Annotated in this window: 107 protein-coding genes, 1 tRNA gene and 4 pseudogenes (1 of these 112 cut by a window edge); 71 read left to right on the top strand and 41 right to left on the bottom strand. The window is 66.8% G+C overall.

Annotation, left to right across the window (positions count from 1 at the left end):
• From P7D22_RS05195 to rpoC, 5 genes are all read left to right on the top strand, one after another.
• On the top strand, nucleotides 1–172 hold the end of the coding sequence (locus P7D22_RS05195; RefSeq protein WP_319933147.1) for an ABC transporter permease. It extends 812 nt beyond the left edge of the window; only the last 172 of its 984 coding nucleotides appear in the window; the start codon falls outside the window, past its left edge; the stop codon is at nucleotides 170–172.
• Nucleotides 173–623: 451 nt separating this feature from the next.
• On the top strand, nucleotides 624–1,145 hold the full coding sequence (gene rplJ / locus P7D22_RS05190) for a 50S ribosomal protein L10 (protein WP_319933146.1): 522 nt from the start codon (nucleotides 624–626) through the stop codon (nucleotides 1,143–1,145).
• Nucleotides 1,146–1,221: 76 nt separating this feature from the next.
• Nucleotides 1,222–1,596: a 50S ribosomal protein L7/L12 gene (gene rplL / locus P7D22_RS05185; RefSeq protein ID WP_319933145.1), complete on the top strand. Its 375-nt coding sequence runs from the start codon at nucleotides 1,222–1,224 to the stop codon at nucleotides 1,594–1,596.
• Between the two features lie 317 nt (nucleotides 1,597–1,913).
• Nucleotides 1,914–6,035: a DNA-directed RNA polymerase subunit beta gene (gene rpoB, locus P7D22_RS05180; protein WP_319933144.1), complete on the top strand. Its 4,122-nt coding sequence runs from the start codon at nucleotides 1,914–1,916 to the stop codon at nucleotides 6,033–6,035.
• A gap of 232 nt (nucleotides 6,036–6,267) precedes the next feature.
• Complete coding sequence (rpoC, locus tag P7D22_RS05175) at nucleotides 6,268–10,443, top strand: DNA-directed RNA polymerase subunit beta' (RefSeq protein ID WP_319933143.1); 4,176 nt, start codon at nucleotides 6,268–6,270, stop codon at nucleotides 10,441–10,443.
• A gap of 88 nt (nucleotides 10,444–10,531) precedes the next feature.
• On the opposite strand, the gene P7D22_RS05170 is transcribed toward rpoC, so the two are convergent.
• From P7D22_RS05170 to P7D22_RS05155, 4 genes are all read right to left on the bottom strand, one after another.
• On the bottom strand, nucleotides 10,532–12,316 hold the full coding sequence (locus P7D22_RS05170; protein ID WP_319933142.1) for a thiamine pyrophosphate-requiring protein: 1,785 nt from the start codon (nucleotides 12,314–12,316) through the stop codon (nucleotides 10,532–10,534).
• Between the two features lie 210 nt (nucleotides 12,317–12,526).
• Complete coding sequence (locus P7D22_RS05165) at nucleotides 12,527–15,352, bottom strand: PAS domain S-box protein (protein WP_319933141.1); 2,826 nt, start codon at nucleotides 15,350–15,352, stop codon at nucleotides 12,527–12,529.
• Nucleotides 15,353–15,742: 390 nt separating this feature from the next.
• Nucleotides 15,743–17,299 (bottom strand): DHA2 family efflux MFS transporter permease subunit, encoded by a 1,557-nt coding sequence (locus P7D22_RS05160; protein WP_319933140.1) that lies wholly within the window; start codon nucleotides 17,297–17,299, stop codon nucleotides 15,743–15,745.
• A gap of 104 nt (nucleotides 17,300–17,403) precedes the next feature.
• Nucleotides 17,404–18,684, bottom strand: coding sequence for an HlyD family secretion protein (locus P7D22_RS05155; protein WP_319933139.1), 1,281 nt, complete (start codon nucleotides 18,682–18,684; stop codon nucleotides 17,404–17,406).
• Between the two features lie 83 nt (nucleotides 18,685–18,767).
• Between P7D22_RS05155 and P7D22_RS05150 the strand changes: the two genes are divergently transcribed.
• Both P7D22_RS05150 and P7D22_RS05145 read left to right on the top strand, forming a co-directional pair.
• Nucleotides 18,768–19,487, top strand: coding sequence for a TetR/AcrR family transcriptional regulator (locus P7D22_RS05150; RefSeq protein ID WP_319933138.1), 720 nt, complete (start codon nucleotides 18,768–18,770; stop codon nucleotides 19,485–19,487).
• A 371-nt stretch (nucleotides 19,488–19,858) separates the two neighbouring features.
• Nucleotides 19,859–20,776 carry a GGDEF domain-containing protein gene (locus P7D22_RS05145; protein WP_319933137.1) on the top strand — a complete coding sequence of 306 codons (918 nt, stop codon included), beginning with the start codon at nucleotides 19,859–19,861 and terminating at the stop codon, nucleotides 20,774–20,776.
• A 72-nt stretch (nucleotides 20,777–20,848) separates the two neighbouring features.
• Here the strand turns inward: P7D22_RS05145 and P7D22_RS05140 are convergent, their stop codons facing one another.
• On the bottom strand, nucleotides 20,849–21,751 hold the full coding sequence (locus tag P7D22_RS05140; RefSeq protein WP_319933169.1) for a sugar-binding transcriptional regulator: 903 nt from the start codon (nucleotides 21,749–21,751) through the stop codon (nucleotides 20,849–20,851).
• A 209-nt stretch (nucleotides 21,752–21,960) separates the two neighbouring features.
• Here P7D22_RS05140 and P7D22_RS05135 point away from each other — a divergent pair, with 209 nt between their 5' ends.
• The 7 genes from P7D22_RS05135 (at nucleotide 21,961) to P7D22_RS05105 (ending at nucleotide 28,160) form a co-directional block, all read left to right on the top strand.
• A complete protein-coding gene (locus P7D22_RS05135; protein ID WP_319933136.1) occupies nucleotides 21,961–22,878 on the top strand; it encodes a tagatose-bisphosphate aldolase in 918 nt (305 codons plus the stop codon).
• Nucleotides 22,879–22,888: 10 nt separating this feature from the next.
• On the top strand, nucleotides 22,889–23,788 hold the full coding sequence (locus P7D22_RS05130) for an ROK family protein (RefSeq protein WP_319933135.1): 900 nt from the start codon (nucleotides 22,889–22,891) through the stop codon (nucleotides 23,786–23,788).
• Complete coding sequence (locus P7D22_RS05125; RefSeq protein ID WP_319933134.1) at nucleotides 23,785–24,321, top strand: AAA family ATPase; 537 nt, start codon at nucleotides 23,785–23,787, stop codon at nucleotides 24,319–24,321. The genes P7D22_RS05130 and P7D22_RS05125 overlap by 4 nt, the downstream gene beginning before the upstream one ends.
• 273 nt (nucleotides 24,322–24,594) lie before the next feature.
• Nucleotides 24,595–25,527: an ABC transporter substrate-binding protein gene (locus P7D22_RS05120; protein ID WP_319933168.1), complete on the top strand. Its 933-nt coding sequence runs from the start codon at nucleotides 24,595–24,597 to the stop codon at nucleotides 25,525–25,527.
• Nucleotides 25,528–25,642: 115 nt separating this feature from the next.
• Complete coding sequence (locus P7D22_RS05115) at nucleotides 25,643–26,632, top strand: ABC transporter permease subunit (protein WP_319933133.1); 990 nt, start codon at nucleotides 25,643–25,645, stop codon at nucleotides 26,630–26,632.
• A complete protein-coding gene (locus tag P7D22_RS05110; RefSeq protein WP_319933132.1) occupies nucleotides 26,632–27,393 on the top strand; it encodes an ATP-binding cassette domain-containing protein in 762 nt (253 codons plus the stop codon). The genes P7D22_RS05115 and P7D22_RS05110 overlap by 1 nt, the downstream gene beginning before the upstream one ends.
• A gap of 38 nt (nucleotides 27,394–27,431) precedes the next feature.
• The gene (locus P7D22_RS05105; RefSeq protein ID WP_319933131.1) at nucleotides 27,432–28,160 is read left to right on the top strand and encodes an SDR family oxidoreductase; all 729 of its coding nucleotides are present in this window, start codon (nucleotides 27,432–27,434) and stop codon (nucleotides 28,158–28,160) included.
• A gap of 66 nt (nucleotides 28,161–28,226) precedes the next feature.
• Here P7D22_RS05105 and P7D22_RS05100 read toward each other — a convergent pair whose 3' ends face one another.
• A complete protein-coding gene (locus P7D22_RS05100; protein WP_319933130.1) occupies nucleotides 28,227–29,054 on the bottom strand; it encodes an aldo/keto reductase in 828 nt (275 codons plus the stop codon).
• Nucleotides 29,055–29,475: 421 nt separating this feature from the next.
• On the opposite strand from P7D22_RS05100, the gene P7D22_RS05095 reads away from it, so the two are divergent.
• On the top strand, nucleotides 29,476–29,829 hold the full coding sequence (locus P7D22_RS05095) for a cupin domain-containing protein (RefSeq protein ID WP_319933129.1): 354 nt from the start codon (nucleotides 29,476–29,478) through the stop codon (nucleotides 29,827–29,829).
• A 48-nt stretch (nucleotides 29,830–29,877) separates the two neighbouring features.
• Here P7D22_RS05095 and P7D22_RS05090 read toward each other — a convergent pair whose 3' ends face one another.
• Nucleotides 29,878–30,771, bottom strand: a complete 894-nt coding sequence (locus P7D22_RS05090) for a GNAT family N-acetyltransferase (RefSeq protein WP_319933128.1) — start codon at nucleotides 30,769–30,771, stop codon at nucleotides 29,878–29,880.
• Nucleotides 30,772–30,978: 207 nt separating this feature from the next.
• Here P7D22_RS05090 and argE point away from each other — a divergent pair, with 207 nt between their 5' ends.
• The 5 genes from argE to P7D22_RS05065 all read left to right on the top strand — a co-directional run bounded on the left by argE (nucleotide 30,979) and on the right by P7D22_RS05065 (nucleotide 37,670).
• Nucleotides 30,979–32,103, top strand: a complete 1,125-nt coding sequence (gene argE / locus P7D22_RS05085; RefSeq protein WP_319933127.1) for an acetylornithine deacetylase — start codon at nucleotides 30,979–30,981, stop codon at nucleotides 32,101–32,103.
• Between the two features lie 219 nt (nucleotides 32,104–32,322).
• A complete protein-coding gene (locus tag P7D22_RS05080) occupies nucleotides 32,323–33,936 on the top strand; it encodes an ABC transporter substrate-binding protein (RefSeq protein WP_319933126.1) in 1,614 nt (537 codons plus the stop codon).
• A gap of 295 nt (nucleotides 33,937–34,231) precedes the next feature.
• Nucleotides 34,232–35,170, top strand: coding sequence for an ABC transporter permease (locus P7D22_RS05075; RefSeq protein WP_319933167.1), 939 nt, complete (start codon nucleotides 34,232–34,234; stop codon nucleotides 35,168–35,170).
• Entirely contained in the window at nucleotides 35,167–36,015 is an 849-nt protein-coding gene (locus P7D22_RS05070) for an ABC transporter permease (protein ID WP_319933125.1), read from the top strand. The genes P7D22_RS05075 and P7D22_RS05070 overlap by 4 nt, the downstream gene beginning before the upstream one ends.
• On the top strand, nucleotides 36,015–37,670 hold the full coding sequence (locus P7D22_RS05065; RefSeq protein ID WP_319933124.1) for an ABC transporter ATP-binding protein: 1,656 nt from the start codon (nucleotides 36,015–36,017) through the stop codon (nucleotides 37,668–37,670). Before P7D22_RS05070 ends, P7D22_RS05065 begins: the two co-directional genes overlap by 1 nt.
• 21 nt (nucleotides 37,671–37,691) lie before the next feature.
• Here the strand turns inward: P7D22_RS05065 and P7D22_RS05060 are convergent, their stop codons facing one another.
• Entirely contained in the window at nucleotides 37,692–38,168 is a 477-nt protein-coding gene (locus P7D22_RS05060; protein ID WP_319933123.1) for an Lrp/AsnC family transcriptional regulator, read from the bottom strand.
• 495 nt (nucleotides 38,169–38,663) lie between these two features.
• Between P7D22_RS05060 and P7D22_RS05055 the strand changes: the two genes are divergently transcribed.
• On the top strand, nucleotides 38,664–39,989 hold the full coding sequence (locus tag P7D22_RS05055) for an NAD(P)/FAD-dependent oxidoreductase (protein ID WP_319933122.1): 1,326 nt from the start codon (nucleotides 38,664–38,666) through the stop codon (nucleotides 39,987–39,989).
• A 49-nt stretch (nucleotides 39,990–40,038) separates the two neighbouring features.
• Here P7D22_RS05055 and P7D22_RS05050 read toward each other — a convergent pair whose 3' ends face one another.
• Nucleotides 40,039–41,316, bottom strand: coding sequence for an NAD(P)/FAD-dependent oxidoreductase (locus tag P7D22_RS05050; RefSeq protein WP_319933121.1), 1,278 nt, complete (start codon nucleotides 41,314–41,316; stop codon nucleotides 40,039–40,041).
• Between the two features lie 14 nt (nucleotides 41,317–41,330).
• Nucleotides 41,331–41,996, bottom strand: coding sequence for a haloacid dehalogenase type II (locus tag P7D22_RS05045; RefSeq protein ID WP_319933120.1), 666 nt, complete (start codon nucleotides 41,994–41,996; stop codon nucleotides 41,331–41,333).
• 230 nt (nucleotides 41,997–42,226) lie between these two features.
• Here P7D22_RS05045 and P7D22_RS05040 point away from each other — a divergent pair, with 230 nt between their 5' ends.
• Together P7D22_RS05040 and P7D22_RS05035 are read left to right on the top strand one after the other, a co-directional pair.
• Nucleotides 42,227–42,580 (top strand): cupin domain-containing protein, encoded by a 354-nt coding sequence (locus tag P7D22_RS05040; protein ID WP_319933119.1) that lies wholly within the window; start codon nucleotides 42,227–42,229, stop codon nucleotides 42,578–42,580.
• Nucleotides 42,581–42,588: 8 nt separating this feature from the next.
• The gene (locus P7D22_RS05035; RefSeq protein WP_319933118.1) at nucleotides 42,589–43,446 is read left to right on the top strand and encodes a GNAT family N-acetyltransferase; all 858 of its coding nucleotides are present in this window, start codon (nucleotides 42,589–42,591) and stop codon (nucleotides 43,444–43,446) included.
• Between the two features lie 7 nt (nucleotides 43,447–43,453).
• On the opposite strand, the gene P7D22_RS05030 is transcribed toward P7D22_RS05035, so the two are convergent.
• Together P7D22_RS05030 and P7D22_RS05025 are read right to left on the bottom strand one after the other, a co-directional pair.
• Nucleotides 43,454–44,539 carry a tartrate dehydrogenase gene (locus tag P7D22_RS05030; RefSeq protein WP_319933166.1) on the bottom strand — a complete coding sequence of 362 codons (1,086 nt, stop codon included), beginning with the start codon at nucleotides 44,537–44,539 and terminating at the stop codon, nucleotides 43,454–43,456.
• Nucleotides 44,540–44,553: 14 nt separating this feature from the next.
• The gene (locus P7D22_RS05025) at nucleotides 44,554–46,014 is read right to left on the bottom strand and encodes an NAD-dependent succinate-semialdehyde dehydrogenase (protein WP_319933117.1); all 1,461 of its coding nucleotides are present in this window, start codon (nucleotides 46,012–46,014) and stop codon (nucleotides 44,554–44,556) included.
• Nucleotides 46,015–46,211: 197 nt separating this feature from the next.
• Between P7D22_RS05025 and P7D22_RS05020 the strand changes: the two genes are divergently transcribed.
• A complete protein-coding gene (locus tag P7D22_RS05020; RefSeq protein WP_319933116.1) occupies nucleotides 46,212–47,588 on the top strand; it encodes an aminotransferase class III-fold pyridoxal phosphate-dependent enzyme in 1,377 nt (458 codons plus the stop codon).
• A 20-nt stretch (nucleotides 47,589–47,608) separates the two neighbouring features.
• Here the strand turns inward: P7D22_RS05020 and P7D22_RS05015 are convergent, their stop codons facing one another.
• From P7D22_RS05015 to P7D22_RS04965, 11 genes are all read right to left on the bottom strand, one after another.
• The gene (locus tag P7D22_RS05015; RefSeq protein ID WP_442916028.1) at nucleotides 47,609–48,037 is read right to left on the bottom strand and encodes a RidA family protein; all 429 of its coding nucleotides are present in this window, start codon (nucleotides 48,035–48,037) and stop codon (nucleotides 47,609–47,611) included.
• 1 nt (nucleotide 48,038) lies between these two features.
• Complete coding sequence (locus P7D22_RS05010) at nucleotides 48,039–49,208, bottom strand: DSD1 family PLP-dependent enzyme (protein ID WP_319933115.1); 1,170 nt, start codon at nucleotides 49,206–49,208, stop codon at nucleotides 48,039–48,041.
• 44 nt (nucleotides 49,209–49,252) lie between these two features.
• Complete coding sequence (locus P7D22_RS05005) at nucleotides 49,253–50,701, bottom strand: aldehyde dehydrogenase family protein (protein WP_319933114.1); 1,449 nt, start codon at nucleotides 50,699–50,701, stop codon at nucleotides 49,253–49,255.
• A 32-nt stretch (nucleotides 50,702–50,733) separates the two neighbouring features.
• Nucleotides 50,734–51,573 (bottom strand): GNAT family N-acetyltransferase, encoded by an 840-nt coding sequence (locus P7D22_RS05000; protein ID WP_319933113.1) that lies wholly within the window; start codon nucleotides 51,571–51,573, stop codon nucleotides 50,734–50,736.
• A 413-nt stretch (nucleotides 51,574–51,986) separates the two neighbouring features.
• Entirely contained in the window at nucleotides 51,987–52,886 is a 900-nt protein-coding gene (locus P7D22_RS04995) for a PhnA-like protein (RefSeq protein WP_319933112.1), read from the bottom strand.
• 10 nt (nucleotides 52,887–52,896) lie between these two features.
• Nucleotides 52,897–53,241 (bottom strand): CsbD family protein, encoded by a 345-nt coding sequence (locus tag P7D22_RS04990; RefSeq protein ID WP_319933111.1) that lies wholly within the window; start codon nucleotides 53,239–53,241, stop codon nucleotides 52,897–52,899.
• Between the two features lie 69 nt (nucleotides 53,242–53,310).
• Complete coding sequence (locus P7D22_RS04985) at nucleotides 53,311–53,493, bottom strand: CsbD family protein (RefSeq protein WP_319933110.1); 183 nt, start codon at nucleotides 53,491–53,493, stop codon at nucleotides 53,311–53,313.
• 108 nt (nucleotides 53,494–53,601) lie between these two features.
• On the bottom strand, nucleotides 53,602–55,071 hold the full coding sequence (locus P7D22_RS04980; RefSeq protein ID WP_319933109.1) for a helix-turn-helix transcriptional regulator: 1,470 nt from the start codon (nucleotides 55,069–55,071) through the stop codon (nucleotides 53,602–53,604).
• 289 nt (nucleotides 55,072–55,360) lie between these two features.
• The gene (locus P7D22_RS04975; RefSeq protein WP_319933108.1) at nucleotides 55,361–55,729 is read right to left on the bottom strand and encodes a response regulator; all 369 of its coding nucleotides are present in this window, start codon (nucleotides 55,727–55,729) and stop codon (nucleotides 55,361–55,363) included.
• 1 nt (nucleotide 55,730) lies between these two features.
• Complete coding sequence (locus P7D22_RS04970) at nucleotides 55,731–55,937, bottom strand: hypothetical protein (RefSeq protein ID WP_319933107.1); 207 nt, start codon at nucleotides 55,935–55,937, stop codon at nucleotides 55,731–55,733.
• A gap of 185 nt (nucleotides 55,938–56,122) precedes the next feature.
• Entirely contained in the window at nucleotides 56,123–56,845 is a 723-nt protein-coding gene (locus P7D22_RS04965; protein WP_319933106.1) for a GntR family transcriptional regulator, read from the bottom strand.
• 74 nt (nucleotides 56,846–56,919) lie between these two features.
• Between P7D22_RS04965 and uxaC the strand changes: the two genes are divergently transcribed.
• The 5 genes from uxaC to P7D22_RS04940 all read left to right on the top strand — a co-directional run bounded on the left by uxaC (nucleotide 56,920) and on the right by P7D22_RS04940 (nucleotide 62,407).
• The gene (gene uxaC / locus P7D22_RS04960; protein ID WP_319933105.1) at nucleotides 56,920–58,320 is read left to right on the top strand and encodes a glucuronate isomerase; all 1,401 of its coding nucleotides are present in this window, start codon (nucleotides 56,920–56,922) and stop codon (nucleotides 58,318–58,320) included.
• Nucleotides 58,321–58,384: 64 nt separating this feature from the next.
• Nucleotides 58,385–59,554: an ABC transporter substrate-binding protein gene (locus P7D22_RS04955; RefSeq protein WP_319933104.1), complete on the top strand. Its 1,170-nt coding sequence runs from the start codon at nucleotides 58,385–58,387 to the stop codon at nucleotides 59,552–59,554.
• Nucleotides 59,555–59,559: 5 nt separating this feature from the next.
• Entirely contained in the window at nucleotides 59,560–60,657 is a 1,098-nt protein-coding gene (locus tag P7D22_RS04950) for an ABC transporter ATP-binding protein (protein ID WP_319933103.1), read from the top strand.
• Nucleotides 60,658–60,749: 92 nt separating this feature from the next.
• Complete coding sequence (locus P7D22_RS04945) at nucleotides 60,750–61,568, top strand: ABC transporter permease (protein WP_319933164.1); 819 nt, start codon at nucleotides 60,750–60,752, stop codon at nucleotides 61,566–61,568.
• Nucleotides 61,565–62,407 (top strand): ABC transporter permease, encoded by an 843-nt coding sequence (locus tag P7D22_RS04940; RefSeq protein ID WP_319933102.1) that lies wholly within the window; start codon nucleotides 61,565–61,567, stop codon nucleotides 62,405–62,407. The genes P7D22_RS04945 and P7D22_RS04940 overlap by 4 nt, the downstream gene beginning before the upstream one ends.
• Before the next feature lie 479 nt (nucleotides 62,408–62,886).
• On the opposite strand, the gene P7D22_RS04935 is transcribed toward P7D22_RS04940, so the two are convergent.
• The 5 genes from P7D22_RS04935 to P7D22_RS04915 are packed head-to-tail and all read right to left on the bottom strand — an operon-like array spanning nucleotide 62,887 to nucleotide 68,333.
• Complete coding sequence (locus P7D22_RS04935; RefSeq protein WP_319933101.1) at nucleotides 62,887–63,909, bottom strand: ABC transporter ATP-binding protein; 1,023 nt, start codon at nucleotides 63,907–63,909, stop codon at nucleotides 62,887–62,889.
• Nucleotides 63,906–64,916 carry an ABC transporter ATP-binding protein gene (locus P7D22_RS04930; RefSeq protein ID WP_319933100.1) on the bottom strand — a complete coding sequence of 337 codons (1,011 nt, stop codon included), beginning with the start codon at nucleotides 64,914–64,916 and terminating at the stop codon, nucleotides 63,906–63,908. Before P7D22_RS04930 ends, P7D22_RS04935 begins: the two co-directional genes overlap by 4 nt.
• Entirely contained in the window at nucleotides 64,913–65,725 is an 813-nt protein-coding gene (locus P7D22_RS04925; protein WP_319933099.1) for an ABC transporter permease, read from the bottom strand. Before P7D22_RS04925 ends, P7D22_RS04930 begins: the two co-directional genes overlap by 4 nt.
• A 53-nt stretch (nucleotides 65,726–65,778) precedes the next feature.
• Complete coding sequence (locus P7D22_RS04920; RefSeq protein ID WP_319933098.1) at nucleotides 65,779–66,717, bottom strand: ABC transporter permease; 939 nt, start codon at nucleotides 66,715–66,717, stop codon at nucleotides 65,779–65,781.
• A 23-nt stretch (nucleotides 66,718–66,740) separates the two neighbouring features.
• Nucleotides 66,741–68,333 (bottom strand): ABC transporter substrate-binding protein, encoded by a 1,593-nt coding sequence (locus P7D22_RS04915; protein WP_319933097.1) that lies wholly within the window; start codon nucleotides 68,331–68,333, stop codon nucleotides 66,741–66,743.
• Nucleotides 68,334–68,519: 186 nt separating this feature from the next.
• Between P7D22_RS04915 and P7D22_RS04910 the strand changes: the two genes are divergently transcribed.
• The 6 genes from P7D22_RS04910 to P7D22_RS04885 are packed head-to-tail and all read left to right on the top strand — an operon-like array spanning nucleotide 68,520 to nucleotide 74,712.
• Nucleotides 68,520–69,497: a GntR family transcriptional regulator gene (locus tag P7D22_RS04910; protein ID WP_319933096.1), complete on the top strand. Its 978-nt coding sequence runs from the start codon at nucleotides 68,520–68,522 to the stop codon at nucleotides 69,495–69,497.
• Entirely contained in the window at nucleotides 69,494–70,195 is a 702-nt protein-coding gene (locus P7D22_RS04905) for a creatininase family protein (RefSeq protein ID WP_319933095.1), read from the top strand. Before P7D22_RS04910 ends, P7D22_RS04905 begins: the two co-directional genes overlap by 4 nt.
• Nucleotides 70,186–71,226 (top strand): ketopantoate reductase family protein, encoded by a 1,041-nt coding sequence (locus P7D22_RS04900; RefSeq protein ID WP_319933094.1) that lies wholly within the window; start codon nucleotides 70,186–70,188, stop codon nucleotides 71,224–71,226. The genes P7D22_RS04905 and P7D22_RS04900 overlap by 10 nt, the downstream gene beginning before the upstream one ends.
• Nucleotides 71,223–71,981 carry an SDR family NAD(P)-dependent oxidoreductase gene (locus P7D22_RS04895; protein WP_319933093.1) on the top strand — a complete coding sequence of 253 codons (759 nt, stop codon included), beginning with the start codon at nucleotides 71,223–71,225 and terminating at the stop codon, nucleotides 71,979–71,981. Before P7D22_RS04900 ends, P7D22_RS04895 begins: the two co-directional genes overlap by 4 nt.
• Nucleotides 71,978–73,375: a dipeptidase gene (locus tag P7D22_RS04890; protein ID WP_319933092.1), complete on the top strand. Its 1,398-nt coding sequence runs from the start codon at nucleotides 71,978–71,980 to the stop codon at nucleotides 73,373–73,375. Before P7D22_RS04895 ends, P7D22_RS04890 begins: the two co-directional genes overlap by 4 nt.
• Nucleotides 73,372–74,712 (top strand): amidase, encoded by a 1,341-nt coding sequence (locus P7D22_RS04885; RefSeq protein WP_319933091.1) that lies wholly within the window; start codon nucleotides 73,372–73,374, stop codon nucleotides 74,710–74,712. The genes P7D22_RS04890 and P7D22_RS04885 overlap by 4 nt, the downstream gene beginning before the upstream one ends.
• A 718-nt stretch (nucleotides 74,713–75,430) precedes the next feature.
• Here the strand turns inward: P7D22_RS04885 and P7D22_RS04880 are convergent.
• Nucleotides 75,431–76,819: an aminotransferase-like domain-containing protein gene (locus P7D22_RS04880; protein ID WP_319933090.1), complete on the bottom strand. Its 1,389-nt coding sequence runs from the start codon at nucleotides 76,817–76,819 to the stop codon at nucleotides 75,431–75,433.
• 259 nt (nucleotides 76,820–77,078) lie between these two features.
• Between P7D22_RS04880 and P7D22_RS04875 the strand changes: the two genes are divergently transcribed.
• The 10 genes from P7D22_RS04875 to P7D22_RS04830 all read left to right on the top strand — a co-directional run bounded on the left by P7D22_RS04875 (nucleotide 77,079) and on the right by P7D22_RS04830 (nucleotide 85,374).
• Entirely contained in the window at nucleotides 77,079–77,561 is a 483-nt protein-coding gene (locus P7D22_RS04875; protein ID WP_319933163.1) for an MSMEG_0572/Sll0783 family nitrogen starvation response protein, read from the top strand.
• A 91-nt stretch (nucleotides 77,562–77,652) separates the two neighbouring features.
• On the top strand, nucleotides 77,653–78,690 hold the full coding sequence (locus P7D22_RS04870; RefSeq protein ID WP_319933089.1) for a Nit6803 family nitrilase: 1,038 nt from the start codon (nucleotides 77,653–77,655) through the stop codon (nucleotides 78,688–78,690).
• Entirely contained in the window at nucleotides 78,614–79,735 is a 1,122-nt protein-coding gene (locus tag P7D22_RS04865; protein ID WP_442916027.1) for an MSMEG_0568 family radical SAM protein, read from the top strand. The genes P7D22_RS04870 and P7D22_RS04865 overlap by 77 nt, the downstream gene beginning before the upstream one ends.
• Nucleotides 79,732–80,274 (top strand): MSMEG_0567/Sll0786 family nitrogen starvation N-acetyltransferase, encoded by a 543-nt coding sequence (locus P7D22_RS04860; RefSeq protein ID WP_319933088.1) that lies wholly within the window; start codon nucleotides 79,732–79,734, stop codon nucleotides 80,272–80,274. The genes P7D22_RS04865 and P7D22_RS04860 overlap by 4 nt, the downstream gene beginning before the upstream one ends.
• Nucleotides 80,274–81,260 carry a sll0787 family AIR synthase-like protein gene (locus tag P7D22_RS04855; protein ID WP_319933087.1) on the top strand — a complete coding sequence of 329 codons (987 nt, stop codon included), beginning with the start codon at nucleotides 80,274–80,276 and terminating at the stop codon, nucleotides 81,258–81,260. The genes P7D22_RS04860 and P7D22_RS04855 overlap by 1 nt, the downstream gene beginning before the upstream one ends.
• Nucleotides 81,257–82,411 carry an MSMEG_0565 family glycosyltransferase gene (locus tag P7D22_RS04850; protein ID WP_319933086.1) on the top strand — a complete coding sequence of 385 codons (1,155 nt, stop codon included), beginning with the start codon at nucleotides 81,257–81,259 and terminating at the stop codon, nucleotides 82,409–82,411. Before P7D22_RS04855 ends, P7D22_RS04850 begins: the two co-directional genes overlap by 4 nt.
• The gene (locus P7D22_RS04845) at nucleotides 82,404–82,691 is read left to right on the top strand and encodes an MSMEG_0570 family nitrogen starvation response protein (protein ID WP_319933085.1); all 288 of its coding nucleotides are present in this window, start codon (nucleotides 82,404–82,406) and stop codon (nucleotides 82,689–82,691) included. Before P7D22_RS04850 ends, P7D22_RS04845 begins: the two co-directional genes overlap by 8 nt.
• Before the next feature lie 34 nt (nucleotides 82,692–82,725).
• Nucleotides 82,726–83,988 carry an MSMEG_0569 family flavin-dependent oxidoreductase gene (locus tag P7D22_RS04840; protein WP_319933084.1) on the top strand — a complete coding sequence of 421 codons (1,263 nt, stop codon included), beginning with the start codon at nucleotides 82,726–82,728 and terminating at the stop codon, nucleotides 83,986–83,988.
• 397 nt (nucleotides 83,989–84,385) lie between these two features.
• On the top strand, nucleotides 84,386–84,796 hold the full coding sequence (locus P7D22_RS04835; protein WP_319933083.1) for a hypothetical protein: 411 nt from the start codon (nucleotides 84,386–84,388) through the stop codon (nucleotides 84,794–84,796).
• Nucleotides 84,787–85,374, top strand: a complete 588-nt coding sequence (locus P7D22_RS04830; RefSeq protein ID WP_319933082.1) for a hypothetical protein — start codon at nucleotides 84,787–84,789, stop codon at nucleotides 85,372–85,374. The genes P7D22_RS04835 and P7D22_RS04830 overlap by 10 nt, the downstream gene beginning before the upstream one ends.
• A gap of 106 nt (nucleotides 85,375–85,480) precedes the next feature.
• On the opposite strand, the pseudogene P7D22_RS04825 reads toward P7D22_RS04830, so the two are convergent.
• The 3 genes and pseudogenes from P7D22_RS04825 to istA form a co-directional block, all read right to left on the bottom strand.
• A pseudogene (locus P7D22_RS04825) lies at nucleotides 85,481–85,939 on the bottom strand (IS5 family transposase); the annotation flags it as partial.
• A gap of 99 nt (nucleotides 85,940–86,038) precedes the next feature.
• A protein-coding gene (locus P7D22_RS04820; RefSeq protein ID WP_319933161.1) for an IS3 family transposase occupies nucleotides 86,039–87,219 on the bottom strand; the annotation gives its coding sequence in 2 pieces (ribosomal slippage) (nucleotides 86,039–86,961 and nucleotides 86,961–87,219; 1,182 coding nt in all).
• Between the two features lie 60 nt (nucleotides 87,220–87,279).
• Nucleotides 87,280–88,058, bottom strand: a pseudogene (gene istA / locus P7D22_RS04815) (IS21 family transposase); the annotation flags it as partial.
• Between the two features lie 155 nt (nucleotides 88,059–88,213).
• Between istA and P7D22_RS04810 the strand changes: the two are divergent.
• From P7D22_RS04810 to P7D22_RS04760, 11 genes and pseudogenes are all read left to right on the top strand, one after another.
• Nucleotides 88,214–89,143 (top strand): annotated as a pseudogene (locus P7D22_RS04810) (ISL3 family transposase); the annotation flags it as partial.
• Nucleotides 89,144–89,154: 11 nt separating this feature from the next.
• Nucleotides 89,155–89,337: a protein NO VEIN domain-containing protein gene (locus P7D22_RS04805; RefSeq protein ID WP_319933081.1), complete on the top strand. Its 183-nt coding sequence runs from the start codon at nucleotides 89,155–89,157 to the stop codon at nucleotides 89,335–89,337.
• 302 nt (nucleotides 89,338–89,639) lie between these two features.
• The gene (locus P7D22_RS04800; RefSeq protein ID WP_319933080.1) at nucleotides 89,640–90,956 is read left to right on the top strand and encodes a tyrosine-type recombinase/integrase; all 1,317 of its coding nucleotides are present in this window, start codon (nucleotides 89,640–89,642) and stop codon (nucleotides 90,954–90,956) included.
• 10 nt (nucleotides 90,957–90,966) lie between these two features.
• Nucleotides 90,967–91,614: a hypothetical protein gene (locus P7D22_RS04795; protein ID WP_319933079.1), complete on the top strand. Its 648-nt coding sequence runs from the start codon at nucleotides 90,967–90,969 to the stop codon at nucleotides 91,612–91,614.
• Between the two features lie 120 nt (nucleotides 91,615–91,734).
• Entirely contained in the window at nucleotides 91,735–91,974 is a 240-nt protein-coding gene (locus P7D22_RS04790; protein ID WP_319933078.1) for a helix-turn-helix transcriptional regulator, read from the top strand.
• A 203-nt stretch (nucleotides 91,975–92,177) separates the two neighbouring features.
• Nucleotides 92,178–92,669 (top strand): hypothetical protein, encoded by a 492-nt coding sequence (locus P7D22_RS04785; protein ID WP_319933077.1) that lies wholly within the window; start codon nucleotides 92,178–92,180, stop codon nucleotides 92,667–92,669.
• Nucleotides 92,666–93,001, top strand: coding sequence for a hypothetical protein (locus P7D22_RS04780; protein ID WP_319933076.1), 336 nt, complete (start codon nucleotides 92,666–92,668; stop codon nucleotides 92,999–93,001). Before P7D22_RS04785 ends, P7D22_RS04780 begins: the two co-directional genes overlap by 4 nt.
• A complete protein-coding gene (locus tag P7D22_RS04775; RefSeq protein WP_319933075.1) occupies nucleotides 92,998–93,570 on the top strand; it encodes a hypothetical protein in 573 nt (190 codons plus the stop codon). Before P7D22_RS04780 ends, P7D22_RS04775 begins: the two co-directional genes overlap by 4 nt.
• Nucleotides 93,567–94,724, top strand: coding sequence for an AAA family ATPase (locus P7D22_RS04770; protein ID WP_319933074.1), 1,158 nt, complete (start codon nucleotides 93,567–93,569; stop codon nucleotides 94,722–94,724). The genes P7D22_RS04775 and P7D22_RS04770 overlap by 4 nt, the downstream gene beginning before the upstream one ends.
• Nucleotides 94,725–95,095: 371 nt before the next feature.
• Nucleotides 95,096–95,314 (top strand): helix-turn-helix domain-containing protein, encoded by a 219-nt coding sequence (locus P7D22_RS04765; RefSeq protein ID WP_319933073.1) that lies wholly within the window; start codon nucleotides 95,096–95,098, stop codon nucleotides 95,312–95,314.
• Entirely contained in the window at nucleotides 95,301–95,474 is a 174-nt protein-coding gene (locus P7D22_RS04760; protein ID WP_319933072.1) for a hypothetical protein, read from the top strand. Before P7D22_RS04765 ends, P7D22_RS04760 begins: the two co-directional genes overlap by 14 nt.
• A gap of 123 nt (nucleotides 95,475–95,597) precedes the next feature.
• Here P7D22_RS04760 and P7D22_RS04755 read toward each other — a convergent pair whose 3' ends face one another.
• Entirely contained in the window at nucleotides 95,598–95,822 is a 225-nt protein-coding gene (locus tag P7D22_RS04755) for a YodC family protein (protein WP_319933071.1), read from the bottom strand.
• A gap of 326 nt (nucleotides 95,823–96,148) precedes the next feature.
• Between P7D22_RS04755 and P7D22_RS04750 the strand changes: the two genes are divergently transcribed.
• The 10 genes from P7D22_RS04750 to P7D22_RS04705 all read left to right on the top strand — a co-directional run bounded on the left by P7D22_RS04750 (nucleotide 96,149) and on the right by P7D22_RS04705 (nucleotide 103,793).
• Complete coding sequence (locus P7D22_RS04750; RefSeq protein ID WP_319933070.1) at nucleotides 96,149–96,433, top strand: hypothetical protein; 285 nt, start codon at nucleotides 96,149–96,151, stop codon at nucleotides 96,431–96,433.
• 297 nt (nucleotides 96,434–96,730) lie between these two features.
• Nucleotides 96,731–97,813 carry a hypothetical protein gene (locus P7D22_RS04745; protein ID WP_319933069.1) on the top strand — a complete coding sequence of 361 codons (1,083 nt, stop codon included), beginning with the start codon at nucleotides 96,731–96,733 and terminating at the stop codon, nucleotides 97,811–97,813.
• A gap of 79 nt (nucleotides 97,814–97,892) precedes the next feature.
• Complete coding sequence (locus P7D22_RS04740; protein ID WP_319933068.1) at nucleotides 97,893–98,243, top strand: hypothetical protein; 351 nt, start codon at nucleotides 97,893–97,895, stop codon at nucleotides 98,241–98,243.
• Nucleotides 98,243–98,518, top strand: a complete 276-nt coding sequence (locus P7D22_RS04735) for a hypothetical protein (RefSeq protein WP_319933067.1) — start codon at nucleotides 98,243–98,245, stop codon at nucleotides 98,516–98,518. The genes P7D22_RS04740 and P7D22_RS04735 overlap by 1 nt, the downstream gene beginning before the upstream one ends.
• Before the next feature lie 3 nt (nucleotides 98,519–98,521).
• Nucleotides 98,522–98,725, top strand: coding sequence for a hypothetical protein (locus P7D22_RS04730; RefSeq protein ID WP_319933066.1), 204 nt, complete (start codon nucleotides 98,522–98,524; stop codon nucleotides 98,723–98,725).
• A 3-nt stretch (nucleotides 98,726–98,728) separates the two neighbouring features.
• The gene (locus tag P7D22_RS04725; RefSeq protein WP_319933065.1) at nucleotides 98,729–99,061 is read left to right on the top strand and encodes a hypothetical protein; all 333 of its coding nucleotides are present in this window, start codon (nucleotides 98,729–98,731) and stop codon (nucleotides 99,059–99,061) included.
• A 178-nt stretch (nucleotides 99,062–99,239) separates the two neighbouring features.
• A complete protein-coding gene (locus P7D22_RS04720; protein WP_319933064.1) occupies nucleotides 99,240–99,515 on the top strand; it encodes a hypothetical protein in 276 nt (91 codons plus the stop codon).
• Nucleotides 99,516–99,517: 2 nt separating this feature from the next.
• Nucleotides 99,518–99,895, top strand: coding sequence for a hypothetical protein (locus P7D22_RS04715; RefSeq protein WP_319933063.1), 378 nt, complete (start codon nucleotides 99,518–99,520; stop codon nucleotides 99,893–99,895).
• A 107-nt stretch (nucleotides 99,896–100,002) separates the two neighbouring features.
• Nucleotides 100,003–102,777, top strand: coding sequence for a phage tail tape measure protein (locus P7D22_RS04710; protein ID WP_319933062.1), 2,775 nt, complete (start codon nucleotides 100,003–100,005; stop codon nucleotides 102,775–102,777).
• 119 nt (nucleotides 102,778–102,896) lie between these two features.
• Complete coding sequence (locus tag P7D22_RS04705; protein WP_319933061.1) at nucleotides 102,897–103,793, top strand: DUF5758 domain-containing protein; 897 nt, start codon at nucleotides 102,897–102,899, stop codon at nucleotides 103,791–103,793.
• Between the two features lie 527 nt (nucleotides 103,794–104,320).
• Here the strand turns inward: P7D22_RS04705 and P7D22_RS04700 are convergent.
• The 4 genes from P7D22_RS04700 to P7D22_RS04685 all read right to left on the bottom strand — a co-directional run bounded on the left by P7D22_RS04700 (nucleotide 104,321) and on the right by P7D22_RS04685 (nucleotide 106,267).
• Nucleotides 104,321–104,965 (bottom strand): hypothetical protein, encoded by a 645-nt coding sequence (locus P7D22_RS04700; protein WP_319933060.1) that lies wholly within the window; start codon nucleotides 104,963–104,965, stop codon nucleotides 104,321–104,323.
• An 84-nt stretch (nucleotides 104,966–105,049) separates the two neighbouring features.
• Nucleotides 105,050–105,457: a type II toxin-antitoxin system death-on-curing family toxin gene (locus tag P7D22_RS04695; RefSeq protein WP_319933059.1), complete on the bottom strand. Its 408-nt coding sequence runs from the start codon at nucleotides 105,455–105,457 to the stop codon at nucleotides 105,050–105,052.
• Nucleotides 105,447–105,629, bottom strand: a complete 183-nt coding sequence (locus P7D22_RS04690) for a hypothetical protein (protein WP_319933058.1) — start codon at nucleotides 105,627–105,629, stop codon at nucleotides 105,447–105,449. Before P7D22_RS04690 ends, P7D22_RS04695 begins: the two co-directional genes overlap by 11 nt.
• A gap of 227 nt (nucleotides 105,630–105,856) precedes the next feature.
• Complete coding sequence (locus tag P7D22_RS04685) at nucleotides 105,857–106,267, bottom strand: response regulator (RefSeq protein WP_319933057.1); 411 nt, start codon at nucleotides 106,265–106,267, stop codon at nucleotides 105,857–105,859.
• A 403-nt stretch (nucleotides 106,268–106,670) separates the two neighbouring features.
• On the opposite strand from P7D22_RS04685, the gene P7D22_RS04680 reads away from it, so the two are divergent.
• The 3 genes from P7D22_RS04680 to P7D22_RS04670 all read left to right on the top strand — a co-directional run bounded on the left by P7D22_RS04680 (nucleotide 106,671) and on the right by P7D22_RS04670 (nucleotide 108,373).
• Nucleotides 106,671–107,297, top strand: a complete 627-nt coding sequence (locus P7D22_RS04680) for a hypothetical protein (RefSeq protein ID WP_319933056.1) — start codon at nucleotides 106,671–106,673, stop codon at nucleotides 107,295–107,297.
• A gap of 255 nt (nucleotides 107,298–107,552) precedes the next feature.
• A complete protein-coding gene (locus tag P7D22_RS04675; protein WP_319933055.1) occupies nucleotides 107,553–107,936 on the top strand; it encodes a hypothetical protein in 384 nt (127 codons plus the stop codon).
• A gap of 167 nt (nucleotides 107,937–108,103) precedes the next feature.
• Nucleotides 108,104–108,373 (top strand): hypothetical protein, encoded by a 270-nt coding sequence (locus P7D22_RS04670; RefSeq protein WP_319933054.1) that lies wholly within the window; start codon nucleotides 108,104–108,106, stop codon nucleotides 108,371–108,373.
• Nucleotides 108,374–108,494: 121 nt separating this feature from the next.
• On the opposite strand, the gene P7D22_RS04665 is transcribed toward P7D22_RS04670, so the two are convergent.
• Nucleotides 108,495–108,571: transfer RNA gene (locus tag P7D22_RS04665), tRNA-Arg, on the bottom strand.
• 291 nt (nucleotides 108,572–108,862) lie between these two features.
• Between P7D22_RS04665 and P7D22_RS04660 the strand changes: the two genes are divergently transcribed.
• Complete coding sequence (locus P7D22_RS04660; protein ID WP_319933053.1) at nucleotides 108,863–109,378, top strand: GNAT family N-acetyltransferase; 516 nt, start codon at nucleotides 108,863–108,865, stop codon at nucleotides 109,376–109,378.
• 3 nt (nucleotides 109,379–109,381) lie between these two features.
• Here P7D22_RS04660 and P7D22_RS04655 read toward each other — a convergent pair whose 3' ends face one another.
• From P7D22_RS04655 to P7D22_RS04645, 3 genes are all read right to left on the bottom strand, one after another.
• Complete coding sequence (locus P7D22_RS04655; protein ID WP_319933052.1) at nucleotides 109,382–109,714, bottom strand: hypothetical protein; 333 nt, start codon at nucleotides 109,712–109,714, stop codon at nucleotides 109,382–109,384.
• 127 nt (nucleotides 109,715–109,841) lie between these two features.
• Nucleotides 109,842–110,411 carry a cytochrome b gene (locus P7D22_RS04650; protein WP_319933051.1) on the bottom strand — a complete coding sequence of 190 codons (570 nt, stop codon included), beginning with the start codon at nucleotides 110,409–110,411 and terminating at the stop codon, nucleotides 109,842–109,844.
• Nucleotides 110,408–111,466 carry a catalase family peroxidase gene (locus P7D22_RS04645; protein ID WP_319933050.1) on the bottom strand — a complete coding sequence of 353 codons (1,059 nt, stop codon included), beginning with the start codon at nucleotides 111,464–111,466 and terminating at the stop codon, nucleotides 110,408–110,410. The genes P7D22_RS04650 and P7D22_RS04645 overlap by 4 nt, the downstream gene beginning before the upstream one ends.
• A 206-nt stretch (nucleotides 111,467–111,672) precedes the next feature.
• Between P7D22_RS04645 and P7D22_RS04640 the strand changes: the two are divergent.
• Nucleotides 111,673–111,892, top strand: a pseudogene (locus P7D22_RS04640) (hypothetical protein); the annotation flags it as partial.

Below are 111,892 nucleotides of genomic sequence, written 5' to 3'. Positions count from 1 at the left end.
GGGCGGGCGCGGCTCCTATCTCGGCACAACCGCGGGCGTGATCCTGATCACGCTGCTGCAGTCGATCCTGTCGGTCATGCAGATGTCCGATGCCAGTCGCCAGATCATCTATGGGGTCGTCATCCTGAGCATGCTGCTGCTTTACGGCCGTTCGCCGCGCTCGGGGCGCTGACCCGGGGACGTCACGCCGCGGCTTGACAAACCTAGAAACTGCGAAACGACCCCTTGGCAGCACGCGCGTGACCGGCTACAAGCCAATCCTCTAACCATCGAATTCCCACATCGGGGTTTCGCTTCGATGTGATGGAAAGGCCGGCATCTCCACGAGGGCAACCCGTGGTGGGTGTTGGATTTGTCCTGTCCAAGACTGCTGGTGGGGTTCGGCTTCGTGTCGCGCCCCTTAATCCGACCGGGCCAGCATAGACGGGGAAGAGCCGGATGTTTCGCGGTCGTGGGCGTGCCCGCAACCGTGGTTTGGTTTGGACCCTCTGTCCAGTACGGCCTCCGGGCCCGCTGGAGGGCAGGCACAAGAAGGTGCCGGGAGAACGCCGCAGCTGCGGTGAGGTTCCCGGGACCATGTGCAGCGGCGGGGCCCCGGGTTCCGCCCTTACGGAGAGTGTGCTGTGGACAGAGCGGAAAAGAAGGAGTTCGTCGCGACGCTGAACGATGTCTTCACAAAGACATCGGTGGTCGTGGTGGCTCGCTATTCCGGCCTGACCGTCGCCCAGATGCAGAATCTGCGCAAGCAGATGCGTGCCGCTGGCGCGACCGTCAAGGTCGCCAAGAACCGCCTCGCCAAGATCGCTCTCGAAGGCACGGATGTCGCCTCGATCGGGTCGCTGATGAGCGGCCCGACCCTGATCGCCTATTCGGACGATCCGGTAGCGGCACCGAAAGTGGCCGTGGCCTTTGCCAAGGAATCCGACAAGTTCGTGATCCTCGGCGGCGCCATGGGCAAGACGGCCCTGGACCTCAAGGGCGTGCAGTCGCTTGCGACCTTGCCGTCCCTCGACGAACTGCGTGGCAGGATTGTGGGCCTCATCCAGGCTCCCGCCACCAAGCTCGCTCAGCTCAGCACCGCTCCGGCGGCCAAGCTGGCGCGCGTGTTCCAGGCCTATGCCGATCGAGACGCGGACGCGGCTTAAATCGGCGCTGCCTTTGCGCAGCGCCCAAGCGGCATCTTGCATTCAACCAACCCAAACCTGATATCGGATATTCCCAATGGCAAATCTTGAAAAGATCGTCGACGACCTGTCGTCGCTGACCGTCCTCGAGGCGGCCGACCTCGCGAAGCTCCTCGAAGAAAAGTGGGGCGTCTCGGCCGCTGCGGCCGTTTCGGTTGCGGCCGGTCCGGCTGCCGCCGCTGCGGCGCCGGTCGAAGAGCAGACCGAGTTCACCGTGATGCTCACGGCTGCTGGCGACAAGAAGATCGAAGTGATTAAGGAAGTGCGCGCCATCACGGGCCTGGGCCTCAAGGAAGCCAAGGACCTCGTGGAAGGCGCTCCGAAGGCCGTCAAGGAAGGCGTGTCGAAGGATGACGCCGCCAAGCTCAAGGCCCAGCTCGAGAAGGCCGGCGCCAAGGTCGAACTCAAGTAAGGACGCTGATGCGAATGCGTCTTACGGCGCCGTTTCGCATCTTCGCGTGAATCGAGGTCTCGGGGGCATCCTCCCCGGGACCTTTCCTGCGTTTGTGCCCTGCACGGATGCGGCGTGACGACACCTTCAAGCCGAACCGGTTCCAACCGGCTCCGCCTGGAGGTGGGTGTCACCTTCCAAGAAACGATCGCGGCTTCGCGCCGCGACCAATGCCGGGTGTTCAGGTCTCCACCGGTGTTGGCAAGCTGTTCCGAAACGGGCGTCGGGTACGGCAGGCGGCTTTCGAGCCGCGAGAGGCGGATGGTGCGAGGAACAACATGGCGCAAGCGTTCACTGGCCGTAAACGGGTTCGTAAGTTCTTCGGCCATATCCGCGAGGTCGCGGAAATGCCGAACCTCATCGAGGTGCAGAAGGCTTCCTACGACCAGTTCCTGCTTGTTGACGAACCCGAAGGCGGCCGGCCCGACGAAGGGCTGGAATCGGTGTTCCGGTCGGTCTTCCCGATCTCCGACTTCGCCGGTACGGCGCTCCTCGAATTCGTGAAGTTCGAGTTCGAACAGCCGAAGTTCGACGTCGATGAGTGCCGCCAGCGCGGCATGACTTTCGCGGCGCCTTTGAAGGTGACGCTCCGCCTCATCGTGTTCGATGTGGACCCGGACACCGGCTCGAAGTCCATCAAGGACATCAAGGAGCAGGACGTCTACATGGGCGACATGCCGTTCATGACGATGAACGGCACCTTCATCGTCAACGGCACCGAGCGCGTCATCGTTTCGCAGATGCATCGCAGCCCCGGCGTGTTCTTCGATCACGACAAGGGCAAGAGCCATTCGTCGGGCAAGCTGTTGTTCGCCGCCCGCATCATCCCCTATCGCGGCTCCTGGCTCGACATCGAGTTCGACGCCAAGGACATCGTCTATGCCCGCATCGACCGGCGCCGAAAAATCCCGGCGACGTCGCTGCTGTATGCCCTCGGCATGGACGGCCAGGAAATCCTGTCGACCTTCTACAAGACCATTCCCTACACCCGCATCGGCACCGAATGGCGCGTGCCGTTCGACGCCGACCGCCTGAAGGGCGTCAAGGTCACCAACGACCTGATCGACGCCGACACCGGCGAGGTTGTGGCCGAGGCCGGCAAGAAGCTGACGGCGCGTTCGGTGCGCATGCTGGCCGAAAAGGGCGTCAAAGCCCTCAAGGCGCAGGACGACGATCTGTTCGGCCAATATATCGCCGAGGACCTGTACGACCCCAACACCGGTGAGATCTTCGCCGAGGCCGGCGACGAGATCACGATCAAGACCTTGCCGATCCTGCTCGGCTACGGTTTCGAAGAGCTGCCGCTGCTCGACATCGATCACATCAACATCGGCCCCTACATCCGCAACACGCTGAGCGTGGACAAGAACTCATCGCGCGAAGAGGCCTTGTTCGACATCTACCGCGTGATGCGCCCCGGCGAGCCGCCGACCATCGACTCGGCGCAGAACATGTTCGATTCGCTGTTCTTCGACCCGGAGCGCTACGACCTTTCGGCGGTCGGTCGCGTGAAGATGAACATGCGCATGGACCTCGATGCGCCCGACACGATGCGGACGCTGCGCAAGGAGGACATCCTTGCCGTGACCCGTGCGCTCGTCGACCTGCGCGACGGCCGTGGTGAGATCGACGACATCGATCATCTCGGCAATCGGCGCGTGCGCTCGGTCGGCGAGCTGATGGAGAACCAGTACCGCCTCGGTCTGCTGCGCATGGAGCGCGCCATCAAGGAACGCATGTCGTCGGTCGACATCGACACCGTGATGCCGCAGGACCTGATCAACGCCAAGCCTGCGGCGGCCGCCGTGCGCGAGTTCTTCGGCTCGTCGCAGTTGTCGCAGTTCATGGATCAAACCAATCCGCTCAGCGAGATCACCCACAAGCGCCGTCTTTCGGCGCTTGGCCCGGGCGGTTTGACCCGCGAGCGCGCCGGCTTCGAGGTGCGCGACGTGCATCCGACCCATTACGGCCGCATCTGCCCGATCGAGACGCCGGAAGGCCCGAACATCGGCCTCATCAACTCGCTCGCCACCTTTGCGCGGGTGAACAAGTACGGCTTCATCGAGGCGCCTTATCGCCGCGTGCGCGACAACGTCGTGTCGAACGAGGTCGTCTACCTGTCGGCCATGGAGGAATCCAAGCACTACGTGGCGCAGGCCAACGCCGTAATGGACGAGAACCAGACCCTCACCGAGGATCTGACGCTTTGCCGTCACGCCGGCGACGTGATGCTCGTGCCGCGCGAGCGCGTCGACTATATGGACGTGTCGCCGAAGCAGCTCGTGTCGGTCGCGGCCGCGCTGATCCCGTTCCTCGAGAACGACGACGCGAACCGCGCCCTGATGGGCTCGAACATGCAGCGCCAGGCGGTGCCGCTGGTGAAGGCCGACGCTCCCTTCGTGGGCACCGGCATGGAATCCGTGGTGGCGCGTGATTCGGGCGCCGCCATCGCGGCGCGCCGGGCCGGCATCGTCGACCAGATCGATGCCACCCGTATCGTCATCCGCGCGACCGACGAGATCGACCCGGCCAAGCCCGGCGTCGACATCTACCGGCTGATGAAGTTCCAGCGCTCGAACCAGTCGACCTGCATCAACCAGAAGCCGCTCGTCCGCGTCGGCGAGAAGGTCAACAAGGGCGAGATCATCGCGGACGGTCCCTCGACTGACCTTGGCGATCTGGCGCTCGGCCGCAACGTGCTGGTCGCCTTCATGCCGTGGAATGGCTACAACTTCGAAGATTCGATCCTGCTGAACGAGAAGATCGTCAAGGAGGACGTGTTCACCTCGATCCACATCGAGGAATTCGAAGTCATGGCCCGCGACACGAAGCTCGGGCCTGAGGAAATCACGCGCGACATTCCGAACGTGTCGGAAGAAGCGCTGAAGAACCTCGACGAGGCCGGCATCGTTTATATCGGTGCCGAGGTGATGGCCGGCGACATCCTGTGCGGCAAGATCACCCCCAAGGGCGAAAGCCCTATGACGCCGGAAGAAAAGCTGCTGCGCGCCATCTTCGGCGAGAAGGCCTCCGACGTCCGCGACACCTCGCTCCGCGTGCCCCCGGGCGTGCAGGGCACGATCGTGGAAGTGCGGGTGTTCAACCGCCACGGCGTCGACAAGGACGAGCGTGCCCAGGCGATCGAGCGCGAAGAGATCGAGCGGCTCGCCAAGGATCGTGACGACGAGCTCGCGATCCTGGACCGCAACGTTTACGCGCGCCTGGCCCAGGTGCTGTCCGGCAAGACCGGCATCGCCGGCCCGAAGGGCTTCAAGAAGGAAACCGTGCTGAGCCGCGAGATCGTGGGCGAGTTCCCGCGCTCCCAGTGGTGGCAGTTCGCGGTCGAGGACGACGCCGTGATGGGCGAGACCGAGGCAATGCGGAAGCAATACGACGAGTCGAAGAAGGGGCTCGAGAGCCGCTTCCTCGACAAGGTCGAGAAGCTGCAGCGTGGCGACGAGATGCCGCCCGGCGTGATGAAGATGGTCAAGGTCTTCGTCGCGACGAAGCGCAAGATCCAGCCCGGCGACAAGATGGCGGGCCGCCACGGCAACAAGGGCGTGGTGTCCAAGATCGTGCCGCAGGAGGACATGCCGTTCCTCGCCGACGGGACGCCGGTCGACATCGTGCTGAACCCGCTCGGCGTGCCGAGCCGCATGAACGTCGGCCAGATCCTGGAAACGCATCTCGGCTGGGCCTGCGCGGGCCTCGGCAAGCAGGTCAGCGACGCCGTCAACGCCTATATGCGGGCGGGTGCCAGTGAAACGAAGCCGCTGCGCGACACGCTGCACACGATCTATGGCGACAACCCGGAAGTGACCGAGCTCGACGATTCGAGCGTGTTGGAGCTGGCCCACAACCTGAAGCGCGGCGTGCCGATCGCGACCCCGGTGTTCAACGGGGCGCATGAGCCCGACATCGTCGAGATGCTGGAGCAGGCCGGTCTCGACGCTTCGGGGCAGGTGACGCTGCACGACGGCCGGACCGGCGAAGCCTTCGACCGCAAGGTCACGGTCGGCTACATCTACATGCTGAAGCTGCATCACCTTGTCGACGACAAGATCCATGCACGCTCGATCGGCCCCTACTCGCTCGTGACCCAGCAGCCGCTGGGCGGCAAGGCACAGTTCGGCGGTCAGCGCTTCGGCGAGATGGAGGTGTGGGCGCTCGAGGCCTATGGCGCGGCCTATACGCTTCAGGAGATGCTGACCGTGAAGTCGGACGACGTCGCGGGCCGGACCAAGGTCTACGAGTCGATCGTGCGCGGCGACGACACCTTCGAGTCGGGCATCCCGGAATCGTTCAACGTGCTGGTCAAGGAAATGCGCTCGCTCGGCCTCAACGTCGAGCTGACGCAGTCGGTCAAGATCGAGGGACCGACGGCCGAAGCCGCCGAATAATCCCGTTCCGCCGTCGTTGCGAGCGCAGCGAAGCATTCCAGGGCCGAGGCGCACCCCTGGATGGCTTCGTCGCTCCGCTCCTCGCAGGAACGGCCTTTGCATTCATCCGGCCGGTGTGTCGCACCGGTCGGGCCATGAGCCTGCCGCTTTCGTGAAGCAGGCCATGCGTAGGCGTACACGTCCGTAAGCGGGTGATGCCCCAGTCAGGCCTCACCCGGCTCAGGAGCACAGCATGAACCAAGAGGTCATGAATCTCTTTAATCCGGTCGTTCAGGCTCCGGCCTTCGACCAGATTCAGATCGCCATCGCGAGCCCGGAGAAGATCCTTTCCTGGAGCTTCGGGGAGATCAAGAAGCCGGAAACCATCAACTACCGGACCTTCAAGCCGGAGCGCGACGGGCTATTCTGCGCCCGCATCTTCGGGCCCATCAAGGACTACGAGTGCTTGTGCGGCAAGTACAAGCGCATGAAGTACAAGGGCGTCATCTGCGAGAAGTGCGGCGTCGAGGTGACGCTCAGCCGTGTCCGGCGCGAGCGCATGGGCCACATCTCGCTGGCCGCTCCGGTGGCGCACATCTGGTTCCTGAAGAGCCTGCCGTCACGCATCGGCCTGCTGCTCGACATGACGCTCAAGGATCTAGAGCGGATCCTCTATTTCGAATCCTACATCACCATCGAGCCGGGCCTGACGCCGCTCAAGGATCGTCAGCTGCTGTCCGAGGACGAGTACCTGCGGGCCCAGGACGAATACGGCCAGGATTCGTTCACCGCCATGATCGGCGCGGAAGCCATCCGCGAAATCCTGCGCAACATGGACCTGCAGCGGATCGCCGACGACCTGAAGGTCGAGATCTCCGAGGCCACCACCGAACTGAAGCCGAAGAAGCTCGCCAAGCGCCTGAAGATCATCGAGGCCTTCATGCATTCGGGCAACAAGCCCGAGTGGATGATCCTGACCGAGGTACCGGTCATCCCGCCGGACCTGCGCCCGCTGGTGCCGCTCGATGGCGGCCGCTTCGCCACCTCCGACTTGAACGACCTTTACCGTCGCGTCATCAACCGCAATAACCGCCTGCGCCGACTGATCGAGCTGCGCGCGCCCGACATCATCATCCGCAACGAGAAGCGCATGCTTCAGGAAGCGGTCGATGCGCTGTTCGACAACGGCCGTCGCGGCCGCGTCATCACAGGCGCCAACAAGCGTCCGCTGAAGTCGCTCAGCGACATGCTGAAGGGCAAGCAGGGCCGCTTCCGGCAGAACCTGCTCGGCAAGCGCGTCGATTATTCGGGCCGCTCGGTCATTGTGGTGGGTCCGGAGCTCAAGCTGCACCAGTGCGGCCTGCCGAAGAAGATGGCGCTCGAGCTGTTCAAGCCGTTCATCTATTCGCGCCTTGACGCCAAGGGCCTCTCCACCACGGTGAAGCAGGCCAAGAAGCTCGTGGAGAAGGAAAAGCCGGAGGTTTGGGACATCCTCGACGAGGTGATCCGCGAACACCCGATCATGCTGAACCGCGCCCCGACCTTGCACCGCCTCGGCATCCAGGCCTTCGAGCCGACGCTGATCGAGGGCAAGGCGATCCAGCTGCATCCGCTCGTTTGCGCAGCCTTCAACGCCGACTTCGACGGCGATCAGATGGCCGTGCACGTGCCGCTGTCGCTCGAGGCGCAGCTCGAAGCCCGCGTGCTGATGATGTCGACCAACAACATCCTGCACCCGGCCAACGGCTTGCCGATCATCGTGCCGTCGCAGGATATCGTTCTCGGGCTGTATTACGTTACGCTGATGCGCGACGGCGACGTCGGCCAGGGCATGATGTTCTCGAGCCAGGGCGAGATCGAGCATGCGCTCGCGACCAAGTCCGTGACCCTGCACACCAGGATCAAGGGCCGCGCCTGGACCTATGATGCCGAAGGCAACCGCGTGTCGAAGATCTTCGAGACGACACCTGGCCGCATGATCCTCGGGCAGCTGCTGCCCAACCACAACAAGATCCCCTTCGACGTCTCGAACAAGCTGATGACGAAGAAGGAAATCTCCAACATGATCGACACCGTCTACCGCAACTGCGGGCAGAAGGAGACGGTGATCTTCTGCGACCGGATCATGGCGCTCGGCTTCCGCGAAGCCTTCCGGGCCGGCATCTCATTCGGCAAGGACGACATGGTGGTGCCGGAAACCAAGCCGGCCATCATCGAGACCACCCGCTCGCTCGCCAAGGAATACGAGCAGCAATATAACGATGGCCTGATTACCCAGGGCGAGAAGTACAACAAGGTGGTCGACGCCTGGGCCAAGTGCTCCGACAAGCTGGCGGAAGAGATGATGCTGCGCATCTCGACCACCAAGAAGGACGAGCACGGCAAGGATCTGCCGGTGAACTCCATCTACATGATGGCGCATTCCGGCGCGCGTGGGTCGCCCGCCCAGATGAAGCAGCTCGCCGCCATGCGCGGCCTGATGGCGAAGCCGTCAGGCGAGATCATCGAGACGCCGATCATCTCGAACTTCAAGGAAGGCCTGACGGTTCTCGAATACTTCAACTCGACCCACGGCGCCCGCAAGGGTCTCGCCGATACCGCGTTGAAGACCGCGAACTCCGGCTATCTGACCCGTCGTCTCGTCGACGTCGCGCAGGACGCCATCATCACGATCCCGGATTGCGGGTCGGAGAACGGCATCCGCATGCGCGCCATCATCGACGCCGGTCAGGTGGTGGCTTCGCTGGCGATCCGCATCCTCGGCCGCACCACGGCCGAAGACCTGAAGAACCAGGACGGGAGCATCATCGTCAACAAGGACGAGATGATCCAGGAATGGCATATCGAGCGCATCAATGCGGCGGCCATCCAGGAGGTGAAGATCCGTTCGGTCCTCACCTGCGAGGCTAAGAACGGCGTTTGCGGCAAGTGCTACGGGCGTGACCTCGCGCGCGGCACCCCGGTCAACATCGGCGAAGCAGTGGGTGTCATCGCGGCGCAGTCGATCGGCGAGCCGGGCACGCAGCTTACCATGCGCACCTTCCACATCGGCGGTGCGGCGCAGATCGCGGACCAGAGCTTCGTCGAGTCGAACTTCGACGGCACGGTGAAGATTCGCAACCGCGCGGCGGCCCGCAACGGCGAGGGCGACCTGATGGTCATGGCCCGCAACGTCGCGATCGTCATCGTCGGTTCGGACGGAACCGAGCGCGCGGTGCACCGCGTGCAATACGGCACCCGCCTCAAGGTCGACGACGGCGATCAGGTGAAGCGCGGCCAGCGCATGGCCGAGTGGGACCCCTATACCCGCCCGATCATGACCGAAACGGACGGCTACATCGGCTACGAGGACCTGATCGAAGGCGCCTCGATGTCCGAGTCCATCGACGAGGCGACGGGTATCGCCAAGCGCGTCGTCATGGATTGGCGATTGAACCAGCGCTCGGTGAGCTTGAAGCCGGCGCTCGTCATCAAGGGCTCGGATGGCAAGATCATCAAGCTGCCGCGCGGCGGCGATGCGCGCTATCTGCTGCCGGTCGAGTCGATCCTGCCCTTCGATCCGGGTGCCAAGGTGAATGCGGGCGACGTCATCGCCCGTATCTCGATGGAAGGTGCCAAGACCCGCGACATCACGGGTGGTCTGCCCCGTGTGGCCGAGCTCTTCGAAGCCCGGCGCCCGAAGGACCATGCCATCATCGCGGAAATCTCCGGCACGGTGCAGTTCGGCAAGGACTACAAGAACAAGCAGCGCCTCTCCATCGTGCCGAGCGATGGCGACGGTGATGCGGTCGAGTATCTGATCCCGAAGGGAAAGCACATCCATCTCCAGGACGGCGACGTCGTGGACAAGGGCGACTACATCGTGGACGGCAACCCGGCGCCGCACGACATCCTGGCGGTCAAGGGCGTGGAAGAGCTCGCGGCCTATCTCGTCAACGAGATCCAGGAAGTCTATCGACTGCAGGGCGTGGCCATCAACGACAAGCACATCGAGGTGATCGTGCGGCAGATGCTGCAGAAGGTCGATATCGTCGATCCCGGCGACACGACCTTCCTGGCAAACGAGCAGGTCGACCAGACCGAACTCGAATATGCCAACAACCAGGTGCTGGCCATCGGGGGCAAGATCGCCACCGGGACGCCGGTTCTGCTCGGCATCACCAAGGCCAGCTTGCAGACGCGCTCGTTCATCTCGGCGGCGTCGTTCCAGGAGACCACCCGCGTCCTCACCGAGGCGGCCGTCAACGGCAAGATCGATACGCTCGAAGGCCTGAAGGAGAACGTCATCGTGGGTCGGCTCATCCCGGCCGGCACCGGGGCCGCCATGGCGCGCCTCCGTCGCATCGCCACCTCGCGTGACGAGCTGATCCTGCAGCAGCGCACCGAAGCCTCGAAGGCCCCGCTTCCGGCATTGCCGGCGGCCGAGTAGGGTTCGCGATCACGACACGAAAAAGGGGCGCCTCGGCGCCCCTTTTTTTTAACGCCGACGGCGGCCTGCCCGGGACGTCCGGCGCGGCTTACTTGGCGCCCGGAAGAACGGCGCTCAACACCTGCCGGGCCGTGTTCAACAGGATCGACCCTTCGCGCGGATCGCCCTTGGCCAGGCTCGACAGGAAGCCGCGCGCTTGTTGGAACTGGATGTGGGGCGGCAGCGGCGCTACCTCGGGGTCGGTCTTCACCTCAAGCACCACCGGCCTGTCGCTGGCCAGCGCCTCGTCCCAGGCGGCGCCCATCCGGGCGGGATCGTCCACATAAAGGCTCTTGAAGCCCAGCAACGCGCCGAACCGGTGGTAGGGGAAATCCGGGATCTGCTGGGACGCGTCGAACTTGGGATTGCCCTCCATGATCCGCTGTTCCCAGGTGACCTGGTTCAGATCCTCGTTGTTGAACACACAGACGATCCACGTCGGGTTCGCCCATTGCTTCCAGTATTTCTGCACCGTGATCAGCTCGGCCATGTTGTTCATCTGCATGGCCCCGTCGCCGACCAGCGCGATCACCGGCCGGTCCGGGTGGGCGAACTTGGCCGCGATCGCGTAAGGGACCGCCGCCCCCATGGAGGCGAGGCCACCCGACAGCGAGGCCATCATGCCGCGCCGCATCTTCAGGTCACGGCCGTACCAATTGGCGCAGGAGCCCGAATCCGAGGTGATGATGGCCCGGTCGGGAATGCGGGGTGACAGCTCCCAGGCGACGCGCTGCGGGTTGACCGGATCGGCCTTTGCCATGGCCCGGTCCTCGAGCACGGCCCACGAGTCCTTGACCCAGCCCTCGATCGACTCCCGCCAACCGCGATCGGTTTTCTGCTGCAGCAGCGGCAGCAACGCCTTCAGGGTTTCGGCGCTGTCCCCGACGAGGTTGACCTCCATCGGGTAGCGGATCGACAGCATATCGGGCTTGAGGTCGATCTGCACGCCGCGGGCCGCCCCCTCCTTGGGCAGGAACTCCGCATACGGAAAACCAGAGCCGATCATCAACAGCGTGTCGCACGCTTCCATCATCTTGGAGGAGGCTTGCGTGCCCAGGAGGCCGATGGTGCCCGTCACCCAGGGCAGGTCGTCGGGCAGGGCGGCCTTGCCGAGCAGCGCCTTGGCGACGCCGGCGCCAAGCACCTCCGCCACCGCGATCACCGCGTCGGTCGCCTGGAGCGCGCCTGCCCCGACCAGGATCGCGACCTTCTTGCCTTCGTTCAGCACGGTTGCGGCGGCGGCGAGGTCTGCCTCGTAGGGTACCACCTTCGGCTTGGCGAAGCCGACGCCGCTGAACACGGCGCCATGCTGGCGCGGCGGCTCCTCGTAGGGGAGGTCCTGCAGATCGTTCGGGAACACCAGCGCCGTGACCGACCGGCCACCGATGGCCGAGCGGATGCCGCGGTCGATGATGTGGCGCACCTGCGCCGGCACCATGGCGGTCTGCACGTAATCGGCCACATCCTTGAACATGGCCTGCAGGTCGACCTCCTGCTGGTAATGGGCGCCGAGCGCCGTGCGGGCCTGCTGGCCCACGATGGCCAGCACCGGCTGGTGGTCCGCCTTGGCGTCATAGAGGCCGGTCAACAGATGCGAGGCGCCAGGGCCCGAAGTGGCGAGGCAGACGCCAAGCTCTCCCGAGAATTTGGCATAGGCCGACGCCATGAAGGCGGCCATCTCCTCGTGACGGGCCTGGATAAATTCGATCTTTCCCGGGGCGCGCTGCAAGCCGCCCAGCACGCCGTTGATGCCGTCGCCGGGGTAGCCGAAGATCTTGCGCACCCCCCAGGCATGCAGGCGCTCGACCACGAAATCACCGACGGTTTGCGACATGGATGTTCACCGCGTTGGAACCAGACAGGCGGATGGGAAGCCCGCGACCGAAGCCACGTCGGCAACAGGAAAAGGCCGCCGTGCGGGCCGCCGGGACAAGACCGACCTGAAGCGTCAACGGCGTTTGACACCCGTCGTTCCGCGGCGCCGGCCGCCTTCGCCCGTTTCAAACGGCGACGGTCGGCCCCATGGTTCAGCGGGGCGCCGTCGCTAGACGGTGCGGGCTTCGACCAGCCGGCGCCACCGCACGGCCTTTTGCAGGGCGCGCGACAATTCATCGAGGGAATAGGGTTTTTGCAGGAGCGCGAACCCATGGGTTCCATCCTGGGCCAGGATCTGGCTGTAGCCACTCGTCAGCACCACCGGCAGGCCGGGATGACGGCGGCAGATCTCCTGCGCGAGGTCGATCCCGTTCATGCCCGGCATCACCACGTCGGAAAACACGACGTCGAAACGGCCGGCATCCTGATCGAGCAGCGTCAGCGCCACGGCGGCGTCGACCGCCAAGGTCGGGCGGAACCCGAGTTCGCCAAGCGTCTGCACCGCGAAGGCGCCGACGCCGGCATTGTCCTCCACCACCAGCACGCCGGTGCCATGCCCGTCCACCAGGGCCCGGTCGGCTTCGGGCTCCGCCGCCGCGACCGCGTCGAGGGTTCGCGGCAGGTAAAGGGTGAAGGTCGCACCTTGGCCCGGTTGGCTGGCGACGTCGACCTCGCCGCCCGACTGCTTGACGAAGCCGAACACTTGGCTGAGGCCGAGCCCCGTGCCCTTGCCGACCCCCTTGGTGGTAAAGAAGGGCTCGAAGATCTTGTCGAGATCCTGCTTGTGGATGCCCGACCCCGTATCCGACACCGCCACCCTCACAAAGGCGCCGACCCGCGCCGGGTGAGCGCGGAGTGGCGGAACACGGTCGACGAGGGCCACCGTGATCGACAGGTCGCCCTCGCCCTGCATGGCATCGCGGGCATTCACGGCGAGGTTCACCAGCGCGGTGTCGAACTGGCTCGGGTCGGCATTGACTAGGCAGACCTCGTCCGGGACCGAGATGCCGATGCGGATGCGCGATCCCGTCAAGGTCACGACCATGTCGCCGAGCGCGCGGATGCTGGCGGCGGCATCGAAGACGATGGGCTTCAAGGTCTGCCGCCGCGAGAAGGCCAGCAGCTGCGACGTCAGCTTGGCGGCCCGCGTCGTGGTGTCGGCGATGGCCTCGATATAACGGTGGCGGCGCTCCTCGCTGAGGCTCGGGCGCCTCAACAGGTCGACGGAAGACCGGATCACCGTCAGCAGGTTGTTGAAGTCGTGGGCCACGCCGCCCGTCAACTGCCCCACGGCCTCCATCTTCTGCGACTGGCGCAGCTGGTCCTCGGCGTGGCGCAGCGCTTCCGCCCGCAGGGCCTCCTCGGTCATGTCGCGGCCGACCGCGTTGATGGCGCCGCCGCCCGGAACCGCCATCCAGCTGATCGTGCGGTAGCTGCCGTCCTTGTGGCGGTAGCGGTTCTCGAATTGCGCCAGCGATTGGCCATCCGCAAGGCCCTGGGCGCCGGCGAGGGTATGCTGAAGGTCGTCGGGGTGGATGAGGTCGAACAGGCTACGGCCCAGCAGGTCGCGCTCGCTCCAGCCCAGCATGGCATCCCAGGCCGGGTTGACGGCCGTGATAACGCCGTCGAAGCCGCAAACCAGCATGATGTCGGTCGACAACTGCCATATGCGGTTTCGGTCGGCGGTCCGCAGCGCCACTTCGGCCTCGAGCGACGCCGCGAGCTGCCGCAAGGCATCCTCGGCCCGCCGCCGCTGGATGGCCGCATGGGTCCGGTCGACCACCTCGCGCACGAAGCCGATGTCCTGTTCGGTCCAGCGGCGGGGCGTCGACTGGGCCACGAAGCAGATGGCCGCGAGGCCGCCGTTCTCCATCGTGGGCACGTTGACGAGGGTGCGGGCCGAGATCGCCTCGAGGGCCTCGCTCCGGTCGGCCGTGCGCGCATCCGAAAGCGCATCGGCCAGAACCACGGTGTGGCCCTTCCTGAGATCCTCGACATAGCTGCCGTAGTCCCGGAAGCGGTGCGGGCCGGCCAGCGACGCCAGGCCCGGCGCCGTCCAGTCGCGCTCGACGGTGACGATCTCGCCCGCGAGGTCGACCGAGGCATAGCCGGCCCGCTCCACCCCCAGCGTCCGCCCCAGGATCTCGGCGGCCGCAAAGGCCATGTCGGGCCTGCTGGCGCCGTCCCGCAGCCGATCCCCAAGGTCGAGCAAAGCCGAGAGCTTGGTGGCGGCCTGCTTTTCCGCCGTGATGTCCCGCGAGATCGCCAGGAGCGTCTCCGGCGCGCCATGGCGGTCGAGGATGGGGGTGACGCGCACGTCCCACCATTTGGACGTGCCCTTGAAGGTGCTGGTCACCCCTTGGAAGTGACTGGTCCGCCCCGCCTTGGCGGCCACCACGGCGGCTTCGGCCTTGGTGTGGAGGTCGCCTTGCCAGAAGTCCGGCCAGGGGCAGCTTCGGATCGCCTCGAAGTCCTCGACCTCCATCACCCGCCGACCGCCCTCGCTCATGAAGACGAGCTTGGCCTCGAGATCGAGCACCTTGATGCAATCGTCCGATGCCGCGAGGACGTTGTTGATGAAATCCTGCTGGGTTTGCCGCCGCTCCGCGTCCTGCCGACGCGCCGTCTCGTCCCGCACAATCTTCAGGAACCCGCTGTGGCGGCCGTCCGGGTCCCGCAACGGCATCATCTCGCCATTGGCCCAGAAGCGCGACCCGTCCCGCCGCAGGTGCCAGCGCTCGTCGCTGCCGCGACCGGTCTCGAGGGTGCGGGACATTTCACGCGCAACACAACCGTCGGCGCGATCTTCCGGGACGAAGAAGCGATCGGCCGGGCCGCCGATCATTTCGGCGGCCGACCAGCCGAACATCATTTCGGCGCCCGTATTCCAGTCCGTGATCAGGCCGGCGCGGTCGGTCGCCAGGATGGCGAAGTCGACCGCGCTCTCGAAGATCGCCTCGTAGCGTTGGAGGCGGGACTCGGCGGTGGCGTGCATGTCAGCGACCCGACGGGCTCGTGATGAGCGAGGCGGCCGGACATGGCCAATGCTCAGCCGCCCCACGCCCGATCGCGCCAGTGAGGCTCACCCGGGCGCCGTCGCGGCCCCTCGCGTGCCGGCCTGCCGACACCGTGCCGCCGACAAGGCGAAGGCGTGGCTCCGTTTGAACCCCGTGCGAAGTGTGCTTGGCAGGCATGGGCCGAATTACCATGCCGTCACAAGGGTGTCACCCGACGCGGCTTTGCGCTTTCCCCTCGTCCGACCACCGCCATGAGCGCGCCGTGGCCCAATGCGAAACCGCGAGGGTTTCGGCCTTGTCCGGCCCTGCGAGCCGCCACGTTTCGGGTCGACCGGACTGCGCGATGGCCGGTCGGACCGGCTCGCGTTTCAGTGGGCCTCGACGGGGGCGGCGGCTTGCGCCGGCTTCTTCAACAGCGCGACAAAGGCCAGGCTGATGATGAGGCCGACGCCGATGATCCAGAAGGCATCGGCATAGGCCATCACATAGGCTTCGCGGCGAACCTGCGCGGCCAGCGTTCCCAGCGCCGCACCCCGGGCCGCCGTCAGGTCGAGCACATGGGCGTGCATCCCGGCCACCAGGGCCGACAAGCGCGACTGGGTCAGCGTGGCGTTCTGGGTCATGGCTTCGGCCAGCACCGAAAAGTGGAAATGCTCGCGCCGGTCGATCATGGTCGACAGCATGGCGATGCCGATCGAGCCGCCGAGGTTGCGCATCATCGACGACAAGGCCGAGGCATCGGCAGTGTCGCGGGGCGGGAGGCCCGCGGTCGACATCTGCGAAAGCGGGATGGTGAACAAGGGCTGCCCGGCGGCGCGCAGCAGCTGCGGCAGGATCAGCTGGTCCATGCCGACGTCATGGGTCAGGTTCACGTTGATGAAGCAGCTCACCACGAACAACACGGTTCCGGCGACGACCAGCAGGCGCGGGTCGAACCGCCGCATGAGCAGCGGCATGATGGGAAACATGACGAGCTGCGGCAACCCGCTCCACATCACCACATAGCCGATCTGCTCGGCATTATAGCCCTGGATCTGGGCGCAATAGACCGGGATGACGTAGATCGACCCGAACGACACGGCACCGATGACGGTCATCAGCACGCAGCTGCCGCCCACCGAGCGGTTGCCGAGCACGCGCAGGTTGATGAACGGCCGGGCGGCCATGAGTTGCCGCACCACGAAACCGACGATGCCGACGACCGCGAGAAGCATCGCCTCGATGATGAGCGGCGACTCGAACCATTCCTTCCGCTGCCCTTCCTCCAGCACGAAAGTGAGGGCCGGCAGCCCGACGGCCATCAGCCCGATGCCGAGCCAGTCGCCCTTCACCAGTTCCTCGGTGTGAGCCCGCTGCCGGTCGAGGCTGAACAGCTGAAGGCCGAAGGCGAGCGGCCCCGGAACGAGGTTCAGGTAGAAGATGTAGTGCCAGGAAAAGTTGTCGGTCAGCCATCCCCCGATGGTCGGTCCGATGGCGGGCGCAAAGGTCGCCGTGAGCCCGAACAACACGATGCCGACGGGCTGCTGGGCGCGCGGCAGCTTGGTGCGCACGATGGTGATCGCGGTGGGGATCAGCACGCCGCCGGTGAACCCCTGGCCGGCGCGGAACACGATCATCTGGTGCAGGCTGGTGGCGGACGCGCAGGCGACCGAGAAGCCGATGAACAAGGCCGTGTTGACCGACAGGTAACGCCGCAGGCCGAACACCGCGCCTAGCCAGCCCGTCAGGGGAATCACGATGATCTCCGCCATCAGATAGGCAGTCGACACCCAGCTGCCCTCGTCGCTCGAGGCCCCGAGCGCGCCCTCGATGTTGTTCAGCGAAGCATTGGTGATCTGGATGTCGAGGATGGCCGTGAAGGCGCCGAGGATGGCGGCCGCAACCGCGAGCCAATCGCGCAGGGAAGCTTTCTCGGGTGCGGGCATGGGTCGGCCAAAGCCTCAACGGGCGGCAAGGCACGGCTTCGGCCGGGACGCGGGCGAAGTCGCGGGCGGGGAAGAGCGGGCCGGCTCGCGGCCGGCCCGGCGTGTCAGGGCGCGTCGGCCATGCCGAGGCGGGTGCCGCGACCGGGCGCGGGCGTGCCGTCGCGGGTTTCCACGGTGGCTTCCACCGACAGGCCCGGGCGCAGGCGCGCCACCAGCGGGTCGTCGTTCAGCGCGATGCGGACGGGGACCCGCTGCACCACCTTGGTGAAATTGCCGGTCGCGTTCTCGGGCGGCAGCAGCGCGAATTGCGCGCCGGTGCCGGGCGAAAAGCTGTCGACCCGTCCGTGGAAGACATGGTCGCCGAAGGCGTCCACGGTGAAGTCGACGGGCTGACCCGCCGTCATCGCGGCGAGCTGCGTTTCCTTGAAGTTGGCCACGAGGTAGATGTCGCGTCCCATCGGAACGACCGTCATCAGCCCCGTGCCGGCCTGCACCAGCTGGCCGGCCCGCAACGAGCGGTCGCCGACGACCCCGTCGATGGGAGAGCGGATCGTGGTGTAGCTGAGGTTGAGGTCGGCCTGGGCCAGCTTGGCGCGCGCGCCGGCGATGGCCGCGTTGGCGCTCTTGGCGAGCGCCTCAAAGGTGGTGACCTGCTTTTCGGCCGCATCGAGCGTGGCGCGGGCCTTGGCGAGGGTCGCGGTCCGTTGCGCGAGGTCGGATTGGGTTTGCTGGGCCCGCTGCGAGGTGCCGGCTCCCGAGACGAGAAGATCGCCGTAACGTTTCGCTTCCTGGCTCGCGAAGGTCAGGGCGGCTTCCGCATTGTTGACGTCGGCCCGCGACGACCCGATCTGCGCGACCTGCTGGATCACGGCGGCCTTGTAGCCTTCGAGCTGCGCCTGAGCCTTGTCGAGATCCGCCTGCGCCTCGTCGATGGCGATCCTGAAATCGCGGTCGTCGATGCTGGCCAGGATGTCGCCGGCCTTCACGGCCTGGTTGTCGCCCACCGACACGGTCGCCACGAAGCCCGCCACCTTGGGCGCGACCGTGACCTTGTCGGCCTGGAGAAAGGCATTGTCGGTGGTTTGCTGGAAGCGGCCGACGCTCCACCATTGCCAGCCGTAATGCCCGCCCCCGGCCAGGCCCGCCAGCAGGATCGCACCGAGGATCAGCTTGCCCTTGCGCTTCGCCGGCGGCTTGCCGGCCGGCTGCGGCGACGCGGCTTGTTGCGACGACGTGGCGCCGTTCGGCCCCGCGGGGAGCGGCGTCGGGTCGGGTTCGGGCGAGGTGCGACGCGCACTCGTTTCGCTCAAAAGGGCGGCGTCGTTCCCCGTCGAGGGAGTGTCGATGGCTTCGGCGGGGCGAGGGTCGGCAGCGAGGCTGTCCATGGCGGGCTCTTCACTGAACAGAACGGTTGTGTTCTGATAATCCGCGTCGTAGGGGATTGCAAGCTTGCTGTGGGACGCGAACCATGACCGAAGTGTTGGATGCGCCACGTGCCGATGCCGGGTCCGCCGCACGGGACGCGGGTGGGCCGAAGTCCATGACGACCGAAAAGCCGAAGCGCCACACGGGCGGGCGCCCTTCGCAGGAGGAAGCGCGACGGCGTGACGAACGCCTGGTCGAGATCGCGGCCCGCACCTTCATGGACAAGGGGTTCGACGCCACCACGATCGATGCGGTGGCCGAAGCCGCCAGCGTCGGCAAGGCGACCCTTTACGCCCGCTACCGCGACAAGCCCGCGCTGTTCGCTGCCGTGTTCCAGCGCAAGATCGACCTGTGGCTGGCGCCCCTGAGCCTTGCGGCCACCTCGCCCGCCTCCGGCGACGTCGACGACGTCCTGCTGTCCATCGCCCGCGCCATGATGGCGAGCGCGATGGCGCCGGAAGCGCTGGCGATCAGCCGCATCCTGATCGCCCAGGCGCCACGCTTTCCCGACTTGGCCCGCCTGGCCCACCAGGAAGGATGGCAGCGCAGCATCTCGGCCCTGTCGGTGGTCTTGTCGCAATTCGTCGCCGACGGCCAACTCGCCATCGCAGATTGCGACCTCGCGGCCGACCTGTTCCTGAGCCTCGTCATCGGCCGCCAGACCCGGCTCGCAATGCTGGGCATCGAGACCGCCCCGGCCCAGATCGACCTCCGCATCCGGGCCGCCGTCCGGTTGTTCCTCGACGGTGCCAAGGCGCGCTGAACGCGGGCGGCGAGAGCGCCACGGGCGGCAAAGCGCGACACCGGGGCAGATGGTTGTGGTCGAGGGCAGGGGCGCGCTGCTCAGGGCCAGCACAGCAATCGTCATGCAACGGCGTCGCGATCCCCCTTTCCCGGGTGCTCCGCTCTGCATCCGCAACCCGGCCTGCCGCACGGATGGATGGCGGCGGTCCCTTTCGGCTTCGCCCTGGTCTCGATCAGCGCTCGATCCGATCGACCGCGTCCTGTCGATGCGACCCGGGTAGTCTTGTGTTCATGGATTTTCGCTAGCGTCGCCCCGACTTCGGGCGGGACGGTGAAGTGGCCATTGCTTCGAAACACGGCCGGCGATTGTTAGGCGACGCCGATCGCCTCATGCTGAATCAGGTGACCATCGATAAGCTCGCCGATCCCATCATATGGCTCGACGAGGACGCGCGGTATGTCTTCGTCAATCCCGCCGCGACGCACTTGCTTGGCTATACGGCGGAGGAACTGTGCCGCCTGCGTGTTTGGGACATCGATCCGGCCTTCGACGAGGCGCGCTGGCGCCGCCATTGGGTCGAGATCCTGGAACGGAAGACGTTCAAGATCGAGACGGTGAACCGCTCCAAGTCGGGGAGGGACATCCCGATCGAGGTCACGGTCAACCTCGTCGAATACGAGGACCATCGCTTCAATTGTTCGATCGTGCGCGACATCAGCGAGCGCCGTCGGATCGAGGCCGATCTGCGGGATCTGCACGATAGGATCTACCAGCTCAGCGTCACGGACGCCTTGACCGGACTGGCCAACCGACGCCATTTCGACCTCGCGTTGGCGGACGAGATCGCGCGGCACGTCGCGTCGCGGGAATCCTTGTCTCTCATTCTCATCGATGTCGATGCCTTCAAGCCCTTCAACGACACCTACGGGCATGTTGCCGGCGACGACGTGCTGGGTCGGGTCGCCGACAGCCTCCGGTCGGTCGCGCTCGACGCGCAAGGCACCATCGCCCGCTATGGCGGCGAGGAGTTCGTCTGCATCCTGCCGGGTACGGGCGGCCCGGCAGCTTTTGCGGTCGCGGAACGGTACCGTCACGCCATCGAAGCTCTCGGAATCGTTCACAACAGTTCACCGATCGCCAACCATGTGACGGCGAGCGTCGGCGTCATGACGACCTTATGCGAGGGCGCAACCCAGGCGTCCGACCTGCTTCGGCGCGTCGATGTCGCGCTCTACAGCGCCAAGCGCCAGGGGCGTAACACCACCGCGGTCGCGACGGACACGACGGCCATGCGCGAACCCCTTTAGGTCGAGGACAGGTCTCGACCCGGGGTCGCATCCGGCTTGGGCTTCGAAGCGACGACCGCGTCCGGCGCGATCCTATTCCGGCAGATCGAGGATGGTGCGCGCGGTGACGAGGTCGGTCACCAAGGCGTTGATCATGCCGGCCCGCGCGGCGCCGCGGATCGCCTTCGCCTTGTGGGGTGAGGCCGCGACGCCGACCACGAGCGGGATGCGGCGCAGCTGGCCGGGCGACACGGCGACGAGCCGCTTCGCGCCTTCCCAGGGGATCAGGGTGCCGGCGTCGTCGAAATAATGCCGGATCACGTCGCCGGCCGCCTGCACGAGCTCCTGCTCGTCGCGCGTGACCTGCAGCCGCCCGTGGTCGACCACGCCGTGATGCGGCACACCGATCCCCACCAGGGCGGCGTCGATCCGGTCCCACAGGGCGAGGTTCTCGGAGGTCGCGACATCGCGCAGCAACGCCTCGCGGGCATCGCGCGACGGCAGGTAGGGCACGTGGATGAAATGCGGCGTGCCGCCCATTTGATCGGCTGCGAGTCGGACGAATTCCCCGATCTGGAAATGGGGCCCCGGCTGCTGCATGCCGCCCGTCGCCGGCACCGTGAGGACGCCCGGCATGCGCGGCAGGCCGGCCGTGATCACCTCGCGCACCGCCCGGCCCCACCCGATGGCCATCACCGACCCCGACGCGAGGCCCGCCTCCTTGAGCAGCGCCCCGGCAGGCGCCGCCAGCGCGGCCGTGCCGCCGGCCTCGCCCGTATCGACCACGATGGCGCGCCGCAGGCCCAGGCGCTCCGCCAGATCCGCGTTGACGTTCTCCGCCGTTTCGAGGTCGCGGACCTCGATCCGCACGATGCCCTCCGTGCGGGCGCGACGCAGCAGGCGCGACACCATCGCGGTCGATAGCTTCAATCGCTGCGCGATCTCCACCTGGGGCAGGTCGGCTTCGTAGTGGAGCTTCGCCACGGTGTGCAGCAGGGCACGCGTCGAGGCATCCGGCGTGGAAACAGGCAGCTTGCAATTCCTTTCAGAAACATATTACATATCGTTATGCCGCGACGGCGCCCGGATGGGAAGCCGATCGCATCGGCAGCGTGACACGTGAGTGTAGGCTAATCCCGCAGCGAGAACACCGGCGACTTGACCGGATGCCGATGCCGCGCGGACCTCGAGCGAGGCTTGTCCAGATGACCACCATGACCACTGCGGAACTTCGGGGTTACCAGCAGATCTGCGGACCCGACGGCGCCATGATGGTGATCGCCGCCGACCAGCGCGGCGGCATGCGCAAGATCATGGCCGCCCAGCCGAGCGAGGAAGCCGCCATCACCGAAACCATGCTCGGGGAAACCAAGGCGGACCTCACGCGCCATCTTGCCAGCCAGGCCTCCTGCATCCTGCTCGACCCGATCTGCGCCGTACCGGGCATCGTGGACGGGGGCGTCCTGGCCCGCGACACGGCCCTGCTGGTCGGCCTCGACGCGTCCGGCTTCGACACGACGCCCGAAGGCTACCGCCTCTCCAAGCTGGTGCCGGGCGTCGATGCGCGCCGGGTTCGCGAACTCGGCGGCACGGGCGGCAAGATCATGGTCTACCTTCGGGCCGACCACGCCAAAGCCAACCAGGACAACATCGACATCCTCCGCCGTTGCATCGCGGATTTCGCCAAGGAGGACATGCTGCTCGTCGTCGAGTTCCTGACCTACGAGCTGCCGGGCGAAAGCCGGGACGACTACCAGGCCCGCTTCCCCACACTCATCGAGGACGGCACCCGCATCTGCCTCGAGCTCGGGTCCAAGGTGCTGAAGCTGCCTTATCCGGGCAGTGCTGCGGCCTGCGCCAAGGTGACGGAGCTTTGCGGGTCGGTGCCCTGGGCCGTGTTGTCGGCGGGCGTCGATCACGAAACCTTCCTCGGCCAGGTCGATACCGCCATGGCGAACGGCGCTTCGGGCGTCATCGCGGGGCGGGCGCTCTGGAAGGATTGCATCTCCCTCGACCGCGCCGTCACCCAGGACCGCCTGACCCGCATCGCGGTGCCGCGCCTGCGGCAGATCCAGGGTATCGTCGCAAAGCACCGGGCCGCTGCGCGCCCGCATGCCGCCTGAGACCCGAACAATGACGCGCTGCTCTATCGGCGTGGATATCGGGGGCACCAACCTGCGGGCCGCGCGGGTCGGTATCGACGGCCGCGTGTCCTACCACAGGTCCGAAGCCATCACCCGCGACCCCGAAGCCGTGATCGCCCGCATCACGGCGCTGTGTCGGGACCTGGACGATACGGCCGTGGATGCGATCGGCATCGGCGTTCCCGGGCGCATCGATGCCAATCGCCAGCTGGTGCTGTCCGGCGGTTATGTGGATCTCGGCGGCCATGATCTCGTGCGCCGGCTGGAAGACAGCTTTGGTAAGCCCGTGGCGGTCGGCAACGATTGCGGCATGGCGCTCGTCGCCGAGATGGCCCTCGGGGCCGGCGTGGGCTACGGCAACGTCGTGATGTTCACCATCGGAACCGGCATCGGCGGTGCGGTGGCGCTCGACGGATGCGTCATCCATGGGGCCGGGACCGCCGGCCAGCTGGGTCACATCACGGTGGAGCCCGGCGGCCAGCCCTGCAACTGCGGTCGGCGCGGCTGCGTGGAAACCACCAGTTCGGGCACGGCCCTCGGCCGTCACCTCGCCGAAGCCGGACTGCCGCCCGGAACGCGCGTCGAAACCCTGCTGGACGCGGCCCGACAAGGCGACGGCGCGGCCCTCACGATCCTTCAACGCTGGGCCGGGCCGCTCCGTTCGGCCATCGACAGCATGGTGGCGGCCGTCGCGCCCGACCTCGTGCTGCTCGGGGGCGGCCTCGGTCAGGCCGCCGCGGCCGCCCTCGCCCATGCGCCGGCCATGTCGCCCTGGTACCAATGCCGGGTGGCTGCGGCCCAGCTCGGCGACGATGCCGGCGTCATCGGCTCGGCCCTCGCGGCGGTCGCGCATGCCCGGGCCCTCGTTCCGGCCAGGGTGGAGCCATGAAGACGGCCATCCTGGTCAACGGCGTCCCGGCCAGCGGCAAGAGTTCGGTCGCCTGTGCGGTTTCGCGCGGCCGCGGCGTGCCGTTGATGACCCTCGATACGGTCAAACAGCCCTTGTTCGGCCATTTCGGCGTCGGCGACCGCGAACACAACCGACGGCTCGGCCGGGCCAGCTACGAGATCATCTTCGCCGCCATCGCCGATTGGCCGGACCCGATGACGGTGGTGATCGATGCCTGGTTCGGCTTCCAGCCGCCGGAGGTCCTCGAGCGCCACCTGGCCGAGGCGAACATCGGCCGCGTGGTCGAGCTCTGGTGCCACGCGCCCGGCGCCGTGCTGGCCGCCCGCTACGGGGCCCGGGTCGAAACCCGCTCGGCGGGCCATCCCGGCCTCGAATACGTGCCCGAGCTCGTGGCGCTCGCGGCGCGGGCGGAACCGACCGGCCGGGGCCCATGCCTCGCCATCGACACCACGCAGGAACTCAGCATCGGGTCCGTCCTGGCCTGGATCGACGACGCGGTGGGAGGCTGCTGAGGACGGCGCGGGTTCGGCCGCAGGAGGCCGGGCCGGCTGGCAAACACGACCCGCTCGACGGGTCGCTCATCGGATCGGGACGCAGGCCCCGATACGGCGCCGGGTTTGGTTGAACTCGGCCATAGACGAGCCTGGAAGCCGTACCTTAGGCTCGCAACGACACAGACCTGGTCAACAGGCAACGTCAGTCGCGCAGGTCGCGCGAAAGAAACACTCAGGGAGGGTGCATTGAAGAATTCGCTTAAGGTCGTCTTGGCTGCGTCCGTCGGGATCATGGCGCTCGCCACCGGCGCGCAGGCCCAGGCCAAAAAATACACGATCGCGCTGGTGCCTGGTCTGACCACTGACGCCTTCTACATCACCATGCGTAAAGGTGCCGAAGCTGCGGCCAAGGCCATCGGCGCAGACCTCGTCTTCCAGGGCGCGCCGGAGTTCAACCCGGTGCAGCAGGCGCCCGTTCTCGACGCCGTGATCGCCCGGCACCCCGACGCCATCCTGATCGCGCCGACCGACAAGACGCAGCTGGTGCAGCCTTTGAAGAAGGCGGCCGATGCCGGCATCCCGGTGGTCACGGTCGACACATTCATCGGCACGGGCGATTACCAGACAGGCGCGGGCGATGCCGATTTCCCGCTGTCTTATGTCGCCTCCGACAATCTGGAAGGCGGTCGCATCGCGGCGCGGGCGCTTGCCACGGCCATCGGCGACAAGGGCAAGGTTTACGTCTCCAACGTCAAGCCGGGCGTTTCCACCACCGACCAGCGCGAAGAAGGCTTCAAGGAGGAGATGAAGAAGCATTCCGGCATCCAGGTGCTCGGGACGCAGTTCAACGACGACGACGCCAACAAGGCCGCGTCCCAGCTGCAATCGGTTTACGCCCGCAATTCCGATCTCGCAGGGGTATTCGGCGCCAACCTGTTTTCGGCCATCGGCGCCGCCAACGGTGTGCAGCAGGCGGGCCAAAGCGGCAAGGTCAAGGTGGTGGCCTTCGACGCGCCCACCACGATCGTCGGCAACATCAAGTCCGGTCTCATCGAGGCCGCCATCGCCCAGCACCCGGCCGAGATCGGCTATTACGGCGTGCTCACGGCCTACGCGCACCTGACGGGACAATCGGTTCCCACCAAGATCGGCACCGGCTTCACCGTGCTGAACAAGGCGAACATCGACAAGCCCGAAGACGCCAGGTTCGTTTACCAGAACTGATCCGCGCCCGACCGCACCGCCCCACCACGGGGCGGTGCCTTTCCCGTCGTCAGCTCACGGAGCGCGCATGCTCGCCCAAACGTCTTCCAAACTCCTCGTGCCACGGAGGCCGGGCATGCCGGCCAGCCGCTGGGTGTTGTGGCTCGCCGCCATGCGGGCGTGGCTGTTCCTGGCCTTGCTGCTGATCGGCTTCGAGAGTTGGGCCCGCGTCAGCTACGGGTCGACCTTCGTGTTCTCGATCTACAATGCGCAGTCGATCGCGGTCTTCGCAGTGGCGCCGTTGCTGCTCGCGCTCGGCGAAACCTTTGTCATCATCGCCGGGGGCATCGATCTTTCGGTTGGCTTCATCATGGGCCTGTCGGCCGTCGTGGCGGCCCATGCGGCCAATTACGCCGGCGGTTCGGACGGCGGCTTCGGGGCGATGCTGCTTGGCGTCGCGGCGGGCCTCGCCGTGTCGCTGGTGCCCGGCACCGTCAACGGCTGGCTCATCTCCAAGCTGAAGGTGCCGCCCTTCATCGGCACGCTCGGCATGTATGGCGTGGCGCGCGGCGTCGCCTTTCTGCTGGCCAGCGGCACCACCGTGCCGGTCAACAACGCCTGGTTCGCGGCACTCGGCAACGGCCGCCTGCTGGGCGTGCCGGTGGTGGTGCTCATCACGGTGCTGTTCCTGCTGGCAATGAGCTATCTCCTCAGCCAGACCCGCTTCGGCCAGCACACCTATGCGGTGGGGGCCAGCGAGCAGGCCGCGCTGCGGGCAGGCATCGGTGTCGGGCGCCACACGCGAAAACTCTACCTGCTGTCGGCGCTCTGCGCGGGCCTCGGCGGCGTGCTCTACACCGCGCGCTTCACCGCCGGGGCTGCGCAGGCGGGCGAACCCTTACTGCTTGATTCGATCGCCGCGGTGGTGATCGGCGGCGCGAGCTTGTTCGGCGGCTCGGGCACGATCCTCGGCACAGTGGCCGGCTCGCTGGTGATCGCGGTGATCCAATACGGCCTCGTGTTCATGGACGTGGAGCCCTTCTGGCAATTCGTCGCCGTGGGCATCGTCATCATCATCTCGGTGCTGGTCGACCAGACGCAACGCAAGCTCGGGGGAGACCGCTGATGAGCGCCGTGCAATCCACCTCGTCCCAGCCCGTCCTCGACGTGGTGGGCGTCACCAAGCGCTTCGGCGGCGTCGAGGCCCTCAAGGGCGTCTCGCTGTCGCTTTATCCGGGCGAGGTCGTGGCGCTCGCGGGCGACAACGGAGCCGGCAAGTCGACCCTGACCAAGATGATCTCGGGAGTTTATCCGGCGGATGACGGCGAGATCAGGCTCGACGGCGCGCCGGTCCGCTTTTCGACGCCGGAAGCCGCGCGACAGGCCGGCATCGAGACGATCTACCAGGACCTCGCGCTGGCCGACAATCTGTCGATCGGCGCCAACATCTTCCTCGGCCGCGAGCCGATGCGGCGGGCCTTCGGCGTGCTGCCGGTGCTCGACCGGCCCAAGATGGCCGCGGCCGCGAAGGAAACCATGGCGCGGCTCGACTTCCACGTCGACCGCCTGGACGCCCCCGTGGGCCGCTTTTCGGGCGGCCAGCGGCAGGCGGTCGCGATCGGCCGGGCCATGTACTGGAACGCCCGCGTGATCCTGATGGACGAGCCGACCGCCGCCCTCGGCGTGCCCGAGCAGCGCAAGGTTTTGACGCTGATCCGCAACCTGAAAGCCCAGGGGCGCGGCGTCATCTTCATCAGCCACAACCTCCAGGACATCTTCGCGGTCGCCGACCGCATCGTCATCCTGCGGCGCGGCAGCCTCGCGGGCGAGCGCCTGATCGGCGACACGACGCATGACGAGGTCGTCAAGCTGATGATCGGCGGCTGACACCGATCACCGCCACGATCGGAACCGGAGCATTCTGAATGTTTGGATTAGATGGGAAAACCGTGCTGGTCACAGGGGCCAGCGGCGGCATCGGCGGCGCCACGGTCCGGCAGCTCGTCGCGGCCGGGGCCGAGGTGGTGGCGAGCGGCCGCTCCGAAGACGCCCTGGCCAAGCTGGCGGCTGAAACCGGATGCCGGACGCGGCCCTTCGACCTGCAGTCCGAGGACGCCATCCGCGACGCGCTCGACGGGCTCGACCTTTATGGCGTCGTGAATTGCGGCGGCTGGGGCGGCGAGATCGCGACCCCGATGGAGACCGACATTGCGGTCTTCGACAAGGTCGTCGGCATCAACGCCCGCGGGGCGCTGTTGGTGACCAAATATGCCTCCAAGTCGATGATCCGACTGGGCGTGGGTGGGGCGATCGTCAACGTCTCGAGCCAGGCGTCGCTCGTGGCGCTCAACGGCCACATCTCCTATGGCGCCTCCAAGGGCGCCCTCGACAGCATCACCCGCGTGTCGGCGCTCGAGCTCGGCAAATACAACATCCGCGTCAACGGCGTGAACCCCACCGTGATCATGACGCCCATGTCGGCCTGGTATTGGGGGCGGCCCGAGATCGGCGATCCGGTGTTGAAGGCCATGCCGCTCGGGCGCTGGGCCACCGAAGACGAGATCGCGGCCCCCATCGTGTTCCTGCTGGGCAATGGCGCCAGCATGATCTCGGGCGTCAGCCTGCCGATCGACGGCGGCTTCACGGCCTGCTGAGACCGCCAGGGCAGGCAGCACCAGCAAAGCGGCGCCGGTCGTCGGCGCCGCCCGTCCGCACCTCGCTCAGAAGGTCGCGGTGTCGGGGTTCGAGCCGATCCGCCCGTCAGCCCGATCCAGGGCCGCGATGGCCGCCACATCGTCATCGGTCAGCGCGAAGTCGTCGATCGCGCCATTTTCCACGATGCGCTCCGGGGTCACCGATTTCGGGATCACGATCAGGCCCGACTGGACGTGCCAGCGGATGATGACCTGGGCGGGCGATCGACCATGGCGGCGGGCGATGTCGACGATCGCGGGGTCGGTCAGCACGCCACCCTGGCCAAGGGGGCTCCACGATTCCGTGGCGATCCCGAGCTCGGCGTGAACTTTCCGCAGCGCCCGTTGCTGGAAGTGCGGGTGGAGTTCCACCTGGTTCAGCACCGGGACGATCCCGGTTTCGGACATCAGCCGTGCGAGGTGCTCCGGCGTGAAGTTCGAGACGCCGATCGCCTTCGCCCGGCCTTCCTGCTTCAGTTGGATGAGCGCGCGCCAGGTGTCGACGTAGCGCCCGCGCGTGGGCGACGGCCAATGGATGAGGTACAGGTTGACCGCATCCATCTTCAGCCGCTCGAGGCTGCTGTCGAAGGCCCGCAGCGTTTCGTCGTAACCCTGGTCCGTGTTCCACACCTTTGTGGTGAGGAAGATGCTGTCGCGCGGCACCCCGGCCCGCCGGATACCGTCGCCGACCCCTTCCTCGTTCTGATAGGCCGCCGCGGTATCGATGTGGCGGTACCCTGCGCCGATCGCAGTGGCCACGGTTCGGGCGGCGTCCTCGGCCGGCGTTTTCCAAAGGCCGAGCCCGAGTTGCGGGATCGAACTGCCGTCGTTGAGTTGAAGCGCCGTCTCGTACATGTCGCGGTCCCTGGTTGGGTCGAAAGCGGAAGGCAGCGCGGCGCCGCAAGGGCTTCGCGCTCGCCGGCGAGCCCGCCATGGGCAACACCGTCCTTATGAGCACCGCCGACGCTAACCGGCATCGCTCGCCGCCCGGACCCGATCCTGCGTGTCGGGCAACAGCATACACTCTTTGACCCGAACGGAACGGCATAAGCGGCTGCCGGGCGCTGTCGGGCCCGCGTGACGCCTGGGCCGAGGGCCTGAGACATTGAGCACGCCGCGCGCCAGCTCCCGACGCCATCGGCCGACACCGCCACATCATGCCTCACGCAGGCCCGAGCGCGGCAGAACGTGTCGCCGCATCACAACAAACGACGGCTCGTCGGGCGCGGGCGAGGCTAGAACGGCCCTGTTCAGGCCCAAGCGCAGGAGATCCTTTTTGGCCCTTATCGTTCGTCTCGACACAAACCCGGCCTTCGCACCCCGGGATTCGGTCGCCCTTCCCGAACGCCTCATCGAGGGTGCGCCCGCCTTCAAGACCTGGCCGCTCGACGACGCGCGCGACGGGCATGTGCGCACAGGCATCTGGTCGGCCACGCCGGGCACCTACACGTCGATCAAAGGGGAAGCCTTTGAATTTTGCTACATCCTGGAAGGTCATGCCGAATTGACCGAAGAGGGCGGCGAAACCCATACGTTCCGGGCGGGCGACAGCTTCGTGTTGAAGCCGGGTTATCGCGGGGTGTGGAAGACCATCGAGACGATCCGGAAGATCTACGTTTACGTCGATTGACGGTGCGGCGAGACGCCCGGCTGCCCGCCGCTCGGGCGCGCCGGGACGTCAGCCGGTCGCCTGCGTCGAAAGCCCGTAGATCATGGGGGCGTCGTCGCTGCGGGCGGGGCGGGTCCACGGACGACCCAGCGTCATGGCCATCACCGTGTCGAAAAGCTTGAGGCCCGAGGCCTCGAGGAACACCACAAAGGCGCCCGATGCGAGCCGGGTGTCCAGTCGGACAAAGGAGCCGGCCTTTTGGGCCAGAAACGGGGCCACGAGGGCGATCGCGTCCGCGTCGCAGGACGCCACGACCGGTCCGACGACGGTGCCACGGCCGAACGGGCGGCAGAACGCGAAGCCGACCAGAACCTCGTTGCGAAAATGACCAAGCACCTGCGACCGCTGCACCAGTTCGGCGATCAGCGCGCTCCGATCATAGCCGGCCGCCCGCCGATCCAAAACCAGGATCTGCGGCAGGTCGGCGGCATCGAGGGGGCGCATCCACCCGCCCTCCGTCGGCAGGTCCGACACGGATGCGCGCGCCTCACCTTGATGCTGGTAGACGGTTGTTTCCTTCTCGAACCCGAGTGTCCGGTAGAGCCGTATGGCTGCCCGGGTCGCGTTAAGGCCAAGATCGCGCTGCCCGAGACGCTTCAACGCATGGCCCATCAGCCAATGGCCGGCCCCATGCGTCTGCAGGCGAGGCGACGTCATCACCATGCCGATCGTCGCGAAGCTGTCGCCTTGCGGGAACCACATCACCGAGGCGGTGGCACGACCGATCTCGTCGAGGGCCGCGAGACCCTGGCCCACCGTGCGCAAGAAGGCCCAGTCCTCCGCACGATGCGGCCATCGCACGCTCATCGACAGCATGTGGAGCTTGTCGATGTCGACCGTTCCGATGTCGGCGAGCGACAGCGTGAACGACTCAATCTGCTTGGGCGCGTCGTCGACCATCATCCACTCTCGAGGCCTTTGGCCCGATCCCTCGCAAGTCCGGCACGACACGCCGAGACTTCGTTTGCCATCATCGACCTTGCCGCGAAACGCGCGCCAAAAGCACTGTTTCGCGCGCCCGATGCGGCAGTTTCGGTCAAAGTGCCGCAACTTTCGGCATTGCGGCGTCGCGGCCCGGTTTAGGTTTCAGCTTTGTTGAACGGTCAGCCCATGCAAGCCTCAGAAATCCTGGCACGCCTCGTTGGCTTCCCTTCGGTGGTGACGACGCCGAACGGCGAGATCGCCGGCTGGATCAGGTCGTTCGTCGAGCAGCATGGGGGGCGTGTCACGCTGATCCCGGGCCCGGAAGGCGACCGGGTGAACCTTTTCGCCAGTTTCGGTCCGGCGGACCGACCGGGCTACATCCTGTCCGGCCACATGGATGTGGTGCCCGCCAAGGAAGCCGACTGGCGATCCGATCCGTTCAGCCTTCGATCCGAGGGCGACAAGCTTTATGGACGCGGCACCAGCGACATGAAGGGCTTTCTGGCCGCCGTCCTGTCGTGTTTGCCCGAGATCGCCGCGCAGCCGCTGTCGGTGCCGATCCACCTCGCCTTCTCCTATGACGAGGAGATCGGCTGTCGCGGCGTCCGCCACATGCTGGCGCGCCTCCCCGACCTCGCCGGGCCGCAGCTCGGAGCCATCATCGGCGAGCCGAGCGGGATGCGCGCCGTTCGGTCCCACAAGGGCAAGGTCGCGGTGCGCGCGGCGGTGCGCGGGCGCACAGGACATTCGTCGCGACCGGACCTCGCCCTCAACGCGATCCACGGCATGGCCCATATCCTGGCCAGCGTCGTCGCGACCGAAGCCGCGCTGGCCGAGGGACCGTTCGACGCCGCTTTCGCCCCGCCCTATTCGACGCTGCAGGCGGGCATCCTGCAGGGGGGACAGGCGGTCAACATCATCCCCGACACCTGCAGGATCGAGTTCGAAGCGCGTGCCATCGCCGGGGTCGAACCCTTGGACCTGGTGCAGCCGGTCGCGACGGCCTTCGCCGAACTGCGCCAAAAGGGCTTCGAAACCGATTGGGACGTGGTGACGAGCTTTCCTGGCTTGGCCCTCGCGGAAAACGCGCCGCTGGCGGCGCTGCTCGAGGCGCTCACCGGCGAGGTGCCGCTGGCCGCCGTGAGTTACGGCACGGAGGCCGGGCTGTTCCAGCAGGCCGGCGTCGATGCGATCATCTGCGGCCCCGGCGACATCGCACGGGCCCACAAGGCCAACGAATATGTGACCCTCGGAGAGCTCGAAGGCTGTCGCGCCGTGATCCTGGCGCTCTTGCACCGGCTGCGGAGCTGAGCGGCCGACCGATGGCGCGGTGGCCTGCCAGGCCACTTATCCACCCCGGGCCCGGAAAATAGCGTGGGATTCGACTGAATCGAAACTTTGTGCCGCCCGGACTGGGAAAACAGGTGCATCCACAGCGCCCCGACTGGGATCATGAGCCGGCAGAGATGGGTCGGAACAACGCCGATCGACCCGCCGGTTACCAACCAGGTACGACACACGGGGACGACGATGACTCAAGCGCCAATACCGAACGGGACCATCTCCGACGATGCGGCGGTGGAGCAGGCCATCCGCAATGGCGCGTCGCGTCGCGACCTCCTGCGGCTGCTGATGGCCGGTGGGATCGCGGCATCCGCCGGCACCACGATCCTTGGGCGCGCCGGCTCGGCCCTGGCGGCCGAGCCGAAGTCGGGCGGCGCCTTGAAGGCGGCCGGCTATTCGTCAAGCAACGCCGATACCCTCGATCCCGCCAAATCGTCCGTGTCGACCGACTACGTCCGCATTTGCGCCTTCTACAATCGCCTGACCTTCCTCGACCAGGCGGGCGTCGCCCAGATGGAGCTGGCGGACAGCTTCGATACGACGGATGCCAAGGTCTGGACCATCAAGCTCAAGAAGGGCGTGACCTTCCACGACGGCAAGACGCTCAGCGCGGCCGACGTCATCTTCTCGCTGAAGCGGCACCTCGACCCGAGTGTCGGCTCGAAGCTCGCCAAGATCGCTAAGCAGATGGTCGGCTTCAAGGCCGTCGATCCCTTGACGGTCGAGATCACGCTCGAACAGGCCAACGCCGACCTTCCGACCATTTTGTCGATGCTGCAATTCATGATCGTGGCCGACGGCACGACGGATTTCTCGAAGGGCAACGGCACCGGCCCCTTTGTGCTGCAGGTCTTCGAGCCGGGCGTGCGTTCGATCGGCGTCAAGAACAAGTCCTACTTCAAGTCGGGCAAACCCTACGTCGATTCGTTCGAGTTCTTCGCCATCGCCGACGATACGGCGCGCACCAACGCCTTGTTGTCGGGCGACATCCATCTGGCGGCGGCGATCAACCCGCGTTCGATGCACCTCGTCGACCGTCAGCCAGGCTTCAAGACCCTGCAAAGCACGTCGGGCGGTTACACCGACCTCAACATCCGGCTCGACCTGTCGCCGGGTGACAAGCAGGGCTTCATCGAGGGCATGAAGTATCTGGTGAACCGGGAAGCGATCAAGAAGTCGGTTCTGCGCGACCTCGCCGTGATCGGCAACGATCAGCCGATCTCGCCCGCCAACCCTTATTACAATGCCGAACTGAAGCCGAAGGCTTTCGATCCCGACCGCGCCAAGCACCTGTTCGACAAGGCCGGCGTGCTTGGTCAGACGATCCCGATCGTCGCCGCGGAAGCCGCCGACGATTCGGTCGAGATGGCCACCGTCGTTCAACAGGCCGGTGCCGATATCGGCATGAAGTTCGACATCCAGCGCGTGCCGTCCGACGGGTATTGGGACAAGTATTGGCTCGTCGCGCCCGTCCATTTCGGCAACATCAACCCGCGGCCGACTGCCGACATCTTGTTCTCGCTGCTCTACGCTTCCGACGCGCCGTGGAACGAAAGCCGCTTCAAGTCGGAGAAGTTCGACTCGATGCTCCACGAAGCGCGCGGCCTGCTCGACCAGGCCAAGCGCAAGCAGATCTACGGCGACATGCAGGTGATGGTGTCCGAGCAGGCCGGCACCATCGTGCCCGCCTTCATCGCCAACGTCGACGGCTTCACGGACAAGATGAAGGGCCTCGAGGCGAATCCGCTCGGCGGCATGATGGGCTATGTGTTCGCCGAACACGTTTGGCTCGAAAGCTGAGCGCAGGCGCGGGGTTCGCGCCCATCGCGACGCGGCCGAAGCAGGGCCTGCAACGACAAAATGTGCCGTTTTCCGCTAGGCCTCGCGGCACGGCGGGCAAACGGCACAAGCCCTGCATAATATCGTGTGGCTGGACGGAGGGACGGGAATGAACGCCGCGACACCAGCCTCTCCGCCCGCCCAATCGCCAGAAGCCCGGTCACCGCCGCTGCGGCCCGGAGCGTGGCGGCGTTTTCCCGCTTTGCTGCATCGCGGGTTCAAACACCCGGGCGCCTCGGCGGGCGTCAAGGGGCGCATCTTGTTTCTCGCGCTCGACCGCATCCTGTTCTCGGTCGTGACGCTGTTGATCGTGTCGGTGGCGGTGTTCTTCGCCACCGCGATGCTGCCGGGCGACACGGCGACGATCCTGCTCGGTCAGGCCGCGACCCCGGAAGCCGTGGCCGGGCTGCGCAAGGCCATGCACCTCGACGACCCCGCCGCGTTTCGCTATCTGCACTGGTCGTTCGGACTGCTTCGGGGCGATTTCGGCCGCTCCTACGCGAACGACCTGCCCATCGCCCAGCTGGTCGGCGGACGGCTTGCCAACTCGCTGAAGCTCGCGGCCGTCACCACTGCGTTTTCGGTGCCGCTCGCCCTGCTGCTCGGCATCACCTCGGCCATGTTCCGCGGAACCGCTTACGACCGCAGCGTGACCTTTCTGACCATCGCGCTCATCTCGGTTCCCGAATTCATGGTCGCGACGGCGGCCGTTCTGGTCTTCTCGGTCTATCTGCACTGGCTTCCGGCCCTCGCCTTCGCCAACGAGATCACCACGGTGGGCCAGCTTCTGCGCGTCTTCGCGATGCCGGTCATCACGCTGACCTGCGTGGTGGCGGCGCAGATGATCCGCATGACACGCGCGGCCGTGATCTCGACCCTCGCCTCGCCCTATGCCGAAATGGCGCTACTCAAGGGCGCCTCCCGGCAGCGCATCGTGCTGCGCCATGCCTTGCCGAACGCGCTCGGGCCCATCGTCAATGCCATGGCCTTGTCCTTGTCCTACCTGCTCGGTGGCGTGATCATCGTCGAAACGATCTTCAACTATCCCGGCATCGCCAAACTCATGGTGGATGCGGTCGCGACCCGCGACCTGCCGCTGATCCAGACCTGCGCCATGATCTTCTGCGTCGGGTTTCTCATCCTGACGACGCTGGCCGACATCGTCGCGCTTGTGGCCAATCCGAGGCTCCGATGACAAGCATCGAACTCGCCGCCCCGCGGCGCATGCGGCGCTGGAGCTTCAACACCACGGGCAGTGTCGGCTTCGCGATTGTGCTGTTCTGGGCCGTCGTGGCGATCCTGGCCCCCGTGCTCATCCGCTACCCGGTCGGTCAGATCGTCGACACCGACTACTTCGGATCGGGAAGCAGCACCCTCTGGATGGGCAGCGACTATCTGGGCCGCGACGTGTTTTCCCGCATCGTCATGGGGGCGCGTTACACGGTCGGCATCTCGCTTGTCGCCGTGGTCTTCGCCTGCGGCTCGGGTGTGGTGCTGGGAATCGTGGCGGCCGTCGCCGGCGGCCGGCTCGATTCCGTACTGAGCCGCTTCCTCGACGCGATGAACTCGATTCCGAGCAAGCTCTTCGGCCTGATGATGGTGGCGGCGGTCGGCTCTTCCATCCCCTGGCTGATCACGACCCTCGCGGTCATCTACATGCCGGGGGCCTTCCGGTTCGCGCGCTCCCTCGCGGTCAACGTGAACGCCATGGATTTCGTCACCGTGGCGCGGATCCGGGGCGAGGGCGTGCTTTATCTGGTTCTGCGGGAAATCCTCCCGAACATCACCGGGCCGGTTCTGGCCGATACCGGCCTGCGGTTCGTGTTCATCGTTCTGTTGTTGTCCGGCCTGTCCTTCCTGGGCCTCGGCGTGCAGCCGCCCAACGCCGATTGGGGGGCGCTCGTGCACGAGAACCTGCAGGGGCTCGTCTTCGGGGCGCCGGCCGTGGTGTATCCCTGCCTCGCCATCGCCAGCCTTACGGTCAGCGTCAACCTGCTGATCGACAATCTGCCCCGCAAGATCCGCGACCGGAGCGCCTGATGGCCAATCTCGTCGAGATCCACGACCTTTCGATCGAGGCGAAGACCGACGCCGGTCGCACCTTGAGCATTCTGCGCGACGTCAGCATCACCATCGCCGAGGGCGAGATCGTCGCCCTGATCGGGGAAAGCGGCTCGGGCAAGACGACGGCCGCGCTGGCCCTGATGGGCTATACCCGCGAGGGCTGCCGCATCGTGGGCGGCAGCGTCAGCGTGGCCGGACGCGATATGGCGCGCCTGAGCGAACCCGAGCGCGCGAGGCTCCGGGGCGCCACGGTGGCCTATGTGCCGCAGAGCGCCGCGGCGGCCTTCAACCCGTCCAGCACCATCATGGATCAGGTGATCGAAGTCACCCGCATCCATGGCTCGATGCCACCGGATGCGGCGCGGAAGAAGGCCGTCGAGCTTTTCCGGGCCCTGTCCCTGCCGCAGCCGGACACCATCGGCCAGCGCTACCCCCACCAGGTCTCCGGTGGGCAATTGCAGCGCCTTGCCGCCGCCATGGCGCTGATCGGCGATCCGAAGCTCGTGATCTTCGACGAGCCCACCACGGCGCTCGACGTCACTACCCAAATCGAGGTGCTGCGCGCCTTCAAGCGCGTCATGCGACAAGGCGGCATCGCCGGCGTTTACGTGTCGCACGACCTCGCGGTCGTGGCGCAGATCGCCGACCGCATCGTGGTCCTCAAGGGCGGCGCGGTGCAGGAAGTCGGGTCGACCGAGCGGATCCTGTCAGCCCCGGCCCACCCCTACACGAAGGAGCTGCTGGCCGCCTTCGAACCCGCACCGCGGGCGGCTTCGAGCCCGAGCGGCAAACCCGAGGTGCTGCTCGAAGTGGCCGGCCTGATGGCTGGTTACGGACCGATCCAGGCCGACGGGCTGCCCTTCATGCGTGCTGTCAAGGACGTCAGCCTCAATGTCGTGAAAGGGCGCAACCTCGGCATCATCGGCGAGTCGGGATGTGGAAAGTCGACGCTGGCGCGGGCCATCGCCGGCATCCTGCCCCCCGTCGGCGGCCATATCATCTTCAACGGCCGGGAACTGGCGCGGCAGGCCAAGGAACGCACCCGCGACCAGCTTCGCGAGCTTCAGATCGTCTTTCAATCCGCCGATGCGGCGCTCAACCCAACCATGTCGATCGGCGACATCCTGGCGCGTCCGCTTTCCTTCTACCATCACCTCAAGGGAAGCGCGCGCCAGGCCCGGGTCGACCAGCTTCTCGACATGGTGCGGCTGCCGCGTGCGGTGCGCTATCGCCGGGCCGGCGAATTGTCGGGCGGGCAGAAGCAACGGGTCAATTTCGCCCGCGCGCTGGCCGCGGAGCCTCGGTTGATCTTGTGCGACGAGGTCACATCGGCACTCGACACGGTTGTGGGTGCCGCCATCCTCGACCTGATGAAGGAGCTGCAACGCGAGTTCGGGCTGTCCTACGTCTTCATCAGCCACGATCTTTCGGTGGTGGAATCGATCTGCGACGAGATCGTGGTGATGCTCAAGGGCGAGAAGGTCGACCATCTGGCGACCGCCGACCTGATGGGAGACGCGCGCCACCCTTATTCGCGGCTGCTTTTCGCTTCCGTCCCGAAGCTCAGCCCGACCTGGCTCGACACCCTGCAGATCGACCCCGAACTCTTGGCCGCCGGCGCCCACGGGTGACGGCAGCCCCGAGCCCGGGCGTCAAAGCGGGAACAAGCTCGTCAAGGGCACGTGGGTGCGGACGATCGGCGATTTCAGGATCACAAAGGAAAAATACTTGTCGATGCCGATGTCGAGATCGATCAGGCGTTCCATGATGCCCTGGTATTCGCTGATCCCGGCCGTCACGAATTTCAGCAGATAATCGTAGCCGCCCGACACGAGGTGGCATTCGATCAACTGGTCGATCTTCTCGACCGTGCTGATGAAGCGGGCGAAGTCGACCTGCCGATGGTTGCGGAGCGTGATTTCGGTGAAGACCATCAGCGTCTGGCCGAGCTTGCCGACGTTGATCAGGGCCGAATAACCGTCGATGAAGCCTTCGCTCTGCAGTTTCTTGACCCGGATCAGGCAGGGGCTGGGCGACAGATTGACCACCTGGGCCAGTTCCACGTTGGTGATGCGGCCGTTCTTCTGCAGTTCGTGCAGGATCTTGATGTCGATCCGATCCAGCTTCATTGCAGTCTCCGGCACAAGCACCACCATCCGCTGGGGAGTAAAGTCCGGCCGGAGCGATGCCGCAAGGGCGAGGCGCCGATTTCAACCGCTGGCAGCATATCGTGCTGCCGACCTGCGTCGGCCGGGGCGGGGGCATCTCGCCGCCGTCGCGGGCGGATTGGGGCGCGCGAGGCTGTGCCTTCCCCGATCTTCCCGGCTCGGCCGAACCCCGCCGTAGCATTGCATGCCGTCATTCCCGGCGGAAAGGCACGATCGTCTCGAAACACAGGCCGAGCCGGTACGCGCAAGGGCCTCGGCGGGTCCATTCTGATGGGGCCGTCACGTCTTGACGCGCCAGGCCGCGCAGGGTCCGCGTAGCCCGACGCTTCGAGACGCCGCGGCGCCCTGGGATGCTCGGCCTTTCGCAACGCTCCGACGTTCGTCTCGGGAGGGCAGGTCGGGATCGCCCGATCGTCGTGGTGCGTCGACAACACTGACCTCTACCGGAGCAAACACATGCCCGCCCCGTTGCACATCGTGGAGTTCGGCCACGCCATCCCGAAACGCGCCGACACCGTGGTGATCGGCGGCGGGATCGTCGGAACCGCGACGGCCTATTGGCTGGCGCGAGCCGGGCAGCAGGTGGTCCTGCTCGAGAAGGGCCGCGTCGGCGCCGAACAATCGAGCCGCAACTGGGGCTGGGTTCGGCAACAAAACCGCGATGCGCGCGAACTGCCGCTCGCAACCCACAGCCTGCGCCTGTGGGAAGAGATGACCCGCGACATCGGCCAGGACCTCGGCTTCCGCAAGAGCGGGCTGCTGTACCTGTCGGACGACCCCGCTGAAATCGCGACCTGGGCCAAGTGGGTCCGTTTCGCGCAAGGCGAAGGGCTCGACACGCGCATGCTTTCGGCGGCCGAGACGGTGGACCGGGCCGTGTCCACGGGCCGCGCCTGGGCGGGCGGCGTGTGGGCCCCCACCGACGGCATCGCCGATCCAAGCCGCGCGGCGCCGCTGATCGCGGTCGGCATCGCCAAGCATGGGGGCCAGGTGGTGCAGAACTGCGCCGCGCGCGCCCTGGAGGTCGAAGCGGGCCGGGTCACGGGCGTCATCACCGAGCATGGCACGATCAAGGCCCAGCAGGTGGTGCTGGCGGGTGGCGCCTGGGCAGGATCCTTCCTGCACCAGATCGGGCTTCCCTTCCCGCAGGCGACGATCCGCTCCTCCGTGATCGCCCTGGCGCCCGGGGCCGAAGAGCTGCCGCCCGCCCTGCACACCAAGGGCATCACCATCACGCGGCGCGGCGACGGAGGGCATACGCTGGCGATTTCGGGCCTCGGCCTCGTCGATCCCACGCCGGCCATGCTGGCCCATGCCCGCCACTTCATTCCCATGTTCGCGCGGCGCTGGCGGCTGGTGAAGCCCGGTGGGACCGAGGGTTGGCGGTCCGGCTTCGCGACGCGACGCCTTTGGCGGGCCGACCGGCCCACGCCCATGGAACGGATGCGTATCCTCGATCCCCGGCCGTCGCCCCGCGCCGTCGCCGAAACGCTGCGACGGGCCCAGGCGCTGCTGCCCGCCCTGCGGGCGCTTCCGGTGCGGTCCACCTGGGCCGGCATGATCGACATGACGCCCGACGGCGTTCCGGTCATCGACGGCGGACTGCCCTTGTCGGGGCTCGTCGTTGCGGCCGGCTTCTCAGGGCACGGCTTCGGCATCGGGCCGGGCGCCGGGCACCTCGTGGCCGATATCGTGCTCGGGCGTCAGCCCATCACAAAGGTCGAGCAATATCGCTTGTCCCGCTTCGGCCAGGCGGCCTGGGGCAAGGTGTCGGAGTTCTGAACCGCCGCCGCCGCCGCCCCACGATGGGGGATCGGCGACGGCGCCCGTGTCAGGACACCATATCCTTGAGCTTGTAGTACATGCCGACCACCGGCATGAACCATGGCTTGCCCGAATAAAGCGGGAAGGCGTCCCAGCGCATGCCGTGCATCGGATTCGCATCCGGCCTGCCAAGCACCATTTCGGCCAGCACGTTGCCCATGTGGGTCGCCATCTGGGCGCCGTGGCCGGAATAGCCCATGGCGTGCCAGACGCCGTCTTCCTGGCCGGCGCGGGGAAACCGGTCCCGCGTCATGCCGACGAGGCCGCCCCAACAATGATCGATCTCGACATTGGCAAGCTCGGGAAAGGTCCGGGCCAAGGCTTGGCGCAGAATGTGACCCGATTTCGCGTCCGAGCGCTGGTCCGACACGGTCGAGAAGCGGGCCCGGCCGCCCCAGATCAGCCGCTTGTCAGGGGACAGGCGGAAGAAATTGCCGACGTTCATGGTGGTGACGCAGGTCCGGTCGCCCGGCATGACGCGCGCGACCTCGTCGGGGGTGAGCGGCCGCGTGGCCAGGATGAAGGCCCCCACGGACACGATGCGCCGGCGGTAATAATCGAACGGCCCCGACGTATAGGCGTCGGTGGCCGCGATCATGTCGGTGGCCGTGATCTCGCCCCGCGGGGTGGTCAGGCGCCAGCGTCCGCCCTCCCGCCGTCGCGCCGTCACCGGGGCGTTCTCCCATAGGGTCGCACCATGGCGATGGGCCGCATAGGCCAGCCCCGCCACATAGCGGCCCATGTGCATCATGGCGCTTTTGCGCGACAGCATGGCGCCGTGGAACCGGTCCGACCCGACCTCGGACGCGAGGTCGGCACGCTCCAGAAACGCGGTGTCGGGATCGACCTCGCGGTGGATCGCCTCGAAGTTGCTGCGCAACCCCTCGACGTGCGACGGCTTTGAAGCGAGCTTCAGCTTGCCGCCGCGCCGGAACGCGCAATCGATCTGTTCTTCCTGGACCACCTGCTCGACGGCATCCACGGCGGAATCGAGCGCCCAATAAAGCCTCTTGGCTTGTTCCTCGCCGAGCATCGCCTTGGCGGACAGATAGCTATGCGCCAGCCCGTTGTTGACGTGGCCGCCGTTGCGGCCGGACGCGCCGTAGCCGACCTCGCGCGCCTCGAACAGCGCCACCTTGACGCCCGCCCGCGCCAGCGCGCGAGCGGCCGCGAGGCCGGTGAAGCCGCCACCCACCACCGCCACGTCGAAGTTGCCCTCGACAGGACCCTTGCAGCCATGCGCGAAGGGCGTTGCGGTGTCTTTCCAGTAGGACGTGAATTCCATGATCCGTGCTGCCCCTAAAGGCCCACCACGCCGGGCAGGAACGAGATGTCCTTGATTTCGGTATAGCCGTAATAAGGGTTCGGCGGTTCGTGGCCGCGGTTCACCCAGACCTTGTTCTTGATGCCGAGGTCGTAGGCCGACATCAGGTCGTAGCGGAACGACGACGAACAATGCAGGATGTCCTCGGGCCCGCAGCCCAGCATGTCCAGCATGTATTCGAAGGCCTGCAGGCGCGGCTTATAGGCATTCGCCTGTTGGGCCGTGAACACATGCGCGAAGGGCGCGCCGAGCTTGGCGACGTTGTGCGGGATCTGCGCCGTCATGGCGTTCGACAAGATCACCAGCGGGATCTCCTTGGCCACCGTGGCGAGGCCGGCCGGCACGTCCGGGTGCGGACCCCAGCTCGGGATCGCGTCGGAGATCGCCTGCGCATGTGCGTCCGCGAAGGCGACGCCGGAGCGCTTGCAGGCGCTCTTCAGCGCATAATGGATCACCTCCGAATAGGGCTTCCAGTCGCCCAGGATGCCGTTGAACCGGTAGGCCGCGAAATCCTTGATCAGTTGCGCCAGCACGTCCGGGGAGACGTCGGCGCCGTAGAGCTCCGTCGTCTTCTCGGCCATCTCGAAGCGGGTGAGCGTGCCATAACAATCGAAGGTGATGTATTTGGGTCGAAATGGCATCGCGAGGGCTCCGTCGACGGTCCGGGGCAGTCCCCGGCTCACGGGACATCATCGTGTCCAGGATCGGCCAACAGTGGCTGCCGCCTTTGGGGCCGCCATCGCATTTTATCGCGCGTCTGGACAAGGGAACGGCAGACCCTGCGGGACCGCCGGCCTTATTCCTGCTGCCGGGTGCACCGGTCTCCCCCTCTTCGAGAGGCTCGCCTGATCAACGAAAGCGGACGCTTCCCATGACCCTTCTGGTTTCCCTGGACACCGCACCCTCATTCGCGCCCCGCGAGGCGGTCGCGGCGCCCGATCGCCTGATCGAGGGCGCCCCGGCCTTCAAGACCTGGGATCTCGACACGGCGCGCTCGGGCCAGGTCCGCACCGGAATCTGGGAAGGAACGCCCGGCACCACGCGGTCGATCAAAGGCGAAACCTTCGAATATTGCCACCTCCTCGAAGGGGTGATCGAGATCACGGAAGACGGCGGCCCCACCCAGCGGTTCCAGGCGGGCGACGACTTCGTCCTGAAGCCCGGCTTCGTCGGCACCTGGAAAACGATCGAAACCGTCAAGAAGATCTTCGTCATCGTGACGTGAGGCGCGCCATGTCCGGATCCCGCTCCCTGTCGCAAGCGCCCGCCGTGAATGCCGTGGACGACCCCATCGCGCTGGTGCCGTTTGCGGAGGCTCACCTTCCCGGGGCGGTCCGCTTGTCCCAGGCGGCCGGCTGGCCGCACCGTGTCGAGGACTGGGCCTTCACGGCGGCCTTGTCGCATGGCGTCGTCGCCCTCGCGGGCGAGGCCGTGGTCGGCACCGGGTTCTGCTCCGATTTCGGCACGCAGGCGGCGATCAACATGATCATCGTCGATGAACGTTTGCGGGGGCGCGGCCTTGGGCGACGCATCATGCAGGCCGTCATCGACCGCGCGGCGGGACGGCCGATGTTGCTGTCGGCCACGGAAGAAGGCCGGCCGCTTTACGAAAAGCTCGGCTTCGTGGCGACCGGCACGATCGCGCAGATGCAGGGTGTGGTCGCCCGTATCCCGGCCACGCACCCCATCACCTGGCGGGAGGCCACGGAGGCCGACCTCGATCGGCTCGTCGCCTGGGACCAGGACGCCTTCGGCGCGGCGCGACCAATGCTTTACGCCAATCTGCTGGCAGCAGGATCGATCTTCCTGGCGGACGACGGCTTTGCGGCCGTACGCGACTTCGGTCGGGGCCGCCTGGCGGGGCCGGTGGTGGCCCGCGACGCCGACACGGCCCGCGCCCTTATCGCGGCCTGTGCCGAGCCCGGACGCTTCCTGCGCGTCGATACGATGCCGGACACCGGCCTCATGCCATTCCTGACCGAAGCCGGGCTCGCCCATGTGGGCGGCGTCACCACGATGCGGTGCGGGTCGCCCCGCGGTCCCGCCCGCACCCACCACACCTTCGCGCTGGCGTCCCAGGCGATCGGCTGACCGACGGTTAAGTCCGGCGGTCGGCCGCGGCGCCCAGGGCCGCCGTAACGGCGGCGGCCACGGCCGCGGTGCTGGCCGTGCCACCCTGGTCGGGCGTCATCACCGTGCTCCGGGCCGTCACCGCTTCGACCGCGGCCATAACGGCGTCGGCAGCCGCCGTCTCGCCCAGATGGGCGAGCATCAAGGCGCCGGACCATATGGTCGCGAGCGGGTTTGCCCGGCCCTGGCCGGCGATGTCGGGTGCCGAACCATGCACCGGCTCGAACATCGACGGCACCCCGCCTTCCGGGTTGAGGTTCGCCGAAGCCGCAAAGCCGAGACCACCCTGGATCGCCGCGCCGATATCCGTGAGGATGTCGCCGAACAGGTTGGAAGCCACGACGACGTCGAGGCTCGCGGGATCGGTGATGAAGCGGGCCGCGATGGCATCGACGTGGTAGCGCGTCACCTCCACGTCAGGATAGTCGGCCGCGACGGCCTCGGTCACCTCGTCCCAGAACACCATGGAGTGCTTCTGGGCATTCGACTTGGTCACCGAGGCGAGCCGCCCGCCGCGCCCGCGCGCCTGCAGAAAGGCATAGCGAAGGATGCGCTCGATGCCGCGTCGCGTGAAGACCGACGTTTCGACCGCGACCTCGGCCGCCGTCCCCTGATGCACGCGCCCGCCCGCGCCACTATATTCGCCCTCCGTGTTTTCACGGATGCAGAGGATGTCGAAGGCTTCCGCCCGCAACGGCCCCCGCACCCCGGCGAGAAGACGGTGCGGACGGGCGTTGACGTAAAGATCGAAGGCCTTGCGGATCGGCAGCAACAGGCCGTGCAGCGACACCGAATCCGGCACGCGCTGCGGCCAGCCGACGGCGCCGAGATAGATGGCCGAAAAAGCGCGCAATTGCGCAATGCCGTCTTCGGGCATCATGCGGCCGTGCCGGAGATAATGCTCGCAGGACCAGGGGAAGGTTTCGCCCGTGAGGACGAAGCCGAAGCGGTTCGCCGCCGCCTGCAGCACCGACCAGCCCGCCTCGATCACCTCGCCGCCGATGCCGTCGCCCGGGATGAGCGCGATGCGGTGATGCTTCGGAGCCGGAGCCATGGGGAGGGCGGCGCTCACTGGAGGCCGCCGATGTGGAACGCCTTGGCCTCGAGGTATTCCTCGATGCCGAGGCTCGACCCCTCGCGGCCGATGCCCGACTGCTTGATGCCGCCGAAGGGCGCCATCTCGAGCGACACGGAGCCGGTGTTGAGCCCCACCATGCCGGCTTCGAGGCGCTCGGCCACGCGCCACGACCGCCGGAGGTCGGCGGTGTAGAAATAGGCCGCGAGGCCGAACGGCGTGGCATTGGCGAGATCGAGCGCTTCCGCTTCGCTGCGGAAGCGGAACACGGGGGCCAAGGGACCGAAGGTTTCTTCGTGCGCGAGCTGCATCTCGGGCGTGGCGCCCGTCAGCACCGCCGGAGCCACGAAGGAGCCGCCGCGGTCGGTGCCCCCCGGGGTCTGCAGCCGGCCACCCTTGGTCTGGGCATCGGCCAGATGCGCCATGACCTTGGCGCGGGCCGCCGCGTTGATGAGCGGCCCCATGGTCACGCCGGCGTCGCGGCCGTCGCCGAGGCGGAAGCCCGCGGCCGCGGACGCGAGTGCCGCGACGAAACGGTCGTGGATGCCGTCCTGAACCAGGATGCGGTTGGCGCAGACGCAGGTCTGGCCGGCGTTGCGGAACTTCGACGCCACGGCGCCCGCGACCGCGAGGTCGAGATCGGCGTCGTCGAAAACGATGAAGGGCGCGTTGCCGCCGAGTTCGAGGCTGACCCGCTTCACGGTGGCGGCGCATTGCGCCATCAACAGCCGACCGACCGCGGTCGAGCCGGTGAACGACAGTTTGCGGACGCGGATGTCGGAGGTCAGCACGCCGCCGACCGTGCCGGGCGCGCCGGTGACCACGTTGACGACCCCAGGCGGAATGCCGACGCGCTCGGCCAGAACCGCGAGCGCCAGGGCCGAGAAGGGTGTCAGCTCGGACGGCTTGATCACCACCGTGCAGCCGGCCGCCAGGGCGGGCGCCGCCTTCCGGGTGATCATGGCGATCGGAAAATTCCAGGGCGTGATGGCGGCCGACACCCCCACGGGCTCCTTGAGAACCAGGATGCGGCGATCGCTGGTCGGCGCCGGCACGCTCGCCCCCCCGATGCGGCGCGCTTCTTCAGCGAACCAGCGGATGAAGCCCGCGCCGTAAAGGACCTCGCCGCGCGCCTCGGCGAGCGGTTTTCCCTGTTCGAGCGTCAGGATCAGCGCGAGGTCGTCGGCGGCCGCCAGCACGGCGTCGTACCAGGCCATGAGACGATCGGCGCGCACGGGGGCCGGTGTGGCGCGCCAGTCCTGCCAGGCGGCCGCGGCGGCCGCGACGGCGTCGCGGGTGTCATCGGCGCCGAGGTCCGGAACGGTGCCGAGGCGCTCGCCCGTGGCGGGGTTGGTGACATCGATCGTGCCGCCCGCGGCGGCCCCCACCCAGGCACCGCCGATCAAGGCGCTTGTCCGAAACAGCGAAGGGTCACGGAGAAGGGAAAGGGTCATGCGGGTCTCGCGCTTTCTCACCTGTCACGGTCGTGCGGAACAGGTCGTCCGCCAGCATCCTAGGCCTGCGACGGCATGGAAAGCTGCCGCTTGGCCGGGCCGTTCAACAGGAGCTGCGGCCCCGATGGGCGGCAACCGCAGCATCTTCGGCGCTTGTCCCGCATCATGGCGGCATCTCGAACCCAGCGAATACCCCCATGTTGGCCAACAACCTCGCCGAACTCGATCGCGCCCACCTGATCCATCCCGTGATGTCGTGGCGCGACCACGAACGGCGCGGCGCCCACGTGCTGAGCTCGGGCAAGGGGGCCTACCTGACCGACGCGTCGGGACGCACCCTGCTCGACGGCTTTTCCGGCCTGTGGTGCGTCAACGTCGGCTACGGGCAGGACAGCGTGGTTCGGGCCGCGACGGAACAGATGCTCCGTCTGCCCTATGCGACCGGCTATTTCGGCTATGCGTCCGAGCCGGCGATCCGGCTCGCGTCGCGGTTGGCCGACTTGGCGCCCGGCGATCTCAACCACGTGTTCTTCACGCTCGGCGGTTCGGACGCGATCGACAGCGTGGTGCGCTTCATCCGCTTCTACATGCACGCCAAGGGCACGCCCGAGCGTCGCAACGTCATCTCCCTGGCCAGGGGCTATCACGGCTCGTCCTCGACCGGAGCGGGCATCACGGCTTTGCCGGCCTTTCACCGCGACTCCGACCTGCCGCTCCCGTGGCAACATTACATCGCCAACCCCTACCCCTACCGCAACCCCGTCGGCTCGGACCCTGAAACCATCATCGCAGCGTCGCTGGCCGAGCTGCGGGCCAAGGTCGAGGCCCTCGGGGCCGATACGGTGGCGGCTTTCTTCTGCGAGCCCATCACGGGGTCGGGCGGCATCATCGTGCCGCCGCGGGGCTGGCTGCCCGCCATGCGCGACGCCTGCCGGGACCTCGGCATCCTGTTCATCGCCGACGAAGTGATCACCGGCTTCGGCCGCACGGGGCCGCTGTTCGCCTGCGCCGACGAGGCGATCGTGCCCGACATGATGACGGTCGCCAAAGGCCTCACCTCCGGCTATGTGCCGATGGGGGCGGTGCTGATGTCGGAAGATGTCTACACCACGATCCGCGACGGCAGCCCCGAAGGGGCCACGATCGGGCACGGGCTCACCTATTCGGCTCACCCGGTCAGCGCGGCCGTAGGGCTCGCGGTGCTCGACCTTTACGAAAACGGCCTGCTCGCGCAGGGCCAGCGCGTCGGCGCCTATCTGGCAGACCGCCTGGGCGCCTTCGCGGCGCATCCGCTCGTCGGCGAGGTGCGCGGGCGGGGCATGCTGCAGGGGCTCGAGCTCGTCACCGACAAGGCCCGCAAGACCAAGCCCCCGCGCGAACTCGGCATCGCCGGCAAGCTGGCCGCCCATGGCCTCGAGAACCGGCTCATCTTCCGCGCCTTTGCGGATGACATGATCGGCTTTGCGCCCCCGCTCTGCTGCACGGAAGCGGACATCGATCTTCTGGTGGACCGGCTCGGCGCGACGCTCGATGCCGTGCTGGACGATCCGGCCGTGCGGGCCGCCCTGCGCTGAACGGTGCCGCCGGCCTCGCGTTACGCGGGGCCGGGACGCTCGGTCGGCGCCGCCCGATCCGGCACCATCGCGACGGCATCGACTTCCACCAGGAAGCCGAAATGCAGTTCCGGCACCGGCACCACCGAGCGGGCCGGGCGAAGGGGACCCATCAGGCGCGCATAAACGGCGTTGAAGCGGGGCCAGTTGGCGATCCCGACGATATAGGCCGTGACCTTGACGAGATGCTCGGGGCCACCGCCGGCCGCCGCAAGCACGGCCAGCATATTGGAGATCGCCAGCGCGGCCTGGGTATCGAAATCGGCGTCCGGGTCCTTGCTGCCGTCCGGGCGCACGGGCAATTGGCCCGACACATACACATGCGGCCCGGCCGCAACGCCCTGGGCATAGTGGCCGCCGGGGGGCGATACCCTGTCGGTCACGATGGGTGTGGGGGTCAACGTCGTCACCTCACCATCCTCCAAAGCGGGGCCACGTCGCTTCCAGGGTGGGCGAAGCGCCGCGCACCACGTGATAAGCGCCGTGCTGGGCTCCCGTCGCGCAGGCATGATTGGGCAGGATGCGGACGCGATCGCCGATCGCCAGCGCCGGCAGAGCGCCGTCGGCGCCCGGCCGCAAGGCCACGATGCCATGCTCCTGGTTGGCCCCTACCATGATGAGGTCCGCATAAGGCTGACCCGCGAGGTCGCAAACGACCCCATAACCCTGGTTGACGGCCTGCTTGGCCGTGCCGCGATCCTGGGACATCGCCATCCACCCCGCGTCAACCAGGATCCAGCCCTTGTCGTACTGGTGGCCGATCACGGTCGCCAGAACCGACAGCGCAATATCGCTCACCGTGCAAACGCCGATGCCGGTCATCACAAGATCGAAGAACACGAAGACGCCGGCCCGCACTTCCGTGACCCCGGTCAGGTCCTCGGCCGCGAAAGCGGTCGGGGTCGACCCGACGCTGACCACCGGACAGGCCAGTCCCGCGTTCCGCAGCACCGTGGCGGCGTCCACGGCGGCACGCCGCTCCCCTTCGGCGCAGATCCGAAGTGCGTCCATGCCGCGCGCCGCATAGCTTTCACCCGCATGGGTGAGCACGCCCCGAAGCTCCGCGCCATTCGCGAGCGTCCGCCCGATGGCGACAAGCCGGTCCGCGTCGCCGGGCAACACGCCCGAGCGGTGTCCATCGCAATCGATCTCGATATAGGCCGGCACGGGGGCGCCCGCCTGACGGGACGCCACCACGAGGGCTTCGGCCTGCGCCACCGTGTCGAGCACCACCGCGATATCGACGCCGCGGGCCCGCAGCGCCAGCACGCGCGGGAGCTTGTCGGGCGCGATACCGACCGCATAGGTGATGTCCCGCACGCCGGCGGCGGCGAATTGCTCGGCTTCCTGCAGCGTCGACACGGTGGCCGGGCCGCTCGGCGTCACCATGACGCGCCGCCCTGCCTCGACCGATTTGGCGGTCTTCAGATGCGGCCGCAGGGTCACGCCGAGGCGATCGAGCCGGGCGCGCAAACGCGATACGTTCGCCTCCAGCCGGGCGACATCGAGCACCAGGCAGGGGGTGTCGAGATCACCAAGCGTCGTGGGTGGGGCGGGGGCCAGCGTCGCCGTTTCGGCCATGGTCGCAAACTCCGAATGGTGGTGGATGGCTTTGGGCGGAACGCCTAGCTGTGCGCCTCGTCGGGCGCATAACCGAGCACGGACTTGGTTTCCAGGAACTCTTCGAGGCCGTGAACACCGTATTCGCGCCCGTTGCCGGACCGCTTGTAACCCCCGAAGGCGGCCCTGCCGTCCCAGGCGGGATAGTTGATGTGCACTTGCCCGGCCCGAAGCCCCATGGCGAACCGCCGAGCGCGCCCGAGATCGCCCGACTGCACCTGAGAGCCGAGCCCGTAGACCGTGTCGTTGGCGATCCGCAACGCTTCCGCCTCGTCGCGGTACGGCATGATCGACAACACCGGGCCGAAGATCTCCTCGCGGGCGATGCGCATGGCGGGCGTCACGGCGGAAAACACGGTCGGCTGTACGAAATAGCCGCGGTTGAGATGCGCGGGTCGGCCGAGGCCGCCGCAAACGAGCTTGGCACCCTCGGCGCGTCCCGCCTCGATCATGGCCTGCACCCGGGCATGCTGGGCCGCATTGGCGATCGGCCCCATGGTGGTTTCGGCGGCACGGGGATCGCCGACCCGCAGACCCGCCACGGCCTGGCGGGCCAGCTCCTCGACCTCGGCGAGGCGGTCGGCCGGCACGATCATGCGGGTCGGCGCGCTGCACGACTGGCCGACGTTGCGGAAGGCGGACAACACGCCCTTGCCGACGCCGGTCGCGAAATCCGCGTCGTCGAGAAACACGTTGGGCGACTTGCCGCCGAGTTCCTGCACCACGCGCTTGACGGTCGGGGCCGCCGCCTGGGCCACCAGCACGCCGGCCCGCGTCGAGCCCGTGATGGAGATCATGTCCACATCCGGATGGCTCGACAGGGCGGCGCCCACCACCGCGCCCGTGCCGCCGACGAGATTGAACACGCCGGGCGGAACGCCGGCGTCATGCACGGCCGCGGCAAATAACAGCGCGCTGAGCGGCGACAACTCGCTCGGCTTCAACACAACCGTGCAGCCGGCCGCGAGCGCCGGCGCGAGCTTGGCGGTGATCTGATAGAGCGGCCAGTTCCAGGGCGTGATCAGGGCGCAAACGCCGATCGGCTCCTTCACGGTCGCGGTGGCGCCGTTCAGCGTCAGGAATTCGTAGCGCTCGATCACCTCCGCGAGGATGCGAAGATGTTCGAGCGCGAAGGGCAATTGCGCCGTTTCGGCGAAACTGCGCGCGACCCCCATCTCGGCCATCATGGCGTCGATGAACAGCGCGGATTGTTGCTGGACACGGTCGCGGATGCCGCGAAGCATCGCGGCCCGTTCCGCCACCGTGGTGGCCGCAAAGGCGGGAAACGCCTTTCGAGCCGCCGCGACCGCCGCGTCGACATCCTCGGTCGGGGCCAGCGCCACGTGGCCGATCACTTCCTCGGTCGCCGGGTTGACGACCGGGTGACGCTCGCCGCCGGTGACGGGCCGCCAGGCACCGTCGATGTAAACGTCATCCGCGTGGGCGATGGACATGGTCGTGCCTTGCGAAACGGGGTGACAAGGGGTCAGCCAAGCGCCTGGCTGGCCATGGTAAGGACGCGGACGGCACCGCTCGCGGCCGACGGACCGCGTGTCATCTGGGCGCAGCGGTCGATGTTGCGGAGGCCGTTGGCTTCGAGGAAGTCGACAAAGGCGCCGTCGCGGTTCGGCGTGTCCATGCGCCCGAAGCCGCCATCGAGCGCCCGCACATGCGGGCTCGCGAGCGCGATCGCCTGTGCGTCGTCGGCACATACGATCGGCCCGACGACCTGCCCGCGCCCAAAGGCTCGGCGGGTCGAATAGCCCAGAAGCCGGCCCGCCTGTTCGGACACAAAGGTCGTTCCGGCCGTTCGCAGCAGGCCGATGAGGCGAGACCTGTCGGCCCCGGTCGCCTGGGCATCGAGCGCCAGGATGGCGGGCCAGTCTTCGTCGCGCGCCGGCCGCACCGCCGGGTCGTCGACCAGGCGCGCCGCGTGAATGGTGCCCTGATGCTGCGTGATGGCGCCCGTGACGCGGAACCCGAGCCGTTCATAGAGCCCGCGCCCGGCCTCGGTGGCGGTCAGCCGCAGGCTTCGGGGTCCGGCCGCATCGAGCAGCGCCGCCATCAGCTTGCGGCCGACGCCGAAACCTTGTCGGCCCGGTTCGACGATCACCATCCCGAGATGGCCGAAGGCAGGGCCATAGGGCCACCACATGGCCGTGCCGAAGACGACACCATCGGCATCTGTCGCCACGACGCCATGGCCGGCGGCGAGGAACAGGTGCCAATCCTCGACCCGGTGGGCCCAGCCGACCGCCGTCGACAGGGCATGCGCCCGTCCGATGTCCTCCGGACCCATGGAGCGGAGCTGGATGGTCTCGGTCACGGGGTCCTCCGGCGGCCAGGCTGCCCGAAGCAAAGGCCTTGCGGCGGACGCGATGGCTTGAAGCACGGTTGTCTCATCGTGGCCCACCCTATCGGCCACCGAGGGAGATTGGTGCCGAGTCGCGCTGCTGTGCAGCGTGATCCGCCGTGCCGCACCCAGGCCCGAAGCACAAAATGCTGCGCTCGAAACGCCATCTCACCGACGCCGCGTGGCCATCAGCCCAGCCTTGGGCCTGAACCGACGCTCCGATCACCCGCAGGACGGCTCACCAACGAAAGACGCCCGCGGCAAAAGCCACGGGCGTCTCGGAGATCAAGGGTCTGAAAGCCAATCAGGACCATCGGGCGGGCGTGCGACGACGCGACGTCCCGCCGCCCGATCTCCCCGATGGCCCCTTGGCTTTATCGGAGGTTTCACACCCGGCGGGGTAGCCTGACCGTACCGAAGCGGCCACCGATCACCGAAGCGATGGCGCCCAGCACCAAGGACAACACGATCATCAGGGAGGCCTGCGACGTCGTCTTGGCCGCGGCATCGGCAACCTCGGTGGCCTTGACCTTGGCCTGGGCTACGGCCTGTGCGTATTGCTGCTGATAGGTTTGCACCTGCGACTTGGCCTGATCGACGGAAATGTTCTCCGCCTTGGCTAAGGCATTGGCGGCCCGATCGAGCGCCTGCTGTTGTTGCGACGGATCGCCGGTCACCGCCGCCTTGATGGCCTGGGTTGCGGCATCGCGGAGCTGGGCTGGATCCTGACCGCCACTGGCCGACCGGATCTGCGACTCGATGCCGGACAGCGGGTCGTTCATGCCGGGCAGCGACGGGGCGGCAGCCTGGGCCACCGTCTGGACGGCGCCACCCAAGGCATGCCCGGCCCCACCCAGCGTGCTCGTGACGGCGCTGAAGGCTCCGCCGACGATACCACCCACAGCGGACGACAACAGGAACACGATCACCATGGTGGTCACGCCCCAACTGACGAGGCCATGGTAGCCGGCCGTCGATGTCACGGGTTTGCCGCTCAGGCGGCCGGCGACGAAGCCGCCGAGCGCCGCGGCGACGATGCCCGAGAGCACCCACCAGATTGCCGCACCGAACGACAGGCCGGAAGCCGAAGGTGTGCCGGTCGACGCCGGGTCCACCGTGGCAAGGCCGATCCCCAAGCCGAGGATCGACAGAATGAGCTGAACAACGAGAGCCATCACGACGCCGGCGAAAATGGCGCCCCAGGACACGCTGTGTCCAGGCGCCACCCCGACGACGGCTCGGTCATGGGCGGAGGGCTCGGTGGCGATGCCGGTGATCGAGGTCATCGTTCGCCCCTCAGCCGCGTGTCGACATGACGACGACGCCCAGCACAAAGCCGATCGCGCCCGCCACCATCACACCCGTCAAGGGATGCTGAGACAGCTGCTTCTCGATCGAACGGGAGCCGCCGCGCACAGAACGGGATCCCTGGCGATAAGCCTGCTCGGCATAGTCGGTGACCGCGTCGGACGCGTCCCGCACGCCATCGACCGCCTGGCCGTAGAGGTTCTGTGCCGTACCGACCGCTTCGTTCACCAGGCCTTCGGCATGGGTCTGGTTGCTGCCGGTGACGCGACCGGCCAGGCCCTGCATTTTGCCGCCAATGTCACGGGCCGCGCCCGCAATACGATCAGTGTTCATGGTGGGAACTCAAACTCGAAAAGGGATGAAGGGCTGCGGACACCCGCGCCCTGAGATCGGGCGGGGTGCTTACTTCTTGAACGCGTCGCGGACCGTGTCCTTGGTCTCGCCGACGGCACTCTCGGCCTTGCCGGCCAGCTTGTCGGCCGCACCTTCGGCTTGAAGCTTCGTGTTGCCCGTCACCTTGCCGACGGTCTCCTTGACGGCGCCCTTGGCCTGATCCAACGCGCCCTCGATGCGGTTCTTGTCCATTCTCGTCTCCCATCGTTGCGTCGCCACATGGGACGCCCGGATGAGAAAATAGGCATCGAACCCGCCATCTCAATAGTGCGGATCGGCTAGTGAGATAGTGCGGCCGGTTTAGTCGGACTTCGATTGTGATCGGAATGGAAATCCGTGCTCGCGTCCCCAGATCACGAGTTCGCTGCGTCGGTGGACCTCGGTCTTGCGATACAGCGCCGCGGTGTGGTTGCGGACGGTGTTGACCGACATGGTCAGCCGCTTGGCAATCGCGGCATCGCTGGCGCCGTCGCACATCAGCCCGAGCACCTCGCGCTCGCGAGCCGTCAGGGCGAGAAGCGCATCGGGGTCGGTTCTGTTTGGCTGGCGCAGCGCGGCAAGGCGCTGGATCACCCCGCGGCTGAACCATGAGGTGTCGGCCATCACCGCGTCGATGGCGCCCATCAGTTCGCGCTCCGTATGCTTGCGGGCCGAAATGTCGAGGAGGGTCGCCAGCACGCAAGGCTCGGTGTTGATCGTCATGGTTTCAGCCGCCACCATGCAGTCGAGGTGCGCCCCGTCCTTGGTGACGAGGCAAGCCTCCAGGGCGTGAACATGACCGTTGGCCTGCAAGGCCGCGTGGAAGCCAGCTCGCGCCTCGGCGGCGGCCCACATATTCAGCTCGAGGACGGTCCGGCCCCGCACATCCTCGTTCGTGAACCCGAAAGTTTGGGTGAAGACATCGTTGATGGCCACGTAAGCGAGGTCCTTGAGCCGAACAAGAACGGTCGGCACGGGCGACAAGCGGAAAGCCTTTTCGAACCGCTCCTCGCTCTGCTGGAGTGCGGTCTCGGCCTTTCGACGTAGCTCGAGGTCGGCGAAGGTGAACAGCATGCATGGCTCGTCATCCATGTCGATCGGCTGGCCGGCCACGATGACGAAGCGGTTGCCGCCGTCGGGCAGCGGCAAATGTGCTTCCATCTGCGGAATGGTGCGCCCTTCGCTCAGCCGTTCCACGGCCAGCGTGCGGCGCTCCGCGCCGGCGAACAGGTCGACCTCGTAGGTGCTGCGACCCAGCAGGTGATGCCGGTCGTAGCCCGTCATGTCGAGGAAACCCTGGTTGACCTTGATGAACCGGAGGTCGGACAGCCGGCAGATGATCGCCGGAGCGGGATTGGCCGCGAAGGTGCGCTCGAAGCGTTCTTCCGCCGCGAACCGTTCCGTGGCGTCGGTGACGACGAGAACCAGGAAGTCAGGCTTTCCCTTGCGATCGTTCAGCACCAGGCTGCGGATGCGATGCACCCATTTGACCTCCGGGTCGCGGGCGGGCGTGACCTCCACCACCACGTCGTCGAAGGCTTCCCCCGCGATCACCCGCTCAATCGGATAGCGTTGCTCGTCGAGGCTCCCGTTGTTGCGGTAGCGCAGCACGAAATTGGCGCGATAGGCCGCAACGGTCCGGCCAAGACCATCCAGGTCCTCGACCCCGTGCATGGCAAGCGCGGCATCGTTGGCCCAGCTGACCGACTCGTCCGGCTCGACGATCACCACGCCCTCGGTCAGGCCGGCGATGATCAAACGCAGTTGAGAACGGTCGACAGCCACGGTCATGATCGGTCCTTGTCACGCCGACAAGTCGCAGACCGACGTTCGGGTTCACCGCCAGGCAGCCAGGGTGCGGACCGCAATCCTCAACCGTCCGGCCAAATCCCCCCGAGAGCCCGTGTCATGCTGTTGATACTTACGATGGAGCGGGCGCGCTTTTGCTTTCTGCATGAGAAACGGGCCGACACGCTGCCGCACGAACTCGGACCTAGCTTGCGAACCATCTCCGCAACCCGAAGCGTGCATCCGCACCAGTTCATGACAGACCCAAGGCCCGAACGGCCGGCTCGTCGGTCTATCCGCTGATCACGCCCAGAACACGATGCAGCGCCGCTATGATGTTGCCAGCCTCATAGGGCTTTGCGACCCATTCGCTGTCGTGCCATTCCGGGGGTTCTGACAAGCGGTTCTGACCTGAGGCGAACACGAACGGGATGCCGCGTTCTCGCAGCTTCTGCGCAAACCTATAGCTCACGCCATCTCGAACGCGGACATTCAGAACGGCGCCGTCGATTTCAACCAAGGGCACGATTTCAACCTGGGCCATGGCAGAGCAGGGACCAATAACCACCGCGCCCTCTGCGTCGAGAACGCGTTCCAACTCTTCGGCAAGAAAGTACTCATCCTCTAACACAAGGATGCGACGACCCCAGAGTGATTGCATCTCAGCGCATGTCCAGCGCGAGCTCTGTCCGCTTAAGCTGCGTTCTCCCGCTGTCCGCCCTGACCAAACCCTTCACGATCAGGGAATTTACCGTCACCGTGCACTCCTCCTTGTTCAGGAAGAACCCGTGCATCCCGCTTACTTTCTGACGGTAGACGATGTTGTCGAGGTGCTTAAGCAACCACCCTTGCCGTTCCGTGAGCTTCATTCCCGCCTCCAGCTTACAAGCCAAGGTATTCACAGGCGATATTGGCACGCCTTAACCTGAAGCAGGTTCCTCAAGGATGTTCGGTCAGACGCAGCACCGATGTGAGCTCTGTGCTGGGACCGGCACCAGAATGACTATGCTGGCTTGGTCGACATGGAAGACCTATCGTTGCCCATGGCTGAACTCTACGCGTCGATGAAGTAAGCAGGAAAGCGCTGGCGCAAGGCCGTGACATCGGGGATCACGATGCTGAGGTGATCGCGCATGGCCAGCCGGGCCGCCGCACTGTCGCCTTGGGCGCACGCGTCTCGGATCCGTTGATGCTCGGCGATCACCTGATCCATCCGGCCGGGTGCCGGCAAGGTCAGCCGGCGCGCCCGATCGATCTGCACCTTTGCCGAGCGGAGGAGCCGCCAAACGCCCGGATAGCCACTTCCCGCGGCCAGCGCTTCATGGAACGCCTCGTCAGCCTCATGGAACCCCCGAAGCTCGTTCCGGGCCGCCATGCCCCGTTGCAGACCCAACGCGGCGTCGAGGCCGTCCACCGCCCGGCGGGCGGCCGAGCCCTCCACCGAAACGGCTTCCAGGGCTTGGCGGATCGCGAGCGCCTCGGGAATGGCGCCGACCGGTATCCGGGACACGATGGTGCCCGATTGCGGGAAGATCTCGACGAGACCCTCGTCCGCAAGGCGCAGCAGGGCTTCGCGAATGGGCGTGCGGCTGACGCCGAAGCGCTCACCGAGCTGCCGATCGTTCAGCGACGTGCCCGGCAGCAGATCCATGCCGACGATCTGATCGCGCAAGGATGCCGCGACGGCAGCGGCCGTCGTGCCGCGCACGGGCCGTCGGACCCGATGATCGGCGGGAAGCTGGCGCGTGTCGCGGATCGGATCGGTCGGAAGGTCCATCGATTGACATACTAATATATCAATCCTACCCTCATGCAACCGGCGTGGGGTCCGGAGGTCGACCAGAGGCTGCCGTGCCGCTCCATCCCGACAGGCTGTTGCCGATCGAACCCGAAGCGCGCGCCATCGCGCGGCGGCTTTACGCAGAGGTCGCGGCCCTGCCGATCCTGTCGCCGCACGGCCATACGGATCCGCGGTGGTATGCCGAGGATGCGCCCTTTCCGGATCCGGCCGACCTGTTCGTCAAACCGGACCATTACGTCACGCGCATGCTGTATTCGCAGGGTGTGCCGCTGGAAGCGCTCGGGGTCCCGCGGCGGGATGGCGGCCCGGTCGAAACCGATGGCCGGGCGATCTGGCGGCTGTTCGCCAAGCACTTTCCGCTGTTCCGCGGCACGCCGACACGGCTCTGGTTCGAGCACGCGCTCGAGCAGGTCTTCGGCATCAAGGAGCGGCTCAGCGAGGCCAATGCCGACCGGCTCTATGACACCCTCGCGGACGCCCTGCCGCGGCCCGAACTGCGCCCGCGGGCGCTTTATGAGCGGTTCAATATCGAGGCCATCGCCACGACGGACGGCGCCCTCGACGACCTCCGTCACCATCGGGCGCTGCGCGACTCGGGCTGGACCGGCCGGGTGCTGCCGACTTATCGCCCGGACTTCACCGTCGATCCCGAGCGCGACGGCTTCAAAGGCCATGTCGAGCGCCTTCTCGCGCTGGCCAACGAACCGATGGGCTGGGCCGGTTATCTTGCGGCCCATCGGGCGCGCCGCGCCGTCTTCCGCGCCCTCGGCGCAACCGCGACCGACCATGGCCACCCGACGGCGCGAACGGCCGACCTGCCCGAGGCCGAGGCCAAGGCCCTGTTCGAGCGCGTGACGCGCGACACGCCCTCGGCCGCCGATGCGGAACTGTTTCGCGCCCAGATGCTCACCGAATTCGCACGCATGAGCGTGGACGACGGTTTGGTGATGCAGATCCACCCCGGCTCGGTGCGCAACCACAACCCGACCCTGTGGGCCCGCTTCGGCACCGATGTGGGCGCCGACATCCCGCAACCGACCGATTACGTCCATGCGCTGAAGCCGCTGCTCGATGCCATGGGGAACGATCCGCGCCTGACCCTGATCCTGTTCACGCTCGACGAAGCGCGATACGGCCGCGAACTGGCCCCCCTGGCGGGCCATTATCCGGCGCTGCGGCTCGGGCCCCCCTGGTGGTTCTTCGACAGCCCCGAAGGCATGCGGCGCTTCCGCGAAGGCACGACCGAGACGGCGGGCTTCGCCAACACGGTCGGGTTCAACGACGACACCCGCGCCTATCTGTCGATCCCGGCGCGGCACGACATGGCGCGGCGGGTGGATTGCGCCTACCTTGCCGGCCTCGTGGCCGACCACCGCCTCGATGAGGACGAAGCCGCCGATCTCGCGCAGGACCTCGCCTATCGGCTCGCCAAACGCGCCTACAAGCTTTGAACCCGACAGCCGGCTGAACGGCCCACCAACGCCCCGCCACGAGGGCGAACCTGGAGGCAACACCATGACCATCGATCGCCGGCAGTTTCTCGGCGGCCTCACTGTCGCGGGCCTAGTTCCGGGCCGCGCCTGGGCCGCCTTGCCGCCCCTGCCGAACCATGCCGTGACGCTGACGATCGCCGATGTGGCGGGCAATCTGGCGCTGACCCAGAAGGCCATCGAGGGCTATCGCCGGGCCAAGCCGCGGGCGGTGTCGCGCTTCGCCTTCACCAAGGCGCCGGCCCCCGAGCTGCCAGCCAAGATCAAGGCCCAACAGGAGGCGGGCCGGGTCGACATCGACCTGGTGCTGACCGGCACGGATGCGCTGTCGGCCGGGCTCGACCAGGGCATCTGGCTCGATCTCAAGCCCTATCTCGCCGATCTGCCGAACCTGGCCGACCTGTACCTGCCGCAGGCCTATAAGATGCAGGCCATCGCGGCCGACCATGGCCTCGTGGTCAGCTACTACCCCTCGGGCCCGTTGCTCGAATACATGCCGGCGCGCGTCAAGCAGATGCCGAAGACCGCGGCCGACCTGCTCGACTGGACCAAGCAGAACAAGAACAAGTTCAGCTACGCCCGGCCGTCCAACTCCGGCCCCGGCCGCACCTGGCTGATGGGGCTGCCCTACATCCTCGGCGACAGCGATCCACACGATCCCGAACACGGCTGGAGCAAGACCTGGGACTACCTGAAGGCACTTGGCGAGAACGTCGAATATTATCCGGGCGGCACCTCGCAGACCATGAAGGAACTGGGCGAAGGCACGCGCGACATCATCGTCTCGACCACCGGCTGGGACATCAACCCGCGGGTGCTCGGCATCGTGCCGAAGGAGGCCGCGGTCGGCGCCCTCGACGGATTCCACTGGGTCACGGATGCCCAATATATGGTGGTGCCGAAGGGGGTCGGCGACGACAAGCTTGCCGTGCTGCTCGACCTCATGGCCTTCATGCTAGAGCCCAAGCAGCAGGCCTATGCCTATGACCAGGGTTATTTCTATCCCGGCCCCGCCGTGAAGGGCGTGACGCTCGACATGGCGCCGGAAGAGTCGCAAACCGCGCTGAAGGAATTCGGCCGACCGGACTATGACCAGTTGATCGCCTATCACCCGCTCGAGGTGCCGCTCACCGCAGGCAGCATGGTCAAGGCCTTTGCGCTGTGGGACCAGCGGATCGGGGCCGGCAAGGGATGAGCGCGATGCCGACAGCCGCATCCCCGTCGACCCGACCCGCGCCCCGCGGCGCGACACTCGTCATGCGGGGGCTCCGGCGCGATTTCGGCAGCTTCGCGGCCCTGAAGGGCCTCGACCTGACGATCGAACCCGGCGAGTTCGTGGCGCTGCTCGGCCCGTCGGGCTGCGGCAAGACAACGGCTCTGAATTGCATCGCGGGCCTCACGGCCCTGAGCGACGGATCGATCATGCTCGGCGAGCGCCGGATCGATCCCCTGCCGCCCGAAGCGCGGGGCTTCGGCATGGTGTTCCAGAGTTATGCGCTGTTCCCCCACATGACGGCGCGCCGCAACGTCGGCTTCGGGCTTGCGATGCAGAAGATGCCCCGGCGCGAGGCCGAAGCGCGGATCGAGGAGGCGCTGAAACTGGTGCGGCTCACGGCCCAGGCCGACAAGCTGCCCGGGCAGATGTCGGGGGGCCAGCAACAGCGCGTCGCCATCGCCCGCGCGATCGCGATCCGCCCGCCCGTCGTGCTGATGGACGAGCCCTTGTCGAACCTCGATGCCAAGCTGCGGCTCGAGATGCGGGCCGAGATCCGCCGCATCCACGAGACCATCGGCTCGACCACGATCTACGTGACGCATGACCAGGACGAGGCCCTGTCGATGGCCGACCGCATCGTGGTGATGCGCGACGGGCTCATCCGGCAGACCGGCACGCCCGAAGAGCTCTACGAGCGGCCGGCCCATGCCGACGTGGCCGAGTTCATGGGGTTCCGCACCCGCCTGAAGGGCCATGTGCGCGGCACGGACGGCAAGCGGGTCACGGTGGACACCTGCGGCATCGCCGTGGGGGTGGCGCTGCGGCCCGGCATGGCGACGCCGCAGGACGGCGAAGCCGTGACCCTGATGATCCGGCCGGAGGACCTCGTGGCGGGCCCGGTCGGCCTTCCCGCGACCGTGAAGATCGGCGAATATCGCGGCCGCGCCTTCTTTGGCGCCGCCGAAGCGGCCGGCGGCACGGAGTTGTTCTTCCGCAGCGAGCGGGCGATCCACGCGGGCGACCGCATCACGGTCGCGGCGCGGCCCGAGCAGATCCTGCTGTATCCGGAGGCCGACCGGTGACGGCCGCGACCCCGGCGGCGAGGGCGCGCCCCCACCCCCGCGTTCCGCTTCGCCTCAGGCTCGCGGCCCGCGGCATCGACGGGGTGACGCTGATGGTGCTGCCCGCGCTGGCGGCCTTGCTGGCGTTGTTTGTCTATCCCTTCGCCTATGGCGTCGCGGTGTCGCTCGCACCGAAGGTCGGCCCCTTCTACGCCAATTACCGAAGGTTCTTCGCCGACCCGTTCCTGCGCGAAACCATCGGCAACACGCTTGCGCTCGCGGTGCCCACCACGCTGCTCGATCTGCTGCTCGCCTTGCCGATCGCCTTCCGGGTCCGGTTGATGAGCCGCCAACGCCTGCTCACCACGATCCTGGTGCTGCCCGTGACGCTCGGCACGGTGTTGATCGCGCAAGGCCTGCTGACCTATCTCGGCCCGCAAGGCTGGTTCAACCGCGTGCTGATGGCGCTGCACCTCATCGCAACACCGCTCAAGCTCACCAATAATTTCTGGGGCGTCTTCGCGTCGCTGGTCATCACCGGCTTCCCGTTCACGTTTCTGCTCACCTTGTCCTACGTCAGCGGCATCGATCCGGCGCTCGAACAGGCCGCCGCGACCCTCGGGGCGGGACCTGCGGCGCGCTTTGCCCACGTATACCTGCCGCTGCTCGTACCGGGGCTCGCCGTGACGTTCTGCTTGAGCTTCGTGCAGGCCTTTGCGGTTTATCCCTCCGCGGTGCTGCTCGGCGCCCCGGCCGGCAGCACGCATGTGATCTCGATCGCGGCCTATCAGGCGGCCTTCGAGCAATATGACGCCTCGCTCGGCTCGGCCATCGCGATGATCATGGGCGGGGTGCAGCTGGCTGTCGTGCTGGCTGTGCTCGGCGCCCGCTCGTTGTTCTACCGTGGTCCGGTCGGAGGCACGAAGGGATGATCCGCGACCACAGCCTTGCTTCGAAGCTCTGGACCACGGCCGTCTGGGCCGTGGTGCTGCTCTTCGTTTTGAACCTCCTGGCCGTGATCGCGACCGTGATGGTCGACTCGGTCGCGACCCGATGGCTCGGCACCTGGCTGCCGGCTGGCTTCACGACCCACTGGTACCGGGACGCCTGGGACGAGTTCCAGTTGACCGACGTGCTGATCGTCACCTTCGAGGCGGTCGCGGCCGTCGTGGCCCTGTCGGGCCTGCTCGGGGTCACGGCCGCCTATGCGCTTGCGCGGCGCGACTTTCCCGGCAAGCGGGCCATGACCCTCGTGTTCCTGCTGCCGCTGCTCGTGCCGCCGATGACCTATGGCATCCCGATGGCGACGCTGCTGTACCGGGTCGGCCTCGGCGGCACGCTCACGGGCGTGGTGCTGGCCAATCTCGTGCCCGCCATCCCCTTCGTGGTGCTGGTGATGATCCCCTTCATCGAGCAGATCGATCCCCGCGTCGAGGCGGCCGCGCGGGTGTTCGGCGCCCGCACGCCGCAATTGTTCGGCCGCGTGCTACTGCCTTTGCTGCTGCCCGGCATTCTGGCGGCGCTGCTGCTCGTGCTCGTGCGGACGATCGCCATGTTCGAGCTCACCTTCCTGACGGCCGGAGCCGACAGCCAGACCCTGGTGGTGGCGCTTTACTACGCGGTCTTCGCGTCCGGCGTCCGTGCCGGCCAGGAGGTCGACGTCATGGCCGTCGTCTATATGGTGACCACCCTGGTGTGGCTCCTTCTGGCCCTACGCTTCGTCAACCCCACCCAGATCGTGGCCCGAGCCAAGAACCAGGCCGCCCACTGAGCTTGGGTGTGACGGCGGTTCCTATACGCCTTGGCGGAGAAGCGCGACTTCGTGCCTAAGCACGACAACCCAGTACGTTGCATAGAGAAGTTCGCGAGGACCGGCGCGAGCGCTACTTAAGCAGGGACGAGATCAAGCGCCTCGGCGCGGCCCTAGCGACTTCGAAGCTCCTACCGGAGGTTAAAAACCGCACCACCTCCCTTCCGCCACCGGTTTCAGCCGCCATCCTGCGCCGAGCCGTCCCACCTGCGGGCCTGTCCACTACCTACGCAACGGCCGGCTGAACCAGGCGACCTTCACGCTCATCCTGTTCGTACGAGACATCTGCTGCGACGTCGGCCTCCGACCTGCTGCGGGGCGGAAGCCTGCGCCGCGCTGTGCTCAACCCGCTTACAAACGTGTTCGGCGTCTAGACTAAATGGACCGACAAAGCGGACAACAACATCTGGGCAGAACTCCGCCGTGAGTTTGTCATGCGTTCACATCCATTCGCGCTCTGCATCAATAGCTTCAACACCAAAATCCGTCAGGTGACAGGCGGCGCGATGGTCCGGCGTACGCGGCGTCAGCATCGGGCGCTCGGCGCGGCAGCGATCGAAGGCGTGCGGGCAGCGCGTGTGGAACGGGCAGCCGGGCGGCACCGCGAAGGGGCTCGGCAGTTCGCCTCGCGTCGCCGCAGTGGCGGTGCGGCGCGCGGGATCGATGTCGGGGGCCGCATCGAGAAGCGCGCGCGTGTAGGGGTGGCGCGGGCGCGCGAACAAGGGTTCGGTAGCGCCCAGTTCGACGATCGAGCCGAGATACATCACCGCGACCCGATGGGAAATATGCCGTACGAGCCGCAGGTCGTGGGCCACGAACACCACCGTGAGGTGCAATCGCGCCTGCAGTTCGAGCAGCAGGTTGACGACCTGCGCCTGCACCGACACGTCGAGCGCGGAAACGAGCTCGTCGGCCACGATCACCTCGGGCTCGACCGCGAGCGCCCGGGCGATGCCGATGCGCTGGCGCTGGCCGCCGGAAAACTGATGCGGCAGGCGGTCGGCCGCGTCGGCCGGAAGTCGCACGAGCTCAAGCAGTTCGGCAATGCGGCCCGGGATGTCGGCGGGTGGGCGCATGCGATGCACGCGCAAGGCCTCGTCCAGCACCTGGCGCACCGTCATGCGCGGGTTGAGCGAGCCATAAGGGTCCTGGAAGATCATCTGGACCCGGCGGTTGTAGCGGCGGCGGGCAACTCCCGCGAGGCTGCCGATGTCGGCGCCCTCAAACCGGATGCGGCCGTCGCTCGGCTCGATGAGGCGCACCACCGCACGGGCAAGCGTGGACTTGCCGCAGCCCGATTCACCAACGATGCCGAGCGTCTCGCCCCGGCGCACGTCGAGGCGCACGGCATTGAGCGCATGCACGGCACGGGGTGGCCGCTTGGCCAGTCGGTCCAACAGCGTGCGCGGCACGGGAAACCGGACCGCCACATCCTCGATCGACAGGAAGGGCGGCTCGCTCATGGTAGTGCTGACTCAAGAACCCGGTCCTGATGCCAGCAGGCGGCGCGACGGTCTGGGGTGACGGGCGCGAGCGGCGGCGCATCATGCCGGCAACGCTCCGTCTGGAAGGAACACCGCGGGTGGAAGGCGCAGCCGGCCGGCATGGCAGCGAGGCTCGGCGGCGTGCCCTCGATGGATAGCAGCGGCCGGCGCTCGGTGCCGGCACGGGGCACGGAGCCGAGGAGGCCGCGCGTGTAGGGATGACGCGGCGCTGCGAAGAGAGCCCCCACGGGGCCGCTTTCGACCAGGCGCCCGGCATACATGACGGCCACCCGGTCGCAGGTCTGGGCCACCACCCCGAGATCGTGCGTGACCAGGATGACGCTCATGCCGAGCCGCTCCCGCAGCCCGAGGATGAGCTTCAGGATCTGATCCTGAATCGTCACGTCGAGCGCCGTCGTGGGCTCGTCGGCGAGCAGCAGCCGCGGTTCGCCCGCGAGCGCGATGGCGATCATGGCGCGCTGCCGCATGCCGCCGGAAAACTGGTGCGGGAGGTCGCCGAGCCGGCTCGCGGGGGCCGGGATGCCGACGAGATCGAGCAGGTCCGTCGCGCGCTCCCGCCGCTCCCGGCTGCCGAGGCGTGTGTGGGCCCGCAGGCTTTCGTCGATCTGCCGGCCGACCGTCAGCACGGGGTTGAGGGCCGACATGGGTTCTTGGAAGATGGTGGCGATGGCGCCGCCGCGCACGTCGCGCATGCGGGCTTCGGGCAGCTTCATCAGATCGCGGCCGTCCCACACCACCTCGCCCGTGGTCCGGCTCGGCGGCCGCACGAGGCGGATCAGCGACCGCAAGGTGACGCTCTTGCCCGAGCCGGATTCGCCCACGAGGCCCAGCACCTCGCCGGGCGCGAGGTCGAGGTCGACGTTGTCGACCGCGGTCACGGGGCCGGCCGGGGTGAGAAACCGGGTGGTCAGGCCGCGCACCGTCAGGGCCGCACCTGTCGAGATGGCGGTCGCCGCGGGGCTCATCGGCGCGGTCGCAGCATGTCGGCCAAGCCGTCGCCCAGCAGGCTGAAGCCGAGGCCGGTGATCACGATGGCGAGGCCGGGAAAGATCGAGATCCACCAGGCGGTACGCATGTAGTTCTTGCCGTCGGCGATCAGTACGCCCCATTCGGCCGTCGGCGGCTGCGCCCCGAGCCCGAGATAGCCGAGGCTCGAGCCGAGCAGGATGCAGAGCGCCATATCGGTCATCCAATAGACGATCGCGGCCGTGATGGCGTTGGGCAGGATGTGGCGCAGCAGGATGCGCGCGGTGGAATAGCCCATGACGCGGCCCGCGGCCGCATAATCGAGCCGTCGCTGCACCGCCACCTCGGCCGCGACGATGCGGGCATAGAAGACCCAGCCCACCGTGCTGACCGCGATATACAGGTTGATGAGCCCGGGCCCCAGCACCGCCACGATGGCGATGATCAGCACCAGGAACGGGAACGTCACCACGGCATCGACGACCCGGCCGAAGACGACCTGCGCCCAGCCGCCCGCGTATCCCACCGCGGCGCCGACCAGCGTGCCGAACAAGACGGGAAACAACGTGCCGAACAGCGCGATCTGCAGGTCCACCCGGAATGCCCAGATGGTGCGGCTGAGAATATCCCGGCCGAAGTTGTCGCTGCCGAAGAGGTGCGCCGCCGACGGGCCTTTCAGGATGGCCTTGTAGTCGAACTTGGTCGGCTCATAGGGCGCGAAGGCGCCGGGCGCGATCGCGAGCAGGATCGCGGCCAGCAGGATCGCGGCGCCGGCCGCGAAGGTCCAGTTGATCGGTGGCGGTCGCATCCGGCGCCGCGGTCGGTGCTGCCGCGGCCGGGACAAAACATCCTCAGCGGCCGTCATCCAGCCGTCCGTGGGTCGAGCGCGGCCTGCAGCAGATCGGTCAGCAGAAACACCAGGGACACCACCAGGGCGAGGGTGAGCGACAGCCCCTGGATCACGGGATAATCGCGGCCGTAGATCGAGTCGATCATCAGCCGGCCGACGCCCGGGATGGCGAAGACGGCCTCCGTGATCACGGCGCCGCCCAGCAGAGTTCCGACGGTCGGCCCGAGAAGAGCGACGGTCGAGATCAGCGCGTTGCGCAGCACATGGCGGGTGAGGACGATGCGGGGCGCCAATCCCTTGGCGCGGGCGAAGTCGACGTATTCGGCTCCCAGCACGTCGATGATGGCGGAGCGCAGGTTGCGCATCAGTACGGCCGCGAGGCTGACTCCAAGCGTCAGGGCCGGCAGGAACAGGTGGTACACGCGGTCACCCCAGCCGTCGCCATAGCCCCCGACCGGAAACCAGCGCAGTTGCGCCGAGAACACCGTGAGCAGCACCAGCCCGATATAGAAGACCGGCATCGACAGCCCGATCTGGAAGGCGCCGCGGATGACGAGGTCCGACGCGCGGCCGCGCCGCAGCGCCGATATGAAGGCGAGCGGCACCGCGAGCGCTACGGCGATACCGGTCGCCATGCCGGTCAGCAGCAGCGTCGGCGGCAGGCGCTGCCCGACCAGGGTCCAGACCGGGACCTGGGCGATAAGCGAACGCCCGAGATCACCCGTGATGACGCGCTTCACATAAAGCCCGAACTGCACCAGCACGGGCTGGTCGAGCCCGTAGGCGGCCCGGGCCTGGGCCACCTGGGCATCCGTCACCCGGTCACCCGCGATGGCGCTGAGCGGATCGCCCGGCAGCAGCCGCACCAGCACAAAGGTGACGACCAGGATGAAGGTAAGGGTCGGCACCATCTGCAGCAGGCGGCGGAGGACGTAACCGGCATCGGGCATGCCCCCGGCCTTTCGTGCGCGTGCTACTTCTCGAGCGATGTGCCCGAGAAGATGTTGTTGCCGAGCGGGATCTGCAGGAATCCCTTCACGCCCGTCTTCAGCACCACGGGATAGGGCGACTCGTAGAGCGGCACGGTCGGCCCGTTCCGGTAGATCTCCTGCATGCGGGCGTATTGGCCCGCCCGCTTCGTGGTGTCGAGTTCCTGTTGGGAAGCTTCGTAGAGGCTGTTGAACTCGTCGCTTTTCCAGCCCGAGTGCTGCGCCTCGATCACGGGCGTGTAGCCGAAATAAGAGGTGATCTCGTTCGGGTCGGCGATGTCGTCGGTCCAGTCGCCGAGCCGCATCGAGAAGTCGCCCTTGCGGAAGCGGTCGGTGCGTGTGGCGTTGTCGACCTGCTCAATGTCGAGCGTGACGCCGACCGCGGCCCACATCTGCTGCAATGCAGTCGCGATGCCGATCTCGTCCACGTTGCCGGCCAGGACCAGGCAGGAGAACTTAAAGCCTTTGTCGAATCCGGCTTCCTTGAGGAGCGCTTTGGCCTTGTCGGGGTCGGTCGGGAACACGGGGCCGGTGCCTGTGTGCAGCGGCGTCGCACTCGACATGTAGCTGCTCATCGGCGTGCCGACCCCATGGGTCACGATGGCGATGATGGCGTCCTTGTCGGCCGCGTCGTTCAGGGCCTCGCGCACTTTGGCGTTGCTGAGCGGGTTGTCGGCGCCGGAGTTCAGCTTCGGGCGGACGTTGAAATTGCCGTAGGTGACCTTGGTCGACGGAAACAGCGCCATGTTGAGCTTCGGATCGCCCTTGAGCTCCTCGACGCGGCTGAACGGGATGAACTCGGCCCCGTCGAGTTCACCCGACTGGACCTTCAGGATGCGGGTCGCGTCGTCGGGCAGTACTTCGAAGGTGACACCGTCGAGATAGGGCAGCGGCTTGCCGTCGGCGCCCTGGCGCCAGTAATGGGGGTTCCTGACCAGCTTCATCTCCTGGCCGCGCGACCAGGATTGCAGCACGAAGGGCCCGGACCCGACCGGGTGTTCGGCAAAGGCCTTGGCCTTCTCCACCATGGTGGCGCCCGGCATCGCCTCGAACTGCGTCTTCGGCATGATCTGGTTGTTGAAGACGCTGAGGCCCGCGATGATGGCGGGGTCCGGGTGCTTCAGCGTCAGCACGATCGTCTTCGGGTCCTTGATGTCGACCGCGCCGATCGACTCGTCGATGAAGTTCCAGATGCCGTTCTTCGGATCCCGCGCCCGGTCGAGCGACCATTTCACGTCCTCGGCCGTGATGGGCGACCCATCCGAGAACATCGTGCCCTCCCGCAAGGTGAGCGTCACGCTCTTGCCGTCGGGGGCCACGGTCCAGGCCGTGGCGAGGCCAGGCTGCACGCCCTTGCCGTCGTCGGTGGGCAGCAGCAGCGTGTCGTAGATGTTGGACAGGATCCAGATATCGACGTTGGCGTCGTTGAGCACCGGGTCGGGAAACAGGCTGTCGGCGTAGCGGCCATAGGTCATGGTGCCACCACGGGTCACCGCCTGCGCCGGCGCCGCCAAGCCGGCGAGGCCCGTGCCGGCCAGCAACGTAAGGATCGCGGCGGACTTGATCGCAGTCGTCATGATGCCTTCGGCTCTCCACCTGTTCTGCTAGACTAGAACGCTAACGTCGTGGGATCAGTGCTGTCAACGCAGGGTGTGATGTCAGATTAAGCAGTCGAAAGCCAAAGTTTCAGCAAGGTGTCTGATTGCAGCACCGATGGCAACAGTGCTAGCCTTCTAGTACAGATGACAAGCGTTTCCATCCGTTTGACACTCGACCGCGCCCTGCCGGTGCCACTCGGCGCCCAATTGCGCGGCCTCGTCGAATACGGCATCGCGTGCGGCGAGTTCCGCCCCGGCGACCGCCTGCCGTCGGTGCGCGATCTGGCCGAGGAACTCGGGGTCGCGCCCATGACGGTGGCCCAGGTATATCGCGACCTTAAGGCAGCCGGGCTCATCGAGGCGCGCGCCGGCTCCGGCACCTTTGTGGCGCGCCGCGCTTTGAGCGACGATTCGCACGCGCGGCTGGCCGCCTTCCACCGGCAGGTCGACGCGCTGGTGGCCGCCGGCCTCGCCCTGGGGCTGCGCAGCGGCGACATCGCCGGGCTGGTGGCGGCTCGGTTGTCGGCGCGGCAGGCGGGCGGGCCCGAGCGCCGGATCGCGCTCGTCGGTCTCTTCGCCGAAGCGACGGCCGATTACGCCCGGACGCTCGCCGCGGCGCTCGGGCCGGGGGTGACGGTGCTGCCGATCACCATGGAGGCGCTTCAGTCCGACGCCGCCGCGCGGGCTCGTGTGTTGGCCTTCGACCTGGTGTTGACCTTTGCGCACCGCCGACGCGAGATCGCAGATCTGCTTCCCGAGGTCCGGGTCGAAGCCATCAGCTTCATTCCGGCCGAGGCGACCCGACGGGCGCTCGCCAGCCTCGATCCGAGAACGCGGGTGCTCGCCGTGTCGCGGTTCCCCGCCTTTCTGCCCATGATGCGGCCGGGCGTGCAGCGCTTTGCCCCGCATGTCGCCACCGTCGACGCGGCCGTGCTCGACGACCCGTGCCTCCATGCCCGCCTGGGCGGCCATGACGTGGTGGTCTACGCCACGGGTGCCGAGGCGGTCCTCGACCGGCTCGCGCCGGGCGTGACCACCATCGAATACCGGCACAGTCCCGACCCGGGCGACATCGACCGCATCGTGCGGCCGTTGCTCGAGGCCATCGATCCCGCCCTCACCACACGAAAGGAAACGCGATGACCATCGCGGCGATGAACTGGCCCCAGGTGGAGGAGCGCCTGAAGCACGACGACCGCTGCATCGTCCCGCTCGGCAGCACCGAACAACACGCCCACCTGAGCCTCGCTGTCGACTCGATCCTGTCCGAGCGCGTCGCCACCGAGGCAGCGGCCCCCCTCGGGGTGCCGGTGTTTCCGGTTCTGGCTTATGGCGTGACGCCCTATTTCCGCGCTTATCCAGGCTCGGTAAGCCTCCGCGTGCAGACCTATGTGGCGGTGATCCGCGACATCCTCGATGGCCTGCACGAGCAGGGCTTCCGGCGCATCCTCCTGGTCAACGGCCACGGCGGCAACCAGCCGGCCGCTGCCTTCGCGGCCGAGTGGATGGCCGACCATCCGGGCGCGGCCGTCAAGTTCCACAACTGGTGGAATGCGCCGAAGACCTCGGCCAAGGTCCAGGAGATCGATCCCGTGGCGAGCCACGCCTCCTGGATGGAGAATTTTCCCTGGACGCGGCTGCCCGGCGTGGTCCAGCCGACGGAACAAAAGCCCATGGTGGATTTCGACCGCATGCGGGTGATGGGGTCGGCCGCCGTGCGCACGCTTCTGGGCGACGGCAATTTCGGCGGCCATTACGAGAAGCCCGACGCCGATATGCTGGCCGTCTGGGCCGTCGCGGTCGAGGAAACGCGTGCGCTGATCGAGGGGCCGTGGTCGTGAGCGGCGTCGGGGCAAGCGACACCATCCTGATCTGGGGTGCGGGTGCTATCGGGGGGGCGCTCGGCGCGGCCTTCACCCGGGCCGGCGCGGACGTGCTTCATGTGGATGCGGCGGCCGATCACGTCGCGGCGCTGAACGCCGCGGGGCTGACCCTGACGGGCCCGATCGCCCCCGGCCATGTGGCAGCGCGGGCAGCGTTGCCGGATGCGGTGCGGGGGCAGTTCCGCCGCTGCATCCTGGCCGTCAAGGCTCACCATACGGCTGCGGCCATCGCGGCGCTGGCGCCCCATGTGGCCGCGGACGGCTTCGTCATCTCGGCCCAGAACGGCCTGAACGAAACCGTGATCGCGGATGTGGTCGGCCGCGAGCGGACGATGGGCTGCTTTGTTAATTTCGGGGCCGACTACCTCGCGCCGGGAACGGTGCTCTACGGCGGTCGCGGCGCTGTGGTGCTGGGCGAACTCGACGGCCGGTCGACGGAACGGCTCGCGGACGTGCATCAATTGTTTCAGCGCTTCGATCCGGCCGCGATCGCGACGCCGAACATCTTTGGCTATCTGTGGTCTAAGATGATCTATGGCGCGCTTTTGTTCGGCACCGCGCTGACGGACGACAGCATCGCCGACGTGCTGGCCACCGCGGCCTTTCGGCCGATCCTGACGCGGCTGGCCCACGAGGTGGTGGCCGTGTCGCGCGCCGAAGGCGTGGAGCTTGAGCCCTTCGACGGCTTCGATCCCGCCGCCTTCCTGCCGGAAGCGCCGGTAGCCGTCACGGCGGCCTCATTCGACGCCATGGTGGCCCACAACCGCCGGTCCACCAAGTCGCATTCGGGCATCTGGCGCGATCTTGCGGTGCGCAAGCGCCCGACCGAGGTCGATGCCCAGCTCGGGCCGGTGGTGACGCTCGGGGCGCGGCACGGCATCGCCACGCCCGTCACAGCAGCCGTGATCGCCCGCATCCACGACATCGAGGAAGGCCGGCGGCCGCTCGATCGCGCAAACCTCGCGGAGATCGCGGAGATCGCGGCATGACGGTCGACTTCGGCGGCCGCACGGCCCTGGTCACGGGCGCCGGCCATGGTTTCGGCCGCGCCATCGCGGTGGCGCTCGCCGGTGCCGGCGCGCGGGTGATCGCCACCGACCTCGGCGACGACGAACTGCCCGGCACGGTGGCGGAGGCTGGTGCCGGTTGCGAAGCCGCCCGGCTTGATGTGACAGACGAGACCGCCGTCATGGCCCTGGCGACCGACCTCGCCGCGGCGGGCCGCCACGTCGGCATCCTGGTCAACAACGCCGGCGGCGTGCTGGGCCAGGTCGGACGGCCCCTCGAGGAGATCGATCGGCGCGACTGGCAGGCGATCTTCGACGTCAACCTGACGGGCGCCTTTCTCACCGCCCAGGCCTTCGCCCCCGCCATGAAGCGCGCCCGGTGGGGTCGCATCGTCAACATCTCGTCGGGTGCGGGCCTCGGCATCAGCCTCACGGGCATCCAAGCCTATGCGAGCGCCAAGGCCGGGCAGATCGGTTTGACGCGGCAGCTTGCCCACGAGCTCGGGCCCTTCGGCATCACGGTCAACAATGTGGCACCCGGCTTCGTGCGGGCGAACCCGGCCACCGAACGGCAATGGGAGGCGATGGGCGCGGAGAAGCAGGAACGGCTTCTGGATGCGATCGCGCTGAAACGCCTCGGCACCCCGGCCGACATCGCCAATGCGGTGATGTTCTTCGCTTCGGACCAGGCGGGATGGATCAGCGGCCAGGTCCTTGGCGTGGACGGCGGCAAATGATCGACCTGGACCTCGAAGCCGATCTCGCGGCGGGCTTCCCCGCGGCGCTGGAGGAGCTGAAGCGCTTCTGCCGTATCCCCAGCGTCAGCACGGATCCGGCTTACCGCTCCGGCATCGCAGACGCCGCCGCCTGGGTTGCGGCACGGCTGCGCCAAGCCGGTTTCCCCCAGGTCGAGACGATCGCGACCGGGGGCCATCCGCTTGTGCTGGCGGAATGGCACGCCACGCCGGGCGCCCCGACGATCCTGGTTTATGGCCACTACGATGTGCAGCCGCCCGACCCGATCGCGAACTGGACGTCGCCGCCCTTCGACCCGGTTGTCCGCGCGGACCGGCTCTATGCACGCGGCGTGTCGGACGACAAGGGCCCGCTGCTCATCCCCATCCTGGTCGCCGAAGCCATGAGCCGCCGGCGCGGTCGCCTGCCGGTCAACCTTGTGGTGCTGATCGAGGGCGAAGAAGAATCCGGCAGCCCGCATTTCGAACCGGCCGTCGCGGCCCTCAAGCCTCGCCTCGCCTGCGATCTCGCGGTTTCGGCCGACGGCGCCATGTGGCGGCCCGACCTGCCGAGCGTCACGGTGGCGAGCCGCGGCCTCGTGGCGCTCGACGTGGTGCTGACGGGCGCCGCCAAGGACCTCCACTCCGGCCGTCACGGCGGCAGCGCCCCGAACCCGCTGCAGGCGCTGGTGCGGCTTCTGGCGACGCTGCACGACCACGAAGGCCGCGTGGCCGTGCCGGGATTTCACGACGGCGTGCGCCCGCCCGACCCGGCGATCCTCGCGGCCATCCGGCAGGCCGACTTCGACCCGGCGGCCTATTATGCCGGCATCGGCGCCGTGCCGCCCGTGCCGATGCCGGACGGCGATGCGCTGTTGGTCCGGCAGTGGCTCGAGCCGACACTCGAATTCAACGGCATCGCGGGCGGCTATGCGGGCCCCGGCACCAAGACCGTGATCCCTGCCACCGCACAGGCCAAGATCACCTGCCGGCTCGTCGCCGGCCAGGTGCCTGCGGCCGTGCTCGACGCCGTCCGGCGTCACCTCGCAGCCCATGCGCCGTCCGGCTTCCGGCTGGAGATGCCGGGTCACGGCTCCGGTACTCCCGCTTTCGCGCTCGACCCCGGCCTGCCGGGCCTCGCGGCAACCGAAGCGGTGTTGGCCGAGGTCCTGGGCCAAGCTCCGTTGCGTGTCGCCATGGGCGCCACCGTGCCGATCGGCGGCGTGCTCGAACGGCAACTCGGGGTGCCGACCGTGTTCTTCTCGTTTTCGACGTCCGACGAGGATTACCACGCACCCAACGAGTTCTTCCGGCTCGAGAACTTCCGCCGCGGACTCGTGGCCTGGGCGCGGCTCCTCGATCGCCTGGTCGACCTGCCGCGAAAGCGCGAGCCATGACGGACGACTTCGCCTTCGCCACGATCGCGGAGATCCGCGCCGCCTACCGGAACGGCCGGACCACGCCCGTTGCCGTGACCGAGGCCGCTCTCCGCCGCGCTGCATCGCTCGAACCTCGGCTCAACGCCGTCGTGACGCTGCTGCGCGACACCGCCCTGCGCGAGGCCGAGGCCGCCGGGCGTGACCTCGCGACGGGGCGGGACCGCGGCCCGCTGCACGGCATCCCGGTCGCGGTGAAGGACCTGATCGACGTCGCCGGCGCACCTACCACCTTTGCGACCCAAGCCGTCGATCCGGTATGGCCGGCGCGCGACGCCACCCTGGTCCGCCACCTGCGCGAGGCCGGAGCCGTGATCCTGGCCAAAACCAACCTGCTCGAATTTGCCTATGGGATCGCCCACCCAGCGATCGGGCAGACCAACAACCCCTGGGACACAGGCCGCACCTCCGGCGGCTCTAGCGGCGGCTCGGCAGCGCTGGTCGCGGCCGGGGTCGTGCCAGCCGCGGTCGGCACCGACACGGGCGGTTCCATCCGTATTCCGGCGAGCTATTGCGGCATCGTCGGCGTCAAGCCGAGCTTCGGCCTGGTGTCGACTGACGGCATATTCCCTTTGTCTCAGTCGCTCGATCATGCCGGCCCGATCGCCCGTACGGTGGCCGACGCCGCGACCTTGCTGGCCGGCATGACCGGGCGGGCGATGCCGGTTGTGCCGCGCGCCCCTGCGGCGCTGCGCATCGGCGTGGTTGCAGCACACCGCGATTCGCCTCTGGTGACGCCTGGCGTGCGGTCGGCCTTCTTGGCGGCCCTCAACCGCCTCGCCGCCGCCGGGGTGCATGTCACCGAGGTCGGCTTGCCTGGGCTCAACACCGTCAATGACGCTCTGATGAACGTGTTGCTGCCCGAGGCCGCTCTCGTTCACGAAACCCTCGCGGCAAGCCGGCCTGACGGCTACGCGCCTGGCACGGCGGCGCAGATCAAGGCGGGAGCCGCCGTCAGCGGCCTCGCCTACCTGCGGGCTCAGGCTTCACGTGCCCGTCTCCGGGCGGTGGTGGAGCACATCCTGTCCGAGGTCGACGTCCTGCTCAGTCCGGCAGTCGCCTTCGTGGCGCCACGCGAGGACCCCGCGCTCGATGCCGAGGGAGGGGACGGCGAGATGCTGTCCTCCGGACTCGCCAACGTCACCGGCCACCCTGCGCTGAGCTTGCCGTGCGGCCTCAGTGATGGCTTGCCGGTCGGGCTGCAGCTGATCGCGAAGACGGACAGCGCCTTGTTGTCCTGCGCGACCTCAATCGAGACAATCCTCGCATTCGACGCACGGCCGGATCTCAAAGCCTGATTGAGGATGCTTTGAACCAGCAGCAGACCAGTATCGCTGTTTGCCAGCCCTTTTGTAGCACTGGAACGAAGCCTCCGCAGTCGCTGACGCAATTGGCCAATCATTTAACCTAGATTAATTCTAGGATAGAAAATCTGTAGTCTACGCAGGTTCCAAAAGATCGACGCTAATCGAATTGTCGTCGCGGACGTTGTGTTGCGTGAACGCAGCTAGCAAAACGACTCGTTTGTAATAAGAACGCAAAGAGGTGAGTTGTCGGAACCTTTACAGCGGAGTGGAGTGATGACGCTTTGCGTAAGCATGCTTGTGATGCTTGACACGCGAAGCGACGGCCGATTTGCGCAGGGTTTGGCTTAGTCCATCTTCCACGATGTATTGCCGTTCGATGCCAGCGCCTTCGAAGCCGCGGCGGGATGTTATTTGCGCATGTCCTTCGGCTTGGCTGAAACATAACGGCGCGAGGCGTGCCGTTGGCTACAGGGCATTGCCTCGAGTCCAACTCGAATTGAAGGGTTGGCTCTTCGCTGCTCTTCTTGCCATAGCTGGCTCCCGTCAGCCCGCCGCGTCCGAGACCTATTGATCGCTGCGCTGCGAAGCCGACCTGCAGGGTAGACGTGGATCCGTTCCGCAATCAACCTTTGGCCGGATTGTCTTAGGCATCGTCAGGAGCAAAGACGCTGCAGCCGCGGCGGATTGGGCGATGGAAACTCCGGCAAGCTCAGAAGAAATGCGACACGAACTCGGGAGCCTCGCTGAGGGCGTGAGCCATGAATTCCAGGCCGCGACGCAGGCCGTCGCGGTTGATCGGGCCGCCGAGGCAGACCCGGACGGCCTCGGCCGGGGGACCCGACACCGTAAAGGCGTCGCTGGCCACGACGCCGAGCCCCGTCGTCCGCATCTGGCCCACAAAGGCCGAGCGGGTCCAGGGGGCCGGCAGCGCGACCCAAAGGTTGAAGGACATCGGGTCGGCCCTGAAGCTGCCGGCCGGCAGGATCTCGGCCGCCAGCGCCTGGCGCGCCGTGGTTTCGGTGCGGATGAAGCGCAGGATCGCGTCGGCGGTGCCATCGGTGATCCAGCGCGTCGCGATGGCGGCCGTGAAGGGCGAAGCCATGACGGTGCTGGCCCGGAGTGCCGCCGCGAAGGGCCAGCCCGAGCGGCTGTCGGGCACAAGCGTATAGGCCGTGCGCAGGCCCGCGCCGATGCATTTGGCGAGGCCCGCGATATGCCAGGTGAGGTCGGGCGCCAGCGCCGCAAAGGGCGGCGGGCTTTTCAGCGGGATGAACCCGTAGGCGTCGTCCTCGACGATCGGCACGCCGAAATGCCGGGCCGTCGACGCGATGGCGTCGCGGCGCTCCTTCGGGATGGTCAGCGTCGTCGGGTTCTGCAGCGTCGGGTTGAGGTAGAGCGCCTTCGGGCTGCCGTCGTGGCAGGCCGCCGCGAAGGCGTCGGGATCGATGCCGTCGCGATCCATCGGTAGGCCCTGCAACGTCACCCCGAGCTGCGCCGCGATGGCGCGGACGCCCGGATAGGTGATGGCCTCGCTGAGCACGGTGTCGCCCGGCTTGGCGAGATGGCCGAGAATGCCGAGCAGCGCCGCATGGGCGCCGGGCACCACGAAAACGCGCTCCTGCGCCGGCACCAGCGCCCGGCGACTGAGCCAGTTCGCGGCCGCCGCCTTGTCGGCCGGGGCGCCGCCGAACCCCTGGTAGCGCAGCAGGCCGACGATGTCGGCCGAGACGGCCTCGATGCCGGCGCGCATGCGGGCGAGCAGCGCCGGGTCGTCCGGCTCCGGCGGCAGGTTCATGGACGGGTCGGTGATCGGCGCCTGCGGCCCCGCGATCGGCACCGGGCGGGCCGTCGGCGCGGTCGGGCTCACGCAGGTGCCTTGCCCGACCTTTGAAACGATGAGGCCGCGGCGCTGCGCCTCGACGTAGCCTCGCGCCACGGTGGTGAAGTCGAGGCCGAGCCGCGCCGCGAGCTTGCGCTGCGGGGGCAGACGGTCGGCCGCCGTTAAGCGACCGGACCCGATGTCGATCGCGATCGCATCTGCGATGGCGATGTAGCGGGGCTTGCTGCTCGGGTCGAGATCTGGCGTCCAGTCGGGCATCAGGCTTCTTAGCGGCCAATCGACCGGAAACGCAATGACGCAGCTATGATTGACTGCATTGAATGTGGTAGGTGTCTTAGTCCAAATTCTCGGTTTTCGCCTCATTCCTTCGCGCTATGAGCAGAAACGATGCAAAACGCTTGCAAGATCAACTTTGATTGACTGTTCTTTGGACTTGCCCGGGCAGCAGCCGAACGCCACCATTGACTGGCTCGTGAATGGAATGCCTGCGGGCATTCTGACCATCTGGAGAACAGCCATGCCAGCTCCGACCGTGCCCGCGACTCAGAAAGGCGACTATCTCGTCGACTATGAGGAAAAGGTTTTCGAGGATGTCAAAGCCAAACCGGGCGAGAAGGCGCTCGTCACCTTCCACACCGTCGCCTTCGAAGGCTCGATCGGCTTCGTGAACCTGCTGCAGGCGACCCGCATCCTGCGCAAGGGTTTCGAGACTTCCGTGCTGCTGTATGGTCCGGGCGTGACGCTCGGCGTGCAGCGTGGCTTCCCGAAAATCGGCGACGAGGCCTTCCCGGGTCACCAGAACTTCAACAACCAGATCGCCAAGTTCATGGCCGAGGGCGGCAAGGTTTATTGCTGCCGTTTCGCCCTGCAGGCGCTCTACGGGCACGGCGAACATTCGCTGATCCCCGGCATCAAGCCGATCGCGCCGACCGATGTGCTCGACCTCATCCTGCTGCATCGTCGCGACGATGCCTTCATGATCCACACCTGGACCGTGTGACGCTGCCGGCCTGTTGCGACCCTGGGCGTCCGGCCCGGGGCCATGTGCGACGGGCCATCGACGCCTTCGTCACAGGACGGACCCAGACCCGATGAGCGAATCCCGCACCATCCGCGCCGCCGCCGTGCAGATCGCCCCCGACCTCGACTCGGGCGCCGGCACGCTCGAGCGGGTTCTCAACGCCATCGCCGAAGCGGCCGGGAAGGGCGCCAACCTCGTCGTCTTCCCCGAAACCTTCGTACCCTGGTATCCCTACTTCTCCTTCGTGCATCCGCCCGTGATGACCGGGGGCGAGCACCTCCGGCTTTACGAGCATGCGGTCGTGGTGCCCGGGCCGGTGACCGAGGCGGTGGCGTCGGCGGCGCGCCGCTATGGCCTTGTGGTGGTGCTCGGCGTCAACGAGCGCGACCACGGCTCGCTTTACAACGCCCAGCTCGTGTTCGACGCCGACGGATCGCTCAAGCTCAAGCGCCGCAAGCTGACCCCGACCTTCCACGAACGCATGATCTGGGGGCAGGGCGACGGCGCCGGCCTCAAGGTGGTGGATACCGCGGTCGGCCGCGTCGGCGCGCTCGCCTGCTGGGAACACTACAACCCGCTCGCCCGCTACGCCCTGATGGCGCAGCACGAGGAGATCCACGTCGCCCAGTTCCCCGGCTCGCTGGTGGGGCCGATCTTCGCCGAGCAGATCGAGGTGACGATCCGCCACCATGCGCTCGAAAGCGGCTGCTTCGTGGTCAATGCCACGGGCTGGCTGACCGAAGAGCAGATCGCCCGGATCTCGCCCGACGAGAAACTTCGCCGCGGTCTGCGCGGCGGCTGCATGACCGCGATCGTGTCGCCGGAAGGCGCCCATCTGGTGCCGCCGCTGACGCAAGGCGAGGGCATCCTTCTGGCCGACCTCGACATGGGGCTCATCACCAAACGCAAGCGGATGATGGACTCGGTCGGCCATTACGCCCGGCCCGAACTGATGAGCCTTCTGCTCGACGGGCGTCCCGCGCTGCCGATGCACGCAACCCAACCGCTTTCCCAGCCCAGGACACCCGCCGATGAACGCGATGACGCCGACGGTTCCGACGGAACGGCTGATCAACGAGTTGCAGTCCTTCGGCGTCAGGCTGGTTGACCCGACCGCGGGCGCCGACAGCCGCCGCGGCGGCGCCGGCCCGTCCGACCACAAGGCGGTGACGATCGACGGCGTCACCGTGATGGTGCCGGTCCATACGGCGCCCGCCTTCGAGAGCCCCTATCTGGCCGAAAAACCGGACGCGGGCGGCCTCAGCACGATCACCCGCGACGGCCACCCCGTTGCCCGCATCAGCTTTCCGCAGCGGCCGCGCTTCTACGACCTCGCCACCGCCGAGGGCGTGCCTTATTCGAAGATCGCCGTGCTGCACGGGCGCGACGTGCTGGCCACGACCGTGCTGCAGACCTGCGTGCGTTACGCGAGCCGCACCAAGACGTGCCAGTTCTGCGCTATCGGCCAGTCGCTCGCGGCCGGCCGCACGATCGAGCGCAAGACGCCGGCCCAGCTGGCCGAGGTCGCCAAGGCGGCGGTCGAGCTCGACGGCGTCCGCCACATGGTGATGACCACCGGCACGCCGCCCGGCAAGGACCGGGGCGCCGCCATCCTGTGCGAGAGCGCCGCGGCCGTGAAGGCGGCGGTGGACCTGCCGATCCAGGTGCAATGCGAGCCGCCCGACGACGACATCTGGTTCGCGCGGATGCGGCAGGCCGGCGCCGATGCGCTCGGCATGCACCTCGAAGCCGTGACCCCGGCGGTGCGGGCCCGCATCATGCCCGGCAAGGCCCAGGTGTCGATCGAACGCTACCTCCAGGCGTTCGCGGCGGCCGTGCCGGTGTTCGGACGCGGCCAGGTTTCCACCTACATCCTGGCCGGGCTCGGCGACACCAGGGAGGCCATCCTGTCGCTGAGCGAAACGCTGATCGGCCTCGGCGTTTACCCCTTCGTGGTGCCCTTCGTGCCAATCTCCGGCACCCCGCTCGAAAGCCATCCGACCCCCACGGCCGGCTTCATGCACGATATCCTGGCGCCTTTGTCGGACATGCTGGTGGCGGGCGGCCTCAAGGCCACGGACGTCAAGGCGGGCTGCGCCAAATGCGGCGCCTGCTCGGCCCTGTCGACCTATGAGCGGCGGGGCGCCGCATGATCTTCGAGTCCGTCCGCCCCTACGTGTCGAGCGCCTTTACAGTCAAATACGCCACCGAAGCCTGGGAAAAGCGCGGCGCTGCCGTGCTGCGCCGGCAGGTGTTCTGCGACGAACAGGGATTGTTCACGGACCACGACCGCGACAGCATCGATGCGGTGGCGACGCCCATCGTGGCGCTGTCGTCCTATACGGTGGCGCCCGACGCCGTGGTCGGCACCGTGCGCATCCACGAGGCGGAGCCCGGCACCTGGTGGGGCTCGCGGCTCGCGGTCGCGGCCGACCACCGCCGGGTGGGGGCGCTCGGCGCCGCGCTGATCCGGCTCGCGGTGGGCTCCGCCCATGCGCGCGGCTGCTCCACCTTCCTGGCCCATGTGCAGAGCCAGAACGCCCTCCTGTTCCAGCGCCTGCATTGGGATGTGGTGGGCACGGTCGAACTGCACGGCCTGCCGCACATGCGGATGCAGGCCGATCTCAGCTTCTACCCGCCTTTCGTGACGCCTGACGTGGGCTTCCTGGCGCTAGCCCGGAAAGCGGCCTGATGGGGGACGGTGTCGGGTTCGAAACGCTTGTGGCGGGGTTGCGGGCCAATCCCGGCCTCGGGGCCAAGGCCGATATTGGCACGGTGGCGGCGGCGCTCGGCCTCGACGGTGCTTCGGCGGTGCCGGTGGGCGACGATTGCGCCGCCATCCCCGACGGCGACGGCTTCCTGCTGCTCGCCATCGAGGGGTTCATGAACGGCTTCGTGGCTGGCGACCCCTGGTTCGCGGGCTGGTGCGGCGTGATGGTCAACCTGTCCGACATCGCCGCTATGGGCGGCCGGCCCATCGCCGTGGTGGATGCGCTGTGGGCCGCGGGGGCCGACGGCGCCGCGCCCGTGCTCGAGGGCCTGAAGGCCGCGGCGACGCACTTCGGGGTGCCGATCGTCGGTGGCCATAGCAATCTGAAGACCGACCGCGGCCAGCTCGCCGTGGCGGTACTGGGCCGGGCCAAGCGCCTGCTGACGAGCTTCGACGCGGCGGCCGGCGACGTGCTGGTGGCGGCCATCGACCTGCGCGGCCGCTATCGGGAGCCTTTCTCCAACTGGGAAGCCGCCACCGACGCCCCGGCGACGCGCCTGCGCGGCGATCTCGCCGTGCTGCCCGCCATTGCCGAGGCGGGGCTCTGCCGCGCCGCCAAGGACATCAGCCAGGGCGGCCTCGTCGGCACCGCGGCCATGCTGGCCGAATGTTCGCGCGTCGGCATCGCGCTCGACCTTGCGGCGGTGCCCCGCCCGGACGGCGTCGATCTCGGGCGCTGGCTGCAAAGCTTTCCGAGCTACGGCTACATCCTGGCGGTCGCGCCCGCGCACGTGCCGGCCGTGCTGGCGCGCTTTGCAGGGCGCGGCATCGCCGCCGCCGCCGTGGGCGCGGTCGATGCCAGCCGGCAGCTGTCGGTCCGCCATGGCGCTGAGGCGGCATTGATCTGGGATTTCGCGCGCGACGGGTTGATCGGGTGCGCCCCGGGCGGCACCACGGCGGCCGCATGAGCCGCGTCGCCCTCCTGTGCCATTCCACCAACCCGCGCGGCGGGGTGGTGCATGCGCTGGAACTCGCCGATGCGCTCGAAAGCCTCGGCCATGAAGCTACGGTCCATGCGCCCGACGCGAGCGGCCGCGGCTTCTTCCGGGCCACCGCCTGCGCCACCGTGGCGGTGCCGGCAACGCCGCTGGCCGGCACCGCCAGCACGGCGGCGCTCGTTGAGGCCCGAATTGAAGACTATCTACGCCACTTCGCCGACCCCGCGCATCGGCGCTTCGACGTGTTCCATGCCCAGGACGGCATCTCGGCCAACGCTCTCGCCACCCTGAAGGCGCGGGGGCTGATCGACGGCTTCGTCCGCACCGTGCATCACGTCGACACCTTCGCCGACCCCCGCGTGGCCGCCCTCGAAGATCGCTCCATCATGGCGGCCGACGTGCATTGCGTGGTCAGTGCCACCTGGCGGGATGCGCTCGCGGCGCGCTATGGGCTCGCGGCCACCCTGGTCGGCAACGGCGTGGACCGTGTCCGGTTCTCGCCGCAGCCGCAGCCGGGCGACGCCACGTTGCGCCGCCGGCTCGGCCTTGGGGGCGGCCCGGTGTTTCTGGCGGTCGGCGGCGTCGAGGCGCGCAAGAACACGGTGCGGCTGCTCGAAGCCTTCGTGAGGGTGCATGGGTCTCTGCCTGGGGCGCAGCTCGTCATCGCGGGCGGCAGTTCGCTGCTCGATCACGGCACGACCCAAGCCCGCTTCGCGGCCGTGCTGGCCGCAAGCGGTCTGCCGGACCACGCCGTGCTGCGGCTCGGCCCGATGGCCGACGACGACATGCCGGCGCTCTACCGCAACGCCGACGCGCTCCTGTTTCCGTCCCTCGTCGAAGGCTTCGGCCTCGTGGTGCTGGAGGCCATGGCGTGCGGCCTGCCGGTGGTCACCTCGCGCATTGCGCCTTTCACCGATTACCTCGCGGCCGAGGACGTCCTGTGGTGTCACCCCGAACAGGTGTCCTCCATCGCCGACGCCATGGTGTTGTCGCGCGTGCCGGAGGTGCGTGCGGCCTTCCGGTCACGCGGCATCGCCGTAGCGGCCCGCCACGGATGGGACGCCGTCGCCCGCGCCCATCTGACCCTCTACGCCACGCTCGGAGCCGCCGCTTATGCCTGAGATGCGCTTCCACATCCGCTGGCCGGACGGCACCGAGGAACGCTGTTATTCGCCTTCGCTCGTCATCAAGGATTTCTTCGTGCCCGGCGCCGCCTATGCGGTGCCGGACTTCCTGGCCCGCAGCCGGGACGCGCTGACCATCGCCAGCGATCGCGTGGCTGCGCGCTACGGCATGCCGTGCAGCCTCGCGCTCGGCCAGCTGCAACGCATCGAGGCGGCGGGCCGCGCCTTTGCGGCGAGCCCCGACGCCCAGGTCACCGTGCTGCTTTTTGAAGACTGAACACCGCCGCGCCGTAGCGCCAGGAGATCCACCCATGCCTCCAAGCATTCCCCATCACCCCGTGGTGGTGGTCGGCGGCGGCCAGGCCGGCCTGTCGATCAGCGCCCATCTGAAGGCACGCGGGCTCGCGCATGTGATCTTCGAGCGGCATCGCGTCGGCCATGCCTGGCGGGACCAGCGCTGGGACAGCTTCTGCCTGGTGACGCCGAACTGGCAGTGCCAGCTGCCGGGCTTCCCTTACGCCGGCCCGGACCCGAAGGGCTTCATGCCGCGTGACGCCATTGTGGCCTATGTGGAGGATTTCGCGCGCACCATCGAGGCGCCGGTGCGCGAAGGTGTCGGGGTGACCCGTGTGGCGCGGGACGGCGCGGGCGCCTTTACGGTCGAGACGACGGCGGGGCCGGTCACGGCCGATGCCGTGGTGCTGGCGGTCAGCGCCTATCATCGGCCCAATGTGCCGGCGATCGCCGGCGCGCTGCCGCCCGCCGTCACCCAGATCCATTCGGCGGACTACCGCAACCCGGCCGCCTTGCCGGACGGCGCCGTGGTGGTGGTCGGGTCGGGCCAGTCCGGCTGCCAGATCGCCGAGGATCTGCACCTTGCGGGGCGGCAGGTCCACCTCGTGGTCGGCAGCGCGCCGCGCTGCCCCCGGGTCTACCGCGGCCGCGACGCCGTCGAATGGCTGGCCGACCTCGGGCAATACGACCTGCCGGTCGACCAGCACCCGAAAGGCGCTGCGGTGCGCAAACAAGCCAACCACTACCTGACCGGCCGGGACGGGGGCCGCGACATCGACCTGCGCCGTTTCGCGCGCGAAGGCATGCAGTTGCATGGCCGGCTCACCGGCATCGCGGACGGCGTCCTGCGGTTCGGCGACGATCTGGCCCGGAACCTCGACAGCGCGGATGCGGTCTATAACGGCATCTGCGGCCTGATCGACACTCACATCGCCACATCCGGCATCGCGGCGGAGCCCGCCCCGCATTACGTGCCCGTATGGCAGCCGCCGGCAGAGCCTTCCGCCGCACTCGACCTCGCAAAAGCCGGGGTCTCGAGCGTCGTCTGGGCCACCGGGTTCCGGTCCGACTGGCGTTTCGTCGACCTGCCGCTGTGCGATGCCGCCGGCGATCCGGCTCACGCGCGCGGCGTCACGGCGGTGGACGGCCTTTATCTGGTCGGCATGCCATGGCTGCACACCTGGGGCTCGGGCCGCTTCCTCAACGTCGGGCGCGACGCCGGCTTCGTGGTCGGGCACCTCGTCGGCAGGGCTGAAACCCTGGCGCGGGACGCCGCATGACCCTATGGCTGGCGCCGGGTTCGACGGCCATGGCCGTTTCGTCAAGGCGGGACGGCGCAATCCGGCTCGGGATGCCGCAACTCTGTTATGGGCATCGTCAAGGATTAGCTGCTGGAGGAAGTGGGCGATCGACATTGGCGCCTCATCGCGGAAGCCGTGGGCACGAATGACCCCGATCACGACATCGATAAGCGCCGATCTACCCGCCTTCTGCGGCACCTCCATCGAAGGAGCCGGCTTCGAGCACTTGAGGGGAAGCGGCCGCGCTTGAGCGGCTGAAAACGCCAAATGGAGGCCGAAGGGGCCCAAAGATCGGGTTTGACGGGGTAATTGGTGGCTGCGCTATGAGGCAGACTGATCGGTCATCAGGCCAAAGGCGAACCCCGAAATCCGCATCGTGCGAACCGAAAACCTCGACCTCGAACTCGTCGCTGGACGCCTTGCCGACGTGTGCCGCGTCACCGCTCCGAGGGCGCTGCTGCCCGAGCTGCAGCGCTTCTTCGCCGCCTCCGGCCTCGCCGCCGCCATCGCTCGCCGCGACAGCCCGATGCTGTTCGACTGGCTGGCCCGGGTGCTCAACTATCAGGGCGTCTCCAAAGGCATCGCGGCCGCTTACCTCGACCAGCACGGCACGATCAGCTCCGGGGACGTCGCGGCGGCACTCGCCGCTGGACCGAGCTGCCCCAAGCTCGCGAGCTACTGCACTTCCACGACTGCTGCTTTGCCAAGGTCGGCTACACCTGTGCCGAGCCGGCTCACATCCGGGCCTGTCCGCTGCCCACCCACGACCTGCGCAACGTGCGGCTGAACCAGGCCGCCTATGCTCTGTTCCTGTTCGTGCGCGACATCTGCGGCGGCGACCTCGTCGGCTGGCTCGACGACCGGCTAGCGAGGGCGGCCTCGATCTCGGGCCCACGCCGTGGCCCAGACTTGCGCCATGCAGTGCTGGCCTCACTCACCAACGTGTTCGGCATCTCGGCCAAGGTGCTGTCGCTCGCCCTGTCGGACATGCTGCTCGGCGGCGACCCCGGCCGCCCGCTGTGGGTCGAGACCGGCGCCAGCATGGTGGTGGTCGACACCCTGGTGCACAACTGGCTGCACCGCACCGGCTGCCTGCATGACCTCGCGGCCGAGCACGCCTACGGTCGCGGCTGCTACGCTCCCGGCGGGTGCGCCGAGGTGATCGCCGCGGCCGAGCGCATCGACGCCCGGCGCTTCTGCCCCGGCGGCCCGACGGTGTTCCCCCGCCTGCTGCAACGGGCGGTGTGGGTGTTCTGCGCCGCCGAAGGGCACGACGCCTGCAACGGTAATCGGATCGACGACGCACAGCCCTGCGCGCAGGGTGAGTGCCCCGTCAGTGCTTGCCGCCGCGTTCCGCTGCGATGATGTAGCCTTAAGAACTACAGTTCTGATATGAAGCTAAATAGAGCTCTGAAACGCAGCCAATATTCGGCCTAAAAATCTACGATTGACGGCAAATAACCCACTTCGTTTAGGCCGTGTGGACGGATTTGAGCAGGATGAACCCGAGGGCTAATGAGACGATACTTGTGAAGCTCTTGGCTGTTTTCTCGCAGCGGAGGGCGACGCGCTTGAAGCGCTTGAGCTTGCCGAAGGCCTGCTCGATCCGCGCTCGACCCTTGTACATAATCTTGGAGAAGAACTTCGGCCTGTTCTTGGCATTGGACTTGGTCGGGATGGCCGGGCAGATGCCGCGTGCTCGGGCCGCAGCGCGGTTGGCCTTGGAATCGTAGCCTTTGTCGGCCAACGCCGCGCGTGGGGTCACATCGGGCCCAAGGTCGAGCAGCAAGGGGAACACAGGGCTGTCGCCGGCTTCCCCGCCCGTCAGGTGGAAGGCAAGAGGCTGGCCGTCGAAGTCGGTCTTGAGGTGGATGTTGGTCGAAAAGCCGCCGCGCGAGCGGCCAAGCGCCTGCCCGTCTTGCCTCCTTTTGCGCCTGCGGCCGACACGTGGGCACGGACCACGGTCGAGTCAATCCCAAACTGGGATTGGGATTGACCCGATTCAGTGGACAGTTTTCGGGCTTGCGGGTTAGGGCTCGATCACGGCTGTCTTTTCTTCGGCTTCGTAGACCATTGGTGATCGGTAGCCCAAGCCAGAATGCAGACGCATCGGGTTGTACCAACCCTCGATGTAGCTGAAGCAGGCCATCCTCGCCTCTGCCTGGGAGGCGAACCGCCGCCGTTGCAGCAACTCGGCCTCGAGCGTTGAGAAGAAGCTCTCCGCCATGGCATCGTCGTAGGCATCGCCCACCGATCCCATCGAGGGCCGCACGCCGGCCTCACCGCAGCGCTTGCCGAATGCAACGGACGTGTACTGGCTGCCCTGGTCGTTATGATGGATGACGTCCTTTGGACGGCGCTGCCCCACGGCCGCCTCCATCGCGTCCAGCACCAACTCGGCCCGCAGGTGGTTGGCCATCAACCAGCCAACGATCTTGCGGCTCCACGCATCCAGAACGACGGCCAGATAAAGGAAGCCGGCTGCTGTCGGCACATAGGTGATGTCCGCAACCCAGAGCTGGTTCGGACCGGATGCCGTAAAGTTACGGTCGACCAGGTCCGGCGCAGGCCGAGCATCCCTGTCACGCACGGTTGTTATCGGACCGCCATGCCGATGGCTCGCGCCCACCAGTCCGGCTTCTCGCATCAAACGCGCAATCCGTTTGCGGCCATGGCGCTCGCCCAGGCTCTGGAGATCCGCGTGGACACGAGGTGCGCCGTAAGTCTGGCGCGAACTGGCGTGCACGGTCCGGACCCGCTTCAGCAACGCCGCGTCGGCAACCGCGTGGCTGGACAGCGGCCTGTGCCGCCACGCGTAGTAGCCCGCCTTGGACACGCCGAGCACGCGCGCCATGGTGGAAACCGGAAAGCAGGCCTGGTTCCCGCTCATGAACCGGAAGAGCCGGACGGGAGCGTCCCGGTCTCCCGTGCAAACCAGGCCGCGGCTTTTGACAGGATGTCCCGCTCGACGCGAAGTTGCTTGTTCTCACGCCGCAGTCGGATCAGTTCGTCCCGCTCAGCCGCATTCAGGCCCGGTAGCACCTCTTCCCGCCGACTCTCTTTCTTGTCCGCATCGGCGGTCCAGTTCCGGATCGATTGCGCGGTCGGCTCGAACTCTCGGGCGAGATCATCCGGATCGCGACCAGCGTGTACCAGATCCACCATCTGACGGCGGAACTCAGGCGAATACGGCGGACATGTCTTGGGCATTGGCAACACCTCTGATGAAAGCTTCAGGGTGTCCACCAAAACGGGGCAATCCCACTTCACCTGCAGCCGCGGCGTGAAGAAGCGCTCGCGCACCACGCCGACCTGGTTCTCGACCTGACCCTTCTCCCAGCCCAAAGCCGGCGTGCAGGCGACGGGGTCGACGAGGTAGTGCCCGCACATCTGCAGGAAGCGACGGTTGTAGGCGCGCTCGCGGCCGACGAAGATCGTCTCCACCGCCGTCTTCATGTTGTCGTAGATGCCGCGCTGGCACGTGCCCCTGAAGAATGCGAACGCGCGCTCGTGCGCGTCGAACACCATCTCCTGGCTCTCGCGCGCGTACGCCCGGACGAACAGCATGCGGCTATGGCAAAGGCGGACGTGTGCCACCTTCACGGTCACGGTCGTGCCGTTGATCAGCACGATCTCGTGGCTCCAATCGACTGGTAGGCCTCACCAGGGTCGAAGGTGAGCGGCACATAAGCCTGCGCCGTCGACGCGGTGCGCTCCTCCGCCCAGCTGTGGGCGTAGCGGCGCACCGCAACGTAGCCGCCCTCGTATCCTAGGACGCGGATCTCCTCGAACACACGGATCAGGGTGAGCCGTTCTCGGGCCGTCTTCCCGACATTGGCCCGGAGAAGCTCGTCGAGCCGGTCCCGGACCGGACCAATCTTGGGAAGCGGCTGCGTCTCGCGCGTGTAGCGGAACTCGGTCGCATCCGACCGCAGCACCTTGCGGACCACTTTCCGCGATACACGGAACTCGCGGCAGATCGCCTTGATCGACTTGCCTTGCACGAAGAAGGCGCGGCGGACCTTCGAAATCGTCTCCACAATCAGCATCCCAACCGCGGCTCCCATGATCCATGAGAGCCAGTGTGGACCCGTTCCCCGGGGTCCCGTTTGGGGTTCTTCCGCACATTCGGTGCTGACCTCTGATTCAACTCGTGATTCCATGGTGGTCGGGGAGGCGAGCGATGCCGATCTCGAACTCATCACTGCCGTCGGTGCCGGACGGTCTTCACGTCGACGACCTGCGGTTCGATGCGGCCGGCCTGGTGATCAGTGCGCGGACCATCGCAATCGAAGCTGTTTGTCCATCGTGCGGGCAAGCCTCAGGTCGGGTGCACAGCAGCTATTGGCGGACCTTGCAGGATCTGCCTTGGCAGGAGCGGGCCGTGACCTGGTGGATCAAGATCCGGCGCTTCCGCTGCAGCCGTTGCCCGGGACGCATCTTTGCTGAACGCGTGCCGGGCTTGGGGAGGCGCAAAGCGCGTCGGAGTGACCGGCTGGCCTCGGCACAGACCGCCATCGGCATGGTGCTCGGCGGGGAGCCTGGCGCTCGTCTGTCGCGCCGGCTGGCCATGCCCATCAGCGGCGACACCGTTCTACGCCTGATCCGCCGTGTCGGCAGCACGCCGTGCCCGCCGCCACGGGTTGTGGGGATCGACGATTGGGCGTGGCGGCGTGGCCGATCCTACGGCACGATCGTGTGCGACTTGGAACGACGCCGGGTCATAGACCTGCTGCCCGGTCGCGCTTCGGCACCGGTCCGGGACTGGCTCGCCGCCCACCCAAGCGTCGCTGTCATCACCCGCGACCGCGCAGGGCCTTACGCCGAGGCTGCGCGCACAGGCGCGCCGAAGGCAACCCAGGTCGCAGATCGCTGGCACCTGCTCGTCAATGCGTCCGAGGCGTTGCGCAGCATTGTCGAGCGACACCACGCCGAAATCAAGGACGTGGCACGCCGGAGCGTGCCGAGGCCGTCGATCCCGACCGAGCATCCCTCCGGGCCAGAGAAGAACAGCCGGCGACAGGACCGCTGTGAGATGGCCCTGCGCCTCCATGGTGAAGGCTTGCCCATCAAGACCATCGCCCGTCGTGTTGCGGCATCCCGCAACGCCGTGCGCCGTTGGGTGCGGGCCGGGCCACCCGCGGGATGCGCACGACCCCGTTCTTCCTGACGCGGAACGAGGAGGCGCTTTCGCGGGAGCGACCGGCGGAATGGCGTCTGTACCGGGTCTTCGAGTTCGCCGCCGCGCCGCAGATCTTCACGCTGGAGCCGCCGCCGGATCGCGCGGTGAGCCTGACGCCCGCGACCTGGTCCGCCTCGTTCAGATAGAGCGCGGCTTGTAAGTACGGCGTGAACACTGGGCACGTGGCTGCAAAGGTCTGCTTTCTCTCGAAAAGCTGACCTTTGCAGCCCGACATCGAAGTCTGCTCCTGGCGCAACGATGCCGCAGCCTCAGTTCTTACAGCCATCGCCGCTCCGATCACATACCCTGCAGTGTGGGCAGCATGCAACAGCGAGCCGGGATCCCACCCTGAGGAGGACAAGGAATATCAAACAAAAGCAACGAGTTATATGGCGCGCTCGAAGAGATTCGAACTCCTGACCCCCAGATTCGTAGTCTTAGGCGGCGAGTGAGCAAGAGAAAGCAGGAAGCAGCGACACCACTGAAAACACTTGCTTTTCCCGTGACACCCTCAGACATTTGTGAGCATATCGGATCGAGAAGCGGCGCAGTGTTGCTTCCGATTTGCTTCCGGTTTTCGATGAGACTCACAAAAGCGAGTGTCGCGAAGCTCAGCTTCCCGGTCGGGAAGGCCGAGCATGTCGTCTATGATGACGACTTAGCAGGGTTCGGGCTGCGGATGCACCCCGGCGGCCGGCGAACGTGGTTCGTTCAATATCGGCTCGGACAGAAGCAGCGCCGGCTTCGGCTGGGCACGCTCGAGCAGATCGATGCCGACAAGGCTCGTGCCCATGCTAGGGCCGCGCTCGCCAAGGTGTCGCTGGGCGTCGACCCGGCTCTTGAGACGGCGGAGGCGCGGTCCCAGGCCGTGGTCACGCTGAAGCGCACCGCAGAGGACTACCTTGCTCGCCATGCTGCGAAGCGCCTCAAGCCCGGCAGCCTTGCCGAGATCGAGCGACATCTGCGCAAGCACTGGAAGCCGTTGGGCGAGCGGCCGCTGTTTTCGATCAATCGTGCGCACGTCTCGCATCAGCTCGGCAAGATCGCGACGGAAAGCGGGCCCTTCGCCTCCAACCGTGCTCGCGCCGCCTTGTCGGCCATGTTCTCTTGGGCAATCGGCGAGGGGCTCGCGAACGACAATCCGGTCGCCGGCACCAACAAGGCGACCGCTGAGGTCGCCCGCGATCGCGTGCTGTCCGACGAGGAGATCGCGTTGGTCTGGAAGCATGCCGGGGCAGGTGACTACGGCGCCATCGTTCGCCTGTTGATCCTGACGGCCTGCCGACGGGACGAAGTGGGCGCTATGGCCTGGAGCGAGCTGCGGGGCGACGTTTGGTCGATCCCGGGCGATCGGACGAAGAACGGTTTGCCGCTCGACCTGACGCTGCCTTCGCTCGCCATCGAGCTGCTGGGCAGCGCTCATCGGCGCGAGGGGCGGGATCTCGTGTTCGGTTCGCGCGAGGGATCGTTTAGCGGCTGGTCTAAGGCCAAGGCTGAGCTCGACACGCGCATGCTGGGCGACCTGCAGCAGCGACATGGCAAGAAGGTCATCCTGGTGCCGTGGCGGTTGCACGATCTCAGGCGGACAGCGGCGACCCGCATGGCCGACCTCGGGGTGCAGCCGCATGTTGTGGAGGCGGTGCTGAACCATATCAGCGGCCATCGCGCAGGTGTGGCAGGTATCTACAATCGCGCGACCTATGCGGCTGAGAAGCGGGCAGCCTTGGCGCTTTGGGCTGAACGCGTCAATTGCCTAACTGCATGAGGGTGCTGCTTTGACTGCTGGGAGGATCACCGCACGCCAGCGAAAACGGCTGCAGGCGGAAAAGGAATGGAACGATCGCCGTGCAAGGGTTCCCTCAGGCAGCTCGCATCGGATTGAAGAAAAGCAGGACGATCGACTTCGCGCGCCTGAGCTAATTCGAGCTCTGGAGCGGATGCATACGGCAACCGGAGACCCGGTATTCGACGACGCACTGCGAGCGATGAAGGCATATGGCTTTGATCGGCATGGGCTGGTCAGGGGCGCGAAGGTTGCTCAGGAGGCGGCTTATGGTCCTCCTGATCACGGCTTCCTGGTGCAGATGCGTTTCAACGTCGAGCGACGTGGTGAGACAATTCCTGAAGCAGCAGAGAACATCGCTGCGGAGTTTGGTGCACCGGGTCATTCATTTGATGCCACCACGCAGCGACTTGAGGAGGGGTTTCGGGAGTGGCGAAAAGCGAACTTCGCTGAACCCGACCCGACCCCACCCGGTGATCTCGGCTATTCACTCCGAGTTTACCCGGCCGAAGGCGACACACTGGAGCTTTTCCCCGGAGAGAAGATCACTCGTGTGGGAGCCGTAAGACCAGCCGACAGCTTTTGGCGACGTCTATTCAGAGACGGCTCGATCCTGATCAAATACGAGCGGGAAAAGTAGGACAACTCTTGCTCCAAGCGGTGGGTGAACAGAAGGACACAAGCTTACCCTCCCTTCCGTTCTAAAATGCTCATTATTGCCTCCACAAGCTGCTGCATGCCGCAGTGGTGGAGGACAGAAATGGCCTACCGCTCGAATAGTAACGCGCCGACGCCGGTGGTTTTGCCACCTTCTCTTGAGCGCAATCGACTTCTGAACGTCAAGCAAATGGCGGAGCTGACCGGGTTCAGCGTCGCCCATATTCGCCGGCTTTACCGTAGCGGCAAATTTCCGACACCGATCCGCATCGGTGGGCGTGCGGTCGCCTGGCCCGCGCACGTCGCGGCGAAGCTCGTGGGCGTCATCGAGGAGGCCGCCTGAACCATGGCCCAGAAACGATCGAACCCGGCACTGCGGGAGCAGGCCGGGCTCGGAAACGTCATTGCTGTGGCGGCATGTGACGACCGAGAGAATATCGCACCGCCCCTCGCTCATCAAGATCCTATCGCGTGGCTTGCTCGCCGTGCCCGGATCAGCACGGCAGCGGCTGGAGCCGTCGCAGCTGCCAACCATTGGGGGTGCGCATGAGCGGCGCCTCCTGCATCCTCGGCGTCGACATCGGTCGCACAGGCGCAGTGGCGCTTCTCACGGCCGAGGGCGATCTCCTGGACGTCGCCGACCTGCCGACCCTGCCGGACGGGCCCGCGTGTCGGCCCAGCATCTCGGCGCCGCTGCTCGCCAAGATAATGCGGCAGTGGCAGCCGTCCTCCGCCTACATCGAGTTCGTTGGACCGCGGCCCACCGATGGGAGCAAGGCGGCGTTCGCGTTCGGGGCTGCGAAAGGCACGGTCGAGTCCACTCTCGCGGTCCTTGGTGTTGGCGCGGCTTACCTGACGCCGCCTCAGTGGAAGCGCATCGTCGGCATCCCGGCCGGCAAGGGGTTGAAGGACCTTGCCCGCGCGGCGGCAGTGCGGCGTTGGCCTAGGAAAGCCGACGTGTTCGCCCGGGCTATGGACGACGGCCGCGCCGAGGCGGCGCTCATCGGCTTGGCTGGGATCCTGCGAGGGCGGCCATGACGGTCATTGACCTCTCCCAAGTGCGCCAGCAGCGCGAAACACTCCGGCAGGCCGTGGAGTATGCGGCCCACGGCATCAGCGAAGAACTCATCATCACGGCGATGCGCTTCGCCGATCGTGCCTTCGCGGTGGCGGGCCCTTTGGCGGCTCGTGATCTCGAATTGGCCCGGGTGATCTACAACGGCATGCGCCGCCGCCTTCTGTCTAAGGTCAGGCGGGAGACCCCGGCGCAAATCCGTCCGCTGGCGGTCGAATGGGCTGGGCGGGTCTACCGCGCGCGGCTGGTCGAGCGGATTGAGGAGCGCGACGGGCAGAACGGGGGGGCAGCGTGAGGCCGGATCTCCTCCTCGCCTATGCCGACCTCGTCGAGGCATCGCAGCCCAGCATCGCTTATTGCCGCGAGTATGGCATCGACTTTGCCGCGACCGTGCCGGCCTGCGGCGGCGTGTTCCTTGCCGAGGTGGAGCCGCACGGCCGAACCTTCGAGCCACGGGAGGGCGCCGCAATTGCGGCCTGGTGCGAGGCCCTGGCCGAGGATGCCGAAACGGTGCTCGACGTCGTGGCGTGGCCCGTCGAGCAGCCAGCGCATTGGTGGACGCTCAGCGGGTTCGCCCCGGCACTCGGCATGGCACACGCGATCAATGGCGCGACCTACAGCTTCGGCGGCGCTCTGCATCTGCATCGCACGCCTCTGGCCTGGCTTCAGGCCGGGTGCAACGGGGCCGTGATCCTCGATCCGTCGGTTGGCGCACGATGGCTGCTGGACCTGCCCGCACCGCGGATCGCGGCCGAGGACGATGCACATGCGTGCGAGATCATGCGCGCTCGTCAGGCGCTCACGGAGCGGCAAACCATCGTCGTGCCGCAGGGCAGGCGCCAACCAGATCGCGAGGCGGCATGATGGAGCAGTACCGCCCGGCCAATCTCGTCGAGAATCCTCCCGACCTCCCTGGTGAGTGGTGGCGAAACGAGCGCGAACCATCGAAGCCACCGCCGCGCAAGCTGCCGATCGTCGATGCCGCGTCCCTTGCCGGTCGCGAGATCCCGCCACGGCTCTGGCATGTGCAGGGCATGATCCCGGTCGGCACCGTCACGCTGTTGGGCGGTGACGGCGGCACGGGCAAGAGCCTCCTGGCGGAGCAGCTCGCCGCTGCGACCGCGCTCGGAACGACCTGGATCGGCCGCGAGGTGCGACAAGGGCCGGTGCTGTTTCTGACGGCCGAGGACGATCTCGACGAGGTGCACCGGCGGCTCGACGCGATCCTGGCCGAGACCGGGACGGCCTTCGAGGACGTCGTCGGGCTCAACTTGGTATCCCTGGCCGGCGAGGATGCCGTGCTTGGAGCCTTTGATGCTCGGAGCAACATCGTAAAGCCGACGGCACTGCTCGAGGCTATTCGCGAGCACGTCCGGGTGCACAGCCCGGCTCTCGTCGTGCTCGACACACTCAGCGACCTTTTTGCTGGCGACGAAAACCAGCGCACGCAGGCTAGACAGTTCGTTGGGTTGCTTCGCGGTCTGGCCGTGCAGCACAAGCTTGCCCTGGTGTTGTTGGCGCACCCGTCCTTGTCAGGCATGTCGAGCGGCTCGGGACTGTCAGGATCGACGGCCTGGAACAACTCCGTGCGGTCCCGGCTGTATTTTGAGCGGGTGAAGGGCGACGACGGGTCTGAGCCCGATCCCGACGCCCGCGTGCTTCGGCTGCTCAAAGCAAACTATGGGCAGACGGGCAGTGAGATTCGGGTGCGGTGGCAGGCCGGCGTGTTCGTCAGCACAGAAGGCCGGGCGTCCAGCTTCAGCGCGATGGCAGCCAAGGACAGGGCCGATCAGGTGTTTCTTGAGCTGCTGGATGCGCATGAGGCTGAGCGCCGACCTGTCAGCCATACACCATCCGTAACCTACGCGCCGGCGGTCTTCGCCCGCGATCCGCGGGCAGGGGGCATCAGCAAGGCCGCCTTCACTTCGGCCATGAACCGCCTGTTCGCGACCAAAACCATCCAGGTGGTTGAGTACGGCCCGCCGAGCCGGCGTTACCGGAAGCTCGCACGCGCATGACAGCCTTCGAACGCCCTTCGAACGGGGTTCGAACGGGGTTCGAACGACCCTTCGCACGACCCCAAAAACCCTTTCGAACGCCCTTCGAACGCCTTCGCACGCCCTGCCTTCTCTCTCCCCATACCCCTATACGCTTGCGCGCCCGCCAGAAGGCGGGGCGAGCGCATCAGGAACGACCGCTTGACATCGTTGGTACTCTAGGGGAGTATGTCCGTATTGGACAACCCAGGATTGCGACCCCCGAGGCCGCTCCACCTAAGTCCGACACCTCCGCAAGACGACATGCGCCCGGCCTGGGAGATCCCCCGGCGTCCGGGCTTTTGTTTGGCTCCGTACCTCCCATACCTTCCACACTTCCGAGAGCTTCAGCCATGGCGCAGACTGTGCCCGCGGGCGATATCCTGTACGGCGCGCCGCGCATCGCCCGCCACCTCGGCATCACGGAACGACAGGTCTACACGCTTGTGGAGGCTGGCCGCCTGCCGCACTGGCGCGAGGGCAAGGCCATCCTGTCGCGTCGCGCCACCCTGAGCGACTGGGTGCTGGCCCGCGAAGCATCCGCCCGCAAACCCGAAGGTGCGCCCGCGTGACCGTAAATTCCGAGCCATTCGCCTCGACGTCCGCGCCGAGGATGCCGGTACGAGGCGCAAGGCGTTCCGGCGCTTCATGGACGAGGCGGTGAGAAAGGCCCTGATCGCATCCCGTGAGCTCGACGGCCAAGACCTGCTGTGGTTCGTGAAGCCGGAGTGACGGGCCGGGCAGCGGGACAGGACAGGACAACGGGACAGCATCCTTTAGATGCTATGTCCCGCTTGTCTCGCTCTCCTCACGCGACATCCGGGACAAATGTCTCGGTTTGTCTCGCTTGTCCCGTCACAGATCGTCGTCGCCTTCCCCGAAGTGCTGTGCGCCAGTCTCAGCCTCTTTCGGATAAGGCTGAAGCGTGGCTTCTACGAACGCATTCCATGCGAGCGTGTACGTGCCATCGCTCCGGTTGAACCAAGCACATTCATATCCTCCGGCAGCGGCCGCGACTTGAACTGTCATCAGCGGGCCGCCTGACTTGAGCCGCACCACGTCACCGACCTTGAACGCCATCGCGTTCTCCCTTGCTTGAGCTACGCCATGGAGGTGGGGCACGGCGGCGAGCGGCGACATACCCCCGAGGGGCACCCATCGGTCGCGGGTCCCTTTGCGCGATCGGCGCGGGCACGGGTCATATGGAGCACGACCCTTCGGTAGAATGCACCATCGAAAACCCGGTCACAGGGTAACAGGTAACAGCTAAGTCTCTGATGTTGTTGTCACCTGACCTGTTACCTGCCCTGTAACCTGTCACCACCTGTTACCTGCCGTCGATGCGATAACAGGCGCCAGGATCGGCAGAGGACCCGCCGTCCTCATCCATCACCAAGGACATCACCATGAGCGAATTGAAGCTGTTCACGGCATGGCAGAAGCTTGCCGGCGGGCCGGCGCGTGTGCAGGTCAAGCCGACGAGCGAGATCCAGTTCTCGCTCTCGCCTCCCGAGGTGCGGGACCATCAATGGTCAAGCTTCAGCGGAGCGCGCGTTCTCGGCGGCGAGACGGAGGAGATCGAAGTGCCGGAGGGCAAGACCCTGAGCATTCGCCTTGCCTGCCGGATCGATGTGGTGGCGCTCGTCGACCTGCCGGCCTTGGCCGACCCCGAGCTGCCTCCGGCCGCCTGACGGCAGCACCCCGGCACGTCAGCGACCACAACCCCAGGGCGAGGCAGTGGATACCCCCACCCCCTACCTGGACCACGGGTCCTTTCCCGGGCGTCGGCCCGCTGCGGGAATAAGTGGGCGCGGAAGGCCGCTAGTTCTGGCCTGATTTTTCGAGGTTCGCAGCGTGGCCGTGACGGGGCCGGCAGAGCCTTCCGCGCCTCTGTGAGGTGCCTGCACACCCCTGCGAACCCTGCCGCGAACCCGCGAACCTCCTGCGGTTTGCAGGTTCGCATCCTCCATCACCACCAAGGATTACCCATGCCCACCATCACGCTCGACTCGATCCGCGCCGTGCTCAAGAAGCCGGCCGCCACCACCGCCCAACTCGCCGCGGCCCTCGACCAAGTGCGCAAGGCAGAGACCGAGGCCCATACCGCCGTCGAGGCCGCGGGCGCCAAGTTCGAGGCCGGCGTGCTCGACAGCGACGCGGATCGGCAGAAGAAGCGCGCCGCGCTGTTCGACGCTCGCACCACGGCCGACGACGCCACCGCCCTCCGCCTCGAGGCCGAGCGCCGCCACGTCGCCGCGCTCGCCACGGACGAGGACGCCCGCCGCAAGCTCTTGCACCAGGCTGCCACCGAAGCCAGCGCCGCCGCTGCCGCGGTCCTGGCCAAGGAGTATCCGCGGGCCTGCCTCACGATCCTCGGCATCCTCGGCCAACTCGCCTGCGCACAGCGCACCGTTGCCGCCGCGAATGCCGAATTGCCGGCTGGGGCCGACCCGATCGCCGACCCCGAAATGGTGGCGCGAGGCGTGCCAGGGCTGCGGCGCGAGATCGTCAGCGAGGAGGTCGTCGAACTGTGGAGCCGCCTCGACCTCATGCAGCCGGTCGAGGAGACGTTCCAAGACGAAATCTATGCCTGCGGCAATGGATGGGGCAAGCGTGGCCCCTACGATGGCGGGGACATGAGCCAGGGCGAGTCCCAGGCCATCTATCGCCGTCGACGCTATCGCAAAATCACCTCTCGCGATCCGGTCAGCGGCACGCAGCCGATGCCGCTCGCTGCTGCCCTGCAACTTCCCGAGCTTTGCAGCGAGCGCATGCTCTGGGGCGAAAGCTTCCCGGCAGGCATCTCGCCCGCGTTGTCCCGGATGATGACCGGAGCCGCCGAGCCCGACGCCGTGCTGACTGCCCTTGCTGACATCGAAGCCGCAGCGGTCGCCAAGCCTGCGAAGGTGGATCGCCCGCTTCGTGTTGCCTTCGAGCTGATCGGCGAGGTGGTGCCGTTCCCGCCCGAGCAGCCGTCGCCCGCTACCAAATCTCAGCCACTCGGCCAGCGCCCGAGCAAGTTCGGCGCTTCGCCCTTCGCTCCTGGCCGCGCCGCCGGGGGCCGTCGCTGAACCAGGATGGGGTTCGATGCACGCTCGCGACGAATTCGCCCTCATCGCCGAAGCGTGTGCCGCCGCCGATCAGCCGCAGATGACCGCCATCCTGATCCGGGAGGGCGTCACCCTCGCCGAGGCCCGCGAACGCCTCGACATAGTGTCGGCCGTCAACGCCCTCTTGGCCTTCGGGCACGACTGCCCGAAGCTGACGACCGAATTCCGCGAGACGGCGCTCTCTGGTCGTATGACAGTGCAGCAGGTCCGCGTTGCGGTCCTCGACGCCATGGCAGACATCGACGCCGAGACAGTTGTCGACAACAAGCGGCCCACCAGCAGCGGCGAACCATGTGGGCCCGCGCCTATGAAGCGGGACGCGGCCGAGCGAAGCGACAAGAAGCCCGGCTCCAAGTCCTGCACCAAGCTCGACGAAACGACCGGCCGCTGATGGGCACCCTGATCCCGTTCTGTCCAGACCCCTATCAGAGCGCCCATGAGGCCGAGGTGCGCCACGTCTGCGCTCTGGCCCGCTGTGAAGACCTGGTGCCGCAATACCTCGCGGCTCACACCCCTATCGAGATCGTCGTCGAGCAATGCCTGTGGCTGGTGCTCCGCCGCAAGCCGCCCAGCATGCTCGCTCGGCAGATCGCTCGCATGCACGGCCCGGCCGGCACCCGCCGCCGCGCGCTGACGCCATCCCCGAACCTCTACCGGAGAGCCTGACCTATGACCCTCGATTCCGAGTCCCGCGCCCTTGTGCAGCAACTCGTCGACGCGCTCGCGCCGCTGACCAACAGCATCATGGCGCCTAAGCCGGACGACCTGCCGGACACTTCATCAATGCCGTGGAGCATGACGCGCGGAAACCTGAAGAAGGCCGATGCCGCGGTCGCTGCCGCCAAGGCTGCCCTCGCCGCAGCCGGGACCTAACCCATGCTCACCATGGCCACCGCCAGAGCCGCCGCAGCGGCCGAGGACTTCGCGACCCTTCGCAGCATGTTCGTCGCGATCATCCACCATCCGGACCAGCCGCTCGACGGCATCACCGACCCGGCCGAGATCGTATCGACCTTCGACGCCATCTGCGGTGTGCTCCGGTTCGACCTGGAGCCGCTGCCGGAGCAGACATTCATGCTGATGTGGCGCCTTGGGCTGGAAAGCCATGCGGCGCTGATCGGCCAGAGCTATGGCGCCGCGGCCCAGAGTTTCATCCAGTCTCCGACCTACTATGCCGAGCGGTTCGCAGGCCAGCACGCGACCGCCTGAGCCGCCGATCCACACCGTTTCCGAGCCTCACGGCTCGACCAAGAATGCGGGGCCTCCTTGAGGGCGCCGCCGGGTCCGTCCAAGAGCCGCAGCTGTCCTCCGTGCCCCGCGATCCTCGGATCACCAGCGGTTAAGGGCAGCACGACCCGGCACCTATCCCCAGCCGAAAGATCTCACCATGATCTCATCCGAAGCGAACAGGGCGCACGCCCTGGCCCGAATGAACGCGGCTGCCCGCCGCGCGCCGACGCCTGCCATGACGGCCAAGGCCGCCGCAATCGGGCGCAAGCTCGACGCCGTCCGCAAGGGCCTGCCGCGAAGCCTGCCGCCCGGCACCATCGTGCTGTCCGGGTCCGCGCGTCTCAGCCGTGCCGAGTTCGAGCGCCTTCGCGACGAGGGCCGCCGCATGGCGACTTCCGCCTTCCATCACTTCCCCACCAGCCTCGAGGCCTGACCATGTCCGAACGCAAGCGCACCACCATCAAGCTCGAGGAGCCAATCCTCGACGGCACCAACGTGCTGACGGAGATCATCCTCCGCGATCCGCTTTACAGCGATTATCGCGAGTGCGGCGAGGTCGTCACCTATGTCGAGGACAACGGCCGCGGCATGCCGGTCGTGATCGACGCGACCGTTTTCAAGTACATCGAGCGCTGCCTCGTATCGCCGAAGAGCTTCCTCCTCTTGGACCACCTGACCCTCAACGACGGGCGGAAGCTGCGGGAGTGGCTGATCGGTTTTTTCCGGCGAGACGTCGCGGCGACCGAGGGCTCCACGACGTCGTCGCCGACCTCGTCTGGCGAGCCGGCCGCCTCTCCTTCCCCGACGCCCTGAGCATGAGCGTGCCCGACCTCGTGTTCTGCCATCGGCTGGCCAGCGAGGCCCGCGCGGAGGACGAGGCCGAACACGCGCGCCTGAAACGCGAAACCCGAGGCTGATCGATGGCTATTCTGGAAAGCGAAGTCGTCCTCACCGGCAAGGACGCCGGTGTCGCCGCCATGTTCGAGAACATCGGGCGCAAGCTCGATGCTATGGGCAAAGCGGCGAAGATCAGCCCCGAGTTTGAGAAGCTGGCGGGCACGCTGCAAAAGGCCGAGGCGCAGCTCAAGGCCATCGACAAATACAACACGGCCAAGTCGACATCCGCGCTTGCGCGCGGCACGGCCGACGACGCGCGCCGCAAGGTGACCGAAGCGAAGGCGGCCATCGAAGCCATGTCGGCGCCGACCAAACGCGCGACGGCAGACCTGGAGCGGCTCCAGGCGGCCGAAGGTCGGGCAATCGAGCAATACCGCCGTCGCGCCACCGCCACCCTGGAGGCCCGCTCCGCCTTGTCGGGGTTGAGCATTTCGGCAGAAAGAGCCGGCGCCGCCGAGGTGGCCCTGAGAGGCAAGGTGGAGGCGACCACCGCCGCGCTCGAGCGGCAGGTGATGGTCGAGCGGCGACAGGTCGAACAGGGTGCCGCTCGCGCGAAGCAGATGGCCGCCCAAGCGCAGGTGTCGCGGCGCGGCGGTCATGGTGACAGCACGCTCGCCGGACTGGCCGGCATGTACATCGGCCATGAGGTCGGCCACGTCGGGCACCAGGTGATCGAACGCTACGCCGAGTTCGATAAGGAGCGCCGATACGGCAAGGTCGTCATGGGCCTGACGGATGAGCAGCAAGAGCCCTTGGTCCGGCAGGCCATCCGAGGGGGCGCCAATTCGCGCTTCAACGATATCCAGTGGCTGGAGTCGCAACGCGAGCTCGCGGCGCGTGGGTACAACCGCGACCAGGTCATGGCCTTTACGCCGATCGCGGCGCAGCTCGGGCAGGTTTTCGACAAGAGCATGCCGGAGGGCGTGAAAGCGCTCGAGGGCGCCTTGCTTGGCTTCAAGAAGGACACCTCGACCCCCGAGGCGGCCATGGCTTCGGCCCAGCGCACGGCCGACCTGCAGACCAAGGCGTCGAAGATCAGCGGCATGGACTACGAGGACGTGGTCGCGGCCTACAAGTATGCTGCCGCGCCGGCTCAAATGGCCCACCTCTCCGAGGAACAGATGCTCGCTTTCGCGGCCATCTCCAAGAAGAGCAACATGGGCGGCGACGAGTCGGGCGTCGCGTTCCGCGCCTTGGCCAAGAACCTGATGACACCCACGGCCGGTGCCCAGATCGCCATGCGGGCGTCGGGCATCAACTACAACAGCTACCAGCGGATGCCAGACCGGCTCGATACGGGCGGATTCGTCGACTCCGTCGCCAAGAACTACGGCGTGAAGCTCGACCAGAAGGCCACCGCCGCGATCGAGAAGATTTTCACCAACAAGGCGCTGATCGGCAACGCGACGGCTTTCATGCCGGCCATGCGCGAGGTGCTCGGCAACGTGCTCGGCGGCGACGACGCCAAGTCGAAAGGTAAGATCGCAGGACTTGCGCGCAACTACCGCGATGCCAGCGTCAAGAGCATCGACACGGATGGGCTGATGACGGCCATCATGACCGGCATGTCCAAAAACCCGGCGCTGGCCAATGCCATCTTCGGGTCGAAACAAGGCGGCCGCATCTTCGCAGCCCTCGGCGATCCCAAGTATTTCGCCCACGTCCTCGACGAGCTTCAGCATCATTCGCAGGGGTTCGGCAAGACCGTCGCTGATGCCCGCATGGAGGGGTTCAACGGCGCCGTCCAGAAGCTTCAGGCCTCTATCATGGTGGCCGAGACCGCGATCGGCCGCTCGCTCGATGGCGGCGGCAAGGGCGGCCTGATGACGGATGCCACCAACATCGCCACGGGCGCGCTCCAGGCCTTCGCCGAGGCAACCCCGCAGATCCATCAGCTCGCGGCGGCCGGCGGCGCTGCGGCGGCGGCCTGGGGCGCCATCAAAGGCTTCAACCTTCTCAGCGGAGGCTTCGGGCTGAAAGGCTCGGCCACGGCGCTCGACGCTGCGGCGGCGCACTTGATGGAGGTTGGCATGCCGGGCCATGGCGGGCCCGGAGGCGGCATGCCGGGCGAAGCTGGCCCTGGGGGCGGCAAGAAGCTCGGGCTCGGGGCCGGTCGCCTAGCGGCCGCCGCGATCGGCGCCGCGCCGACCCTCATGGAGGCCTACGACTACTCCAAGATGAGCCCCGAGGAGCGCAAGGCCTTCGACGAGAAGCGATTCGCAGAAGGGCACGCCGCGGCCGTCGCGGCCGGTAACGTGGTGCGTAGCATTCGCGACCGGCTCGGCCTCCGCACGATCCTGCCTTTCAGCGACGACAACCTGGACGAAGGCAACGAGCCATCAATCCGGGCTCGCGCGAAGACGATGGCGCGTGGCGCTGGCTGGCACGCAGCCCTGGCCGCCCCGCCGATCAATGACCCGTACCTCGGGGGCGAACGGCAGGCGATTGACGAGCGGGCCCGTCGCGGCGCCTTGGATTTCCGGCAGGACCCCGAGGGGGCGCGCGGGCGTGCCTATGCGCGGCTACCGGGCAATCAGCCTACGATCGGCGCCCCGCTCGACATCCGCCCGCAGGCTCAACGTGACGGCATGCAGACGGTCGACGTGACCGGCAAAGTGTCGAGCGACGTGAGCGTCACCACGGGCGGCACGATCCGGGTCGACGTGCAGGCCTCCCCCGAGTTGCTCGCAAAGGTCGGCTTTCAGGGCATCGTGACCAACGCCGTGGCCAAGCCTTCGACTGGCGCCTCAATGCCGAATGCTGGCGTCGCCCCGCACGTTTCCCGGCGAGACGAGTAGCCGGCGGATCACCACCGATTAGACCGCACCGGACCTCCCAGCCGCGACTGCACCACCCCTCCCCGACCCGCTCGCAAGGCGGCGCTCCCTGACATTCATCGCAACAGGATCAAAGAATAATGGCTCCGATCTATCTCACCACCCCGCCCGCGTTGCCCCTGCAAGGTGTCCTGAGCGGCAATAGTGTTTCCCCGAGCTTTACTCCATATCCCGATTACACAAATATCCCCGATTTCGATCATCGATCCGTCCATAGCTGGGGAACCGTTCAGCTAACCTATCCGTCGCCCCTCACTGGAACAGTGACCATAACTAGGTCCACTGACGGGAGCGTGTACAGCCCTCTAACTTCTCTTATAGATGGTTCTATTTTATCCCAAGTATCGACCTTAGGTGCCAGTGCAAACTACCGCATGCATGAGTACGACAAGGATGCGTCATGGCGCATTGAGTGCAATCTGTCCGCAGGGTCGATAAAGTACGCCTGTTCGGGCGATGTCGGATCATTAACGCCTCAGGTATGGGCAAATATTGTTTGCCCGCAGCAATTTGATGGCGTCAGGTATAGCCAATCACAGCTTAACGCTTACAAGGCGTTGCTTCAGACACCCGTGAAAGACAGCGACTTAGTCGGAAACATCGTCCTTTACAAACGATGTCACTACAACACTTTTGCTAAACTATCAGTTCCGGCGGCTGCAAAGCGCCGTCGTGGCGGGCTGTTTATCGAGTTCTTCGACCGAGACATCTGCGCAGAATACGCGGACGTTGTTTCAATCGTCGACAGACTAGGCAATCCATTTTCTAGCGCACCAAGCATTAGTTACCGGTCTTTTATTTACACAACCGGGCAAAGAGCGGTCGCATCCAACTTAGACACAGTCACAAGTCCAAATGACTTTATGTCACCCTATTCTCAATGGGGAATACACGGATACCTGAGCTTGATGGAAGCTGTTCGTTACTCTCCGGACCTGGAAGCTTTGCCGGTCAATTTCCAGGCGCTCGGCCTGTAAATGCAGCCGAATTTGTAGAAAGATTATGAGATGTTGAAAATACCCAACCTTATCTGGCTTCGTACCGGCGTTCTAGAAGCTTGGTCCGGCACGCTCACTGGCAATGGAACGTCGGAGACGTTTGCCTTTCTGCCTGCCGGCATGTGCTCGATAGGCGTAACGTTTGCGGAGAGTGCTGCCGGCAGCGTGACGGTTATGCGCTCCAGAGATTTTGGTCTTACCTGGGCGCCGTTAGTAGACGGCACCGCTGTAACCTTGACCCCCTCTGGGGCGACCTCGGTGAATATTGTCGAATACCCGTATAGCTTGAACATAGAAATATCAAGGGTATACAGGTTGCAAGCCTCGCTCTTGGCAGGACTGGCCACTTACACACTGACGCCCTACCTGAAGCCGAACGACAGGGTCGTTGCACCAGCGCAGGCGTAACTTACGCCGCCGCACGGCACCCGCGATGTCACCGTCTCGATCCCGTGGTCGAGCGGTAGCATCACGGGTAGTGTTCCGCGATATCTCCTTAGGCTCTATCAGGCCGCCCGTGGCAGGCTGCGGCGCTTCATGCCGTAGCTTAGAGCGCCGAGGCCAAGCAGGGCAGCGCCGAATAGGGGTGCCGAAGCGGGAAGCGGGACGGGCGAGAGTGGATTGCCTGTGGCAGTCGTCGTTTGCGACTGGGTGTCATAAACCGACCCAAGAACGGTGGTGCCCACCGAAGATGAGTCGTAGCCCACGATCGTCCCAGGTGGCGCGTAGTCCGTTGAAGCTATGTACTGGTACAGAGTAAAGCTGAAACTGTAGCCGGTCCGGTCTACTGACGGGCCGTTCATGTCAGCGACGGAGTAGTTGAAGGTGGGGTCAAACACCGTGAAAACGGCTGAGTTTGTCGTGCCTAGGAACCCAGGCCCTGATGTGTAGTCCGATCGGGTGAAGTTCGCCGACGTGTCCGTGAAGCTGGTCGAAATGAAGTCAATCAAATCGTTGGTCTGCTCAGTCTCGCTAAATTGAAGCCTACCACTGCTGCTCAGCGTGTCGCCGGCAAGCGTTACACTGAGACCTCCATCGGCGCCTGTGCCAGCTCCAATAGTGATCGAGAACGGCGAAGCAAGCGCGTGGCTTACACCTCCTGAACTGATCATCCCCACCGCCAGCGCAGCGCTTGCAAATCGCATAGGCATCAAATCAGCTCCAAGGCGGTAACCACCCACGCCGGTCGCGAAGCTACATGACGTGACGAGAGCGTCAACGAAGCGTTACGGGCCTCATCGGATCAAGTCGTGTGGAATGCAGTAGAGCCGGACGATTTCTGCGAATGGCCCGTCGAGGCTCTTGTCGGTCAACGTGCGGATGACCGTATCGGCAAACGCGACCAGATCCGGCGTCTCGAGCGCGTAGCCGTTCCAGTCCAAGAAAAGCTGTGCGGCAACGAAGCCGGTGCGCTTGTTCCCCTGCTCGAAGGGATGGTTGCGCGCGATACCAAGCAGAAGCGCCACGGCCATGTCGACGAGATCCGCATCCTGGTCATAGAGGAACAGGTTGCGGGCTCGACCAATTGCGCTTTCCAGCAGGCCCAAATTCAGCAGGGCGTGATTCTCGCCTGTGTCTGCGACCGCTTTGCGGTTGATCCTTATGGCGTCATCTGCCGAGAGCCAGGCAGGTTCACTCGGCAAGGCGCGCCATCACGCGAGGGTAACGACGCAGTACGTCGTCGGTCATTTCCTCAGGCGTCTTGCGAACCGTCACACGCCGCGGCTCAAGCTTGCTCTTTCGCGCGATGGGGTGCGCTTGTGCCGTTTGCTCGGGAACTTGGTATCCCGTGACGAAATGCGTGTACGCCGTCAATTTCGCCTCCCTCACTCGACGCCATTACACAATCTACAGTGTGCCCATTGTGGGGAAGGGCGCGCGCCAATTCAACCGCCATCTTGATGTACGGCTTTGCATTTCATGGGGTGCGGTATTTTTGATGAACGTCGCCAACGTTGTCGATTAGCCGGCGCGCTTCCATGACGCAGGCGTGCCGCAGACGCGCAAAAGCCCTTCGCATATCGGCCATTCCGAACCAAACGTCAGTTCTGCAACGGAGCCGGCTTCTGTTCGTCCGGCAGGATCTCTCGCAAATGGCCGTGCACTACTTCGGCGCTGAACGGCTTGCCGATGAAGTGGGCGCCTTCGGGCAGGTCGCCGTCGCCTGGCTTGATCCTCCCCGACGCCACCACGATCGAGATGTTGGCCCACTTCACAGCGACCTCTCGGGCCAGGGCGAAACCGTCGCGCGAGCCCGGCATCTCGACGTCGGAGAACATCAGCACGACGTCGAGATGATGATTTTCCAACACCTCAATCGCTGCGTCTCCGTCTTCGGCCTGCAGGGTGCAAAACCCCACACTTTCCAGCATCTCGGCGATGTCCATGCGAAGCATATCGTCGTCATCGACGACGAGTGCACAGGGTGCAGGCGAGGCTTGAGGCGAATCCATAGGGCTTAAAGTTGCCACTATGGATTAGGTTTCACACGCTCCCGCCAAGCTGGGTGGATCGCTGCGCCATATGGAGCTTCAAGTCCGCGTCCCAACATCCGGACCCGGCCCGATCAACCCCTCGTGCACGAGCCGGTCCTCAAGGATCTTGCGGATCATCTCTGAGCGGGAGGGCTTCGGTTCGGGCTGTTGTGCCGTATAGGCATCGAGAGCTGTCTTCTGAGTTGAAGTCAGACGAACCGGAACGGGCGCTTCAAATGTCGCCCCAGGGGGGCGGCCTCTTCTTTTTTCGTCTACAGGAATTGACACAGGCGCCATCTATTCCGTATACGTAAAAACCGGGCCAGACGGAAGCGGGAACTTCCAGTCCAGCCCTGACCACAACGAAAATGGAGCTTTCGCAATGGCTATCCACGTCAATAGCACACCCGTGCCTGCCCGTCCCTTATTAGCCGAGGCGCTGCCCTCGGGTGGCTTATTACCGGACAGCCGCGCCGAGTTGCTGGCCATCCTCGACGCCGGCCCTCTGCCCCACGCTTTCATGACAAGGCACCAGCGCGAGACCATGCAGGCCGGCGTCGACGCGCTGATCGAGTACCTAGACGCGATCACGCCGGACGCGGACCTGGAGCCCTGCCTCGGGGCAAACGAGCCGGGCCTCCGCACATGCGGCACACACTGGCACCAGAGCGCGCCAGGGCTCGACCTTGAGGCCGACCCGCTCGACTCAGGTGAGCACGATCCTGCAGACTGGGAGCCCAGTCTCGGCGCGCAAGAGCACGTCATGGGCTACGGCTGGGCTTGGGCCCGTATTGATCGCGCGTGCAGTCAGGCGCAGTGGGGCAGGGGCGGGCGCAACGACCTGGAGGACGACCACGACGGCCGCGAGCCGGATGTGGACGACGAAGATGGCGCCGATCGGGAACACGATTGCGCGGAAGCGGGCATCGCCGACATGGATGGCATGTGCGAGCAGGTTCAGGCCTATGACGGGTTCCTCCCTTGGGCCAATGGAGGCTGCGTTGCCTGACGCCACCCGCAGCCCGTTTGCGGCCGAGCTCGACCGGCAATGGATAGCCTTGGCCGTCCAGCACCGGTGTGGGCTTGTCCCGCTCAGCGCCCAACAGGATGACCATTTAAGCGCGTTAGGGGAGTTGCGCTCGAAAGTGGGTTCCGCCAATGCGGCGTCGCTTCCGAGTGAAGGTTTAGAGGCGTGCGCGTCATGCATGTGTCGGGATCGGTGCGACACCCGTCGACCCGAAAGGCTGCACTGATGGAGCGCAGGATGAAAACCAAGTCAGGGAAGCCGAAATCAACCAGAGCCCCGCCCGCGCCCACCGTCGTGCTGAAACCTACAAACCAAGCTCCCTGCCAACGGCGTCCTTTCGCCGTTGACTTGGGCGAGGCCGCGCAGTCCATCGGCATTGGACCGACACCGGAAACGCGGGCGCATGAGGCCGAAGGTCAGCCGAGGGGCATCGACTTCCGGCCGCTCTTAGTGAGCATTCCCCGGGCCGCACAATCCATCGGCATCGGCACCACCAAGATGAAAGAACTCGTGCGGGATGGGCGCATCACTGCAACCAAGCTCGACGGACGGACCCTAATTCGCTGGGATGCCCTTCAGGCATTCGTCGAGGCTCTTCCTTCGATAGCGGTTGCTCAATGATCGCCAAGACGGCCGACCCGACGCCTACCTGTGCGATCTACGGAGTGCAGACGTGACCGCCGCCCTTCTCGCCCTGGCGCTCACCATCGCGATCTTCTCGCTGGACTAGGCTGAAGCGGTCACTTTCAGAAGGCCAGGGTCCAAACGTCAAAAGCCAGAGATCGCCTATGAGCAAGCCCCGCACCCTCCCTGCCGAGCTGTCGACCTCACGCACGACGATCCCGGCCACCAAGCGATTCGATCCGATATCGGTCCGCATCGACGATGCTGGCGAGATCATCGGCGTGTCGCGAGACAAGATGTGGCGCCTCGTGCGCGACAAGAGGGTCGCCTCGTTCAAGATTGATGGCTGCACTCTGGTCCTATGGGAAGACCTTAGGCAGTTTGTCTACCTGAGCGCAGGCCGGCCTATAGAGCTCGATCCTGGAGCCGACTAGCTCATGGGCTTCGCGAATGTTCACGGGAAGGCAACCGACAGGCTGCTTCCGATATGCTTCCGATATCACTATGACCGGAAGCAACCCTGACCCGAAAGGACGTCTAAGTGGTTGATCCAAATGGCGCGCTCGAAGAGATTCGAACTCCTGACCCCCAGATTCGTAGTCTGGTGCTCTATCCAGCTGAGCTACGAGCGCGCATTGGATCAGCCGGCGGGGGGAGACCCCGATGCGGCGACCGTGAGGGAGTGTTAGAAGGTCGTGCGGGCCTTTGCAACCCGGTTTCGCGTGTTTGGTGGCGAGCCGGGCGGGAAAAGCTGCGATGCGGCGTGCGGCCGGTGTGTCCGTCGGGCGTCTCGCGCCGACACGCGCGAGGTTTCCGTGGCTGGGCGGCCCTCCGCTCGGGTGAAGTGGATTCCACTTTGCACAGCCAGCCTCTAGAAACCCCGTAGGGGGCGCGCGGCCCCGAAACGCCCTGGGAACCGATCGATGGCCGACGATCCGATGAACTTGTCCGTGGTGGTGTCGCCGGAGGCTCCCGTCGATGCGGCCGCCGTGGAGCGGCTGAGCGAGCGTGCCTTCGGGCCCGGGCGCTACGCCCGGACCGCCTACCGCATCCGCGAAACGGCCGCGGCCGATCCAGCGCTGTCCTTCGTGGCCCGCATCAGCACGCTTCTTGTGGGCGCCAACCGCATGACGCGGGTGCGCTGCGGCCCGGTGCCGGCGCTGCTGCTCGGCCCGCTGACGGTGGATCCCGCCTTCCGGTCGCGCGGCATCGGGGCGGCGCTGGTGCGCCGCTCGCTGGACGCCGCCGCGGCCGCAGGGCATGGCGCCGTGATCCTGGTCGGGGATGAAGCCTATTACCGGCGCTTCGGGTTCACGCGGGTGCCGGCGGGGCGGCTGGCGATGCCAGGCCCCGTCGATCCGGCCCGGTTGTTGTTCCGCGATCTCGTCGAGGGGGCCTTTGCGGCCGCCCAGGGCGGGGTGGCTCCGGTGGTGCGCTGACGCTCAGGCGGCCGAAGTGGCGGCCCAGGAATAAGCATCGAGCGCCCGAAGCAGTTCGGAGGCGCTCGACCGGGACGCCTGGCTTGTTGCTGCCGGAGCGGCGGTTTCGTTCTCCGCAGGGCCGCCCGTCTTCGATAGGTAGACCGTGAGGGCCGCCGCCACCTGGGCGGTGCCGCTGCCGGTGCTGTCGAACCCCGACCGTGGGGTCGAGCGCTGCGTGGCGCCGGTCGGCAGATCGCTGGCGGCCGTGGTCTCGTCCGTCGGCTTGGCTTGGCGGGCCTGGCGCAACAAGTCGGCCAGGCTGTTGCCGCCGTTGCTGGACACGGTCAGTGCCATCGGGAGCCTCCTCGCGTCGATGATCCGGAACGGCACGACGATGCCGCCAAATCACTAACGCGAGGTTAACCCTAACCCTTCATGCACCACGAAGGCGCTTGACGGCACCTCAGGCCTCAGGGGCGGCTCACTCGGCCTGGGTCACGACCCGGTCGTTGACAGGTCCCGGGGCCATGGCCTCGAACACGCCGTCGCGCCGCACCAGGGCATGGAAAAGCCCGGCCGCGAGATGCACCAGGATCAGCGCAAAGAACACGAAGGCTCCATCGACGTGCAGGGTCTGCAGGGTGGCGTGCAGGCCGTCGTTCTGGCCCACCAGCGCCGGCAGCCGCAATCCGCCGAGGATCGTCACCGGGTAGCCGCCCGACGACACCATGGCCCAACCGACAAGCGGCATGCCGATCATCAGGCCGTAAAGGGCATAATGCGACAGGTGGGCCGCGAGCTTCATCGGCTCCGGCAGGTCACGCGGCAGGGCAGGGGCGCCGACCCGCAGCCGCACGGCGAGCCGCACGAGGGCCAGCAACAGAATGGCGATCCCGAGCGGCTTGTGGATGTCGATCAGCGTCAGGTAATTCGGCGCGATCGTCGACACCATGCCGACGCCGATGAACAGCATGGCGATGATGCAGACGGCCATCGCCCAATGCAGCGCGCGCTGCAGGGGTGTGAAGTGCTGACGTGCCGTGGTAGTCATGGCTTGGCCTCGGGAGCGGTGCGGGGATAATCCTTGGCCTCGGCCGTGCGCCGGTCGAAGGACACCCGATAGGCGGCCGAGCGTGCCGCCGGGAACGGGTCGTCCGAGGTGCGCATGCCGGACGGCAGGATGGTAGGGTCGTAGTTGATGTCGCGGCACGGCCCGTCGGGCTCGGGCTCGATTTTATCGGCCACCAACGTGCCGACCTCGACGGTGCGCCGGTCGTCGGGCCAGGCCTTGCTCGGGTCGACCGTGGGATCGCCCGGATTGGCCACCTGCACGCTGAGCGTCCAGCGTTGCGGCCCAGCGGCGACGCGCTGCATGATCTCATCCTCGAGCGCGTTGGGGCCACGCTTGGCGAGGTCGTCCGGGGCGATCGATTCCGCGGCCGCGGCAGGGATCAGCGACCAGCGCACCGTCCGGTCCGTGCCGGATGCGTCGGTGAAGATGAAGCTGTTCAGGCCGTTGAAGCGGTTTTCGGCATAGGACGGCGTCCAGGGGGCCGACTTGGCCCAGGCGCCGAAATTGGCGATCTCCGGATGGGCGGCCGCAAACCCCTTCATGGCATCCGGGTCCTTGCTGCCGGATGCCGTCAGCAGGGCGTAGAAGGCGTCGGGCGTCGAAACGGGGAAGAACGGCGGGCTGATCATGGCGCTGCGCCATTGCGACCCGTCCGGTGCCGTGATCTGGAGGCCGATGCCGCGCACGCGGCTGGTCTTGTCGTCGGCGTTGGGATCGGGCGTGCCATAGTTGAAGCGGCCCACCACGGGATAACGGCCCGCGGCCAGCATCGGCGCCCGGGACAGCTGCGCCCCTTGCCCGTTGGCCTCGAAGCTGCCGGTGAAGCAGATCCCCTTCGAATGGTTGCGGCGATGCCCGGGAACCGCGCCGGTCGGCGGCGCCATGGCGGTCAGAAGCTTCTGCGGCGACAAACGGTCGGGCGACAGCCAACCGCCCGTATAGGCGAAGGCGGCCGCGCTGCCGCCGACGATCGCCGCGATCAACACCAGCGATCCCACGGGGGAGCGCGCGGGCGGTCGACGCGTATCGGGCATCAAGTTCCTCATTATTCCAATGCGAAGGAGCGGCGCGACCTTACCACTTGCGGCCCGCGAGGCCATGGGCCTCCCCCATCGCAAATCGCCTCCCCGGCGATCATGCGACGCGATGGCGGGCCGGAACATGAACCGCGGCTGCTTGTTGCCGACAGGAAGCGTTCAGGCGCGGCGCGCCAGGATGATCAACACAACAGGAGGATCACATGACACGTTCGACCCGGCTGCTGTTGTCCGCAGCCGCCTTGCTGAGCCTATGGGCCGGCACGGGCGCAGCATCGGCCCAGGGCTATTATGGCGATGATGGCCCGCCGCCCTTCCGGCGCGGACCCGGCTGGGATCGCCCGCCGCCGCCGCGGGGGCCGTGGGACCGCTGGCATCACCACCGGCATTGGCGCGACGGCGGCTTCGAGGGGCGTGGCGGCT

The organism is Lichenihabitans sp. Uapishka_5 (assembly GCF_033947565.1).
Taxonomy (GTDB): domain Bacteria; phylum Pseudomonadota; class Alphaproteobacteria; order Rhizobiales; family Beijerinckiaceae; genus Lichenihabitans.
Note: the sequence above shows the minus strand (reverse complement) of the source record. Positions and strands in the feature narration are given on the sequence as shown.

Excerpts from the sequence above, each read along its gene's own strand:
- P7D22_RS05170 (WP_319933142.1), bottom strand. The coding sequence starts at position 12,316 with ATGTCGCAAACCGTCGGTGATTTCGTGGTCGAGCGCCTGCATGCCTGG.
- rpoB (WP_319933144.1), top strand. The coding sequence starts at position 1,914 with ATGGCGCAAGCGTTCACTGGCCGTAAACGGGTTCGTAAGTTCTTCGGC.
- P7D22_RS05110 (WP_319933132.1), top strand. The coding sequence starts at position 26,632 with ATGAGCGCCGTGCAATCCACCTCGTCCCAGCCCGTCCTCGACGTGGTG.
- P7D22_RS04845 (WP_319933085.1), top strand. The coding sequence starts at position 82,404 with ATGCCTGAGATGCGCTTCCACATCCGCTGGCCGGACGGCACCGAGGAA.
- P7D22_RS04975 (WP_319933108.1), bottom strand. The coding sequence starts at position 55,729 with ATGCAATCACTCTGGGGTCGTCGCATCCTTGTGTTAGAGGATGAGTAC.
- P7D22_RS05070 (WP_319933125.1), top strand. The coding sequence starts at position 35,167 with ATGACAAGCATCGAACTCGCCGCCCCGCGGCGCATGCGGCGCTGGAGC.
- P7D22_RS04655 (WP_319933052.1), bottom strand. The coding sequence starts at position 109,714 with ATGGCACTGACCGTGTCCAGCAACGGCGGCAACAGCCTGGCCGACTTG.
- P7D22_RS04940 (WP_319933102.1), top strand. The coding sequence starts at position 61,565 with ATGATCCGCGACCACAGCCTTGCTTCGAAGCTCTGGACCACGGCCGTC.
- P7D22_RS04660 (WP_319933053.1), top strand. The coding sequence starts at position 108,863 with ATGGCCGACGATCCGATGAACTTGTCCGTGGTGGTGTCGCCGGAGGCT.
- P7D22_RS04780 (WP_319933076.1), top strand. The coding sequence starts at position 92,666 with ATGACGGTCATTGACCTCTCCCAAGTGCGCCAGCAGCGCGAAACACTC.
- P7D22_RS04680 (WP_319933056.1), top strand. The coding sequence starts at position 106,671 with ATGGCTATCCACGTCAATAGCACACCCGTGCCTGCCCGTCCCTTATTA.
- P7D22_RS04905 (WP_319933095.1), top strand. The coding sequence starts at position 69,494 with ATGACCATCGCGGCGATGAACTGGCCCCAGGTGGAGGAGCGCCTGAAG.
- P7D22_RS04990 (WP_319933111.1), bottom strand. The coding sequence starts at position 53,241 with ATGAACACTGATCGTATTGCGGGCGCGGCCCGTGACATTGGCGGCAAA.
- P7D22_RS05060 (WP_319933123.1), bottom strand. The coding sequence starts at position 38,168 with ATGAAGCTGGATCGGATCGACATCAAGATCCTGCACGAACTGCAGAAG.
- P7D22_RS05090 (WP_319933128.1), bottom strand. The coding sequence starts at position 30,771 with ATGATGGTCGACGACGCGCCCAAGCAGATTGAGTCGTTCACGCTGTCG.
- P7D22_RS05045 (WP_319933120.1), bottom strand. The coding sequence starts at position 41,996 with ATGCCATTTCGACCCAAATACATCACCTTCGATTGTTATGGCACGCTC.
- P7D22_RS05025 (WP_319933117.1), bottom strand. The coding sequence starts at position 46,014 with ATGACCCTTTCCCTTCTCCGTGACCCTTCGCTGTTTCGGACAAGCGCC.
- argE (WP_319933127.1), top strand. The coding sequence starts at position 30,979 with ATGCAAGCCTCAGAAATCCTGGCACGCCTCGTTGGCTTCCCTTCGGTG.
- P7D22_RS04970 (WP_319933107.1), bottom strand. The coding sequence starts at position 55,937 with ATGAAGCTCACGGAACGGCAAGGGTGGTTGCTTAAGCACCTCGACAAC.
- P7D22_RS05040 (WP_319933119.1), top strand. The coding sequence starts at position 42,227 with ATGACCCTTCTGGTTTCCCTGGACACCGCACCCTCATTCGCGCCCCGC.
- P7D22_RS05120 (WP_319933168.1), top strand. The coding sequence starts at position 24,595 with ATGGCGCTCGCCACCGGCGCGCAGGCCCAGGCCAAAAAATACACGATC.
- P7D22_RS04985 (WP_319933110.1), bottom strand. The coding sequence starts at position 53,493 with ATGGACAAGAACCGCATCGAGGGCGCGTTGGATCAGGCCAAGGGCGCC.
- P7D22_RS04790 (WP_319933078.1), top strand. The coding sequence starts at position 91,735 with ATGGCCTACCGCTCGAATAGTAACGCGCCGACGCCGGTGGTTTTGCCA.
- P7D22_RS05160 (WP_319933140.1), bottom strand. The coding sequence starts at position 17,299 with ATGCCCGCACCCGAGAAAGCTTCCCTGCGCGATTGGCTCGCGGTTGCG.
- P7D22_RS05145 (WP_319933137.1), top strand. The coding sequence starts at position 19,859 with ATGCTGAATCAGGTGACCATCGATAAGCTCGCCGATCCCATCATATGG.
- P7D22_RS05035 (WP_319933118.1), top strand. The coding sequence starts at position 42,589 with ATGTCCGGATCCCGCTCCCTGTCGCAAGCGCCCGCCGTGAATGCCGTG.
- P7D22_RS04870 (WP_319933089.1), top strand. The coding sequence starts at position 77,653 with ATGAGCGAATCCCGCACCATCCGCGCCGCCGCCGTGCAGATCGCCCCC.
- P7D22_RS04725 (WP_319933065.1), top strand. The coding sequence starts at position 98,729 with ATGCTCACCATGGCCACCGCCAGAGCCGCCGCAGCGGCCGAGGACTTC.
- rpoC (WP_319933143.1), top strand. The coding sequence starts at position 6,268 with ATGAACCAAGAGGTCATGAATCTCTTTAATCCGGTCGTTCAGGCTCCG.
- P7D22_RS04685 (WP_319933057.1), bottom strand. The coding sequence starts at position 106,267 with ATGGATTCGCCTCAAGCCTCGCCTGCACCCTGTGCACTCGTCGTCGAT.
- P7D22_RS04805 (WP_319933081.1), top strand. The coding sequence starts at position 89,155 with ATGCGCACGACCCCGTTCTTCCTGACGCGGAACGAGGAGGCGCTTTCG.
- P7D22_RS04720 (WP_319933064.1), top strand. The coding sequence starts at position 99,240 with ATGATCTCATCCGAAGCGAACAGGGCGCACGCCCTGGCCCGAATGAAC.
- P7D22_RS05135 (WP_319933136.1), top strand. The coding sequence starts at position 21,961 with ATGACCACCATGACCACTGCGGAACTTCGGGGTTACCAGCAGATCTGC.
- P7D22_RS04895 (WP_319933093.1), top strand. The coding sequence starts at position 71,223 with ATGACGGTCGACTTCGGCGGCCGCACGGCCCTGGTCACGGGCGCCGGC.
- P7D22_RS05115 (WP_319933133.1), top strand. The coding sequence starts at position 25,643 with ATGCCGGCCAGCCGCTGGGTGTTGTGGCTCGCCGCCATGCGGGCGTGG.
- P7D22_RS04950 (WP_319933103.1), top strand. The coding sequence starts at position 59,560 with ATGCCGACAGCCGCATCCCCGTCGACCCGACCCGCGCCCCGCGGCGCG.
- P7D22_RS04755 (WP_319933071.1), bottom strand. The coding sequence starts at position 95,822 with ATGGCGTTCAAGGTCGGTGACGTGGTGCGGCTCAAGTCAGGCGGCCCG.
- P7D22_RS04645 (WP_319933050.1), bottom strand. The coding sequence starts at position 111,466 with ATGCCCGATACGCGTCGACCGCCCGCGCGCTCCCCCGTGGGATCGCTG.
- P7D22_RS04715 (WP_319933063.1), top strand. The coding sequence starts at position 99,518 with ATGTCCGAACGCAAGCGCACCACCATCAAGCTCGAGGAGCCAATCCTC.
- P7D22_RS05010 (WP_319933115.1), bottom strand. The coding sequence starts at position 49,208 with ATGGCCGAAACGGCGACGCTGGCCCCCGCCCCACCCACGACGCTTGGT.
- P7D22_RS04980 (WP_319933109.1), bottom strand. The coding sequence starts at position 55,071 with ATGACCGTGGCTGTCGACCGTTCTCAACTGCGTTTGATCATCGCCGGC.
- P7D22_RS05080 (WP_319933126.1), top strand. The coding sequence starts at position 32,323 with ATGACTCAAGCGCCAATACCGAACGGGACCATCTCCGACGATGCGGCG.
- P7D22_RS04785 (WP_319933077.1), top strand. The coding sequence starts at position 92,178 with ATGAGCGGCGCCTCCTGCATCCTCGGCGTCGACATCGGTCGCACAGGC.
- P7D22_RS05125 (WP_319933134.1), top strand. The coding sequence starts at position 23,785 with ATGAAGACGGCCATCCTGGTCAACGGCGTCCCGGCCAGCGGCAAGAGT.
- P7D22_RS04740 (WP_319933068.1), top strand. The coding sequence starts at position 97,893 with ATGACCGCCATCCTGATCCGGGAGGGCGTCACCCTCGCCGAGGCCCGC.
- P7D22_RS04735 (WP_319933067.1), top strand. The coding sequence starts at position 98,243 with ATGGGCACCCTGATCCCGTTCTGTCCAGACCCCTATCAGAGCGCCCAT.
- P7D22_RS04750 (WP_319933070.1), top strand. The coding sequence starts at position 96,149 with ATGAGCGAATTGAAGCTGTTCACGGCATGGCAGAAGCTTGCCGGCGGG.
- P7D22_RS04745 (WP_319933069.1), top strand. The coding sequence starts at position 96,731 with ATGCCCACCATCACGCTCGACTCGATCCGCGCCGTGCTCAAGAAGCCG.
- P7D22_RS04770 (WP_319933074.1), top strand. The coding sequence starts at position 93,567 with ATGATGGAGCAGTACCGCCCGGCCAATCTCGTCGAGAATCCTCCCGAC.
- P7D22_RS04840 (WP_319933084.1), top strand. The coding sequence starts at position 82,726 with ATGCCTCCAAGCATTCCCCATCACCCCGTGGTGGTGGTCGGCGGCGGC.
- P7D22_RS05155 (WP_319933139.1), bottom strand. The coding sequence starts at position 18,684 with ATGGACAGCCTCGCTGCCGACCCTCGCCCCGCCGAAGCCATCGACACT.
- P7D22_RS05100 (WP_319933130.1), bottom strand. The coding sequence starts at position 29,054 with ATGTACGAGACGGCGCTTCAACTCAACGACGGCAGTTCGATCCCGCAA.
- P7D22_RS04855 (WP_319933087.1), top strand. The coding sequence starts at position 80,274 with ATGGGGGACGGTGTCGGGTTCGAAACGCTTGTGGCGGGGTTGCGGGCC.
- P7D22_RS04920 (WP_319933098.1), bottom strand. The coding sequence starts at position 66,717 with ATGCCCGATGCCGGTTACGTCCTCCGCCGCCTGCTGCAGATGGTGCCG.
- P7D22_RS05165 (WP_319933141.1), bottom strand. The coding sequence starts at position 15,352 with ATGCACGCCACCGCCGAGTCCCGCCTCCAACGCTACGAGGCGATCTTC.
- P7D22_RS04765 (WP_319933073.1), top strand. The coding sequence starts at position 95,096 with ATGGCGCAGACTGTGCCCGCGGGCGATATCCTGTACGGCGCGCCGCGC.
- P7D22_RS04700 (WP_319933060.1), bottom strand. The coding sequence starts at position 104,965 with ATGCCTATGCGATTTGCAAGCGCTGCGCTGGCGGTGGGGATGATCAGT.
- P7D22_RS05105 (WP_319933131.1), top strand. The coding sequence starts at position 27,432 with ATGTTTGGATTAGATGGGAAAACCGTGCTGGTCACAGGGGCCAGCGGC.
- P7D22_RS04915 (WP_319933097.1), bottom strand. The coding sequence starts at position 68,333 with ATGACGACTGCGATCAAGTCCGCCGCGATCCTTACGTTGCTGGCCGGC.
- P7D22_RS04995 (WP_319933112.1), bottom strand. The coding sequence starts at position 52,886 with ATGACCTCGATCACCGGCATCGCCACCGAGCCCTCCGCCCATGACCGA.
- P7D22_RS04945 (WP_319933164.1), top strand. The coding sequence starts at position 60,750 with ATGGTGCTGCCCGCGCTGGCGGCCTTGCTGGCGTTGTTTGTCTATCCC.
- P7D22_RS04860 (WP_319933088.1), top strand. The coding sequence starts at position 79,732 with ATGATCTTCGAGTCCGTCCGCCCCTACGTGTCGAGCGCCTTTACAGTC.
- P7D22_RS04705 (WP_319933061.1), top strand. The coding sequence starts at position 102,897 with ATGGCTCCGATCTATCTCACCACCCCGCCCGCGTTGCCCCTGCAAGGT.
- P7D22_RS04925 (WP_319933099.1), bottom strand. The coding sequence starts at position 65,725 with ATGCGACCGCCACCGATCAACTGGACCTTCGCGGCCGGCGCCGCGATC.
- P7D22_RS05065 (WP_319933124.1), top strand. The coding sequence starts at position 36,015 with ATGGCCAATCTCGTCGAGATCCACGACCTTTCGATCGAGGCGAAGACC.
- P7D22_RS04730 (WP_319933066.1), top strand. The coding sequence starts at position 98,522 with ATGACCCTCGATTCCGAGTCCCGCGCCCTTGTGCAGCAACTCGTCGAC.
- P7D22_RS04890 (WP_319933092.1), top strand. The coding sequence starts at position 71,978 with ATGATCGACCTGGACCTCGAAGCCGATCTCGCGGCGGGCTTCCCCGCG.
- P7D22_RS05055 (WP_319933122.1), top strand. The coding sequence starts at position 38,664 with ATGCCCGCCCCGTTGCACATCGTGGAGTTCGGCCACGCCATCCCGAAA.
- rplL (WP_319933145.1), top strand. The coding sequence starts at position 1,222 with ATGGCAAATCTTGAAAAGATCGTCGACGACCTGTCGTCGCTGACCGTC.
- P7D22_RS04875 (WP_319933163.1), top strand. The coding sequence starts at position 77,079 with ATGCCAGCTCCGACCGTGCCCGCGACTCAGAAAGGCGACTATCTCGTC.
- P7D22_RS05030 (WP_319933166.1), bottom strand. The coding sequence starts at position 44,539 with ATGGCTCCGGCTCCGAAGCATCACCGCATCGCGCTCATCCCGGGCGAC.
- P7D22_RS04965 (WP_319933106.1), bottom strand. The coding sequence starts at position 56,845 with ATGGACCTTCCGACCGATCCGATCCGCGACACGCGCCAGCTTCCCGCC.
- P7D22_RS05150 (WP_319933138.1), top strand. The coding sequence starts at position 18,768 with ATGACCGAAGTGTTGGATGCGCCACGTGCCGATGCCGGGTCCGCCGCA.
- P7D22_RS04955 (WP_319933104.1), top strand. The coding sequence starts at position 58,385 with ATGACCATCGATCGCCGGCAGTTTCTCGGCGGCCTCACTGTCGCGGGC.
- P7D22_RS04670 (WP_319933054.1), top strand. The coding sequence starts at position 108,104 with ATGAGCAAGCCCCGCACCCTCCCTGCCGAGCTGTCGACCTCACGCACG.
- P7D22_RS05050 (WP_319933121.1), bottom strand. The coding sequence starts at position 41,316 with ATGGAATTCACGTCCTACTGGAAAGACACCGCAACGCCCTTCGCGCAT.
- P7D22_RS04930 (WP_319933100.1), bottom strand. The coding sequence starts at position 64,916 with ATGAGCCCCGCGGCGACCGCCATCTCGACAGGTGCGGCCCTGACGGTG.
- P7D22_RS04675 (WP_319933055.1), top strand. The coding sequence starts at position 107,553 with ATGAAAACCAAGTCAGGGAAGCCGAAATCAACCAGAGCCCCGCCCGCG.
- P7D22_RS04880 (WP_319933090.1), bottom strand. The coding sequence starts at position 76,819 with ATGCCCGACTGGACGCCAGATCTCGACCCGAGCAGCAAGCCCCGCTAC.
- P7D22_RS05130 (WP_319933135.1), top strand. The coding sequence starts at position 22,889 with ATGACGCGCTGCTCTATCGGCGTGGATATCGGGGGCACCAACCTGCGG.
- P7D22_RS04650 (WP_319933051.1), bottom strand. The coding sequence starts at position 110,411 with ATGACTACCACGGCACGTCAGCACTTCACACCCCTGCAGCGCGCGCTG.
- P7D22_RS05005 (WP_319933114.1), bottom strand. The coding sequence starts at position 50,701 with ATGTCCATCGCCCACGCGGATGACGTTTACATCGACGGTGCCTGGCGG.
- P7D22_RS04850 (WP_319933086.1), top strand. The coding sequence starts at position 81,257 with ATGAGCCGCGTCGCCCTCCTGTGCCATTCCACCAACCCGCGCGGCGGG.
- P7D22_RS05020 (WP_319933116.1), top strand. The coding sequence starts at position 46,212 with ATGTTGGCCAACAACCTCGCCGAACTCGATCGCGCCCACCTGATCCAT.
- P7D22_RS04710 (WP_319933062.1), top strand. The coding sequence starts at position 100,003 with ATGGCTATTCTGGAAAGCGAAGTCGTCCTCACCGGCAAGGACGCCGGT.
- P7D22_RS04885 (WP_319933091.1), top strand. The coding sequence starts at position 73,372 with ATGACGGACGACTTCGCCTTCGCCACGATCGCGGAGATCCGCGCCGCC.
- P7D22_RS04935 (WP_319933101.1), bottom strand. The coding sequence starts at position 63,909 with ATGAGCGAGCCGCCCTTCCTGTCGATCGAGGATGTGGCGGTCCGGTTT.
- P7D22_RS04865 (WP_442916027.1), top strand. The coding sequence starts at position 78,614 with ATGAACGCGATGACGCCGACGGTTCCGACGGAACGGCTGATCAACGAG.